Source organism: Paracoccus pacificus, assembly GCF_042680785.1.
Classification (GTDB): Bacteria; Pseudomonadota; Alphaproteobacteria; order Rhodobacterales; family Rhodobacteraceae; genus Paracoccus; species Paracoccus pacificus.
Genome location: NZ_JBHUEN010000034.1, coordinates 1 through 93,523 on the forward strand (window position 1 = coordinate 1; position 93,523 = coordinate 93,523).

82 protein-coding genes and 1 tRNA gene are annotated in these 93,523 nt (G+C 64.8%); 43 read left to right on the forward strand and 40 right to left on the reverse strand.

Annotated elements, in window-relative coordinates; genetic code table 11:
* Positions 1 to 76: 76 nt before the first annotated feature.
* The gene (locus tag ACFSCT_RS11865) at positions 77 to 2,047 is read left to right on the forward strand and encodes a calcium-binding protein (protein WP_379143015.1); all 1,971 of its coding nucleotides are present in this window, start codon (positions 77 to 79) and stop codon (positions 2,045 to 2,047) included.
* Positions 2,048 to 2,613: 566 nt separating this feature from the next.
* On the opposite strand, the gene ACFSCT_RS11870 is transcribed toward ACFSCT_RS11865, so the two are convergent.
* From ACFSCT_RS11870 to aptA, 11 genes are all read right to left on the reverse strand, one after another.
* On the reverse strand, positions 2,614 to 3,597 hold the full coding sequence (locus ACFSCT_RS11870) for an ABC transporter substrate-binding protein (protein ID WP_379143017.1): 984 nt from the start codon (positions 3,595 to 3,597) through the stop codon (positions 2,614 to 2,616).
* 41 nt (positions 3,598 to 3,638) lie between these two features.
* The gene (locus tag ACFSCT_RS11875; RefSeq protein WP_379143018.1) at positions 3,639 to 4,472 is read right to left on the reverse strand and encodes an ABC transporter permease; all 834 of its coding nucleotides are present in this window, start codon (positions 4,470 to 4,472) and stop codon (positions 3,639 to 3,641) included.
* Positions 4,469 to 5,332, reverse strand: coding sequence for an ABC transporter permease (locus tag ACFSCT_RS11880; protein ID WP_379143020.1), 864 nt, complete (start codon positions 5,330 to 5,332; stop codon positions 4,469 to 4,471). The genes ACFSCT_RS11875 and ACFSCT_RS11880 overlap by 4 nt, the downstream gene beginning before the upstream one ends.
* A 51-nt stretch (positions 5,333 to 5,383) precedes the next feature.
* Positions 5,384 to 6,172, reverse strand: coding sequence for an ABC transporter ATP-binding protein (locus ACFSCT_RS11885; protein WP_379143022.1), 789 nt, complete (start codon positions 6,170 to 6,172; stop codon positions 5,384 to 5,386).
* A 10-nt stretch (positions 6,173 to 6,182) separates the two neighbouring features.
* Positions 6,183 to 6,635 carry a hypothetical protein gene (locus tag ACFSCT_RS11890; protein ID WP_379143024.1) on the reverse strand — a complete coding sequence of 151 codons (453 nt, stop codon included), beginning with the start codon at positions 6,633 to 6,635 and terminating at the stop codon, positions 6,183 to 6,185.
* Positions 6,632 to 8,083 (reverse strand): dihydropyrimidinase, encoded by a 1,452-nt coding sequence (gene hydA / locus ACFSCT_RS11895; RefSeq protein WP_379143025.1) that lies wholly within the window; start codon positions 8,081 to 8,083, stop codon positions 6,632 to 6,634. Before hydA ends, ACFSCT_RS11890 begins: the two co-directional genes overlap by 4 nt.
* 10 nt (positions 8,084 to 8,093) lie before the next feature.
* Positions 8,094 to 8,435 carry a barstar family protein gene (locus ACFSCT_RS11900; RefSeq protein WP_379143027.1) on the reverse strand — a complete coding sequence of 114 codons (342 nt, stop codon included), beginning with the start codon at positions 8,433 to 8,435 and terminating at the stop codon, positions 8,094 to 8,096.
* The gene (locus tag ACFSCT_RS11905; protein WP_379143029.1) at positions 8,432 to 8,590 is read right to left on the reverse strand and encodes a hypothetical protein; all 159 of its coding nucleotides are present in this window, start codon (positions 8,588 to 8,590) and stop codon (positions 8,432 to 8,434) included. Before ACFSCT_RS11905 ends, ACFSCT_RS11900 begins: the two co-directional genes overlap by 4 nt.
* A gap of 70 nt (positions 8,591 to 8,660) precedes the next feature.
* On the reverse strand, positions 8,661 to 9,926 hold the full coding sequence (locus tag ACFSCT_RS11910; protein WP_379143031.1) for a Zn-dependent hydrolase: 1,266 nt from the start codon (positions 9,924 to 9,926) through the stop codon (positions 8,661 to 8,663).
* Between the two features lie 56 nt (positions 9,927 to 9,982).
* A complete protein-coding gene (locus ACFSCT_RS11915) occupies positions 9,983 to 10,288 on the reverse strand; it encodes a cupin domain-containing protein (RefSeq protein ID WP_379143032.1) in 306 nt (101 codons plus the stop codon).
* Positions 10,288 to 11,613, reverse strand: a complete 1,326-nt coding sequence (gene aptA, locus ACFSCT_RS11920) for an omega-aminotransferase AptA (protein ID WP_379143034.1) — start codon at positions 11,611 to 11,613, stop codon at positions 10,288 to 10,290. Before aptA ends, ACFSCT_RS11915 begins: the two co-directional genes overlap by 1 nt.
* A 202-nt stretch (positions 11,614 to 11,815) precedes the next feature.
* Between aptA and ACFSCT_RS11925 the strand changes: the two genes are divergently transcribed.
* Positions 11,816 to 12,454 (forward strand): TetR family transcriptional regulator C-terminal domain-containing protein, encoded by a 639-nt coding sequence (locus ACFSCT_RS11925; RefSeq protein ID WP_379143149.1) that lies wholly within the window; start codon positions 11,816 to 11,818, stop codon positions 12,452 to 12,454.
* A gap of 91 nt (positions 12,455 to 12,545) precedes the next feature.
* Complete coding sequence (locus ACFSCT_RS11930) at positions 12,546 to 14,492, forward strand: potassium transporter Kup (protein WP_379143036.1); 1,947 nt, start codon at positions 12,546 to 12,548, stop codon at positions 14,490 to 14,492.
* Positions 14,493 to 14,534: 42 nt separating this feature from the next.
* Here ACFSCT_RS11930 and ACFSCT_RS11935 read toward each other — a convergent pair whose 3' ends face one another.
* The 9 genes from ACFSCT_RS11935 to mepK all read right to left on the reverse strand — a co-directional run bounded on the left by ACFSCT_RS11935 (position 14,535) and on the right by mepK (position 25,802).
* Complete coding sequence (locus ACFSCT_RS11935) at positions 14,535 to 15,746, reverse strand: multidrug effflux MFS transporter (protein ID WP_379143038.1); 1,212 nt, start codon at positions 15,744 to 15,746, stop codon at positions 14,535 to 14,537.
* A gap of 165 nt (positions 15,747 to 15,911) precedes the next feature.
* On the reverse strand, positions 15,912 to 17,237 hold the full coding sequence (locus tag ACFSCT_RS11940; protein WP_379143040.1) for a TRAP transporter large permease: 1,326 nt from the start codon (positions 17,235 to 17,237) through the stop codon (positions 15,912 to 15,914).
* Complete coding sequence (locus ACFSCT_RS11945; RefSeq protein WP_379143042.1) at positions 17,234 to 17,863, reverse strand: TRAP transporter small permease; 630 nt, start codon at positions 17,861 to 17,863, stop codon at positions 17,234 to 17,236. The genes ACFSCT_RS11940 and ACFSCT_RS11945 overlap by 4 nt, the downstream gene beginning before the upstream one ends.
* A gap of 57 nt (positions 17,864 to 17,920) precedes the next feature.
* Positions 17,921 to 18,919 carry a TRAP transporter substrate-binding protein gene (locus tag ACFSCT_RS11950; RefSeq protein ID WP_379143043.1) on the reverse strand — a complete coding sequence of 333 codons (999 nt, stop codon included), beginning with the start codon at positions 18,917 to 18,919 and terminating at the stop codon, positions 17,921 to 17,923.
* Positions 18,920 to 18,977: 58 nt separating this feature from the next.
* Positions 18,978 to 21,059: a TRAP transporter permease gene (locus ACFSCT_RS11955; RefSeq protein WP_379143045.1), complete on the reverse strand. Its 2,082-nt coding sequence runs from the start codon at positions 21,057 to 21,059 to the stop codon at positions 18,978 to 18,980.
* A gap of 115 nt (positions 21,060 to 21,174) precedes the next feature.
* Positions 21,175 to 22,182 (reverse strand): TAXI family TRAP transporter solute-binding subunit, encoded by a 1,008-nt coding sequence (locus ACFSCT_RS11960; RefSeq protein ID WP_379143047.1) that lies wholly within the window; start codon positions 22,180 to 22,182, stop codon positions 21,175 to 21,177.
* Between the two features lie 77 nt (positions 22,183 to 22,259).
* A complete protein-coding gene (locus ACFSCT_RS11965; RefSeq protein ID WP_379143048.1) occupies positions 22,260 to 23,603 on the reverse strand; it encodes an MATE family efflux transporter in 1,344 nt (447 codons plus the stop codon).
* Positions 23,604 to 23,631: 28 nt separating this feature from the next.
* On the reverse strand, positions 23,632 to 24,918 hold the full coding sequence (locus ACFSCT_RS11970) for a class I SAM-dependent methyltransferase (RefSeq protein WP_379143049.1): 1,287 nt from the start codon (positions 24,916 to 24,918) through the stop codon (positions 23,632 to 23,634).
* 323 nt (positions 24,919 to 25,241) lie between these two features.
* A complete protein-coding gene (mepK, locus tag ACFSCT_RS11975; protein ID WP_379143051.1) occupies positions 25,242 to 25,802 on the reverse strand; it encodes a peptidoglycan L,D-endopeptidase MepK in 561 nt (186 codons plus the stop codon).
* A 310-nt stretch (positions 25,803 to 26,112) separates the two neighbouring features.
* Between mepK and ACFSCT_RS11980 the strand changes: the two genes are divergently transcribed.
* From ACFSCT_RS11980 to ACFSCT_RS11995, 4 genes are all read left to right on the forward strand, one after another.
* A complete protein-coding gene (locus ACFSCT_RS11980) occupies positions 26,113 to 27,816 on the forward strand; it encodes a L,D-transpeptidase family protein (RefSeq protein ID WP_379143053.1) in 1,704 nt (567 codons plus the stop codon).
* 34 nt (positions 27,817 to 27,850) lie between these two features.
* Positions 27,851 to 28,957, forward strand: coding sequence for a UDP-3-O-(3-hydroxymyristoyl)glucosamine N-acyltransferase (locus ACFSCT_RS11985; RefSeq protein ID WP_379143055.1), 1,107 nt, complete (start codon positions 27,851 to 27,853; stop codon positions 28,955 to 28,957).
* Positions 28,958 to 28,971: 14 nt separating this feature from the next.
* Entirely contained in the window at positions 28,972 to 29,238 is a 267-nt protein-coding gene (locus ACFSCT_RS11990; protein WP_379143057.1) for an acyl carrier protein, read from the forward strand.
* A 119-nt stretch (positions 29,239 to 29,357) separates the two neighbouring features.
* The gene (locus ACFSCT_RS11995; protein ID WP_379143150.1) at positions 29,358 to 30,575 is read left to right on the forward strand and encodes a beta-ketoacyl-[acyl-carrier-protein] synthase family protein; all 1,218 of its coding nucleotides are present in this window, start codon (positions 29,358 to 29,360) and stop codon (positions 30,573 to 30,575) included.
* A 91-nt stretch (positions 30,576 to 30,666) separates the two neighbouring features.
* Here ACFSCT_RS11995 and ACFSCT_RS12000 read toward each other — a convergent pair whose 3' ends face one another.
* On the reverse strand, positions 30,667 to 31,719 hold the full coding sequence (locus ACFSCT_RS12000; RefSeq protein WP_379143059.1) for an invasion associated locus B family protein: 1,053 nt from the start codon (positions 31,717 to 31,719) through the stop codon (positions 30,667 to 30,669).
* Positions 31,720 to 32,154: 435 nt separating this feature from the next.
* Here ACFSCT_RS12000 and ACFSCT_RS12005 point away from each other — a divergent pair, with 435 nt between their 5' ends.
* The gene (locus ACFSCT_RS12005; protein ID WP_379143060.1) at positions 32,155 to 33,726 is read left to right on the forward strand and encodes a helicase HerA-like domain-containing protein; all 1,572 of its coding nucleotides are present in this window, start codon (positions 32,155 to 32,157) and stop codon (positions 33,724 to 33,726) included.
* Here ACFSCT_RS12005 and ACFSCT_RS12010 read toward each other — a convergent pair.
* Positions 33,689 to 34,054 (reverse strand): DUF6477 family protein, encoded by a 366-nt coding sequence (locus ACFSCT_RS12010; RefSeq protein ID WP_379143062.1) that lies wholly within the window; start codon positions 34,052 to 34,054, stop codon positions 33,689 to 33,691. The genes ACFSCT_RS12005 and ACFSCT_RS12010 overlap by 38 nt on opposite strands.
* Before the next feature lie 213 nt (positions 34,055 to 34,267).
* Here ACFSCT_RS12010 and ACFSCT_RS12015 point away from each other — a divergent pair, with 213 nt between their 5' ends.
* Entirely contained in the window at positions 34,268 to 35,545 is a 1,278-nt protein-coding gene (locus tag ACFSCT_RS12015) for a DUF6456 domain-containing protein (protein ID WP_379143064.1), read from the forward strand.
* Positions 35,546 to 35,602: 57 nt separating this feature from the next.
* Here the strand turns inward: ACFSCT_RS12015 and ACFSCT_RS12020 are convergent, their stop codons facing one another.
* Positions 35,603 to 36,109, reverse strand: a complete 507-nt coding sequence (locus ACFSCT_RS12020) for a hypothetical protein (protein ID WP_379143066.1) — start codon at positions 36,107 to 36,109, stop codon at positions 35,603 to 35,605.
* Positions 36,110 to 36,241: 132 nt separating this feature from the next.
* Here ACFSCT_RS12020 and lipA point away from each other — a divergent pair, with 132 nt between their 5' ends.
* The 3 genes from lipA to ACFSCT_RS12035 all read left to right on the forward strand — a co-directional run bounded on the left by lipA (position 36,242) and on the right by ACFSCT_RS12035 (position 38,737).
* Positions 36,242 to 37,192, forward strand: a complete 951-nt coding sequence (gene lipA, locus ACFSCT_RS12025) for a lipoyl synthase (RefSeq protein WP_379143067.1) — start codon at positions 36,242 to 36,244, stop codon at positions 37,190 to 37,192.
* Between the two features lie 290 nt (positions 37,193 to 37,482).
* Positions 37,483 to 37,566, forward strand: a tRNA-Leu gene (locus tag ACFSCT_RS12030).
* A 193-nt stretch (positions 37,567 to 37,759) separates the two neighbouring features.
* Positions 37,760 to 38,737, forward strand: a complete 978-nt coding sequence (locus ACFSCT_RS12035; protein ID WP_379143068.1) for an MrcB family domain-containing protein — start codon at positions 37,760 to 37,762, stop codon at positions 38,735 to 38,737.
* A gap of 49 nt (positions 38,738 to 38,786) precedes the next feature.
* On the opposite strand, the gene ACFSCT_RS12040 is transcribed toward ACFSCT_RS12035, so the two are convergent.
* Positions 38,787 to 40,634 (reverse strand): ABC transporter ATP-binding protein, encoded by a 1,848-nt coding sequence (locus ACFSCT_RS12040; RefSeq protein WP_379143070.1) that lies wholly within the window; start codon positions 40,632 to 40,634, stop codon positions 38,787 to 38,789.
* A 203-nt stretch (positions 40,635 to 40,837) separates the two neighbouring features.
* The gene (locus ACFSCT_RS12045) at positions 40,838 to 42,484 is read right to left on the reverse strand and encodes a peptide ABC transporter substrate-binding protein (protein WP_379143072.1); all 1,647 of its coding nucleotides are present in this window, start codon (positions 42,482 to 42,484) and stop codon (positions 40,838 to 40,840) included.
* A gap of 289 nt (positions 42,485 to 42,773) precedes the next feature.
* On the opposite strand from ACFSCT_RS12045, the gene ACFSCT_RS12050 reads away from it, so the two are divergent.
* On the forward strand, positions 42,774 to 43,424 hold the full coding sequence (locus tag ACFSCT_RS12050) for a TRAP transporter small permease subunit (RefSeq protein WP_379143073.1): 651 nt from the start codon (positions 42,774 to 42,776) through the stop codon (positions 43,422 to 43,424).
* Positions 43,421 to 45,436, forward strand: coding sequence for a TRAP transporter large permease (locus ACFSCT_RS12055; protein WP_379143075.1), 2,016 nt, complete (start codon positions 43,421 to 43,423; stop codon positions 45,434 to 45,436). The genes ACFSCT_RS12050 and ACFSCT_RS12055 overlap by 4 nt, the downstream gene beginning before the upstream one ends.
* Positions 45,437 to 45,546: 110 nt before the next feature.
* On the opposite strand, the gene ACFSCT_RS12060 is transcribed toward ACFSCT_RS12055, so the two are convergent.
* Positions 45,547 to 45,873: an ArsR/SmtB family transcription factor gene (locus tag ACFSCT_RS12060; RefSeq protein WP_379143077.1), complete on the reverse strand. Its 327-nt coding sequence runs from the start codon at positions 45,871 to 45,873 to the stop codon at positions 45,547 to 45,549.
* A 49-nt stretch (positions 45,874 to 45,922) separates the two neighbouring features.
* On the opposite strand from ACFSCT_RS12060, the gene ACFSCT_RS12065 reads away from it, so the two are divergent.
* Positions 45,923 to 46,762, forward strand: coding sequence for an alpha/beta fold hydrolase (locus tag ACFSCT_RS12065; RefSeq protein WP_379143079.1), 840 nt, complete (start codon positions 45,923 to 45,925; stop codon positions 46,760 to 46,762).
* Between the two features lie 103 nt (positions 46,763 to 46,865).
* Here ACFSCT_RS12065 and ACFSCT_RS12070 read toward each other — a convergent pair whose 3' ends face one another.
* Positions 46,866 to 48,002 carry a TRAP transporter substrate-binding protein gene (locus tag ACFSCT_RS12070; protein ID WP_379143080.1) on the reverse strand — a complete coding sequence of 379 codons (1,137 nt, stop codon included), beginning with the start codon at positions 48,000 to 48,002 and terminating at the stop codon, positions 46,866 to 46,868.
* Between the two features lie 248 nt (positions 48,003 to 48,250).
* Here ACFSCT_RS12070 and ACFSCT_RS12075 point away from each other — a divergent pair, with 248 nt between their 5' ends.
* From ACFSCT_RS12075 to ACFSCT_RS12095, 5 genes are all read left to right on the forward strand, one after another.
* Positions 48,251 to 49,147, forward strand: a complete 897-nt coding sequence (locus tag ACFSCT_RS12075) for an ABC transporter permease (RefSeq protein WP_379143082.1) — start codon at positions 48,251 to 48,253, stop codon at positions 49,145 to 49,147.
* Positions 49,144 to 49,527, forward strand: a complete 384-nt coding sequence (locus tag ACFSCT_RS12080; protein WP_379143084.1) for a VOC family protein — start codon at positions 49,144 to 49,146, stop codon at positions 49,525 to 49,527. The genes ACFSCT_RS12075 and ACFSCT_RS12080 overlap by 4 nt, the downstream gene beginning before the upstream one ends.
* Positions 49,524 to 50,330 (forward strand): ABC transporter permease, encoded by an 807-nt coding sequence (locus tag ACFSCT_RS12085; RefSeq protein ID WP_379143086.1) that lies wholly within the window; start codon positions 49,524 to 49,526, stop codon positions 50,328 to 50,330. The genes ACFSCT_RS12080 and ACFSCT_RS12085 overlap by 4 nt, the downstream gene beginning before the upstream one ends.
* The gene (locus ACFSCT_RS12090; protein WP_379143088.1) at positions 50,327 to 51,469 is read left to right on the forward strand and encodes an ABC transporter ATP-binding protein; all 1,143 of its coding nucleotides are present in this window, start codon (positions 50,327 to 50,329) and stop codon (positions 51,467 to 51,469) included. The genes ACFSCT_RS12085 and ACFSCT_RS12090 overlap by 4 nt, the downstream gene beginning before the upstream one ends.
* Positions 51,470 to 51,597: 128 nt before the next feature.
* A complete protein-coding gene (locus ACFSCT_RS12095) occupies positions 51,598 to 51,987 on the forward strand; it encodes a pore-forming ESAT-6 family protein (protein WP_379143092.1) in 390 nt (129 codons plus the stop codon).
* Between the two features lie 59 nt (positions 51,988 to 52,046).
* Here ACFSCT_RS12095 and ACFSCT_RS12100 read toward each other — a convergent pair whose 3' ends face one another.
* Entirely contained in the window at positions 52,047 to 52,388 is a 342-nt protein-coding gene (locus tag ACFSCT_RS12100; RefSeq protein WP_379143094.1) for an MmcQ/YjbR family DNA-binding protein, read from the reverse strand.
* Between the two features lie 166 nt (positions 52,389 to 52,554).
* Here ACFSCT_RS12100 and cysS point away from each other — a divergent pair, with 166 nt between their 5' ends.
* The 4 genes from cysS to cheB all read left to right on the forward strand — a co-directional run bounded on the left by cysS (position 52,555) and on the right by cheB (position 57,605).
* Entirely contained in the window at positions 52,555 to 53,919 is a 1,365-nt protein-coding gene (gene cysS, locus ACFSCT_RS12105) for a cysteine--tRNA ligase (RefSeq protein ID WP_379143096.1), read from the forward strand.
* Positions 53,919 to 55,556, forward strand: a complete 1,638-nt coding sequence (gene cimA / locus ACFSCT_RS12110; RefSeq protein WP_379143098.1) for a citramalate synthase — start codon at positions 53,919 to 53,921, stop codon at positions 55,554 to 55,556. The genes cysS and cimA overlap by 1 nt, the downstream gene beginning before the upstream one ends.
* Entirely contained in the window at positions 55,553 to 56,317 is a 765-nt protein-coding gene (locus ACFSCT_RS12115; protein ID WP_379143099.1) for a squalene/phytoene synthase family protein, read from the forward strand. The genes cimA and ACFSCT_RS12115 overlap by 4 nt, the downstream gene beginning before the upstream one ends.
* A 208-nt stretch (positions 56,318 to 56,525) precedes the next feature.
* Positions 56,526 to 57,605, forward strand: coding sequence for a chemotaxis-specific protein-glutamate methyltransferase CheB (cheB, locus tag ACFSCT_RS12120; RefSeq protein ID WP_379143101.1), 1,080 nt, complete (start codon positions 56,526 to 56,528; stop codon positions 57,603 to 57,605).
* A 503-nt stretch (positions 57,606 to 58,108) separates the two neighbouring features.
* On the opposite strand, the gene eno is transcribed toward cheB, so the two are convergent.
* The 3 genes from eno to ACFSCT_RS12135 all read right to left on the reverse strand — a co-directional run bounded on the left by eno (position 58,109) and on the right by ACFSCT_RS12135 (position 61,720).
* Positions 58,109 to 59,383 (reverse strand): phosphopyruvate hydratase, encoded by a 1,275-nt coding sequence (eno, locus tag ACFSCT_RS12125; protein ID WP_379143103.1) that lies wholly within the window; start codon positions 59,381 to 59,383, stop codon positions 58,109 to 58,111.
* 140 nt (positions 59,384 to 59,523) lie between these two features.
* Positions 59,524 to 60,204 (reverse strand): endonuclease/exonuclease/phosphatase family protein, encoded by a 681-nt coding sequence (locus ACFSCT_RS12130; protein ID WP_379143104.1) that lies wholly within the window; start codon positions 60,202 to 60,204, stop codon positions 59,524 to 59,526.
* Between the two features lie 91 nt (positions 60,205 to 60,295).
* Positions 60,296 to 61,720, reverse strand: a complete 1,425-nt coding sequence (locus ACFSCT_RS12135) for a protein adenylyltransferase SelO (RefSeq protein WP_379143105.1) — start codon at positions 61,718 to 61,720, stop codon at positions 60,296 to 60,298.
* A gap of 154 nt (positions 61,721 to 61,874) precedes the next feature.
* On the opposite strand from ACFSCT_RS12135, the gene obgE reads away from it, so the two are divergent.
* The 9 genes from obgE (at position 61,875) to ACFSCT_RS12180 (ending at position 71,213) form a co-directional block, all read left to right on the forward strand.
* Entirely contained in the window at positions 61,875 to 62,921 is a 1,047-nt protein-coding gene (obgE, locus tag ACFSCT_RS12140) for a GTPase ObgE (RefSeq protein WP_379143106.1), read from the forward strand.
* Positions 62,922 to 62,950: 29 nt separating this feature from the next.
* Complete coding sequence (gene proB / locus ACFSCT_RS12145) at positions 62,951 to 64,045, forward strand: glutamate 5-kinase (RefSeq protein WP_379143151.1); 1,095 nt, start codon at positions 62,951 to 62,953, stop codon at positions 64,043 to 64,045.
* A gap of 61 nt (positions 64,046 to 64,106) precedes the next feature.
* On the forward strand, positions 64,107 to 65,174 hold the full coding sequence (locus ACFSCT_RS12150; RefSeq protein WP_379143107.1) for an Ldh family oxidoreductase: 1,068 nt from the start codon (positions 64,107 to 64,109) through the stop codon (positions 65,172 to 65,174).
* A gap of 110 nt (positions 65,175 to 65,284) precedes the next feature.
* Complete coding sequence (locus tag ACFSCT_RS12155) at positions 65,285 to 65,986, forward strand: FadR/GntR family transcriptional regulator (protein WP_379143108.1); 702 nt, start codon at positions 65,285 to 65,287, stop codon at positions 65,984 to 65,986.
* A gap of 73 nt (positions 65,987 to 66,059) precedes the next feature.
* Positions 66,060 to 67,034, forward strand: coding sequence for a sialic acid TRAP transporter substrate-binding protein SiaP (locus ACFSCT_RS12160; protein WP_379143110.1), 975 nt, complete (start codon positions 66,060 to 66,062; stop codon positions 67,032 to 67,034).
* Positions 67,035 to 67,121: 87 nt separating this feature from the next.
* Positions 67,122 to 67,694 (forward strand): TRAP transporter small permease, encoded by a 573-nt coding sequence (locus ACFSCT_RS12165; RefSeq protein ID WP_379143111.1) that lies wholly within the window; start codon positions 67,122 to 67,124, stop codon positions 67,692 to 67,694.
* 3 nt (positions 67,695 to 67,697) lie between these two features.
* Positions 67,698 to 69,104 carry a TRAP transporter large permease gene (locus ACFSCT_RS12170; RefSeq protein WP_379143113.1) on the forward strand — a complete coding sequence of 469 codons (1,407 nt, stop codon included), beginning with the start codon at positions 67,698 to 67,700 and terminating at the stop codon, positions 69,102 to 69,104.
* A 25-nt stretch (positions 69,105 to 69,129) separates the two neighbouring features.
* Positions 69,130 to 70,206: an L-idonate 5-dehydrogenase gene (locus ACFSCT_RS12175; protein WP_379143114.1), complete on the forward strand. Its 1,077-nt coding sequence runs from the start codon at positions 69,130 to 69,132 to the stop codon at positions 70,204 to 70,206.
* Positions 70,203 to 71,213, forward strand: coding sequence for a zinc-binding alcohol dehydrogenase family protein (locus ACFSCT_RS12180; protein WP_379143116.1), 1,011 nt, complete (start codon positions 70,203 to 70,205; stop codon positions 71,211 to 71,213). The genes ACFSCT_RS12175 and ACFSCT_RS12180 overlap by 4 nt, the downstream gene beginning before the upstream one ends.
* 89 nt (positions 71,214 to 71,302) lie before the next feature.
* On the opposite strand, the gene ACFSCT_RS12185 is transcribed toward ACFSCT_RS12180, so the two are convergent.
* Both ACFSCT_RS12185 and ACFSCT_RS12190 read right to left on the reverse strand, forming a co-directional pair.
* On the reverse strand, positions 71,303 to 71,620 hold the full coding sequence (locus tag ACFSCT_RS12185) for a hypothetical protein (RefSeq protein WP_379143117.1): 318 nt from the start codon (positions 71,618 to 71,620) through the stop codon (positions 71,303 to 71,305).
* 76 nt (positions 71,621 to 71,696) lie between these two features.
* Complete coding sequence (locus ACFSCT_RS12190; RefSeq protein ID WP_379143119.1) at positions 71,697 to 73,082, reverse strand: M20/M25/M40 family metallo-hydrolase; 1,386 nt, start codon at positions 73,080 to 73,082, stop codon at positions 71,697 to 71,699.
* Between the two features lie 170 nt (positions 73,083 to 73,252).
* Between ACFSCT_RS12190 and hemA the strand changes: the two genes are divergently transcribed.
* The 3 genes from hemA to ispG all read left to right on the forward strand — a co-directional run bounded on the left by hemA (position 73,253) and on the right by ispG (position 77,166).
* Positions 73,253 to 74,482: a 5-aminolevulinate synthase gene (gene hemA, locus ACFSCT_RS12195; protein ID WP_379143121.1), complete on the forward strand. Its 1,230-nt coding sequence runs from the start codon at positions 73,253 to 73,255 to the stop codon at positions 74,480 to 74,482.
* A 119-nt stretch (positions 74,483 to 74,601) separates the two neighbouring features.
* Positions 74,602 to 75,894: a RodZ domain-containing protein gene (locus tag ACFSCT_RS12200; protein WP_379143123.1), complete on the forward strand. Its 1,293-nt coding sequence runs from the start codon at positions 74,602 to 74,604 to the stop codon at positions 75,892 to 75,894.
* A 129-nt stretch (positions 75,895 to 76,023) separates the two neighbouring features.
* Positions 76,024 to 77,166, forward strand: a complete 1,143-nt coding sequence (ispG, locus tag ACFSCT_RS12205; protein WP_379143125.1) for a flavodoxin-dependent (E)-4-hydroxy-3-methylbut-2-enyl-diphosphate synthase — start codon at positions 76,024 to 76,026, stop codon at positions 77,164 to 77,166.
* Positions 77,167 to 77,247: 81 nt separating this feature from the next.
* Here the strand turns inward: ispG and ACFSCT_RS12210 are convergent, their stop codons facing one another.
* Positions 77,248 to 78,021, reverse strand: coding sequence for a DsbA family protein (locus ACFSCT_RS12210; protein WP_379143127.1), 774 nt, complete (start codon positions 78,019 to 78,021; stop codon positions 77,248 to 77,250).
* Positions 78,022 to 78,182: 161 nt separating this feature from the next.
* On the opposite strand from ACFSCT_RS12210, the gene ACFSCT_RS12215 reads away from it, so the two are divergent.
* The 4 genes from ACFSCT_RS12215 to prfB all read left to right on the forward strand — a co-directional run bounded on the left by ACFSCT_RS12215 (position 78,183) and on the right by prfB (position 84,432).
* Positions 78,183 to 79,325 (forward strand): pyridoxal phosphate-dependent aminotransferase, encoded by a 1,143-nt coding sequence (locus ACFSCT_RS12215; RefSeq protein WP_379143128.1) that lies wholly within the window; start codon positions 78,183 to 78,185, stop codon positions 79,323 to 79,325.
* Positions 79,322 to 80,584 (forward strand): N-acetylmuramoyl-L-alanine amidase, encoded by a 1,263-nt coding sequence (locus ACFSCT_RS12220; RefSeq protein ID WP_379143129.1) that lies wholly within the window; start codon positions 79,322 to 79,324, stop codon positions 80,582 to 80,584. The genes ACFSCT_RS12215 and ACFSCT_RS12220 overlap by 4 nt, the downstream gene beginning before the upstream one ends.
* An 84-nt stretch (positions 80,585 to 80,668) precedes the next feature.
* Positions 80,669 to 83,215: a penicillin-binding protein 1A gene (locus ACFSCT_RS12225; protein WP_379143131.1), complete on the forward strand. Its 2,547-nt coding sequence runs from the start codon at positions 80,669 to 80,671 to the stop codon at positions 83,213 to 83,215.
* Between the two features lie 89 nt (positions 83,216 to 83,304).
* Positions 83,305 to 84,432, forward strand: a complete 1,128-nt coding sequence (prfB, locus tag ACFSCT_RS12230; RefSeq protein WP_379143132.1) for a peptide chain release factor 2 — start codon at positions 83,305 to 83,307, stop codon at positions 84,430 to 84,432.
* On the opposite strand, the gene ACFSCT_RS12235 is transcribed toward prfB, so the two are convergent.
* Both ACFSCT_RS12235 and ACFSCT_RS12240 read right to left on the reverse strand, forming a co-directional pair.
* Entirely contained in the window at positions 84,429 to 84,860 is a 432-nt protein-coding gene (locus tag ACFSCT_RS12235; RefSeq protein ID WP_379143134.1) for a DUF2267 domain-containing protein, read from the reverse strand. The genes prfB and ACFSCT_RS12235 overlap by 4 nt on opposite strands.
* A 3-nt stretch (positions 84,861 to 84,863) precedes the next feature.
* A complete protein-coding gene (locus ACFSCT_RS12240) occupies positions 84,864 to 85,505 on the reverse strand; it encodes a LysE family translocator (RefSeq protein ID WP_379143136.1) in 642 nt (213 codons plus the stop codon).
* A 172-nt stretch (positions 85,506 to 85,677) separates the two neighbouring features.
* Here ACFSCT_RS12240 and ACFSCT_RS12245 point away from each other — a divergent pair, with 172 nt between their 5' ends.
* Positions 85,678 to 86,730 (forward strand): patatin-like phospholipase family protein, encoded by a 1,053-nt coding sequence (locus ACFSCT_RS12245; protein ID WP_379143138.1) that lies wholly within the window; start codon positions 85,678 to 85,680, stop codon positions 86,728 to 86,730.
* On the opposite strand, the gene ACFSCT_RS12250 is transcribed toward ACFSCT_RS12245, so the two are convergent.
* From ACFSCT_RS12250 to ACFSCT_RS12265, 4 genes are all read right to left on the reverse strand, one after another.
* The gene (locus tag ACFSCT_RS12250) at positions 86,691 to 87,428 is read right to left on the reverse strand and encodes a DUF502 domain-containing protein (protein ID WP_379143139.1); all 738 of its coding nucleotides are present in this window, start codon (positions 87,426 to 87,428) and stop codon (positions 86,691 to 86,693) included. The two genes, ACFSCT_RS12245 and ACFSCT_RS12250, sit on opposite strands and share 40 nt — an antisense overlap.
* Before the next feature lie 82 nt (positions 87,429 to 87,510).
* A complete protein-coding gene (locus ACFSCT_RS12255) occupies positions 87,511 to 88,479 on the reverse strand; it encodes a pseudouridine-5'-phosphate glycosidase (protein ID WP_379143141.1) in 969 nt (322 codons plus the stop codon).
* Positions 88,476 to 89,375, reverse strand: a complete 900-nt coding sequence (locus ACFSCT_RS12260) for a PfkB family carbohydrate kinase (protein WP_379143143.1) — start codon at positions 89,373 to 89,375, stop codon at positions 88,476 to 88,478. Before ACFSCT_RS12260 ends, ACFSCT_RS12255 begins: the two co-directional genes overlap by 4 nt.
* Positions 89,376 to 89,453: 78 nt before the next feature.
* Entirely contained in the window at positions 89,454 to 91,928 is a 2,475-nt protein-coding gene (locus ACFSCT_RS12265; RefSeq protein WP_379143144.1) for a penicillin acylase family protein, read from the reverse strand.
* Positions 91,929 to 92,082: 154 nt separating this feature from the next.
* Here ACFSCT_RS12265 and ACFSCT_RS12270 point away from each other — a divergent pair, with 154 nt between their 5' ends.
* Positions 92,083 to 92,955 (forward strand): NAD(P)-dependent oxidoreductase, encoded by an 873-nt coding sequence (locus ACFSCT_RS12270; protein ID WP_379143145.1) that lies wholly within the window; start codon positions 92,083 to 92,085, stop codon positions 92,953 to 92,955.
* Positions 92,910 to 93,410 carry a cupin domain-containing protein gene (locus ACFSCT_RS12275; protein ID WP_379143147.1) on the forward strand — a complete coding sequence of 167 codons (501 nt, stop codon included), beginning with the start codon at positions 92,910 to 92,912 and terminating at the stop codon, positions 93,408 to 93,410. Before ACFSCT_RS12270 ends, ACFSCT_RS12275 begins: the two co-directional genes overlap by 46 nt.
* Positions 93,411 to 93,523 lie beyond the last annotated feature (113 nt).

Consider the following 93,523-nt stretch of genomic DNA (forward strand, 5'->3'; position numbering starts at 1 on the left):
GGGCGGTCGCAGTCCCCGCTTCAAGCCGCTGATCTCGTCCGTTCAGAGGAATTCAGTGAAAAATCGAGGTGCCCTTATGGCGAACTATACCGGGACAAGCGGGAACGACACGATCTACGGCTCGGGTGGCAACGATTCAATTGCCGGGCTGGCCGGCGATGACTTTCTGGCGGGCGGTATGGCGAACGACCGGATCGACGGCGGCGCCGGCAATGACGTCATCTATGGCGATCTTCCCATGTATCGAGGTTATGGCGGATCGGATACGATTCTGGGCGGCGCCGGCAACGACAGGATCATTGACCGCATCGGGCGGAACCTGCTGAACGGCGGTGACGGCGATGACACCATCAGTTCCGATGGTGCGAATTCGACCATCAACGGAGGAGCGGGCGTAAACGATATCTACGATAATGGCGGCTACAGCCTGATTAACGGGAATGGCGGAACGGGCGAGGTCCGCACGATCGGCCGCGGTTCGACCATTGACGGCGGCGGGGCCGGCCGCGGATTGGAAGTCGACGTAGATGCGTTCGGGCCGGACATTTTAAAAATCGACATGCGTGAGGGCGGCTGGGGCACCCCTATGGGGGATGACGCCCTGGTGTTGCGCAATTTCGGCGGTTTTATCTATCTTACCGTCGATGTGGCGCGACAAACCGTCATTCTTGGCAATAACTCCAGTTACAAAATCGATCTGGTCACAAACTCGGATAACCGGATCATTCTTGGGTCGGGGGATGATAATATCACCGACCTGCGGACCTTCGACGTCGATGATCCCTGGGGCAACAACAATATCTCGATGGGGGGTGGCGAGGATTTCATTCAGACGAATTTGGGGGGCGATACGATCTCGATGGGGGCGGATGATGATTATGTCCGCGCGTTGGTCTATGCCGGTGCGGGTTCGGTCGATGGCGGCGCCGGTTTGGATCTGATCAGCCTAAGCCGTATCGGTGGCACCGGCCTGAGCATCGACCTGCGATCCACAGGCGCGCCCATCGCCGGGGCGGCGCGGATCGCCGGTTTTGAAAACCTGACGTTCAACGGAGAGGTAAATCAGACCCTGAAAATCTTTGGCGGTGACGACGCCGTGATGCTTCGGTTCGGAAGCGACGCCCCGGCCTCGGGTACGCTGCGCGGCGGTTTCGGCGGCGGCAACGACACACTTCTCGCGACTGGCGCGGTGGCCGATTTCGGCACCGGCGCCGGCAATGATCTGATTTCGATCGACCAGACGATCGGCCGGATCGACGGGCAGGGCGGCGACGATACCTTCGATATCCGCTGGACAGCGGGGTCGAATCTTCTGCCGCCGGCGACGCGGCTGGTCGGGGGGGCGGGCAACGACGTCTTCAACGCCGTCGCCACCACGCCCGAGCCGTTGAAGCAGGTGATCATGCACGGCGGTACCGGAGACGACGTGTTCGCCAGCACCAATTGGGGCGCGAGAATCGTGGGCGGGTCGGGCAACGATACCTTGGACGGCTCGAACCGGAACGACTATCTGGATGGCGGCGACGATGTCGATGCCGTGCGCTATCTCGATACGGTCAACCACACCATCGATCTGGCGATCACGACCGCGCAGAACACCGGCGAGGGCAGCGATGTGATCCTGAACATCGAGAACGTGGCGGCCGGGGCGGGGGCCGACCTGATAAGCGGGAATGCGGGGGCCAATCTGGTGTGGTCCGGTGACGGCAATGACTCAATCGGCGGGCGTGCGGGCAATGACGGGATCAACGCAGGTGCCGGCGACGACGTTCTTGACGGCAATACCGGCAATGACGTGCTGACCGGCGGCGCCGGGGCAGACCGCTTTCTTTTCCGGCCCGGGGACGGCGTCGACCAGATCCGCGATTTTCAGGATAACATCGACAAGATCCATACGTTTTATACGCAGGAACAGGTGGTTGCGGCGGTCAACAACGCGACCCGTGACAGCCTGGGCTGGCATGTGAAATTGGGGCAGGGCGACCAATGGATCATCGCCGGAGACATGGATATTCAAAACATCCTGAATGATATCGTTTATATGTGACGGCTGCCCGGACGGGTAACGCCTAAACGCGGAAGCCCGGGTTTCCTTGCGGCGCGGAATGATGCCCGCATCCGCGAGGGGCCGGGCATGGATCGGCCGGCGGCAAGCGGAGGTGGCGCGACCACCGGCAGGATTGACGTGAGCCGTCGATGACCGCTATCGGCGATCCCGGCCATCGCCTGCGAGCACTTCTTGGCGGCGATGCCGGACGTAATCACCACGGTGGATATGCGCGGCGATTACGCCCCGATCCGATCGCGTGGCAGGTTTCCAACACAAGAACGCCGCGCCCGATTTCCCGGGACGCGGCGCAATTGTCTTCGGCTGGCGGCGGGGCTGCGGATCAGCGCAAACCCAGCATGCCGAGGATAAACAGGACGACGACAACAAGACCGACAAGATAGATGATGCTGTTCATGGCACGAGTCTCCGGTGGCAATTTCCTTGCAAATCCGCCCGCTAAGGGACGATCCTGACAGGAACGCCGGCGATCGGCCTGTGGTTCCACCGCGCGTCGTCAAATGGCCCACATCCGCAACCATATTTGCGGGTATGGGCCCTGCGCCTTATTGCTTCATCATATCGGTGATCTGATGGGTCCAGGCGCCTTGCGGTTCCTTGGAAATCACCGGATCCGAGCCACCGGCCATCAGGATCTTGACGGTGCGGTTATAATCCGCCTCGTCCAGCGTCCCGTCGGATCCTGCGGTCAGCTTGGCGATTTCAGCCGCCATGGTCTTTTGATGCTCGATCGTCTGGGCGCCGGTGTCGTCGTTTTCCAGCACGATCTCGGCCGCTTCGTCGGGGTTCTGTTCGGCGTATTTCCAGCCCTTCATGCTGGCCCGCACGAATTTCGCCATATCCTCGCTGAACTTCGCGTCGGACAGCTTGTCCTCCATCACGTAAAGCCCGTCCTCCAGCGTGGCGACGCCCTGATCCTCGTATTTGAACGTCACCAGATCCTCGGGCTTCATGCCCGCCTCGATCAACTGCCAGTATTCGTTATAGGTCATGGTGCTGATGCAATCGGCCTGCTTCTGCAGCAGCGGGTCGACGTTGAAGCCCTGTTTCAGCACCTTCACGCCCTCGGGGCTGCCATCGGTTTTCAGGCCCAGCGTGCTCATCCACGACAGGAACGGATATTCGTTGCCCGAGAACCAGACCCCCAGCGTCTTGCCCTTGAAATCGGCCGGGCTGGTGATGCCGGTATCCTTGCGGCAGGTCAGCATCATCCCCGAGGCCTTGAAGGGCTGGGCGATATTGACCAGCGCAAGGCCCTTTTCGCGGGCGGCAAGGGCGGCAGGCATCCATTCCACCACCACATCGGCGCCGCCCCCGGCCAGCACCTGCGTGGGCGCGATGTCCGGCCCCCCCGGCTTGATCGTCACATCAAGCCCTTCTTCTTCGTAATAGCCTTTGTCCTTGGCCACGTAATAGCCGGCGAACTGCGCCTGCGTGACCCATTTCAGTTGCAAGGTCACAGGATCCGCCGCAGCGGCTGCCGAGGCGGTCAGGGCCATGAAGGCGGCGCCGGTAAGTAGCTTTCTCATCTTCTTGCTCTCCACTGTTGGAACGGGCTTTGCGCCCGGGCTTATTGGCGCTGAGACGGATGCCAGAAGGTCAACCGCCGTTCGATCAGCGCGACAATTCCATAGAACGCCGTCCCCGCCAGCGCGGCAACAACGATTTCGGCCCAGACCAGCGGCATGTCCAGCTGACCCACGGCGGCCGATATGCGAAAGCCCATGCCCACGGTCGGACTGCCGAAAAATTCGGCGACGATGGCGCCGATCAGGGCAAGCGTGGTGGTGATCTTCAGCCCGTTGAACAGGAACGGCAGCGCCGCCGGCAGGCGCAGCTTGAGCAGCGATTGCCAATAGCCCGCGCTCCACGTCGCCATCTGGTCGCGTTGCAGCGCATCGGTGGCGGCAAGGCCCGCGACCATGTTCACGAGGATCGGGAAGAACACCATGACCACGACGACCGCGGCCTTTGACTGCCAGTCGAAGCCGAACCACATGACAAGGATCGGCGCGATCCCGACGATCGGCAGCGCCGCGACGAAGTTCCCGATCGGCAACAGCCCGCGTTGCAGGAACGGGCTGCGGTCGATGGCGATCGCGGTGGCGACGGCGGCCAACGCGCCGATCACCCAGCCGGTCAGCGCGCCCTTCAGGATCGTCTGGACGAAATCGCGCCACAGCAGACCGGTATTGCCCGCCAGACTGGCCCATATCTGGCTGGGCGCGGGCAGGATGACCGAGGGCACGTTGTAGATGCGCACGATCATTTCCCACAGGATCAGGATCGTGGCGCCGAAGATCAGCGGCACAAGGATGCGTGTCGCCTGCGTGTCGACCCGCGACAGCCAGACGTTGAGGCCCCACGCCCCCAGCCAGATCGCAAAGATCGGTAACGCGGTCATCGCACCAACCCCATGCGGCGCAGGGTTATCCGCTCGATCACCCCGATCAGGATGACCAGCCCGGCGGCCAGCGCCGCCGCCATGAACAGCGCCGACCAGATCTGGATCGTCTGGCCGTAATAGCTGCCCGACAGAAGCCGCGCGCCAAGCCCCGCCGTCGCGCCCGCCGGCAACTCGCCCACGATCGTGCCGACCAGTGCGGCGGCGACGGCGACCTTCAGGCTCGCGAACAGATAGGGCATGGAGCTTGGCAACCGCAGACGCCAGAATGATTGCGGCCCGCTGGCGTTCCAGGACCGCATCAGGTCAAGCTGCATCGCGTCGGGTGTCCGCAGGCCCTTGACCATGCCGACCAGCACCGGGAAAAAGCTCAGCCATGCGGCGATGATGGCTTTTGGTATCAGCCCGGTGACGCCGATACTGGCAAAGACCACGATGACCATGGGCGCGATGGCCAGAATTGGTACGGTCTGGCTGGCCACGGCCCAAGGCATCACCGATTGATCCATGGTGCGGCTGTGCACGATGCCGATTGCCAGCAGGATGCCGGCCAGCGACCCCATGACGAACCCGGCAAGCGTCGCGCCCAGCGTGACGCCGGCGTGATACACAAGCGACCGTTTCGAGGTGAATTTCTGCCCGAACACTCCATCCCACAGCCCCTTGGCCACCTGATGCGGCGCGGGCAGGACCGGGCGTTCCTGCGATAGCGTGTCCGCGATCAACTGGGTGGTGGTCAGCGTGGTCCCGGCCCGGTCGGCCTGATCCCGCGCCCATTGCGCATTCATGCCGATGGCGGCCAGATACCAGACCAGAATGATTGCGACCAGCACGGTCAGAACGGGCACGGCGTTCTTCATGGCCCGCACCGCGCGGGTCCGGGGCAGGGACGTTCGGGGTAGGGACTGGGGCTAGTCATCGCCATGCCCCTCACGCAGCCCCTCGCGGACCTCATGGGCGATGCGGATGAACTCGGGCGTATCGCGGATATCAAGCGGACGCTCGCGCGGCAGCGGGCTGTCGATGATCTTGCTGATCCGGCCCGGACGCGGCGACATGACGACGATTTTCGTCGACAGATAGACCGCCTCGGGGATGGAATGGGTGACGAAACCGATGGTCTTGCCGGTCTTGCGCCACAACTCCAGCAGCGCCTCGTTCAGCCGGTCGCGGACGATTTCGTCCAGCGCGCCGAAGGGTTCGTCCATCAACAGGATGTCGGCATCAAAGGCCAATGCGCGGGCGATGCTGGCCCGTTGCTGCATGCCCCCCGACAATTGCCAGGGAAATTTGCCGCCAAAGCCGGACAGTTCGACCAGGTCCAGTACGCGCGCGATCCGCTCGGCCCGATCGGATCTGGAAAATCCCATGATCTCCAGCGGAAGCGAGATATTTCCCGCAATCGTGCGCCACGAATAAAGCCCCGGCGCCTGAAAGACATAACCGTAAGCCCGCGCCCGCCGCGCCTCGTCCGCGGTCATCCCGTTCACCGTCAGCGTTCCACCGGTCGGGGTCTCCAGCGCGGCGATGGTGCGCAGAAAGGTGGTCTTGCCGCAACCCGAGGGGCCGATGAAGCTGACGAACTCACCCTGATTGATGGCCAAATCAACGCCCTTCAGCGCGTGGACCGGGCCATCGGCGGTCTGAAAGGTCAGGTCGATGGCATTGGCGGTGATGACGCTTTTTTCGGCTGGCTTCATGCGGCAATTCTCAGGCGGTGTCGCGATAGACGCGAAGGAAATAGATCGCGCTGACCAGACAAGGCACGGCGCCCAGAAAGGCCGCAGCGCCAAGGGTCGTTCCCACCGACCCGCGCCCGATCCGCAGCGCCGCCGGAACCGTGGCCGCAAGGCTCGCCGCCACGGCCGCCATGATGGCGCGCTGGCGTGCGGAAAAGCGCGTCGGCCGCAGCGCCGCGATGACCGCGACCCAGATCACGAGAATGATCGGAAGGCCGACCGCCCCCATGTAGAGAAGCGAGAGCAGAGCCGCGACGATGAATGTCGTCAGCGCATAGCCGAAAAGCTGGCCCGAACCGTCGCTGCTCAGGTCGTTTCCCGCAAAGATCACCAGCCCCAGAAGGATGGGAAAGATCAGCAGCAGGATGACGATCCAGATGACGAACCGGCGGTCGATCTGATAGCGCCGCAGCCAATCCCTCACACCCCCGTCGCCGGAATGCCCGACCGTTCGACCGGCCGGGGCGCGGTCAGTTCCTTCCAGGCCGACAGCGCCCGGTTCACTGTGCCGCGCGGCTCGCGGGCGACGAATTCGCCATGGCCCTCGCGGCTGTCGACCTTGCCCTCGGTCACGGCGACCACGCCGCGCGTCAGGGTGAAGCGCGGCAGGCCCTTCACATGCTGTCCCTCGAACACATTGTAATCAATGGATGATTGCTGGCTGCCGGCACTGATCGTCTTTTCCGCCGCCGGATCCCAGACCACCAGATCGGCGTCGCTTCCGACCAGCACCGCGCCTTTCTTCGGATACATGTTCAGGATCTTCGCGATATTGGTCGAGGTCACGGCCACGAACTCATTCGGCGTCAGCCGACCCGTGTTGACCCCATGCGTCCACAGCATCGGAAGCCGATCCTCCAACCCCCCGGTGCCATTCGGAATCTTGGTGAAATCGCCGATTCCGGTGCGTTTCTGGTCAGTGGTAAAGGCGCAGTGATCCGTCGCCACCACCGAGAGGCTGCCCGATTGCAGCCCCGCCCACAGACTGTCCTGATGCAGCTTGTTGCGGAAGGGCGGCGACATGACGCGGCGCGCCGCATGGTCCCAGTCGGGGTTGAAATATTCGCTTTCGTCCAGCGTCAGATGCTGGATCAGCGGCTCGCCCCAGACGCGCTTCCCCTGCGCCCGCGCCCGCCGGATGGCCTCGTGGCTGTCCTCGCAAGAGGTGTGGACGACATAAAGCGGCACGCCCGCCATGTCGGCCACCATGATGGCGCGGTTCGTCGCCTCGCCCTCGACCTGCGGCGGGCGAGAATAGGCGTGCGCCTCCGGCCCGGTATTGCCCTCGGCCAAGAGGCGCGCCGAAAGCTCGGCCACGACATCGCCGTTTTCGGCATGAACCAGCGCGATCCCGCCCAGATCGCCCACCCGGCGGAAGCTGGCGAACAACTCGTCATCGTTCACCATCAAGGCGCCCTTATAGGCCATGAAATGCTTGAAGCTGGTGATGCCGCGCTTCACCACCTCCTCCATCTCATTGAAGACCTGCTCGCCCCACCAGGTGATCGCCATGTGATAGCTGAAATCGCAATGCGCGCGGCCGACCTTGTTGTCCCACATCTGCAGCGCATCCAGCAGCCCCTGCTGCGGCGAGGGCAGCGCGAAATCGACCACCATCGTGGTCCCGCCCGCCAGCGCCGCGCGGGTGCCGCTTTCGAAATCATCGGCGGAATAGGTGCCCATGAAGGGCATTTCCAGATGCGTATGCGGGTCGATCCCGCCCGGTATGACATAGCAGCCGGTCGCGTCCAGCACGGTGTCGCCCGACAGGTTCTCGCCAATGGCCGAGATCTTGCCATCCTCGATCAGCACATCCGCCTTGTAGGTCAGATCGGCGGTGACGATGGTTCCGTTCTTGATGACTGTGGTCATGTGTCCGTCCCTAGTCGTGACATGCCAGCGCGATCAGCGCGCGCTTGCCGGATTCGATGGCGCGCCAGTTGACGAAAGCCGCGCCGTCCACGAGTCCCGCCCAGATATCGGGATGCCGGTCCTGCAGGGCCTTCTGACCCGTGACCCGGATCGTCAGCACCTCGCCCGGCGCGAGATGAACCGAGGTAAGCCCCGCATCCGCATCGCCAAGCGAACTCATGCAGTCGATCCAGGCATCCATGTTTCGGCCGTAGAACGCGGGGAAGCCGAGTTTGGTGGCGAAGGCGTCGTGGAACGCCTGCCACGAGGGGATGGCGCCGCCATCGAGGATAATTTTGGGGGGCTCACTCACCGCGAAGTCTCCATCACTTTTGCCGTCGAGTGCCACAACCCGACACCGCATGCGGAAGTCCGCATCGCCCCCTGCGAACCTTTCGTCCCAACGATGGAGACTCTGCCGATCGCAACTGCTGCGGCATTGTTTCCATTTTTGCTGATCGTGGTCATGTCTTGCCCTTCTTTCTTGCCCCAAATATCCCGGGGGCTCGGGGGCAGAGCCCCCGTCGAAACCCGGCGCCTAACGCACCACCTCCGCCGCTTCCAACACCGAATGCAGCAGCACATCCGCCCCGGCACTCGCCCATTCTGGGCTGATGTCCTCGGCCTCGTTATGGCTCAGCCCGTCCACGCAGGGGCACATGATCATCACGGTCGGCGCCACGCGGTTGATCCAGCAGGCATCGTGCCCCGCGCCCGAGACGATGTTCATATGGGAATAGCCCAGATGCTCGGCGGCGTTTCGCACCACGCCGACCAGCCCCTCGTCGAAGGTGACCGGATCGAAATGGCCGACCGGCTCGATCTCGATGCCGAGGCCCAGATCGGCGGCGATCTGCGGTGCCTCTGCCTCCAAACGGGCGCGCATGGCATTCAGCTTTGCAAGATCGGGTGAGCGGAAGTCGATGGTGAAAACCGCCTTGCCGGGGATCACGTTGCGCGAGTTCGGCCAGACATTCGCCTGACCGACCGCGCCCACGGCATCGGGCTGATGATCCATGGCGATCCGGTGCACCGCCTCAATGATCCGCGCCATGCCGAGGCCCGCATTCACCCGCATGTTCATCGGCGTGCTGCCCGTATGCGCCTCTTTCCCGGTCAGGGTCACCTGCAACCACCACAGACCCTGACCATGAGTGACGACGCCGATCTGCTTGCCCTCGGCTTCCAGAATCGGACCCTGTTCGATGTGATATTCGAACATGGCGTGCATGGGACGGCTGCCGACATCCTCGGTGCCGCGCCAGCCGATGCGGTCCAGCTCATCGCCGAAACGCTTGCCCTCGGCATCCTCGCGGCTGTTGGCGAAATCCTCGTCATGAACGCCCGCATAGACGCCCGAGGCCAGCATGGCGGGGGCGAAACGGGTGCCTTCCTCATTCGTCCAGTTCACCACCACGATGGGCCGGCGGGTCTTCAGACCCATGTCGCGGATCGAGCGTATCACCTCCAGCCCCGACAGCACCCCCAGCACGCCGTCATATTTGCCGCCCGTGGGCTGGGTATCGAGATGGCTGCCGATATAGACCGGATCGGCCTCGGGATCGGTGCCCTCATGGCGCATGAACATATTGCCCATGCGGTCGACCGACATGGTCATGCCGGCCTCCTCGCACCACGACTGGAACAGGCGGCGGCCTTCGGCGTCGGCGTCGGTCAGGGTCTGGCGGTTGTTGCCGCCCGCCACGCCCGGGCCGATCTTCGCCATCTCCATCAGGCTGTCCCACAGCCGGTCCGGGTCGATCCGCATGTTCGCGGCGGGGGCGGCGTCCAATGGCTCGGTCATTCGGTTTCCTTCCTGTCTGGCCGCCCCGTCTTGGCGCGAGGTTCGGCGAATGGGTGCTATTTCAACTCGATCTCGACAAAGGCCATGTGGCGGTCGCCGCCGTTCACCACGTTATGTTCGGTGCCTTTCGGGCGGCTATAGGTGGTCCCGGCGGGAACCAGGCTGCGCCTTTGTTCGCCGCCCGGAAGCTCCAGCAGGAAATCGCAGTCGGTCAGCGTCACCACGACATATTCCATGCCGTGCACATGCCAGCCGGTTTCGGCCCCGGGGGCGAAGTCATAGCGCGTCGCGCGCAGCCTTGCGTCGTCCATCTGCACCGTGGCGGCCGCCTGAGGCCGGGCAGGGGGCGCCGCATCCGGCATCAGGCCGCGGCCTTCAGCACGTCGCCCAGCTTGCCGATCAAATCGTCGATCTGCGCCTTGCTGATGATCAGCGGCGGCGACATGGCGATGATGTCGCCGGTGGTGCGGATCATGATCCCGGCCTCGAAGGCTTTCACGAAGATGTCGAAGGCGCGCTTGGTCGGCTGGCCCTCGATCGGTTCCAGCTCGACCGCGCCGATCAGCCCCATATTGCGGATGTCGATGACATGGGGATGGTCCTTCAGGCTGTGGATCGCCTGTTCCCAATAGGGCGCGAGCTCGGCCGCGCGTTCGAACAGCCCTTCCTCGCGGTAGGTTGCAAGGGTGGCGATGCCGGCGGCGCTGGCGATCGGGTTGCCGGAATAGGTATAGCCATGGAACAGTTCGATCACGTTCGGGGGCCCGGACATGAACGCATCATGGATCTCGGCGGTGGCCAGCACCGCGCCCATCGGGATGACGCCGTTGGTCAGGCCCTTCGCCGTGGTCATCATGTCGGGGGTCACGCCGAAATGCTGGGCGGCGAAGGCGCTGCCAAGGCGGCCAAAGCCGGTGATCACCTCGTCGAAGATCAGCAGGATACCGTGTTTCTTGGTGATCGCCCGCAGCTTCTCCAGATACCCTTTCGGCGGCAGCAGCACCCCGGTCGAGCCCGCCATCGGCTCGACGATCACCGCCGCGATGGTTTCGGCCCCGTGCAGCGCCACGATCCGCTCAAGCTCATCGGCAAGGTTCGCGCCATGTTCGGGCTGGCCCTTGGTCATGGCGTTTTCGGGCAGATGGGTGTGGGGCAGGTGGTCGACGCCGTTCAGCAGGCTACCGAAGAACTTGCGGTTGTTGACGATCCCGCCGACCGAGATGCCGCCGAAGCCGACGCCGTGATAGCCGCGTTCGCGCCCGATCAGCCGGGTGCGGGTGCCTTCGCCCCGGGCACGGTGATAGGCGATGGCGATCTTCAGCGCGGTATCGACCGACTCGGAACCCGAGTTGGTGAAGAACACATGATCCATCCCGTCGGGGGCGATGTCGACCAACCGGTTCGCAAGCTCGAACGCGGCGGGGTGGCCCATCTGGAAAGCGGGCGCATAATCCATCTCGGCCGCCTGCTGCTGGATCGCCTCGGTGATCTTGGGGCGGCAATGACCGGCGTTGCAGCACCACAGCCCGGCGGTTACGTCCAGTACCTGCCGGCCGTCGGCGCTGGTGTAATACATGTCCTTGGCGGCGACGAGCATGCGGGGCGCGGACTTGAACTGGCGGTTGGCGGTGAAAGGCATCCAGAATGCCCGAAGGTCGTTGGGCGCCAGCTTGCGATCGAGTGCCATGGTTCTCTCTCCCTGCCGATCGTCTTGCCGATCGGATTCTTGACTGAATGGTCAACGGAAGGCTAGCACGGGCCAAGGGCCAGTCAAGCGCCTGTCGGAGTATCGCACTCTGGCAGCCATGGTCGGGCCACCGCCAGACGGTCGACGTCACCGGACAATCAGAGGGTGCCCAGATTTGAAACAATCCGACGCAAGCTCCGATGTGTCAGAGACCCAGGCGGGGCCCCAGGCGGGCGATCCGCCGGGCACCCGGATCCAGCGCCTGAACCGCGACCGCATACTGGATGGCGCGCTGCCGGTTTTCGCCGCACTCGGCTATGGCGGCGCGACGATCGACCGGATCGCGCAGGCGGCCGGGCTGTCGAAACCCAATGTGCTTTACTATTTCGCCGGCAAAGAGGCGATCTATGAGGCGCTGCTGCGGCGGCTTCTGGATCTGTGGCTGGAGCCGTTGCGGCAGTTGGACCATGGCGGTGATCCGGTCGAGGAAATGCTGAAATATGTCCGCATCAAGCTGAAGCTCTCGCGCGAGCATCCCGATGAAAGCCGGCTTTTCGCGGCCGAGATATTGCAGGGCGCCCCGCGTCTGAACCCGATTCTTCAGGGGCAGTTGAAGCCTCTGGTCGACGATCAGGTGCGGATCATCCGCCGCTGGATGGATCAGGGGCGGCTTGCGCAGGTCGATCCGCATCACCTGATTTTCTCGATCTGGGCGCTGACCCAGCATTATGCCGATTTCAACGCGCAGGTGACCGCCGTGCTGGGACCGGGCCACGACGACCCCTATGCCGAAGCCGGCGTTTTCCTTGAGGGCCTTTACCGTCGGCTGCTGGCACCTTAAATTGCCAGCGAGCAACAAAGGTTCAGGTCGGGTTTGACCATCCCCCCGCAGGCAAGATCGCCCCGCAAAAAGCCCCATTCCCGGAGAAATCATGTCCAGTTCTCAAGACGGTGCCGGCACCCCTGACGCCGATGCCGACGCCGTCGAATCGTCCGAGCAACAGGAACGCGGGCCCCATGGCCGGATGTCCAAACCCAGCGCCGCGCTGGTTCTGGGCTGTCTCGGCGTGGTTTACGGCGACATCGGTACCTCGCCGCTTTACGCGCTGCGGGAATCACTGGCGCATGCCCGCGAGGAGGGGCTGCCCGAGCAGGCGGTGATCGGGATCGTCTCGCTTCTGATCTGGACCGTGGTCCTGATCGTGACCATCAAATACGTCATCCTGATCCTGCGCGCCGACAACAACGGCGAGGGCGGGACCCTGTCGCTGGTCGCCAAGGCGCAAGAGGCGATCAATGGGCAGTCATGGCTGTTTCTGTTCCTTGGCATCGTCGGCGTGTCGCTGTTCTTCGGCGATTCGATGATCACGCCGGCGATCTCGGTCCTGTCGGCGGTCGAGGGGCTGACGCTGGTCATACCGGGGTTTGAAAAATGGGTGGTTCCGGTGACGCTGGTCATCGTCGTGGCGCTGTTCGCGGTCCAGCGGTCCGGCACCGGCCGCGTGTCGCGGTTCTTCGGCCCGGTGATGCTGGTCTGGTTCCTGACGATGGCGGCGATGGGGCTCCTGCATCTCTTCGACGATGCGCGGATCATTCAGGCGCTTAATCCGCTGCGTGCGGCGGATTTCCTTATTCACAACGGTTTCGGCTCGCTTCCGGTACTGGGCTCGGTATTTCTGGCCGTCACCGGCGCCGAGGCGCTTTATGCCGACATGGGCCATTTCGGGCGCGCGCCGGTGCGTATCGCGTGGAGTTCGATCGTCTGGCCGGCATTGACGCTGAGCTATCTGGGGCAGGGCGCGCTGGTTCTGGCATCGCCCGAGGCGGCGCGCGATCCGTTCTTTCTGATGGCGCCCGAATGGCTCATGCTGCCGCTGATCCTTCTGGCGACGGTGGCGACGGTCATCGCCAGCCAGGCGGTGATCTCGGGCGCATTCTCGGTCGCGCAACAGGCCGTGCAGATGGGTCTGGTGCCCCGGCTGGAGATTCTGCACACCTCGGACACCCAGCAGGGTCAGATCTATCTGCCCCGGGTCAACACGATCCTGATGATCGGGGTTTGCCTGCTGGTGCTGACCTTCGGTTCCTCGGCGCGGCTGGCCAGTGCCTATGGCATCGCGGTGACCGGCGACATGGTGATCACCTCGTGCCTTGCGATCATCGTGTTCTACAAGGCGTGGAAATGGCCGCTGCCGGTGGTTCTGGCGATCATGCTGCCGATCCTCGGCATCGAGAGCATATTCTTCTATGCGAACCTGATGAAGCTGGCCGATGGCGGCTATATCCCGGTGATGTTCGCCGCCCTCAACGTCACCATGATGGTGATCTGGGTGCTGGGCTCGGCCCGGATTCGCGAGCGTCTGGGCCAACAGGCGGTGCCGCTGAAAATGCTGGCCGAGAAACTGGCCGCGAAACCGCCGGTCATCGTGCCGGGGACGGCGGTGTTCCTGACCGCCGACACCGATACGGCGCCGCCGGCCTTCATCCATAACCTCAAGCACAATCGCGTCCTGCACGAACGCAACGTGATCGCCCGTGTCGCGGTGGCGAACACCCCCCGGGTGCCCGACGACCAGCGCCTGAAGATGGAAGAGATCGCGCCCGGTTTCTGGCGCGCTTGGTGCCGGTTCGGCTATATGGAGCAGCCAAACGTGCCCCGGGCGCTGGCCGAGGGCAAACGCTATGGCCAGAAGTTCGACATCATGAACACCAGCTATTTCCTGAACCGACGATCTTTGCGGGTCGGGCGGGGGGCGATGATGCCGGTCTGGGCGGGGCGTATCTATGCCAGCCTCTACCGATCCTCGTCCGAACCGACGAATTTTTACCGGCTGCCCACCAACCGCGTGGTTGAGCTGGGCCAGCAGATCAACATCTGACCGCGTGCCGGTGCCGACGCGCGCGGGCGGGAATAAGCGGGGTCAGGTCCTGTCGCCGATACGCGATCCGCGCAGGCGCAACCGCGGCAACGCGATGAATGCGGTCAGCCATGCCAGCACGCCGCAGGTCGCGATGGCCGTGACCATGCCCGCCGCCGATCGGTCGAACAGCAGCCCGGCGATCGTGATCATCGCACCGCCGGTCAGCATCTGAAGCGTGCCGCCAAGCGATGAGGCAAGCCCCGCGATCTGCGGATGCGGGTCAAGCGCCATGACCATGGTCGTCGGCATCACCAGCCCCAGAAAGGCGTTGCCGACCAGCAGCCCCGCCATCACCACCGGCAGGCTGTCGAAACCCATCCACGTCAGCGCCGCCAGCACCAGCGTCGCGGTGGTGAAGCCGGTGACCGCCAGCGAAATCACCCGCTCCATCCCCCAGCGCGCGGCGACCGGGCCGGCGAATTGCGAGGCGGTGAAAAACCCGATCGCATTCACCGCGAAGGCAATCGAAAACCCGGTCGGCGACAGGCCGAATTGCTGGGTGTAGACAAAGGGCGCGCCGGCGAGAAAGACGAAAAAGCTTGCCATGCCGAAACCGCCGATAAAGGTCAGCCCCATGAAATGCCGGTCCCCCAGCAGCGTGGACGCACCGCGACGCATGGCGGAAAGGTTCACCTTTTGCCGGTATTCGGGATGCAGCGTCTCGGGCAGCACGAAGATGATCAGGCTCAGGCTGATCAGCGAGGCCACCGCCAGCGCCCCGAATATCCAGCGCCATTCGGCCAGCGCCAGCACCGCCGAACCGGCCAGAGGGGCCAGCATCGGCGAGATCGAGATCACGATCATGATCGCGGCCATCATCCGCGCGCCCTCGGGCCCGGTCGCGACATCGCGGATCACGGCGCGCGGCACCACCATCAGCGTGGCGGCGCCAAAGCCCTGCATGGCGCGGGCGGCGATCAGCGTGCCCATGTCGGGCGCGAAGGTCGCCCCGACCGAGGCCAGCAGGAAGATCGACACCCCGATCATCATCGGAACCCGGCGCCCGACGGCATCGGCCATCGGGCCATAGATCAACTGCGCCAGACCGAAGGCGATGAAATAGGCGGTCAGGGTCAGTTGCGCGGTCCGCTCGGTCACGCCAAGATCCTGCGCCACCCGCGGAAGCGCGGGCAGGTACATGTCGATGGCAAACGGGCCAACGGCGGACAAAAGGCCCAGAATCAAGGCCATACGGATGATGGAGCGCGGCATGATAAACCCGTCTGGAAAATTGGAATCCCGACCGCGCAGCGTTGGCCGCGCCCGGCGGGTCTGCGGCTATATGCCACAGACCGGCAATTTCGACAAGGCGGGGAGGCCGAGATGAAAACGGGCCGGCGAATGCCAGCCCGTCATCCGATCAACTTGCGGCCGGACCTAGCTCATCCCCAGCATACGCGGCAGCCACAGCGTGATTTCGGGAATATAGGTGATCAGCATCAGGAAGATCAGCGCCGTGACCAGCCACGGCAGCGCCGCCTTGCTGACCTCGGTCAGACCCAGCCGCGAGATGGCCGAGCCGACATAAAGGTTCAGCCCGACAGGCGGGGTGCATAACCCGATCTCCATATTGACCACCATCATGATGCCGAAATGGACCGGATCGACGCCCAGCTTGACCGCGACCGGATAGAGGATCGGGGCCATGATCAGCACGATCGCCGAGGGCTCCATCACCATGCCGATCATCAGCAGCATGATGTTGACGATCAGCAGAAAGCCGATCTTGCCGAACCCCAGATCCACGATCCACGCCGACAACGCCTGCGGGATCTGCTCGCTGGTCAGGATGAACGCGAACATGACGGCATTGGTGATGATATAAAGCAGCATCGCCGACATCGCCGCCGAGGACAAAAGCACCCGCGGCACATCGCGCAGCGTGATGTCCTTGTAGACCCAGACCGCGATGACGAAGGCATAGACGGCACTGACGGCGGCGGCCTCGGTCGGGGTGAAGATGCCGCCATAGATACCGCCCATGATGATGACGATCAGCATCAGACCCCAGACGGATTGTCTGAAAGCCTCCCACCGCTCGCCCCACGAGGCGCGGTTCATGCGCGGATAGTTGTTCTTGTAGGCGCGCCACACCGTCGTGCCGCCCAGCATCGTGGCCAGCATGATCCCGGGGATGACGCCGGCCATGAACAGCGTCCCGATCGAGGCCGACAGCACATTTTCGCCGTTCGGGCCGGTCACCACCATGCCCGAGGTCGCCACCGAATACATGACCATGACGATCGAGGGCGGGATCAGGATGCCAAGGCCGCCCGCCGCGACGATCGAGCCGACGCCGAACTGCGGCGGATAGCCCTGCTTGACCATGGCCGGGATAAGGATCGAGCCGACGGCCATCACGGTCGCGGGCGACGAGCCCGAGATCGCGGCGAAGAGCGCACAGGCGAATACCGCCGCCAGACCCATACCGCCATACCAATGCCCGACCATGGCCGAGGCAAAGCGGATCATGCGCCTGGCCACGCCGCCATGGGTCAGGAAATTCCCGGCGAGGATGAAGAACGGGATCGCCATGATCTCGAATTTTTCGATGCCGGTGAACAGTTTCAGCGCGATGCTGTCCAGCGGGATATCGGTGAACCCGAACAGGAAGGCAAAGACCGTCAGACCCAGCGCAATGGACACCGGCATGCCGGTGATCAGAAGCGCGGCGAGGATCAGAAAGATGATCAGCGCGGTCATGCCTTGCCCTCCGCCGCCGTTTCGGCCTCTTCCTCGATGCCGTCGACGGCGCCCAGATCATGATGCGCGACCTCGCCGGTTCGCAGATAGATCCACAGCGCCTGAATGAAGCGGAAACACATCAGCGCCGAACCCAGCGGCACGGCGAGATAGACGATCCACATCTTGATCTCCAGATCCGGCGAGGTCTGTCCGCCCCGGTAGACATGGGCGACGAAATCGGCGCCGATCCATGCCACGATGAAGGTGAACAGGATGCCGCCGGACATGGCGATGGTGGTCACGACCTTCTGGGCGGTGCCTTGCAGCCGCTCGGCCAGAATATCCACGCCGACATGGATGCCGATGCGCACGCCGTAAGCCGCGCCGAACTTGGCCATCCAGACGAACAGGTAGATACAGGCCTCCTGCGCCCAGGTCAGCTTGATCGAGTTGATCGCCTTGAACGCGGACCGGGCGAAACTTTGCAGCCCGGGCATGTCGTTGGCGCGGGCCCAGCCGACCAGATCAGCGGCAAAGCCGATGGAAAAGCGGTGAACGACGGCGACGAAGATCAGCACGACCGCGACGGCCATCAGGACCGAGATCAGGATTTCTTCGAAGCGGTCGAGGATGCGCAGGAGCATGGCAAACCCCGGAATGTTGAGGGAGGGCGCGGCCGGACCGCGCCCCCGGATATGTCGTCAGTAGGTTTTGCCCAGCGTCTCATAGACGCGCTTGACCAGATCTTCACCGATCCGGCCGGCCATCTGCTTGTGTACCGGGTTAAGCACTTCGGCCCATTCCGCACGCTCGTCATCGGTCATTTCGTGGAACTCGGTCGTGCCCGCGTCCTTCATCGCCTGCAGCGCCTTGCTGTTTTCTTCCTCGGCGATGCCATTGGCATATTCGGTCGCCTCGGCCATGGCTTTTTCAAGCTGGCCGCGCACGTCGTCGGGCAGACCGTCCCAGAATTTCTTGTTCACGATCACCGCATAGCCCAGATAGCCGTGGTTCGAGATCGTGGCGTTCTTCTGCACCTCGTTCATCTTCTGGGTGTACATGTTCGAGGGCGGGTTTTCGGTCCCGTCGACAACGCCGGTCTGCAACCCCTGATAGACCTCCGAGAAGGCCATGACCTGCGGCACCGCGCCAAGCGCCTCCATCTGCGCCTCGAGGATTTTCGAGGACTGGATGCGCATCTTCAGACCCAGAAAATCATCGGTATTGATCAGCGGCGAGTTCGCCGACATGATCTTGAAGCCGTTGTCCCAGAAGGCGAGGCCCTTGATGCCCTTGTCCTCCAGCAGTCCCAGCATTTCCTGACCGATCGGGCCTTCGGTGATCTTGCGCAACTGCTCGCGGCCGTCGAACAGCATCGGCAGGTCGAACAGCTCGAACTGCTGCGCGCCCAGCGGGCCGAATTTGGCCAGCGACGGCGCCAGCATCTGGACCGAACCGAGTTGCAGCGCCTCAAGCTCTTCCTTGTCCTTGTAAAGCTGGCTGTTGGGATAGATTTCGACCTTCACCTTGCCTTCGGTGTATTTCTCGGCCAGTTCCTTGAATTTCTCGGCACCTTTGCCCTTGGGCGTGTCCGGCGCGACGACATGGCTGAACTTGATCGTGATGTCCTGCGCGAAGGCCGGCAGCGCCAGCCCAAGCGCGACGATGGCGGCAAAGCCGCCGCGAACCAGTTTGTTCATTATTTCCTCCCTATTCGTAACGAGAATGTTAGATGCGGTTCCGGGCGTTGAAAAGCCCTCATGCGGGGGCCGCGCGGCTGACCATAAGCTGCCGCAGAACCGTCGGCGCCACCATCGCGATACCGATCAGCGTGGCCCACAGGTTCGGCGCCACGAGAAGCGCGGCGGCGATCACCATGACCGCCCGTTCGATGCGCCAGAGCGGTGCGAAAAGATAGCCGGTGATCGCGGCGGAAAGGGTGAAGATGCCCAGCACCGCGCCGGTGAACGCAAGGATGAAATTGGGCCAGGTGAAGCCTTGCGTCACCAGAAGAAGCGAGGGCGAGAACACAAAGACGAAAGGCACCAGCGCCTTGCCCATCGACAGTCGGAAGGCGGTGTTCCCGGCGTTGAAGGCGTTAGCCCCGGCGATGCCCGCGGCCGCATAGGCCGCCATCGCCACCGGCGGCGTCACATCGGCCAGAACGCCGTAGTAAAAGACGAAGTAATGCGCCACCAACTGCTCGACCCCCAGAAGGCCAAGGATCGGGGCAGCCACCGCGACCATGATGATGTAATTCGCCGTGGTCGGGATGCCGCAGCCCATCAGGATGCAGACGATCGCGGTCAGGATCAGGGTGAACAGCAACGTCAGCCCCTGAACGGTCATGATCTCGAAGGGCAGGACCGACAGCCATTGCGACACCTCGGCCGCCCAGCCGGCGGCCACGCCGGTGACCATATAGGCGATGCGGAAACCGACGCCGGTCAGCGTCACTACGCCGATGACCACGCCGACCAACGCAGCGGCGGCGGTCACCGAAAGTGACTGTTTGGCGCCGGCGATAAAGCCCTCGATCACGCCTTCGGCGGCGCCGCGCAGCCCTGCGATCAGGCCATGGGCGCGAAGCTGTTGCAGGATCAGCACCACGATGCAGGCGGTGATCGACCAGAAGGCGGCTGCGAACGGCGTCCGACCCGAGACCAGGATCGCGACCAGAATGATCAGCGGCAGGACCGACAGCCAGCCCTCGCGCAGGACCTTCCAGACATTCGGCAATTCGTCGCGATGCAGCCCGCGCAGGCCAAGCCGACGGGCCTCCAGATGGACCTGCACCAGCACGCCGAAGAAATGCATGAAGGCCGGGACCAGCGCGGCGGTCAGGATCGTGGTCAGCGGCACGCCCAGATATTCGATCATCAGGAACGCCACGGCGCCCATGACCGGAGGCGTGATCTGGCCACCGGTCGAGGCGGCGGCCTCGACTGCTGCGGCGAAATGGCGCGGATAGCCGACGCGGATCATCGCCGGGATGGTCAAGGCGCCGGTCGTCACGGTGTTCGCGATGGACGACCCCGAGATCGAGCCCAGCAGCGCCGAGGACACGACCGACACCTTTGCCGGGCCACCCGCATAGCGTCCAGCGGCGGCGGCGGCCACGTCGATGAACAACTGGCCAAGCCCGATCCGCGTGGCCATCACCCCGAACAGCACGAAGTGAAAGACATAGGTCGCGATCACGCCAAGCGCGGTGCCGTAGATCCCCTGACTGGTCAGGTACAGATGGTTGACGATGTTCGACCAGCTTGCGCCCGGATGCACCAGAACGCCGGGCATATAGCGCCCGAAATAGGCGTAGGCGATGAAGATGATCGCGATCACCGGCAGCGGCCAGCCCATCGAGCGGCGCACGGCTTCCAGCAGAACCACGATCAGGATCGTGCCCATGGCAATGTCGATGGGCAGCGGGTTGCCGACGCGGAAGGCGAGTTCGCTATAGATCCACGGCACGTAAAGCGCCGAAATCACCCCCAGTATCGCCAGCACCCAATCGGTGATCGGAATGCCCAGAACCCCCAACGGCGGCGGGGTGGGGGTCCGGCGCGAAAACGCGGCGAACATGATGAAAACTGCGAAAAGTGTCACCGACAGATGAAATCCGCGGTGGATCGTCGCCTGCGGGATGCCGAAGCCGGCGGTGTAATAATGATAGCAGGACAGCAGGAACAGAACCGCGCCGACCAGCACGCCAACCGGCGGCAGAAGCTGCCGGAACCGCATCTCGGGGTCGAATTTCTCCTCGATCTGCTGCAGTTCGTCCGCCGACATTCTTTCGTCCGGGTCCGGATAAAGCGGATCGGGTTGCGGTGTGTTGGTCATGACAGGTCCTGCGCTAGAAGCCGTGGCGGGGCGCCGAATGCGCGGCCATAACGGCTGTTCCGAGGGGAAAAAGGGCGGGCCGGGCGCTGGCCCGTCCCGCCCGATCACAGCGGCCTTACTTCAGCAGGCCGGCTTCCTTATAGAATTTTTCGGCGCCGGGATGCAGCGGAATGCCGATCCCGTCCAGCGCCTTTTCCTTGACGATCGCCTTGCCCTTGGCGTGGCCGGCGTCAAGCTGCTTGCGGGTATTGTCGTTCCACAGCGCCTTGGTGATGCCATAGATCAGCTCTTCCGGCTGGTCGGCCGAGGTGATCCATTCCGCGCCCACGGCCAGCGTCGGCACGTCGACATCCACGCCCTCATAGGTGCCGGCGGGGACCATGTCGGTGGCGAAGAACTTGTATTCGTCGGTCACCTTCTTGGCCACGTCGCCATCCAGCGGGACCAGCGTGATGTCATGGCCGCTGGCCAGTTCGGCGATCGCACCGGCCGGGAAGCCGCCGACAAAGAAGAACGCGTCCATCGCGCCGTCGCGCATCCGGTCGGCCGCCTGATCGGGTTTCAGATATTCGGGCGAGATGTCTTTTTCGGACAGTCCTGCGGCGGCAAGGATGATCTGGGCGTCGACCAGCGTGCCCGAGCCGGGCTCATCCAGCGACACGCGCTTGCCCTTCAGATCCGCGACCGAGGTGATGCCCGAGTTCTTCGAGGCGACCAGGTGAATCGATTCGGGGTAAAGGTTGGCGATCGCGCGCAGCTTTTCCGCCGGGGGCTTGCCTTCCCAGATGCCGGTGCCGGTCTGGGCCCATGCGGCGACGTCGGCCTGTACGAAACCGGATTCCAGCGTGCCGCCCTCGATCGCGTTCACGTTGGCGACCGAGCCGTTCGAGGCAAGCGCCGAGGCCACCAGCCCCGGAACGCCGCAGGAACCGCCATCCTCGCAGGGGCGCGAGCCGGGTGGGGACGAGATCGCGTTCGCCAGAAGGCCGCCGATCGGGTAATAGGTCCCGGCGGTGCCCCCGGTCCCGATGCGGAAAAAGCTCATGTCTTGCGCGCCGGCGGCTCCGGCTGTGATGCCGAGCACGGCGGCCAGCGCAAGAATGGGGCGGAACGAAAAGGTCATCAGAAACTCCTTTGCGAATGACATTCACACTGGCGTGAGCCTAGGACGATTTCCCATGTGATGACAAGCGATGCCGTTCAGACCAGTGCATGCACGGTTTTCTTGCGCCAGACCGCAAAGTAGAACAGACCCTGAAGGCACATCATCGCCCCGAAACTGGCGACATAGCCCCACCAGATCCCTTCAAGCCCCAGCACCCGCGACAGGATCGTCGCCGTCGGCAGCTCGATTCCCATGACGCAGAAGATCCCGATGCACATCGGTATCCAGACCGTCCCCGAGGCGCGCATGATCCCCGAAAAGATCGTGCCGGCCCCGAACATCAGCGAGGCCCAGGTGATGATATGCAAAAGATGCTGCGCGGTGTCGACGACCTGCTGATCGGTGATGAAAAGCCCGACCACGAAGCCCGAGAACAGATAGACCAGCCCGACCAGCGTGCCGGTCAGCACGAGGTTCATCATCATTGCGGTGCGCAGCACCTCGTCCAGCCGGTCGGCGCGTCCGGATCCTATCATCTGGGCGCCGAAGATGCTGGCGGCGATGGCGATCGACAGAGCGGGAAACTGGACATAGCTTTGCACCTGACTGACCGCGCCATATGCGGCGGCGGCCTGATAGCCGAAACCGTTGATCAGCCCGACGATCACCAGCGCCGAAAGCGAGCCGACGACAACCTGCACCCCGGTCGGCAGACCGACCCGCAAGACGGTTTTCAAAAGATGCCAGTCGGGCTTCAGATGCTCGAACAGGGCCTGATCCGGCGCCATCTGATGGCCGATCCGCCGCAGCCAGAACCCAAGGCCGACCGTAGACACCGCATAGGCGATGCCTTGCGCCAGCGTGGCGCTTTTGACGCCCAGACCCAGCCACAGGATCATCACCGGGGTCAGCGCGGCCGATATGCAGGTGGCGACCGCCTGTGTCATCAGCGGCCTGACCGTATCGCCGACCCCGCGGAGCAGCGACGAGCCGACAAGGAACAGGAAGATGAACGGCATCATCGCAAAGTTGGCGCGCGCGAATTCCGAGGCTTGCGGCAGAATTTCGGCCGGCGTGCCCAGCAGCGCCATGATGCGCGGCGCGAGGATCGCGCCGATGCCGCCGATGATGATGCCGCCGATCAGCGCCACGGTCAGCGTGGTGCCGGTGATCCGCTTGACCAGATCCGGCTTTTTCGCGCCATATGCCTGTCCGATCAGGACGCTGGCGCCGGCGGACAGCCCGATCAGGAAGGCGATGAAGAAGAACGCGACCGGAAAAAAGACCGAGGCCGCAGCCAGCGCCTCGACCCCCAATATCCGGCCCACGAAGATGTTGTTGATGGTGATCGACAGCGACTGAAGGATGTTCTGCGCCATCAAGGGCAGCAGGAACACCAGAAATCTCCGCCAGAGCGGTACGTCAAACGGCGGGGCCATGGGCAGTTCCTTGAATACGGCGGGGCGTTCAGGCGGAAAGCGACCGGGCGGCAGGTTGCTGACTATCCGGCCATGCGGGTCCGGGCAAGCCACGATCCCGTTCCGCCTGCGCCAGACGCGCCTCTTCGGGGACGATATAGTCGCGGGTCAGCGGCACGGCGTTCTGGCGATGGGAAAGCTGGACCTGATAGACGACGATGTTCTGCCAGCGGAAACCGGCCTCGGAGGCGGCCAGATAGAACTCCCACATGCGGCAGAAGGATTCGTCGTAAAGCGCCTTGGCCTCGGCGCGTCGCGCCATGAAACGCGCCCGCCAGGCGGCCAACGTGTCGGCATAATGCAGGCGCAGAACCTCGACATCGGTGACGCCAAGGCCCGAAGGCTCGATCGCCGCCATGATCTCGGACAGCGAGGGCAGATAGCCACCGGGGAAAATATACTTGCGGATAAAGGGGTTAGTCGCGGCGGGACTGTCGCTGCGGCCGATGGTGTGCATCAGCATGACGCCGTCGCGATCCAGAAGTTTCGCCGCCTTGTTGAAATAGGTCCGGTAATGGCTGACCCCGACATGCTCGAACATGCCGACCGAAACGATGCGGTCGAACGTGCCGGTGATGTCGCGGTAATCCTGAAAGCGGAAATCGGGCGGGTTCCGTTCATCCCCGGCCCGTCTTTGGGCGACGGCAAGCTGTTCTTCGGACAGGGTGACCCCGGTCACGCGCGCCCCGGCGATGCGGGCAAGATAGACCCCGAGCCCGCCCCAGCCGCATCCTATATCCAGAACCGAGGCGCCCTCGGGGATCAGCAGCTTGGCGGCGATATGGCGCTTTTTCAGAAGCTGCGCCTGATCGAGCGTGATCCCGGGCGACGGAAAGTAGGCGCAGGAATATTGCATGTCTGGGTCAAGGAAGATGCGATAAAAATCCGCCGACAGGTCGTAATGGCGGCGCACGTTCTGTCGCGACCGGGCCAAGGTGTTCAACTGATGCAGCCGGCGCGCGCCCTTGCGCGCCACGGCAAGCGCCTTCATCCACGGTTTGGTGCCGACGGTCGGGCCGGAATTCTCGAACACCAGCTTCAGCAGGCCGTACATGTCGCCGGAAAGAATATCGGCGCGCCCGTCCATATAGGCCTCGCCCAGGTGCAGTTCGGGGTCGATCGCCAGCGCAAGCTCGGTCGCGGCGGTGTTCAGGCGCACGACGACGGGGGCGCCGGTGCCGTCGCCGAAACGATCCTGATGCCCGTTATGGTCGATGACCGTCAGATCACCCGTGTAGATGAAGCCTTCCAGAAATTTTTTCAGCAGCAAGTTCACGGCAGATGCTCAATCATCGTGAATGAATTTGGCTGACAGGCGGCGACTCGGCCGGGTGTCACCGGAAATTAATCACCATTTGTATCAAATGTTCCAGTATGCCCGTGCTTTGTAAGAAGATAATCGCCCGGAAATGCGTTTGAGCAACACGGGAAAGCCCGGCGGATGCCGGCCGGAGGCGGCGTCGCCGGTGCAAAATCGGGGCGGATCAGGGGGTGCTGCCGCAGCGAATGAAGAAATCCCCCGCCGGACAGCAACGGGGGATCATCAGGTCGACCGGCGGCATCGGGACCGTCGCGGGTCGCGAAAAGCGGGTGGGGGGCTTATGCGCCCCAGCGGCGCACCGGACCGCAATCCATGTGCACAAAGTTCGAACGCGAGTATTTGCCGACACCGCCGGCGTTGCACGACGAAGCCGCCTTGTAGATCTGTGCGACCGAGCGCGATTTCAGCCGCAGATCGGCGGCCTGTCCGCGCATGTGCAGCGAGTTCCGCGCCACGCCCGAGGAATGCGCGCGCAGCATCGCATTGGTCTTGGGCGAGCGATAGCCCGACAGCATCATGTAAGGTTCGTTGGTCTGCATCAGCCGGTGGCTGGCGGCCGCGATGTCGATGGTCCGCGGGTCGATGCCGACGGCCTGGTTCGTGCGCCAGTCGCGCATGAACACGTTGATCTCGTTCAGGGCGTCGCGGATGTACTTGCCCTCAACCCAATAGACCGTGTCCAGCGTTTCGCCGGTGCGGCCCGAATACATGCGGATACGGCGGATATCGCCGGCGCCGCGCAGAATGCCGAATGCGTTAGAGGCCACGGGTGCGGCCACCACGGCGGTCGCCGCAAAAATGCCCAATAGCCCGCGACGAGAGATGATGCTGTTTGTCATTTTCAGATCGCCTGTCCTGCTTTTGTTTGTCGCCACCCGATGCGGCGTGTTCGGTGTTTATCCCGAACTGGTTAACAATATGTCACCACAGGTTGAGCTGCGGAATGGATTAGTTTCATGCTGCGCAGAAAATCGCCCGCATCGGCGAAAACCCGCCTATACTGTGGCTTTGACGCAAGGGTCTTTGCGGAAAATGCAGGTGTTTTCCCGGGATTCCGGCCAATGGGATTGTGCTTGCGCGCCGCCCAAAGGCTACTGGAACCAACCGCGAATCGGCGACAGACCGGGGCGGGGCAGGAGTGATGGACAAATGAGCGGTAACACGCGCGGCGTGCAGGTGATCACGCGACTTCTCGGGGCTGTGACTGCGGCGGTGACCTCGTTTTCGCTGGTAACCCCAGCAATTGCTGGCCCTGAGGCGACGACCGCGCCCGGTTATCCCGCACCCCGGCTGGATTTCACGGCCGAGGAACGCGCGCTGGCCGGCGTCGTCGCCGCCAACCCCGGCGTTGCCCGATTCTATGGCGAAAACGGGCGCCAGATGATCTGGAGCGGTTCGGCCGAGGCAACGGCGCGGCAAGAGGCGCTTTTCGATGCGCTGTCCAAGGCCGGCGCGCATGGGGTGCCGGTCAGCCGTTACGACGTCGCGCGGCTGAAGCGCGCGGTCGCCGAAACCCGGACCTCCGCCGACCGGCTGCGGCTGGAAACGGTGCTGTCGCAGGTCTTCGCCGCCTATGTGCAGGACGTCTCGACCGGGATCCTGAACCCTGGCGCGGTGGACAGCGGCATCAAGCGCGCGGTCCCGCGCAAGAACGTCGCCAATGTGCTCAGCGATTTTGCGGCGGCCCCCGATCCCGGCCAGACGCTGGCGGCACTGGTGCCGACCGATTCGCGCTATCTGGCGCTGGAAGACGCGATGCGCCGCATGACCGATGGCGGCATGCCCGCCGATTTGCCCGAGGTTCCGGCCGGGACATGGCGGATCGGCATGCAAGGGCCCGCTGTGGCGGCGCTGCGGGCGCGGCTGGTGGCGCTTGGTCTGGCGGCGGATGTGCCCGAACCCGATGTCTTCGATCAGGGGCTGGCGCTTGCCGTAATGGCCTATCAGAAAAAGGCCGGACTTCCCGAGGATGGCGTGGCCGGCCCCAAGACCGTCAACCGGCTGAACGGCAAGGCGGGCGCCGGTCCGCATCTGAACGCGATCCTTGTCGCGATGGAACGCATGCGCTGGATGAACGGGCTTGATCTGGGCGAGCGTTATGTCTGGGTGAACCTGACCGAGTACAACGCCCGCATCATCGAGAACGGCCAGGAGGTGTTCAAGACCCGCACCGTCGTCGGCTCGACCGATGATGACCGGCGCACGCCGGAGTTCTCGGACATGATGGAATATGTGGTGGTCAACCCGCGCTGGAACGTGCCGCGCTCGATCACCATCAAGGAATATCTGCCGCGCCTTCAGGCCAACCGGAACGCGGTGTCGCAACTGGATGTGGTCGATTCGCGCGGCCGCGTCATTCCCCGCTCGCAGATCGACTTTGGCCGCTATACGGCCTCGAATTTCCCCTATCGGATGCGCCAGAAGCCAAGCGACGACAATGCGCTGGGGATCGTGAAGTTCATCTTCCCGAACCCGTGGAACATCTATCTGCACGACACGCCGACGAAATCGCTGTTCGGCAACAATGTGCGGGCCTATTCGCATGGCTGCATCCGGGTCGCCGACCCCCGCGATCTGGCGGCGGTCCTGTTGTCCAAGCAGACCCCGAACCCCGAGGCCATGTTCAACAAGGCGCTGGCGACCGGGCGCGAGACCTATCTGCATCTGGAACCCGAGGTGCCGGTGCATCTGGTCTATTTCACCGCCTTCCCGAACGACGCCGGCCAGATCCAGTATTTCAGCGATATTTACGGGCGCGATGCGCGCATTTACGCCGCGTTGCAGGCGGCGGCGAAGCCTTTGCCGGTGATCCGGCAGCTGGATGGGGTGGAAACGGCGGACGCGACCGACTAGATGCTGCCTGTATGTAAGGCAGACGAGACGCGGAATGTCCAAATCGACGCAAGTCACGGTCGGCGACCTTGCCAAGGCGCTGAATGCGCGGGCCGAGGGTGATCTGAACCTGATCATCACCGGCGCGGCGGAACCCGGCAAGGCCGAAGCCGGCCAGATCGCTTTGGCGATGCAGCCGGCCTATGCCGAAAGGCTGGTCGGGTCGCGGGCGGAAGCCGCGATCCTTTCCGAAGATATCGACTGGCGCGCGCTTGGGCTGCGCGCGGTGATCATCGCCCCGCGTCCCCGCCTTGTCATGGCCGGGCTGACCCGCACCTTCGACCCCGGATTGCCGGTCGTGCCCGGCATTCATCCGACCGCGATCATCGACCCTTCGGCCAAGATCGGCCCGGGCCACGCCATCGGACCGTTCACCACCATCGGCCCGGGGGTCGAGGTCGGCGCCGGCGCGCGGATCGGCAGCCATGTCAGCATCGGCGCCGGAACCCGCATCGGCGTCGACGCACTGATCCACCCCGGCGTGCGCATCGCCCATGGCGTTACCATCGGCCAGCGGTTCATCGCGCAATCGGGCGCGGTGATCGGCTCGGACGGGTTTTCCTTTGTCACCGCCGAGAAATCGGGCGTCGAGGAAATCCGCGAGACGCTGGGGGCGCGGGACGGCTCCACCACCGGCCAAAGCTGGATCCGCATCCACTCGCTTGGCGGGGTGGAGATCGCCGATGATGTCGAGATCGGCGCCAACAGCGCCATCGACCGCGGGACCATCCGCGCGACCTCGATCGGCCGGGGCACCAAGCTGGATAACCTTGTCCATATCGGGCACAACGTGACGGTCGGCCGCGATACGCTGCTGTGCGGACAGGTCGGCATCGCGGGATCGGCGCGGATCGGTGACCGGGTGGTGCTGGGCGGGCAATGCGGGGTCAGCGACAATATCTTCGTCGGCGATGACGTCATCGCCGGCGGTGCGACCAAGATTTTCACCAACGCGCCGGCCGGCCGGGTGATCCTTGGCAGTCCGGCGGTTAAGATGGAAACCCATGTCGAGGCCCAAAAGAACATCCGCCGCCTGCCAAGACTTTACGCGCAGGTCGCAAAGCTTCAGGAAGCCGTTACAAAACTGATGGATAAGGCGTGAACGGAGGTTCCCGAATGTCAGACACAATCAAGCAACGCATCATCAACATCATCGCCGAACAGGCGCTGATGGACCCGTCGGATCTGCATGACGACATGACTCCGGCCGAACTGGGCATAGACAGCCTGGGTCTGGTCGAGACGATTTTCGCGATCGAGGAAGAATTCGACATCCAGATCCCGTTCAACGCCAATGAGCCTGAGAAATCGGATTTCGACATCTCGACGCTTGGCACCATCGTCGCGGCGGCCGAAAAGCTGGTGGCGGAAAACGCCGCATGAAGGCGAAGAAGTCCAAGGGCGACAAGGCCGACAAACCACCGAAGCTGAAGAAATCCGGCAAGGTGAAAAAGGCGGCCGCGCTGGCCCGCGCCATGATCGGCAAGGCGATCTATCCCGGCATGCGCGGCAAGCGGCGGGTGGTGATCACCGGCGCCGGGACGATCAACGCGCTTGGCCACGACGTCGCCCAGACCTTCGCCGCCTTCCGCGAGGGGCGCTGCGGCATATCGCAACTGGATTTCTGCGATGTCGGGCGGCTCGCCATCAAGATCGGCGCGCAGGTCCATAACTGGAACCCCGAGAGCTACTTCAACCGCCAGCAGATTTCGCTTTACGACAAGTTCACCCAGTTCACGCTGCTTGCGGCCGCACAGGCGGTCGAGCAGTCGGGGCTGATCTTCGACGGCGATCTGGGCTTGCGCAGCGGGGTCGTCTTGGGCACGGCGGCGGGCGGCGTGAACACCTGGGACGAGAATTATCGCACCGTCTACGAGGAACAGAAGAACCGGGTGCATCCCTTCGTGGTGCCGAAGCTGATGAACAATGCCGCCGCCAGCCATGTCAGCATGGAATACGGGCTGCACGGCCCCAGTTTCAGCGTGGCGACGGCCTGCGCAAGCTCCAACCACGCGATGGGGCTTGCTTATCAGATGATCTCATCCGGCGCCGCGTCGGTCATGCTGACCGGCGGTTCGGAATCGATGCTGTGCTTTGGCGGGGTCAAGGCGTGGGAAGGTCTGCGGGTCATGTCCAAGGATGCCTGCCGGCCGTTTTCAGCCAACCGCAACGGCATGGTGCAGGGCGAAGGCGCGGGCATCTTCGTGTTCGAGGAATATGAGCATGCGCGCCTGCGCGGCGCCGATATTCTGGCCGAGGTCGCGGGATTCGCGATGTCGTCGGACGCGCAGGACATCGTCATGCCCTCGGCGCTTGGGGCCGAGCGGGCTATTCTGGGCGCCATGCTCAGCGCCGGGATGAACCCGGACCAGATCGGCTATATCAACGCCCACGGCACCGGAACCGCCGCCAATGACAAGACCGAATGCGCGGCCGTCGCCCATGCCTTCGGATCCCATGCCGACCGGCTGATGATCTCGTCCACGAAATCCATGCACGGTCATCTGATCGGGGGCACGGGCGCGGTCGAGCTGCTGGCCTGCATCATGGCGCTGCGCGAGGGCGTGATCGCGCCGACCATCGGGTTTGAGGAATACGACCCCGAATGCGCGCTGGACGTGGTGCCGAATACGGCGCGCGAGGCGCGGGTCCACGCGGTGCTGAGCAACGCTTTCGCTTTCGGCGGGCTGAACGCGGTTCTGGCGTTGCGCAAGGTCTGAAACCAACCCGCACGACCACCCGCATGATCGGATGAAAAAGGCCGCCCGGGTGGGGCGGCCTTTCCGGTTTGATGGCTTCGCGCCGCGACGCTTAATTTGCCGGGGCGGGGGCCGGGGCCGGAGGGGTCGCGGGTGTCGCCGGCGCGGCGGGGGTCGCCGGTGCAGCGGTGGCCGGAGCAGAGGCAGCCGGGGCCGGGGTTTCGGCCACGATCTTTTCCAGCGCGGCCCAGCCGGCGGTGAAGCCCTTCAGCGACAGGTTCAGACCGACGGACTGATCCGGCGGCGCGCCATAGGGATGGATCGTGATCAGCGCGCCATTGCCGCGCTTCAGCTCGGCCAGTTGCGGCGCGGTCACGCCCAGACGCGCCACGCAGCCGACCGGCGCGCAGACGCTGAACGGATAGATGCGGGCTTCGCTGCTGTCCACTTTCATCACGATGCCGCGCTGAAGATCGGTCTCCAGCGGGGTGATGATGGTGGCGCCGGCAACAGCCTGATCCATCTTGACCGGCAGAACCGAGAATTCGGCGACGGGGTTGTTGTCGCTGTCTTTCAGAAGCTGGAACAGCTCGCACGGATCATTGCCGTCGGCGGTCTTGACGCAGCGCACCGTCCAGTCGCCCTGGGTTTCCTTGGCATAGGGCTGGCCGACCTGAGGTTCGGCATTCGCGGCGGGCGCGGGCGTCGCACCGGCGGCCGGGGTGCCCGTGGTCGCGGCAGGCGCGTCGGTCGCGGCAGGCGCATCGGTTGCCGCAGGTGCCGCCGGGGCATCGGTCGCGCCGGTGGTGTCGGCGGGTGCAGCGGGTGTGGCCGCAGCGTCGGCCGGGGCGGCGTCGGCAGGAGCGGCGGGGGTGGTGCCGTCCGTTGCTGCTTTCGCGGCGTCGGCGGCGGCATCAGCGGCGGATTTCGCGGCATCCGAGGCTGCGTCGGTCGCATCCTTCACCGCACCGGCGGCGCTGTCGGCGGCCTTGGCGGCTGCATCGGCGGCGTCTTTCGCCGCATCGGAAGCAGCGTCCTGCGCTGCGGCTGCCGGCGGCACCGCGGGGGGCGTTTCCGGCGCGGCGGTCTGTGCAAAAGCACTGAACGCAGGCAATGCCAGCGCCAGGGCGGCGGCAACGATCGCAGTCTGGGTTTTGGGCACCATGGTCACTTATCCTTTGGTCATGTTCTGGGGGCATATCACGGGCGATCGGGAATGTCAGGACCACCAGCGGCGCCGGGATTTCAACTTTGCGTTTGAATCTGCCGCCTGAATCTCCGGCCTGTATCTCCCGCCGTCTCGGCCGGTTAAGGAAAAAGGGCCGGGCAATGACCCGACCCTTTCGACTTCTTCACTCCCCGCCGGACTGGCCGGTCTTTATTGTGGCGAAGCTAATCGCAGATTGTTGAGGCGTCAACCAAAACGAAAAAGGCCGCACCGGATCGGCGCGGCCAGTCGTTCAGTCAGGGAGGAAGCGTTCCGGGCGGCGGAATGACGCCCCGGAACAACTTCACTATGCCAAATGACGGTTAAGAATGTATTGTCACGGCGCGCGCCGGTCCGGCGCAAGACGCAGAATTCAAGGGATAAGGGACGGACATGGCTGTTGTCGATCTGGATGAAGGAACGGTTTTCGTGGGCGGCGGGGGCGAGAATTACGCCGATCCCGAAATTCTGCTGCTGAAATTCGGCAACCGCCACGGGATGATCGCGGGGGCTACGGGGACGGGGAAAACCGTCACCCTTCAAACGCTGGCCGAATCATTCTCGACCGCCGGCGTGCCGGTGTTCATGGCCGACGTGAAGGGCGATCTGGCCGGCATCGCGAAAGCCGGCGATCCCAACGGCAAGCTGAACGACGCCTTTCAGAAGCGGTCGGAAACCATCGGAATGCCGCTTGAGTATCAGAAGTTCCCGGTGACCTTCTGGGACATTTGGGGGCAAAGCGGGCATCCGGTCCGCACCACCCCGGCCGAGATGGGGCCGCTGCTGCTGGCCCGGCTGATGGATCTGACCGAGGCGCAGGAGGGGGTGCTGAACATCGCCTTCCGCGTCGCGGATGAACAGGGGCTGGCGCTTCTGGATCTGAAGGACCTGCAGGCGATGCTGGTCTGGGTCGGGGAAAATGCCAAGGAACTTGGCCTGAAATACGGCAATGTCTCGGCCGCGTCGGTGGGCGCGATTCAGCGCCAGTTGCTGGTCCTTGAAAATGAAGGCGGTCTGAACCTGTTCGGGGAACCGGCGCTGGAATTGTCCGATATCATGCGGCTGGACGCCTCGGGCAAGGGGATGGTGAACATCCTTGCCTCGGACAGGTTGATCAACTCGCCCCGGCTTTACGCGACCTTTCTGCTGTGGCTGATGTCGGAACTGTTCGAGCAATTGCCCGAGGTCGGCGACCCGGACAAACCCAAGGTCGCGTTCTTCTTTGACGAGGCGCATCTGTTGTTCAACGGCGCCCCCGATGCGCTGGTCGCCAAGGTCGAGCAGGTGGCGCGGCTGATCCGGTCGAAAGGTGTCAGCCTGTGGTTTATCACCCAGAACCCGGCCGACGTGCCCGAAAACATTCTCGGCCAGCTTGGTAACCGGGTGCAGCACGCGCTGCGGGCCTTTACCGCCAAGGATCAGAAGGCATTGCGGATGGCGGCCGAAAACTATCGCCCGAACCCGGCCTTTGATATTGCCGATGCCATACGCGATGTCGGCACCGGCGAAGCGGTGACCTCGTTCCTCGAGGCGAAAGGCGTGCCCGGCATCGCCCAACGGACCTTGATTCGGCCGCCGCAATCCCAGCTTGGCCCGATCACCGACGCCGAGCGCGCCGAGATCATGGCGCAATCACCGATGGGTGCGAAATACGACAAGCAGGTCGACCGCGAATCGGCGCAGGAGTTGCTGGCGAAAAAGGCCGAGGCCGCCGCCGCCAGCGCCGAAGAAGCGAAAAAGGATGACAGCCTTTGGGATGTCAAAACCGAATCCTATTCGCGTGCCCGCCGCTATGACCCGCAGCAGGAAATGCCGCGCAGTCGAAACGGGTCAAGCGGCGGCCGGCGGTCCAACAGCGATTCGATCGCCACGACCTTCGGCAAAAGCCTTGCGCGGCAGTTGGGCACCAAATCGGGGCAGGCCCTGATCAGAGGTGTGCTCGGATCGCTGTTTCGGGGCAAATGACCATCGGCGGCATCGCGGTCGCATTCTGCGCATCGCGACGCTCGGCCAGGATCGCCACCAGCAACAGGACGTGGCGGCGCAGGTCGTAATCGGCCGCGCCGTCGCGCCGCGCCTCGTCCATGCGCGCCTCATCGACGATCAGCCGGGGCAGCGCGGCGCCGACCGCCGGCAGATCGTCGCTGCGCAGCACCCGGCGCAGATCGCGGCCACGCTGCCACAGCTCTAACCCGTGCCGCGCGGCGCGGATCAGCGCGCCCGGGCGACGGATGGTTTCGGACTGTCCGACCGGGCGTCCGGTCCTGAATTCTATCACGTTCGAGAGCATCATTTCGGGAATCCTGCTGTTAGACAAATGCAGGTTTATACAACTTTAAGGTGTGTTGCTGATATTGCTGTTGAGGCGCACGCAATAACAACAAATCTTTATAATTTATTAGGGAATAGTGCCGTCAGTGACGGTATCGCGACCCCGATTGCGGCCCCGCGAACAACCTCTAGTAGAAGCGGGGCGCGCTGCGATTGCCCCAGAAAAGGAACTGAAATGACCATGTTGAAAGGCGATTTCTCGGCTGATCCGAGCCTCGGCAGAATCGCAGAGGGCAACCTTAACAATTTCGCCGCCGCGTTAACCGATCGGTGGGGATCGGCGTCGTCGTCGGTCGCCGAGATGACCACCCGGATCACCGCCCAGAACGGGCGCCGAATTGCCGCCGAACCGCCGGAGAAGGTCACTCGGAAGGACGGCTATACCGATGATCTGCCCGAGGATGCGCGGCTTTACGTGCGCCACGTCGAAGGTGGCGAAACGATCCGGGCGATCGCCCGTGAACAGGGCTGCCACGCCTCGACCATCCTGCGCCGCATCCGCCGGTTCGAGGAGCGCCGCGACGAGGATCCGCTTCTGGACCGCGCGGTTTCCGAACTGACCGACAGCACACTGACCACGGCCCGCAGCACCGCCGAGGCCGAAAGCCAGTTGCGCCGGGTGCTGCGGCGTCTTGCCGAGCCGGGGGCGGTGATGGCGGTCGCGGCCAACATGGACCGGGCCATCGTCACCCGCCACGACATGCGCACCGCGATACTGGATCGCAGCATGGCCGAAAATCTTGCGCTTCAGGGGCTGATCGTCATGCAGACGCCGGGCCGGATCGCGCGCTATGTGCTGACCCCGGCCGGGCGCGACCGGCTTCGGGCGATGTTGCGCGGGGGGGCGGGCGTCGCCGCTTATCCCTGCGACCTGACCGATGCCGCGCCGGTCGCACCCGAAGGTCTGCACGAAGCCGCCGCGGCTTTCGTCAATCCGCATGCCGAGGCGCATCGCCAGTACGAACCGCGCACCATTTCGGACCCCGAAACCGGCATCCGGCGCCGGGTTCGCGTCAATATCGCCGAAAGCCCGATGATGCTTATGGCGCGGCGCCGGGAAAAGGACGGCTCGCCGTTTCTGGGGCCTGATCTTGTCGCGGCCGGCGAACGGCTGCGCGAGGATTTCGAACTGGCCCAGATGGGACCACGGATCACCCAGGACTGGGACCGTTTTCTGACCGCCGGCGCGGACCGGGGCGGCTTTGCCCCGTCGCGCCGGATGGGCGGGTCCGAGGCGGCGCGCGACCGCGTGGCGGCGGCGCTGCGCGAATTGGGGCCGGGCATGGGCGACGTCGTGCTGCGCGTCTGCTGCTTTCTGGAAGGGATCGAGGCGACCGAACAGCGGCTTGGCTGGTCGGCGCGCTCGGGCAAGATCGTGCTGCGGCTTGGGCTGATCCGGCTGGAACGGCACTATCGCGAGCAATATGGGAACGGGGCGCGCATGATCGGCTGATGCGCCGGCCTCAGGCGGGAGCGCGCCCCATATTCCGCGCGGTCATCGCGCGAAGGACTAAATCATACAGTCATATGACCATTGCAGCAGGGCCTGCCGCTGACGCGGGCGGCAGGACAGATCATTCTGATCGCAATTCGCCTTGACCTGCGCGGCATGGCGGCGAAATGCACGCCAGCGCCCGATCTGTCTGCGATCCACCTCCGGCAGGCGACGCCCCAGATAATAGCGGCAATACCACTGAAACCAGCCGCGCGGATCCGGCCCGAGGATCCAGCCCTTGCGGCGCCACTCGGACAATGGCTGGCGGCTTTTCACGCCAAAGAAGTTCAGTGCCGGGTCGGGTTTTGCGGCGATCTTCGCCCTTTCATACCAGATTCCGGGAAACTCTCCGCGGCAATCGTTGATATATCTGCCCTCGAAAATCCCCATCTCCAGCATCTGTTCCGGGGTGAAATGCGGCGTGAACGCTGCGTCGTCGATGCGCCCCGCCGGCGCCTCGAGCACATAGCTGTAGCCCTGCTGCATGCGGTCGTTCACGCTGATCGTATCGCCCGGCCTCATGCTTTACCCGCAATGCTGTCATGTCTTGCCTTTCAACGGGTTGGAAAGGTGGCGGTTCCCCGGTAGCCTGCGTTGATTGTCATGGTCAGACCGACTATTTAACGCTGAACGATCCGCAACAGGGTGCCACGCATGGCCGAAATCCCGCCTCCGCAACTGCGCCACCCCGAAAAGGCGCATCGCCCGGACCAGTCACAGCCGAAAAAACCGCATTGGATCCGGGTCAAGGCGCCGACCAGCGAGGGTTACAAGGCGACCCGCGACATCCTGCGCGAGAACAAGCTCTCCACCGTCTGCGAGGAAGCCGGCTGCCCCAATGTCGGCGAATGCTGGAGCCAGGGCCACGCCACCATGATGATCATGGGCGAGATCTGCACCCGCGGCTGTTCCTTCTGCAACGTCATCACCGGCAAGCCGAAGTCGCTGGATCTGTTCGAGCCCGGCCGCGTCGCCCATGCGGTTCAGAAACTGGGGCTGAAACATGTCGTCATCACCTCGGTCGACCGCGACGATCTGGACGATGGCGGCGCCGAGCATTTTGCCCAGACCATCCGCGCCATCCGTCACCGCAGCCCCGATTCAACCATCGAGGTGCTGACCCCGGATTTTCTGAAATGCGGCCCCGAGGCGTTGGAGATCGTCGTCGCGGCGCGGCCGGACGTGTTCAACCACAATCTGGAAACCGTCCCCGGCCTTTACCCGACCGTGCGTCCGGGCGCGCGTTATTTCCACAGTCTGCGGCTGCTTCAGCGCGTGAAGGAGCTTGACCCGACCATGTTCACCAAATCCGGCATCATGGTCGGCCTGGGCGAGGATCGGCAGGGGGTCTTGCAGGTCATGGATGACATGCGCGCGGCGGATGTCGATTTCATGACCATCGGTCAATATCTGCAACCGACCTCGAAACATCACCGCGTCGACCGTTTCGTGACCCCCGACGAGTTCGCGAGCTACGAGAAATCGGCCCGAGGCAAGGGGTTCCTGATGGTCTCCGCGACGCCGCTGACCCGGTCGAGCTATCACGCCGGCGATGATTTCGCGCGCCTGCGCGAGGCGCGGCTTGCGAAGCTAGGACACGCATAGGCGCATGACCGGTCAGGTTACCGGGCAGTTTCCCGGACGGGGGCGGCATCGTGTCGCCCCAATGGCCGCGATCTCGTCCGGGCCGCTTCATCAGCGCGCGTAACGGCAAGCTGCCCCATGCGCTCGGCCAGGGGACCTGCGGCGGTTGCACGCATTTACAGCAAACCCAACGCCGCGCGCGCCGGCCGCGCCCCATGCAACGCAGGCATTGTCCCGGTCCGAAATCTGTCGCGCCGATGGCAGGCAGGCCCTTGTCGCCGGGCGAATTCCTCGCTATCCCGGCGCTGTTGGCCCGAGTGGCGGAATGGTAGACGCAGCGGATTCAAAATCCGCCGACGCAAGTCATGTCGGTTCGAGTCCGACCTCGGGTACCACCGCATAATCTGATTTGGTGGCGCGATCGTCACGCCTAAAAAGCCCCGGATTGTGGTCTGGAGCCGTTTCAAACGCCACGTTCGAGATAATTGCTGCTAACAGGCAGCGCCTCAATTATCTCAACGCAATCAAAGGACTTGCACCAGGAGGTAAGGCCGGTAAGGTCGCGAGCATAGTTAACGAGAGTACGCTATGCTCGCCGATTATCTTTCGCGCCTTGCGACCGAATATGCTTATGAGCGCACTAAGCCGTTCACAAGATCTAGGTTTGGCGATTTTGTAAGGCATGACATCGCTATTGAGGCGAAAAGGCTGATTTCGCTTTGGCCCTTTGATTTGACTGTCAAGGCCAGCGTTGGGAACTCGCGTTGGGCCGCTGTTCCGTGGTTGGCGTTTTTTGACCCGTTGATCACGGACACTGCGACCAAGGGATTTTACGTCGTCTATCTCATCAATACAGACGCGCAAACGATCACGCTTTCAATGATCCAAGGAACCACGGCCATATACCACGACTTTGGGCCAGCTCGCTGGCGCGATGTACTTAAACGCAGGGCACGCGACATGGCCGATCGTGTACCGGAATTTGCACAGCGTTTTTCTGAAGCGCCGATAGATCTCGGCTCGGAAGCTCGCCTTCCAGCCGGCTATGTCGCAGGTCATTCGTTCGGGACAACTTATACACTCGACGTACTTACAAACGAACGGCTTGCTAAGGACTTATATCAAATGCTTCTCGCTTACGAAGCGCTGGTGAACCGCGGTGGAACAACGCCAAGCGAGGTCATGCAAGAAGAAGCGAACGGAAAAGATATCGAGGAAACGCGTCGCTATATTCTTTCGCGACGGATCGAACGTTCACCCAAGGTGCGGAAGGATGTGCTAAAGGCCAAGCCGCCCATTTGCGAATGCTGCGGCCTCGATCCCAAGCGTGATTATGGATTCACCGGCCCCGCTTACGACGCACCACTTGATGTTCATCACGCCGCCCCACTGCGAGGCCTAGCAGAAGGTCAAACGCGCCGTTATCGGGTGCCGGAAGACTTCATGGTTCTGTGCCCGACGTGCCATCGCATGATTCATAAGATTGACGCTCCGTCTGATCTTTCAACGCTGCGGCGAAGGTTGCGTTTTAAGATCGCACGCGAAGTACCCTATTACGGTTCTTAATCCGGATAATTACTAACACCGATCGCCACCAACCAACACAAATCCGATCCTACCGATACCCTGCCGCCTGCAACTCGTACAACTCGCGGTACCGCCCGTCCTGCACCAGCAATTCGTGATGCGTGCCCTGCGCCTCGATCTGACCGTTCGCCATGACCAGAATCCGGTCGGCCATGCGGACCGAGGAGAAACGGTGCGAGATCAGGACCGCAGTCTTGCCTTCCGACAATTCCTTGAACCGCTCGAACACCTCGAATTCGGAACGGGCGTCCAGCGCGGCGGTCGGCTCGTCCAGGATCAGTACCTGCGCGTCGCGCATATAGGCCCGCGCGATGGCGATCTTCTGCCATTCGCCGCCCGACAGTTCGACCCCGTTGGCAAAGCGCTTGCCGATCATCTGGTCGTAGCCGCGCGGCAGCTTGTCGATCACCTTGTCGGCCAAGGCCCGTTCGGCGGCGCGCTCTATACGCGGGTAATCATCGCGCGCACCGATCCGGCCGACCGCGATATTGTCCCCGGCGGTCAGGTTATAGCGCACGAAATCCTGAAAGATGACCCCCATGCTGGCGCGCAGATCGGTAAGATCGTAATCGCACAGATCACGCCCATCCAGCAGAATCCGGCCCTCGTCCGGGTCGTAAAGCCGGGCCAGAAGTTTGACCAGCGTGGTCTTGCCGGCACCGTTTTCCCCGACCAGCGCCAGCGTTTCGCCCGCGTGAAGGGTGAATGACAGATGGCGCACCGCCCAGCGGTTCGAGCCCGGATAGTAAAAACCCACGTCCTGAAACTCGAACCCCACCGTGATCGGGCTCGGCACCGGGATCGCCTCGGGTTTCGTGGTGATTTCGGGGGTGACGTCGAAAAAGGCGAACAGGTCGTCCAGATACAGCGCCTGCGCGGCGGTGGAACTGAAAGATTGCAACAGCCCCTCGAGCAGGCTGCGCAAGCGCCGGAACGAGCCCGCCAGAAAGGTCAGGTCGCCGATGCTGAGCATCCCGGTCAGGGTGTGCCCGATGATCCACGCATAGGCACCGTAATAGCCGATGGTGCCGACGGCGGTGAACACCGCGCCCCACAAGGCGCGGCTTTGGGCGATGCGGCGGTTCGCGGCGTAAAAGCGTTGCGAAAGCGTCAGATAACGGTCCGCCAGAAAATTGTGCAGATCGAAGATCTTGATTTCCTTGGCGGTCTCGGCGCTGGCCGCGACCTGCCGGACATAATCCAGCTCTCGCCGTTCGGGGGTGCGGCGGAAATCGAGCGTATACGAACGCGCGTTGAAATGCGCCTCGCCCAGAAAGGCGGGGATCAGCGCGACAAGCAGCAGGACCACCAGCCACGGGTTATAGATGATCAGCCCGGCGGCGAAGGTGGCGACGGTGATCAGGTCCTGTATCTGTCCCATCAACTGCCCCATCAGGGGCATGCGGCCGCTGGACTGGCGGCGGGCGCGGTCCAGCTTGTCCTGAAAATCGGCGTCCTCGAAATCCTCGAGATCAAGCGTGGCGGCGTGGTCCATCAGCCGCATCGACATGTCGATGGTCAGCTTTTCGGTCAGCAGGCTGTCGACAAGGCTGACCCCGCGCCCCAGCAGATCGGACAGGATGGCAAGGCCGAACTCGGCCGCCACCAAAAGCGCCAGATAGTTCAGAAGCCCCTCGCGCGCCCATCCGGTCAGCGTGGGGGGCACGTCGGAATAGCCGGCCAGCAGAACCACCTCGTCGATGATCAGCTTGCCGATATAAAGCGACAGGACCGGCAGGACCGCCCGCAAAAGCCGCAGGACGATCGTGGCCGCGGTCAGCGCAGGGCTGGCGTGCCAGACCATGACCAGAAACGGCGGGATGTTCTTCATCGCCGCCCATCGCGCCGCGAATGTCTTTGGCGGATCGGGGTCCATGTGCGGCAATCGCGTCCGGACAGCGGGGCCGGCAGGTTCCGCGTCGGCAGGTTTCGCGTCGGCGGGTTTCGCATCGGGGGCGCCCGAAGCGGCAGGGCCGGGCGTCGCAGGGTCTGAGTCGGGCCGATCTGTCATGAAGCGCAATAAGAACCGCGCCGCGCGCTTTCACAAGGCCCCAGCGGCGGGGCGGCGGGGCGGTGGGTTTATTCGACCCGGTACATGTCCTTGGCCAGCCAATGTCCCATCGCGTTTTGCAGCGACACCCCCTTTATGCGGGGTGAAAGCAGGGTCGCGCGGGCATAGTGATAGACCGGGATCAGCGGCATGTCCTGCGACAGGATCAGTTCGGCCTGGCCGTAGTCCGCCGCCGGGTCCGGCGCGGTCCGCGCCGTCTGCATCAGCCGGTCGAAATCGGCGTTGCGATAGCCGCCGGGGTTCGGGCCGTCCGAGGTCATGAAGTTCAGGAATGAGGCGGCATCATTGTAGTCGGCGCACCACGCATAGCGCGCGATCTGGAAATCGCCGGTTCTCAGCCACTCGGCCTGTTGGCGCCAATCGGCATCGTCCAGCGACAGCTTCACCCCCAGCGGCTGCCAGGCGCGCGCTGCGGCCTCGGCGATTTTGCGGTGCAGGGGATCGGTGTTGAAGCGCAGCGTCAGTTCCAGCGGGTTTTCGGGGCCAAAGCCCGCCTCGGTCAGCAGGCCGCGGGCCTGTTCGATGCGCTGCGGCTGGGTCCAGCCGGCATAGTCGACCGGCGGCATCACGACACCCTGAATGGCCCGGTGGGTCCAGCTATAAGCCGGATAAGGGGCGCCTTGCAGGATGTCGCGCGTCACCTCGTCCCGCGGAAAGGTATATGACAGCGCCGCCCGCACGCGGACGTCTTTCAGCGCTTGCGGACCTTTTTCGCCCAGATTGAACAGAAACGCATAGGTGCAGGGCGCGGGAATGCGCTGGACCGATCCCGGCGCGCTGATGGCGGGGGGAAGCGGCTGTCCCAAGGGAACCGGGGCGCGGTCAAGGGTTCCGGCCGCGAACCTGTCCACGGCCTGTTGCGGATTGGCGAGGACCTCGCCCGTAACACGAGCCATGACGACATTCGCCGCATCCCAATAGGCGGGGTTTTTCGTCATCTCGATACCGGTCGCCAGATCATGCGCGCTTAGAACATAGGCGCCGTTCCCGACCAGCGTGCCGGGCCGCGTCCAGCCCGCCCCGGCGGCCTCAATGATTTTGCGCGGAACCGGAAAGGTCACCGGATTGGTCACCATCGTCAGGAAAGACGGCGTGGGCCGGGACAGCGTGACCTGCAAGGTCCGGTCATCGACGGCCGCCACGCCCAGATCGGCGGGGTCGGCATCGCCCTTTTGAACCGCCTCGGCATTGGCAAGGTTCATCAGAAGCACGAAATCGCCATATTCGGCCGCGGTTCCGGGGTCCGCCAGCCGCCGCCATGCATAGACGAAATCATCCGCCGTGACCGGATCGCCGTTCGACCATTTCGCCCCGGGCCGCAGGTGAAAACGATAGGTCAGCCCGTCGCCCGACACATCGACCGAGTCCGCGACGCCCGGGACCGGCGCGCCCGTCGCATCCTCGTTCATCAGCCCCTCGAAAAGCTGGCGGACGGCATCGCCTTCGTCCGGCGTCGAGATCATCTGCGGATCAAGCGTCTTGATCGCGTCGGGCAGCCAATAGCGGTATTCCTGAACGGCGGCCAGCGTTTCACCCGGCTGCGGCTGGACGGCGAAGGCCGGGGCAGGGGGCATCGCCGCCAGAACGAAAACGCCGCAGGAGAAGACACCGCCCGGCAAAACCGTGGCAAAGAAATTCCGTTTGTGCTTGGCCATGCTATCCTCGGGCTGCGCGCGGCCCGGAGCTGGCCGGGCAGCGCGACTTTCACCTGAAACCGGCCGCCTTGCCAAGTGCATACAAATAATACATAACTGCGCCCACGATACCGCCGATGCCGGCGAATGCGCCTTACGTCGCGTCACCTGCCGCAGCGCAGAAAACTATCCGGCTCTGCTTGACCGTATGTGCCGCTTCCTGCAATGACAGCAAAATAAGACCGGCCCGAAAAGAATGGCCGGATGCCCGCATCTGGATGAGGGCATTTTACAACGGGGAGGATAAGTTATGGGCGGACTATTGGCCCTGTCGCGGTTCATTGACCGCATGAACGAGTTTATCGGCAAATCTGTCTCGTGGTTGATCCTGGTCGCGGTGATCGTCAGCGCCGCGAACGCCATCATCCGCAAGACGATGAACACCTCATCCAACGCATGGCTTGAATTGCAATGGTATCTTTACGGTGCGGCGTTCCTGCTGGCGGCGGCCTATACGCTGAAGCAGAATGAACATATCCGGATCGACATCATCTATGGGTTATGGTCGCGCCGCGTGCAGCACTGGATCGACCTGATCGGGCATGTGTTCTTCCTCATGCCCTTCACGCTTCTGATGCTGTGGCTGTTCTATCCTTGGGTCCGCCGGTCCTATATGTCGGGCGAGATGTCAAACAACGCCGGCGGCCTGATCATCTGGCCCGCCAAGGCGCTGCTGATGGCCGGGTTTTTCCTGCTGGCCCTGCAGGGCATATCCGAGATCATCAAGAAGATCGCGGTGATGCGCGGCGTCATTCCCGACCCCAACCCCTTCGTTTCGGCGCATGAGGCGGCCGAGCTCGAAGGCGCCGCCATTCGCGATGCGGTGGTGTCGGACGAATTGCAGATGGTTGAAATGGCGCCCCGCTCGGATGCCGCGGCCCGGACCGAGGTGCGCAAATGATCGAACTTATCGCCCAGAACATGGCGCCGATCATGTTCGTGTCGCTGATCGTGTTCCTGTTGTTCGGCTATCCGGTCGCCTTCGCGCTGGCCGCCTGCGGCCTTTTGTTCTTCTTTGTGGGGGTCGAGCTTGCACCGTTATCCAACGGCACGATCACGCTGAACTGGAATCTGCTCGGCGCGCTTCCGGACCGCTTCTTCGGCGGGGTCATGGCCAATGAGACCTTATTGGCGATTCCATTCTTCACCTTTATGGGGATCGTGCTGGAACGCTCGGGCATGGCCGAGGATCTGCTGGACACGATCGGCCAGCTTTTCGGCCCGATCCGGGGCGGTCTGGCCTATGCGGTGATTTTCGTGGGCGCGCTTCTGGCGGCAACCACCGGCGTCGTCGCGGCATCGGTGATCGCGATGGGCCTGATTTCCCTGCCGATCATGCTGCGTTTTGGTTATGACCGCCGGGTGGCCGCGGGCGCGATCGCCGCCTCGGGGACGCTGGCGCAGATCATCCCGCCGTCGCTGGTGCTGATCGTTCTGGCCGACCAGCTGGGCCGGTCCGTGGGCGACATGTACAAGGGCGCGCTGTTCCCGGGTCTGGTCCTGACCGGGCTTTACGTCGGTTATATCTTCATCGTGAGCATCGTGCGCCCGCAATGGGTGCCGGCCCTGCCGCCCGAGGTCCGCACGCTGGGGCAGGGGGTCACCTCGCTGTTCGTGGCGCTGCTTGTCGGCGCGGGCATTGGTTACGCCGCCTGGGTCTGGCTGGCCCCCACGCATGGCGATAACGCCGACATACTCGCCGCCGGTATCGCGGTCATCCTGCTTTACATCGCGGCGCTTCTTGACCGCACGCTGGGGCTGAACATGATGAGCCGGCTGGCCCAGCAGGTCGTCATCGTGCTGATCCCGCCGCTGGCGCTGATTTTTCTTGTGCTGGGCACGATCTTTCTTGGCATCGCCACCCCGACCGAGGGCGGCGCGATGGGGGCCGTCGGCGCGCTGGTTCTTGCGGCCACCAAGAAACGGCTGTCGTTTGACGTGATCAAGCAGGCACTGGCCTCGACCACGCGGCTGTCGGCCTTTGTCATGTTCATCCTGATCGGCGCGCGGGTCTTTTCGCTGACCTTCTACGGGGTCAACGGCCAGATCTGGGTCGAGCATCTGCTGACCTCGCTGCCGGGCGGCGAATACGGCTTTCTGATCGCGGTGTCGGTGCTGGTGTTCTTCCTCGCCTTCTTCCTCGACTTCTTCGAACTGGCCTTCATCATCGTGCCGTTGCTGGCACCGGCGGCGACGGCGCTTGGCATCGACCTGATCTGGTTCGGCGTCATCCTTGGCGTGAACATGCAGACCAGTTTCATGCATCCGCCGTTCGGTTTCTCGCTGTTCTACCTGCGCTCGGTCGCGCCGAGGGAACGCTATCGGGACCGCGTGACGGGCGAGTGGATGGAGCCGGTGCGCACCGGGCAGATCTATTGGGGCGCGGTGCCCTTCGTGATCATCCAGATCGTGATGATCGCCGTGGTGATGATGTTCCCGGGCCTTGTGATGCATTACAAGGGCGCCCCGGTCGACATGTCCAACGTCAAGATCGAGGTGCCCTCGGGCGGTGGTCTGGGCGGATTTGGCGGGTTCGAGCAACTCGGCGCGCCGAACTTCGGCGGCGGGGCGGCGCCGGGAACGGCCACGCCGGCACCTGCCGATCCGCTGGCCGGTCCGCCTAATTTCGGCGGCGCGCCTGCGACACCGGCACCGGGTGCTGCTGCGCCCGCTGCTCCGGCCGATCCGCTGGCGGGACCGCCCAATTTCGGCGGCGCGCCTGCGACCCCGGCACCGGGTGCCACGGCCCCGGCGGCGCCTGCCGATCCGCTGGCTGGACCGCCGAATTTCGGTGGCGCGCCTGCAACGCCAACCCCGGCCACGCCAGCCCCCACGACACCGGCACCTGCGGCCCCGGCACCTGCCACTCCTGCGGACCCGCTTTCGGGGCCGCCGCCGGGTCTTGGCGGATAGCCCCGCCAACCACCAAGGCCGCCCTTCCGGGCGGCCTTTTTCATCGGCCGGTCGCAGGTGGCGTTAGGCGCGGCGGCCGTCATCAGATTCCGATGCCGCGCCCCCGAGCGTCACGGAACCCGGGGTGCCGGCGCGTGAAGCTCGGTCGCCAGCCAGTCGAGGTATTGCCGGATCGCGACCTCGTCCCGCTTGCAATATGACCACTTCAGATGCTTCGTCACGGTGATGAACCCCGCTTGCGCCAATATGCCCAGATGGCGGCTGGCGGTGGGTTGCGCGATCTGCAAGGCCGACGCGATCAGCGTCATGCAGACCCCGACCCGCTTTGGATCGGCCGACCATTGATCGCCGAAATGCCTGCCCGGCTCGGCCAGCAGTCTCAGGATCGTCAGCCGCTGCGTGCTGGCCAATGCCCTGATTTGAATTGATCTGTCCATGACCGGCATCATATGCTTACTTAGCTAAGTGACAATATAAAGGATCGTGATGCTCGATTTGCCGAACAGCACGCTTGTCGCGGGCAGCAGGGTCCGCTGGGGCAGGATCGGAACCGGGCCGCCTCTTGTCGCGATCCATGGCACGCCGTTTTCGTCGCAGGTCTGGCGCAGGATCGTGCCGCATCTGGCTGACCGCAGGACGGTCTATTATTTCGATCTGGTCGGTTACGGCCTGTCCGAAATGCGCGAGGGGCAGGATGTCTCGCTTGGCATCCAGAACCGGGTTCTGGCCGCGCTGATCGCGGAATGGGGCCTGAGCCGTCCCGATGTGCTGGCGCATGACTTCGGCGGCGCGACGGCGCTGCGCAGCTATTACCTCGACGGGCTGCGCTATGCCTCGCTGACGATTTTCGACGCGGTGGCACTGGCGCCGTGGGGCTCGCCCTTTGTCCAGCACGTCCGCGCGCATGAAACCGCCTTTGCGGGCATGCCGGATTATATGCATCAGGCGCTGCTGCGCGCCTATTTGCAGACAGCCGCGCACAACCCGCTGTCCGAAGAAGCCATGGGCGTCTATTGCGCGCCATGGCTCGGCCCCGTCGGTCAGGCCGCATTCTACCGGCAGATCGCCCAGATGGATCAGCGGTTCACCGATGAGGTGGAACCGTTATACGGCCGGCTCGATTGCCCGGTGAGCGTGCTATGGGGCGAAAACGACGCGTGGATTCCCGTCGCCAAGGGGCGGGCGCTTGCGGCGCTGCTGTCCGGGGACGCGCTTCAGCCGGTCGCGAACGCCGGACATCTGGTGCAGGAGGACGCGCCGGAAGCCATCGTCGCCGCCGTGCTGCGCCGGATCGACCACAAGCATCGGGCCGCGCCGCCGGCATGACCGGCCACCGGGGGCTTTCATTCCCGGCGCCCGCCCACCGCATGGCGGATGAAAAAACCCGCGCCGGTTTCCCGACGCGGGCCCATTTCTGCGGCGATCGCGATCAGCCGGCGGTGTTCAGCTTGCCGTTGCGCTGCTGCACCATCATGAAGGTGTCATAGGAATATTCCGCCACCTGCATGTTCAGATAGTAATCGTTGCGGAACGCGGTGATCGCTTCCCAGATTTTCTTGAACGGCGCGTTGGAGGCGACCATCTCGGCATAGACCTCGTTCGCCGCGTCATAGCAGGCCGAAAGGATCTCGGGCGAGAAGGGACGCAGTTGCGCGCCCTCGGCCACCAGCTGCTTCAGCGCCGTCGGGTTCAGATAGTCGTACATCTGAAGCATGTTGGCGTCGGTCGCCTGCGCGGCGGTGTGCAGCAGCGCCTTGTAGTTGGCCGGCAGCGCCTCGTATTTTTCCTTGTTGAAGAAGAAGTGGACCGTCGGGCCACCTTCCCACCAGCCGGGATAATAGTAATAGGGCGCGACCTTGGCGAAGCCCAGCTTCTGGTCGTCATAGGGACCGACCCACTCGGCCGCGTCGATGGTGCCTTTTTCCAGCGACGGATAGATGTCGCCGCCGGCGATCTGCTGGGGCACGACGCCCAGCTTTTCCAACACCCGGCCGGCAAAGCCGCCGACCCGCATCTTCAGCCCCTTGAGATCCTCGACGGTGTTGATTTCCTTGCGGAACCAGCCGCCCATCTGCACGCCGGTATTGCCGCCCGGCAGGCCATAGATGTTATAGCCGGCAAGGAATTCGTTGAACAGGTCGATGCCGCCGCCGTGGTACATGAAGGCGTTCTGGCCGCGCGCGTTCAGCGCGAAAGGCACGGCCGCGCCCAGCGCGAAGGCCGGATCCTTGCCCCAGCTGTAATAGGCGACGGTGTGGCAGGCCTCGACGGTGCCGTCGGTCACCGCGTCCTGCGCCTGCAGGCCGGGCACGATCTCGCCCGCCGCAAAGACCTGAATCTTGAACTTGCCGTCGGTCGCCTCGCTCATCGCTTTCGCCAGAACTTCGCCGCCGCCATAAATGGTATCAAGCGATTTCGGGAAGGCCGATGCCAGGCGCCAGGTGATCTGGGGCTGTTCCTGCGCGATCGCGGGCGCGGCCAGGGCGGACGCGGCGGTCGCGGCCGCGCCGCCGATGCCGGCCCGCGTCAGAAAGGCGCGACGGTCATAGGTTTTCTTGTCGGTCATATAGTTCCTCCACAGATTCCCGGCAGCGATACATCGTCGCGCGCCGGCATTGGTGGCGGCATGTTGCACGGCGGAAACCACCCTGTCGAGGGCCTCGCACCAATTGCATGCGGAAAAGGCAAATGGCGGATCGCGCTGCATTTTGCGGTGACCGGGAACGGCAGAAAGGGCTTTTCCTTTCGGCGCCCATGTGGAATCCATCGGACGGACAGACGGGCACAAGACCGCGCCGACGGGGAAGGAATCGCATGGCTGCAAAGCAAGGCGGGGCTGGAAAGCAAAGCTGGCGCCGGTCAGAGGCAGCGCAGGGTCTGACGATGATCGCCCCGCCGCTGGGCTATGCCCTGCTGGTGCTTGCGGCACCCCTGGCGACGATTCTGGCCTATTCCTTCTTTCGCGACGGCTATCTGGTGGTCGAGCCGGCATTCACGCTTGAAAACTACAAGATCGTCTGGACCGATCCGATCTATCGCTCGGTCATGCTGCGGTCGCTGATCGTGTCGGGGCTGGTGACGCTGGTCACCGTGCTGCTGGCCTTTCCGGTCGCCTATTACGTCAGCTTTTACGTGCGCCCCGACCGAAAGGCGCTGTGGCTGTTCCTGATCACCATCCCGTTCTGGACCAGCTATCTGATCCGGGTGTTCCTGTGGAAGGTGATCCTTGGCTATAACGGGGTCATCAACTCGGGGCTGAAGGCGCTGGGGATCATCGACCAGCCGCTGACCTTCATCCTCTACAACGTGAACTCGATCGTGCTGACGCTGGCGCATGCCTATGCGCCCTTCGCGATCCTGCCGATCTTCGTGGCGCTGGAAAAGATCGACCGCGCGCTGCTCGAGGCGGGGCGCGATCTGGGCGAATCGCGAGCCATGACCTTCTGGCGGGTGACCCTGCCGCTGGCCATGCCCGGGGTGATCGCGGCGACGCTGATCGTGTTCATCCCGACCCTTGGCGATTATGTGACGCCGCAGCTTATCGGCGGCGGCAAGATCCCGATGATCGCCAACATGATCCAAAGCCAGATGCTGGATCAGGACAACCGGCCGCTGGGCTCGGCGCTGGCGGTCACGGCCATGCTGATCGTGGCGGTGGTCAGCGCGGTCTTTCTGTTCCTGAACCGGCGTTTCCTGAAGGTGCGACAATGACGGGCGCAGAGGCGGCAGGCCCGCGCGTCGGGATTGGCGCGATCGTCTGGGGGGTGCGGGATATGAACCGCGCGATTGCCTTCTGGTCGGCGGCCCTTGGTTACGAACTGCGTCGGGCGCCCGATGATGATTTTGCAATCCTCGTGCCGGCGAACGGCGCCGCGGGAACGCAACTGTCGCTGAAGCTGACCAGCTCGGCCGCGCCGAGACGGCACCACATGGATCTGTTCACCACCGATCAGGCCAGCGAGGTCGCGCGGTTGATCGCCCTTGGCGCCCGGCGGGTGGCGTGGCGCTATGAGCCGGATGCGGATTATGTGGTCCTTGCCGACCCGGAGGGCAACAGCTTCTGTGTCGTCAATGTGGAGGAAGCGGCATGAAGGGCGGTGGCCTGCGCATCTACGCGCTTCTGTATCTGCTGTTTCTGTATGCGCCGATCCTGCTTCTGCCGCTGTTCGCCTTCAATTCGGGCACCATCGTCGCCTTTCCGCTGAAAGGCTTCACGACCCAGTGGTTCAGCGACATGTACGGAACCGCCGCCCTGCGGCAGGCGCTGGCGAATTCGCTGATCATCGCGGTGTCCGCGGCCATCCTTGCGACCTGTCTGGGCATTTTCGCCGCCCGGGCCTCGACGCGGTATAAATTCCCGTTCAAGGGCGGGATCATGGGGCTGATCATGCTGCCGCTGGTCCTGCCCGAGATCATCGTCTCGGTCTCGCTTCTGGTGGTGCTGCTGGGCATCGGCATTCCGCTGTCGATATTTACCGTGATCCTTGGCCATGTGCTGATCTGCATGCCCTATGCCATCGCGATCCTGTCGACCGCCTTCAACAGCCTTGATAAATCGCTGGAGGAAGCCGCCTATGATCTGGGCGAGACCCGGGCCAGCGCCTTCCGGCTGGTGATCCTGCCACTGGTCATGCCGGGGATCATCTCGTCCCTGCTGATGAGCTTCACCATAAGCCTTGACGAATTCATCATCGCCTTCTTCCTGTCCGGGAACCAGCCGACGCTGCCGACCTATATCTTCTCGCAGCTTCGCTTCCCGAAGCAGATCCCGATGATCCTTGCGCTGGGGACGGTGCTTGTGGCGCTGTCGATCGTGCTTCTGACCATCGCCGAATATTTCCGCCGCCGCGGCAACGCCCGCACCGGCGCCAAATCGACCGGAGGCCTCGTGTGAGCGATACCCGAACCGTGCCGCGCGAGGCCGCCAAGCCCCTGATCGAATTCCGTGACGTGCATAAATACTATGGCGACTATCACGCCCTGCGCGGCATCACCGCCACCATTCGCGAGGGCGAGTTCTTCTCGCTTCTCGGGCCGTCAGGCTGCGGCAAGACCACGCTGCTGCGTACCATCGCGGGGTTCGAGGACATATCCTCGGGCGTGGTGCTGATCGACGGCAAGGACATGGCTCATGTCCCCGCCAACGTCCGCCCGACCAACATGGTCTTTCAAAGCTATGCCATCTTTCCGCATCTGACCGTGGCCGAGAACGTCGGCTTCGGCCTGCGCCGCGATCCGCGCTCCAGGGCCGAAAAGGCGCAGGCCGTGGCCGATGCGCTGAAGATGGTGGGGCTGGAGGGTTACGGCAACCGCGCCGCGCATGCCCTGTCCGGCGGCCAGCGGCAGCGGGTGGCGCTGGCCCGCGCCCTGATCCTGAAGCCCAAGGTGCTGCTTCTGGACGAACCCTTGTCGGCGCTGGACCGCAAGATGCGCGAACAGATGCAGGTCGAGCTGATCAAGCTGCAACGGCAGGTCGGCATCACCTTCGTTCTGGTCACCCACGACCAGGAGGAGGCGCTGGTCATGTCGGACCGGATCGCGGTGATGTTCGAGGGCCAGATCGCCCAGCTTGACGAACCCGAAACGCTGTATGCGCGGCCGAACAGCCGCCGGGTGGCGAATTTCATCGGGGTGATGAACTTCTTGCCCGCGCGCGTCCTTGCCGAGACCGCCGCCGGCGTCGAAATCGAGGCGCCGGGGCTTGGCCGGGTCGAAATTCCCATGACCAACGTCAGCCGCGTCGACGCGGGCGATTCCGGCCCCTCGGTCGGTTTCCGCCCCGAGGCGGTCTCGATCGGAACGCCCGAGGTGACCGGCACCCAGACCCGGGTGACCGAGGGCGTGATCGACGAGGTCGTCTATTACGGCGACATGACCTATTACGATGTGCGGCTGGACGGCTCGGACGCCTTCGGGCAAGAGGTCCGCCCGGTCCGTATCGCCATGCGCAACGTCTTTGGCCGCGATGTGCTTGGCGTCGGCACCCGGACCAAGGTCACATGGTCGCCGGGGTCGCTGGTCCTGTTTCGTTGATCGGCCGGTTCGCGCGTAAGCCGGAACCGACAGGTGGCAATATTTCGCCGCCGCGGACCTTTGCGCTGTTTCACCCGATCGCAGCCTGTGCCAAGCTTCCTTGGATTGTAGTGTCGAAAGGACTTCAAATGTTTAAGCGTTCAATTCTGGCGGCTGGTTTCGCGATGCTTCCACTGGCTGCGGCGGTGGCGCAGACCGCCGCCCCGGCGATGCCCGACCCGGCAGCGGCCTATGTCTCGGCACGCAACCAGCTTGGCGTTCTGACCTATTGTCAGGAACAGGGCCATATCGGCGCTGAACCGGTCGAGATCCAGACCAAGCTGCTGGCCATGCTGCCGCCCGGCGATACCGCCGCGGGTGACGAGGCGGAAGCCAAGGGCAAGGCCGGCACCGTCTCGGGCATGGGCGTCGAGACGACGCTCGCCGACGGCGCCGCGGCGCAAAAGACCACCGAGGCGGATCTCTGCAAGCAGATGGGTGACATGATCACCCAGCTTGGCGCGCAACTGCCCAAGTAAGGCATCGCACAGGCATCGCCCTTGGTGAACAGGGGCGTCGCGCCTTTGGTGAAACAGCGTCAGGCCGGGTCCAGCCCGGCCTGTAGCTTTTTCGGCAGCTTGTCGCGGATCAGCCGATAGGACGCCAGAATACGGTGCCGCAGCTCATCGGGATCGGCGTCAAGCGGCATCGCGATCCAGCTTTTGTGCAGATAGCGCGCCCGTTGGCCGACGCCGGCGTCGATCAGCATCTCGGCGGTTTCGGGACTGTCGGTCTTGACCGACAGCCGTTCGTCCATCGCGCCGATGACCGCGAACATCTTGCCGCCGACTTTCCAGCAATCGTGACCGCCGCCCCAGGGATCCGAATTCTCGGACCCCGGCAGCGCGCTGCACATCGCATTGACGCTTTCCCGGCTCATAGCACTGAATTTTACCGAAGTGCTTGGCAGCCGCAAGGTGATGGGTTAAGTCAGCGGAATGAACGCATACAGCATCATTATCAACTGCTGCATTACCGGCTGAGGATTCAGGCGGGCGTTCCTTCGTGTCACAATCCGACCGACCGGCGCCCCGAAGGGAAGGCATATGGTCGAGATCACTCTGACGAACACGAAAACCCGGCAAAAGCAAACGTTTACGCCGATAGATGACAAGAACGTCCGGATGTATGTCTGCGGCCCGACCGTCTATGACCGCGCGCATCTTGGCAATGCCCGGCCGGTGGTGGTGTTCGATATCCTGTTCCGCCTGCTGCGTCATGTTTATGGCGTGGATCACGTCACCTATGTGCGCAACTTCACCGACGTCGACGACAAGATCAACGACCGCGCCGCCCTGACCGGGCGCCCGATCCGCGCGATCACCGATGAGACCATCGCCTGGTACCATGACGATATGGACGCGCTTGGCGCGCTGCGCCCCACGCATGAGCCGCGCGCGACGGATTATATCGCGCCGATGATCGCGATGATCGAGATGCTGATCAATCGCGGCAATGCCTATGTGGCCGAGGGGCATGTGCTGTTCGATGTCCGCTCTTATCCCGAATACGGTCAGCTTTCCGGCCGCTCGATCGAGGATATGATCGCCGGGGCGCGGGTCGAGGTCGCGCCCTTCAAGCGCGATCCGATGGATTTCGTGCTATGGAAGCCCTCGGGTGCCGACCTGCCCGGCTGGGACAGCCCATGGGGCAGGGGGCGGCCGGGCTGGCATATCGAATGCTCGGCCATGGCGGATGACCTGTTGGGCACCAGTTTCGACATTCACGCCGGCGGGCTGGATCTGCAATTCCCGCACCACGAAAACGAGATCGCGCAAAGCCGCTGCGCCCATCCGCATGCCGATTTCGCCCATGTCTGGCTGCACAATGAGATGCTGCTGGTCGAGGGCCGGAAAATGTCCAAGTCGCTGGGCAATTTCTTCACCGTGCGCGACCTGCTGGACCGGGGCGTCCCCGGCGAGGTCATCCGCTTTGTCATGCTGATGACCCATTACCGCAAGCCGATGGACTGGACCGAGGCGAAGGCGACCGAGGCCGAAACGACATTGCGCAAATGGCGGATGCTGACGGATGGTGTCGCACCGGCCGAAAACCCTTCGCCCGCCGTCGTCGCGGCGCTGGCCGATGATCTGAATACGGCCGGCGCGATCGCGGCGATGCACGACCTCGCGCGGGCGGGGGACGCGGCGGGATTGAAGGCTTCGGCGCAACTGCTGGGCCTGCTTGACGACGCGGGGGGTGGCTGGATCAGCGCCGGACCGGATCTGTCCGCTTTCGCCGAGCGCATGAACGCGCTGCGTGCCGATGCAAAGCGCAGCAAGGATTTTTCCGCCGTGGACGCGCTGAAGCTGCGATTGTCCGATGCGGGGGTCGAGGTCCGGATGACCCCGACGGGTGTCGAGCTGCTTGCCGGACCCGATTTCAACGCCGCCAAACTGGAACGGGTCTGATGGATCGGCTCTACCTTTACGACACCACCCTTCGCGACGGGCAACAGACGCAGGGCGTGCAATTCTCGGCCGCGGAAAAGGCCGAGATCGCGCGGATGCTGGATCAACTGGGCGTGGATTACATCGAAGGCGGCTGGCCCGGCGCGAACCCCACCGACAGCGAGTTTTTCGACAATCCGCCCCCGACCCGCGCCACCCTGACCGCCTTCGGCATGACCAAGCGGGCAGGGCGCTCGGCCGCCAATGACGACGTGCTGGCGGCGGTGCTGAACGCGGGCACGCCAAGCGTCTGTCTGGTCGGCAAGACCCATGATTTTCACGTGACCGAGGCGCTCGGCATCTCGCTTGCGGAAAACCGTGCCAATATCGCCGAATCCGTCGCCCATATCGTTGCCCAAGGGCGCGAGGCGCTGTTCGACGCCGAGCATTTCTTTGACGGCTACCGCGCCAATCCGGCCTATGCGCTGGATTGCCTGCGGGCCGCCCATGACGCCGGGGCGCGATGGGTCGTGCTGTGCGACACGAACGGCGGCACCTTGCCGGACGAGGTGCGCCGCGTCACCGCCGAGGTCATCGCCGCCGGCATCCCCGGCGCCCGGCTTGGCATTCACTGCCACGACGACACCGGCAATGCGGTCGCCTGCTCATTGGCCGCGATTGATGCCGGCGCCCGGCAGGTGCAGGGCACGCTGAACGGGTTGGGCGAACGCTGCGGCAATGCCAGCCTGACCACGCTGATCCCGACGCTATTGCTGAAACCGGCCTACGTGGGCCGGTTCGATATCGGCGTCTCGACGCAGGGGCTGGCCGGACTGACCCGGCTGTCGCGGCGTCTGGACGAAATCCTGAACCGGGTGCCTTTGCGCAGCGCGCCCTATGTCGGCGCCTCGGCATTCGCGCATAAGGCCGGGCTTCACGCCAGCGCCATCGTCAAGAACCCCGCTACCTATGAACATGTGGCCCCGGAAACGGTCGGGAATGAGCGGATCATCCCGATGTCCAATCAGGCCGGGCAGTCGAACCTGCGCGCCCGGCTGGCCGAGGCGGGCATCACCGTCGACCGCGCCGATCCCGCGCTGGCCCGCATCCTTGACGAGATCAAGCTGCGCGAGGACCGGGGTTTCGCCTATGACGGCGCGCAGGCCAGTTTCGAGCTGATCGCCCGGGCCGAGCTTGGCATCCTGCCGCGCTTTTTCGAGATCGAGCGTTACCGCGCCACGGTCGAACGCCGCCGCGACCCCGCCGGTCAGCTTTTGTCATTCTCCGAGGCTGTCGTCGTGGTCCGGATCGGCGACGAACGCACCCTGTCCGTATCCGAGTCGATAGGGGCCGATGGCGCCGACCGGGGGCCGGTGAACGCATTGTGGCGGGCGCTCGCCAAGGATCTGGGGCCCTATCAGGCCTCGATCGACGATATGCGGCTTGAGGATTTCCGCGTCAGGATCACTCAGGGCGGCGTCGATGCGGTGTGTCGCGTGGTGATAGATTTCGCCAATGACGCCGGCCAGATCTGGTCGACCGTCGGGGTCAGCCCGAACATAGTCGACGCGAGCTTTCAGGCGCTGGTCGATGCGGTCACGTGGAAGCTGATCCATGACCGGGTGACGCCGGTCGCGGCGGCGGACCGGCGCCCGTGACGCTGGAGCATTGTGCCACGCTTCTGCGCGAGGGCGACCCGGATCGCTATGCCACGCTTCTGGCCGCGCCGCAGCCGGTGCGGCCGCGCCTGCTGACGCTTTATGCGCTGAACCTTCAGATCGCGCAGGCGCCATGGGCCTCGGCCGAACCGTTGCTCGCGCAGATGCGGCTGCAATGGTGGGCCGACCGGCTGGCGGCGACCGCGGCCGGCGGGCGGCCCGACGACCACCCGGTTCTGGCCGCATTCTCGGCCGAATGGCCACAGGGCGCGCCGCTTCTGAACGATGTGATCGCGGCGCGGGCGCGGGATTGCGAACGCGAGCCCCTGCCGGATTTGGCGGCACTTTACGACTATATCGACCGCACTTCGGGTCATGTGATGTGGACCGCCGCCCGGGCGCTCGGCGCCCCGCCCGAGGCGGAACCCGTCACCCGGAACCGGGCCTTGGGGGCCGGTCTGGCGTCATGGTTGTCCGTGCTGCCGAAACTGAATGCGCTGTCGGTCGGCCTTGCCGATAGGGCACCCGAGGCTGTCGCGGCGGCGGCGGCGCGCGGTTTGGCCGCGCTTGACGCGGCAAGCGCGGGCCGGGGGGTGATCCCGAAATCTGCCTATCCGGCATATTACGTCGGGTTTCCGGCCCGGCCGATCCTGCGCCGCATCCGCCGCGATCCGCAGGCGGCGATAAACCAGGTCACGGAAATCGCGGATTTTTCACGCCGCGGCAGGCTGGCGTGGCTGGCGGCGACGGGACGCTGGTAATTCAGGAAAAAATCCGCGGCCGTTAAGACTTATTTCAACGGAATCGCGGATCATGGGACGAATCGCCCGAACCCGGTTTGTTGATGTCTGATCCGTTGTCTTGTTCCCGCACAGAATTTCACCCGCCCCGCCGTGATCGGATGGGCCTGTCCCATCCACCATCCGGCAAAGACCCGGGGCCGGTCCGCCCCGTCGGTATACCGCCCTGATGACGGTGCCGGGAGTTTTGTCAGAGGCTGCGCCGCGCCCCTATCCGCGCCGGGTGCGGGTGCTTGTCGTCGACGATTCGGCCACGATGCGCCGGCTGATCCGCCTTGCGCTATCCGCCGATCAACGGTTGCAGGTCGTGGCCGAGGCTGCTGATGCCGACGCGGCTGAGCAGGCGATCATGACCGCGCGGCCGGATGTGTTGACGCTGGATGTGGAGATGCCGGGCATGTCGGGGCTGGAATTCCTCGGCCGGCTGATGCGGCAATCGCCCCGGCCGGTCGTCATGGTCTCGGCCGAGACGCAACGGGGCAGCGCCGCCGCGCTTGAAGCCCTGTCGATCGGCGCGGTCGACTGTATCGGCAAGCCCGCCGGCGGTCTCGGCCGGCAAGGCTTTGCGGCGCTGGCCGACCTTCTGGTCGCGGCGGCGGGCGCCAACCTGCGGCGTCTGGCCGTCGTTCCGCCGGCCGTTGATGCGCCGCCGTCGCGCGCGTTTGTCTGGAACGGCCGTCATGTGCTGATCGGTTCCTCCACCGGCGGGGTCGACGCGCTGGAAAGGCTGCTGGGTGGTTTTCCGGTGAATTGCCCGCCCACGGTCATCACCCAGCATATGCCGGCGGCATTTCTGGCCGGTTTTGCCGCCCGTCTGAACGCCCGGATCGCGCCGCGTCTGGAACTCGCGACCGAGGGTGCGGTGCTGCGTCAGGGCTGCGTCTATCTTGCGCCGGGGGGCGATCATCATCTGATGTTGCGGCAGGGGGCGAACCCCAGCTGCACGCTCGTTCAGGCCGAAAAGCGGAACGGGCATCGCCCCTCGGTCGACATGCTGTTCGAATCCGCCGCGCCGTTCGGGGACCGCTGCATCGCGGCCCTGCTGACCGGGATGGGCCGGGACGGTGCAACCGGCATGCTGGCGCTGCGCAACGCCGGCGCGCGGACCGTCGCGCAGGACCGGGCAAGCGCGGTCATCTGGGGCATGCCGCGCATCGCGGCCGAAATCGGTGCCGCGCAGATGGTATTGCCGCTGGATCGTATCGCGCCCGAGATTTTGGCGATGGCCAGCCGAAATCCGGCGCGGTGAAGGGAAAAATCCCCCGGCCGGGCATTGCCACACCCGGCGGGCGGCGCGCGCAGCGCCGGGCCTGACCCGGCCCGCTGCATAAGGAATTGCCGCGGCGCCCGAGGGGCGGGGGGCCGCCCCTGCGGTGTCGCAACGCGCGTGCCGCGGATGCGGACGTTTGTCCGCGCCTCACCGGCGCCCGGACCACAACAGCAAGATGGGCTTTCCTGCCCCGCTACAAACGCCCGGACATCGAAAACGGACGGACGATCCGCCTCGACAGTATCGGAACCAGATTGCAACAGACGCGGGCGTTTTCGCCTGCCCGCCACAGGCGACCGGGCCTTAACAGCAAGGATGAGCTTTCCTGCCCGGCGGTATCTGATCCCGACCGCAACGGATGCGAGCGTTTTCGCCCACCGCCACATAAGCCCGGACATAAAAAAGACGGCCGCGCCGCGCGGCCGTCTTTCCCGGTCATTTTCAGTATGTTGTCCGCCCGCGAAAACCCGCAGGTTTCCCGGTCAGCGCAGGATCGAGCGGCCCGCATATGCAGCGGTATCGCCCAGCATTTCCTCGATGCGGATAAGCTGGTTGTATTTCGCCAGCCGGTCCGACCGCGCAAGGCTGCCGGTCTTGATCTGGCCGCAATTGGTCGCCACCGCCAGATCGGCGATGGTCGCGTCCTCGGTCTCGCCCGAGCGGTGCGACATCACCGACGTATAGCCGGCGCGATCCGCCATCCGCACCGCGTCCAGCGTTTCCGACAGCGTGCCGATCTGGTTCACCTTGACCAGAAGCGAGTTGCCGCAGCCACGGCGGATGCCTTCCTCCAGACGCTCGGGGTTGGTCACGAACAGATCGTCGCCGACCAGTTGCACCTTGCTGCCAAGCCGGTCGGTCAGCAGCTTCCAGCCGTCCCAGTCATCCTCGGCACAGCCATCCTCGATCGACAGGATCGGATAGTCGGCACAAAGCGCCGCCAGATAATCGACATTCTCGGCCGAGGTCAGGACCTTTCCTTCGCCCTTCATGTCGTATTTGCCGTTCTTGAAATATTCGGTCGAGGCGCAGTCCAGCGCCAGCATGATGTCGTCGCCGGGCTTGTAGCCGGCCTTTTCGACCGCCCGCAGGATGAAATCCAGCGCGTCCCGGGTGCTGGACAGGTTCGGCGCAAAGCCGCCCTCATCGCCGACGCCCGTGGCCAGACCGGCAGCGGACAGTTCCTTTTTCAGGGTGTGAAAGACTTCCGAACCCATGCGCACCGCGTCGCGGATCGATTCCGCGGCGACCGGCATGATCATGAATTCCTGAATGTCGATCGGGTTATCGGCATGTTCGCCGCCGTTGATGATGTTCATCATCGGGACCGGCAAGAGATGCGCATTGGTGCCGCCGACATAGCGGAACAGCGGCTGCCCGCAGGCCTCGGCCGCGGCCTTTGCCACGGCGAGCGATACGCCGAGGATCGCGTTCGCGCCCAGCCGGCTTTTGTTCGGGGTGCCGTCCAGCTCGCACATCAGCCGGTCGATCGCCGGTTGCTCGGTCGCATCCTCGCCGATCAGGTTTTCCGAGATTTCGCCGTTGACCGAGGCGACGGCTTCCAGAACGCCCTTGCCCATATAGCGCGCCTTGTCGCCGTCGCGCTTTTCGACCGCCTCATGCGCGCCGGTCGACGCCCCCGAGGGCACGGCCGCCCGGCCCATGATGCCGTCCTCCAGCGTGACATCGACCTCGACCGTCGGGTTGCCCCGGCTGTCCAGAATCTCACGGGCGAAAATATCGACGATGACTGTCATGCTGGGGCTCCTGCCAATTGGGTTCCTCTGACTCCCTGCGGGGTTTAGCGCGGGCGGCGGCGCAGGAAAAGCCAGAACGACGCGCCAGAACGACACGGTCGAACGACAAGCCCGACCAACGCGCGGGGACGACGCCAGCTTCAGCCGATTTCGATATCCGCCCAGATCGGCAGATGGTCCGAGGCGGCGCGCGCAAGCGGCGTGTCATGGGCGCCGCTGTTGACGATGCGGACCCCGGTACTCAGCGCGAAACGGTCCAGCCGCAGGCGCGGCGCAAGCGCCGGCCAGGTCCGGCCCGGGGTCAGCAGATGCATGCCGGCCAGCGGCTCGAGCCCCAGATCGTCGCGCCATTCGTTGAAATCGCCAAGGATGGCGCATTCGCCCTCGCGCCGGGTCAGGTGCCGGATCAGGCGGTCAAGCTGGGCGCGGCGGCTGGACCGCAAAAGTCCCAGATGCACGCCGACCACGGTAATGCCGGGCAAGGTCAGCGCCAGCGCGCCGCGCGGCTCGAGGCCCGGCAGCGGCAGCCGGCGGATACTGCCATCGTCCAGAAGCGCGGGCCGGGCAAGGATGGTCTGGCCGTGCCATCCCAATGATTCCTTGCCGGTCCCGACGAATTCCGCGGGTGCGAGCCCGGTCGCCTCACGCACCAGCCGGCGCGGCAGCGCCTCGGGGCGGGCGCCAAAGCGGAAATCGACCTCTTGCAGCGCGACGATGTCCGCGTCCAGTTCCCGGATCACCGCCAGATTGCGGCCGGGATCATGCGGGCCGGTCATGCCGCGGCATTTATGCAGGTTATAGCTTGCGATCCGGATTTGCATCAATCTGCGCGTATCTTCTTATCCATTCGTTTCTGGCACGGACCGGCGCGCATGTTCCATGGCAATGTCACGCTGATGCCGCCTGATGCCCTCAGGTGCCGCAAAAAGTGGCACAGACCCGCTCGGCCGGCAGGGGGGCAGCGGAAAGATCGGACCATTCGGCGCGGTCCTCATGCGGGTGGGTCACGGCGTCGTAAAGCCGTTCAAACGGCGCATAATCCCCCTCGACCGCCGCCGCGATCACCTGCTCGATGCGGTGGTTGCGCGGAATGCGGCGCGGGTTCGCGCGCGCCATCAGCGCCGTGTCGGGCGCGCCGCCGGTCCGCTTTTGCCAACGCGCGTGCCAGGTGTCAAAGCCGGCCCCGTCGCTGAACTCGGCCCGGGCGGAGCCGTCCGAAAGACCGGCGAAGCTGCGGGTGAAATCGGCCTCGGTCGCCGCCATCAGGCGCAGGAAATCCTCGATCAGCGGGCGGTCCGCCTCGGTCGGGCCGGATATGCCCAGCTTGGCGCCGAAGGCATGCAGCCACGCCGCGTCGTAAAGCGCCGGAAAAGCGTGGACCGAGCGGGTGGCGGCCTCGACCGCGGCATCCTGCTCGCCCATCAGGGGGATCAGACAGGTGGCAAGCTGGGCAAGGTTCCAGACCGCGATGCGGGGCTGTTCGTCCCAGGCATAGCGCCCGCGCTGGTCGATCGACGAAAACACCCGGCAGGGGTCGAATTCGTCCATGAAGGCGCAGGGACCGTAATCAATGGTTTCGCCCGAAACGGTCATGTTGTCGGTGTTCATCACCCCGTGGATGAACCCCAGCGCCATCCAGCTTGCGATGGTGACCGCCTGACGGGCGATCACCCCGTCCAGCAGCGACAGGGGCCCCAAGGCGTTCGGATAATGCCGCGCGATCACATGATCGGCCAGCCGGGCCAGTCGATCGGTATCGCCGCGCACCGCGAAGAACTCGAAGGTGCCGACGCGGATATGGCTTGAGGCGACGCGGGTCAGCACCGCGCCGGGCAGGGCGGTTTCGCGAAACACCTGTTCGCCCGTGGTGACGGCGGCAAGGGCGCGGGTGGTGGGGATGTCCATCGCGGCCATGAATTCGCTGACCAGATATTCGCGGAGCACCGGCCCCAGCCATGCGCGCCCGTCGCCGCGCCGGGAAAACGGCGTCTGGCCCGAGCCTTTCAGTTGCAGGTCAAAGCGCGCCCCGTCCGGTGCCACGACCTCGCCCAGCAAAAGCGCGCGGCCGTCGCCCAGTTGCGGGACGAAGCCGCCGAACTGATGCCCGGCATAGGCCTGCGCCAGCGGCTCGGCCCCCGGCGGCAAGGCGTTGCCGGCCAGCATCGCCACCCCGTCGGCCGAGGCCAGCCAGTCCGCATCAAGACCCATCCGCCTTGCCAGCGGCCGGTTCAGCGCGACCAGTGCGGGGGCGGAAACCGGGGTGGGGTTGATGCGTGCGAAAAATCCGGCAGGCAGCCGCGCATAGCTGTTGTCGAAGGCGATGGGCTGTTCTGGCATTACCGGACCCCGTGGTTATTGACAGCATTTAGGCGCAAATGTCGAAAAGGAAAGGCCCCATGCCGGGATGGGCAGCGATTGGCCGCGTAACGGCCTCTTGCGGATTGGGGCGGTTTTGCGATACGGGAACCAGTCCCGGGCAAAGGTAACGACCATGAAATTCCTCGATCTGGCCAAGGTCTATATCCGCTCGGGTGGCGGCGGTTCCGGTGCGGTCAGCTTCCGGCGCGAGAAGTTCATCGAATTCGGCGGTCCCGATGGCGGCGACGGCGGTCGCGGCGGCGACGTCTGGGCCGAGGCGGTCGAGGGGCTGAACACGCTGATCGACTTTCGCTATCAGCAGCATTTCTTTGCCAAATCCGGGCAGCACGGCATGGGCAGCCAGCGCACCGGCGCCTCGGGCGAGGATATCGTGCTGCGCGTGCCGGTCGGCACCGAGATCCTTGAGGAGGATCAGGAGACGGTGGTCGCCGACCTGACCCAGGAAGGCCAGCGCGTGCTTTTGGCGCGGGGCGGCAACGGCGGCTTTGGCAACCTGCATTTCAAGACCTCGACCAACCGTGCGCCGCGCCGCGCCAACCCGGGGCAGGAGGGGGTCGAGCGCACGCTGTGGCTGCGGCTGAAACTGATCGCCGACGCGGGGCTGGTCGGGCTGCCGAATGCCGGGAAATCGACATTTCTGGCCGCGGTCTCGAACGCCCGGCCAAAGATCGCGGATTATCCCTTTACCACCCTGCACCCGAACCTCGGCGTCGTCTCGGTCGACGGGCGCGAATTCGTAATGGCGGATATTCCCGGTCTGATCGAGGGCGCGAGCGAGGGGCGCGGTCTTGGCGACCAGTTCCTTGGCCATGTCGAACGCTGCGCGGTGCTTTTGCATCTGGTGGACGGAACCTCGGCCGATGTCGCGGCGGATGCCGCCACCATCCTGACCGAGCTTGCCGCCTATTCGCCGGTGCTGGCCGAAAAGCCGCGGGTCACGGTTCTGAACAAGGTCGACGCGCTGGATGAAGACGAACGCGCCGCCGCCAAAGCCGCGCTCGAGGCCCGGATCGGTGGTCCGGTGATGCTCATGTCCGGGGTATCGGGTGAAGGCGTGACCGAGGTTCTGCGCGCCTTGTGGTCGCGGATCGAGCCTGCGCGCGACGCCGCCCGCGAAGCCGCGAAAGAAATCAGGGAACCCACCAAGTGGCAGCCCTGACCCCGGCCGCGACGGCGACGGCGCCCCGGATCGCGCAAGCGCGCCGTCTGGTGGTCAAGATCGGCTCGGCGCTGCTGGTCGGCCCCGACGGGCTCAGGGTCGACTGGCTGGAAGGGCTGGCGCTGGACGTGGCCGATTGGCGCCGGCGCGGGGCGGATGTGGTTCTGGTCTCGTCGGGGTCCATTGCGCTCGGGCGGCGGGTTCTGGGGCTGCCGGCCGGGGCGCTGACGCTGGAACAAAGTCAGGCCGCCGCCGCGGTGGGCCAGATCCGGCTGGCGCGCGCCTATGAATCGGCGCTGACCCCGCATGGCGTGACCACCGCACAGGTGCTGGTGACGCTGGAGGATTCGCAGGGCCGCCGCCGCTATCTGAACAGCCGCGCCACGATGGAGACGCTTCTGTCGCTGGGCGTGGTGCCGATCGTCAACGAAAACGACACCATCGCCACGGATGAGATCCGCTATGGCGACAATGACCGGCTGGCCGCGCAGGTCGCGGTGACGGCGGGCGCGGATCAGCTTGTGCTTCTGTCCGATGTCGACGGGCTTTATACCGCCAACCCCAAGACCGACCCCGACGCCCTGCATCTGCCGCTGGTCGAACATATCACCCCCGAAATCGCCGCCATGGCGGGCGATCCGGTCTCGGGCCTGTCGAAGGGCGGGATGAAAACCAAGCTGCTGGCCGCGCGCACGGCGGTCGCCGGCGGCTGCGCCATGGCCATCGCCGAAGGCTCGGTCGAGCGGCCGCTGAACGCCATCGCGGGAGGCGCGCGGGTGACGTGGTTTCTGCCCGAGGGCGACCCGCAGGCGGCGCGCAAACGCTGGATCGCGGCGATGAAGCCCTTGGGCGAGATCACCGTCGACGCGGGCGCGGCCGGGGCGCTTACACAGGGGAAATCGCTTTTGCCCGCCGGCGTGCGCGCCGTCAGCGGTCGTTTCGGGCGCGGCGATCCGGTCCATATCCTTGGTCCCGACGGCGTGGTTCTGGCCAAGGGGCTGGCGCGCTATACCGCCGACGAGGCGCGGCGCATCGCGGGCCACCGTTCGGCCGAGATCGAGGCGATCCTTGGCTATGCGGGCCGCGCCGCGCTGATCCATCGCGATGACATGGCCGCCGGATGACGCTGGACGATAGGCGTTTCTTGCCGCATCCTTGCCGCCAGATCAGGGGCAGGGGAACGGCATGGCGCAATCGAATTCCGAAGACCGGGTAAGTCTGGCGCAACTGGATGAATTCTGCCGGCAGGCATTCCTGGCCACCGGCGCCGATCAGGCGACCGCCGATGCCGCGACGCGCGCGATGCTGCACGGCACCACGCTTGGCGTCGACAGCCATGGTGTCCGGCTTTTGCCGCATTATCTGAAATCGCTTGAGGGTGGCCGGCTGAACCGCACCCCCGAACCGAAGAAGGTGGGCGGCTTCGGCGCGGTCGAGGTTCTGGACGCGGATGACGCCCATGGCGCGCTTGGCGCCTATCTGGGCATGGACCGGGCGGCCGATCTGGCGCGGCAGTTCGGCATCGGCGCGGTGGCGATCCGCAACAACTCGCATTTCGGACCGGCCGGCGCCTATGCGCTTGAGGCCGCGCGGCAGGGATTGATCGGAATCGCCTTCTGCAACTCGGACAGTTTCGTGCGGCTGCATGACGGCGCGATGCGGTTTCACGGCACCAACCCGATCGCGGTCGCTGTGCCGGTCGCCGGCGAAAACCCTTGGCTTCTGGATATGGCGACAAGCGCCATTCCCTATAACCGCGTGCAGCTTTACCGCAGCCTTGGGCGGACGCTGCCGGGGGCGACGGCCTCGGATACGCAAGGGGTCGATACCACCGACGCCGAGTTGGCCGACATGCTGGCGCCGCTGGGCGGTGAGTTCGGCTTCAAGGGGGCGGCGCTGGCCGGCGTGGCCGAGATTTTCAGCGCCGTCCTGACCGGCATGAAGCTGAGCTTCGACATCGCGCCGATGCCGGGGCCGGATTTTTCGACCCCGCGCGGGCTTGGTGCCTTCGTGATGGCGCTGAACCCCGATGCGTTTCTGGACCGCGCGCGTTTTGACGCCGGAATGCGCCGCTATGTTATGACCTTGCGCGAATCGCCGGCGCGGCAGGACATGCAGGTGATGGCCCCCGGCGACCGGGAATGGCGCGTCGCCGAGGAACGCCGGATGATCGGCGTGACGCTCGACCCCGCCACGCGCAGCGAGTTCCGGCGGATCGCGGATAAATTCGGGCTGGAATGGCCGCTGACCTGACCGGCGCCCAATATCGCGCTTGACTGAATCCGTGACTTGCCGTTAACGTCGAATTGGTCAGACCAGTTTGACCGTGCCGCTGCCGGGGAGGGCAGCGATGGGGGGAGCCGATGCACGACGACAGCAGACCAAGGCGGCATTACCGCCTTGTCGCCGATCAGGTGCTTGCGCTGGTGACGGCGCAGGGCATGACGGCGGGCATGCGTCTGCCGTCCGAACGCGATCTTGCCGAACAGATCGGCGTGTCCCGGCCGTCGCTGCGCGAGGCGCTGATCGCGCTTGAGGTCGGCGGCATCATCGAGATCCGCATGGGTTCGGGCATCTATCTCAGCGCGAACCCCAGCCTGACCGCCGGAATGTCCCTTGAGGACGAGGACGGCCCGTTCGAGATCCTGCAAGCGCGCTGTATCCTCGAAAGCGGCATCGCCGAGGAAGCGGCGCGCCATGTCACGCCCGAACTGATCCGCAGGCTGGACGACAATCTTGCGAAAATGGCCGAGGTGATCGCCGACCGGCCGCGCGCCATCATCGTGGACGGCCAGTTTCACATCGCGGTGGCTTCGGCGATCGGCAACGGCGTCGTGACCCATCTGACCGCCGAGATCTTTCAGCGCCGGCTGTCGGCCCATTACGCGCGGCTGTCCACGTTCTTTGAGCGTCCCGATACCTGGCGCGCCGCGCTGGACGAACATCACACCATCCGCGACGCCATCGCGGACCGCGATCCGGATGCCGCCCGTGCGGCGATGCGCGATCATCTTCTAAAGTCCCAGGAACGGTTCTCGGCGAATTTCGCCGCCGAACCGGCCTGAACCGACCAGCCTGAACCGACCCGCCTGAACCGACCCGAATAACCGGAACGAACACATCCAAGGGAGGAAGACCATGAAATTCACACTCAGGGGCCTTATCGGCGCCGCCGCCGTGCTGATGGCCAGCACGCTGGCATCGCATGCGCAGACCACGCTCAAATGGGCCCATGTCTACGAGACCAGCGAACCGTTCCACACGGAATCGGTCTGGGCGGCCGAGGAAATCAACAAGCGCACCAACGGGCGCTACAAGATCGACGTCTATCCGGCCTCGCAGCTTGGCAAAGAGGCCGACCTGAACCAGGGGCTGAAACTGGGCACGGTCGATATCATCGTCTCGGGCTCCAGCTTTGCGGCGCGTGACTATCCGCGGATCGGCGTGACCTATTACCCCTATATCTTCCGCAACCCCGAGCATCTGATCGCCTATACCAAAAGCGACATCTTCAAGGAACTGGCCAAGGGTTATGAGGATGCGACCGGCAACCACATCGCCGCGGTGACCTATTACGGCACCCGCCAGACCACGTCGAACAAGGAAATCAAGACCTGTGCCGACATGCAGGGGCTGAAGATCCGCGTGCCGGACGTGCCGGCCTATCTGGCCATGCCGCGCGCCTGCGGCGCCAACACCGCGCCGATCGCCTTCGCCGAGGTCTATCTTGCGCTGCAGAACGGCACCGTCGAGGCGCAGGAAAACCCGCTGACCACCATCGAAGCCAAGAAGTTCTACGAGGTCCAGTCCAACATCGCCCTGACCGGCCATATCGTCGACCACCTGAACACGCTGATCTCGAAGCAGCTCTGGTCCAGCCTGTCGGACGAGGACAAGCAGATCTTCACCGAGGTGATGATGGAGGCCGCCGAACGCGCCACCAAGAAGGTGCAGGAACGCGAGGCGCAGCTTGTGCAAGAGTTCAAGGACAAGGGCATCAAGGTGAACGAGGTCGACAAGGCCGACTTTGAAAAGAACGTGCTGGAAAAAGTCTCGTTCGAGGAATTCGGCTATGACAAGGCCGACTGGGAAGCGATCCGCGCGATCCAGTAACGCCGCTATCCCGCGGGGCCGGCGCGGCCGGCCCCGACGACCCGCCCGCCCGTAAACGTCAGCCTGAACATCAGCCCGGAGGTCGACATGTCAGAACATGAAAATTCCCAAGTCAGCGTCGAGGAAATGGCCCATGCCTTCGAGGAGGAAAGCGCCGATGTCGATCTGTCGGTCTATGCCATCGAGGATTGGGTGACGCTCGCGCTTTTCTGGGCGATGGCGGTGTGTATCTTTCTGCAGTTCTTCACCCGCTACGCGCTGAACAACAGTCTGGCCTGGACCGAGGAAGTCGCCGCGAACGCGCTGGTTCTGGTGGTGTTTCTGGGCTCGGTCATGTGTGTGCGGCTGGGTCGGCACATCGCCGTGGACCTGATCTATCGGTTTCTGTCGAAACCTGTCGGGCGCGGGCTCGAGGTGATCGTCGACGTCATCGTCATCGGCTTCTTCGCCTATATGTCGTGGCTGATGTGGCGCTATATCGGCATCGTCGGCGGCGAGCGCATGGTGACGGTCGATCTGCCGCGCGGCCCTGTGTTCTACACGATCTTCATCGCCTTCGTGCTGATGACGCTGCGGGCGTTGCAGAATTTCGTCAAGGATCTGACCGCCAAACGCTCGGTCCGCGAAGAGGCCGAGGATCTTGGCCCTACAGGAGTCTAGGACATGCTGGTACTGATCGGATCCTTCCTTGTTTTCATGATCATGGGCGTGCCCGTCGCGGTCGCGATGGCGGTGGCGTCGCTTTTGTATCTGGGCATCTACAACGTCGCCCCCGACATCATCGCCGCGCAGCGGATGATCGCCGGGGTCGAAAGTTTCCCGCTGATCGCGGTGCCGTTCTTCATCCTCGCCGGCAATCTGATGAACATCGCCGGCGTGACCGGCCGGATCTACCACTTTGCCCTGTCGCTGGTCGGCTGGATGAAGGGCGGGCTTGCGCAGGTGAACATCATCGGCTCGGTCGTGTTTTCGGGCATGTCGGGCACGGCGCTGGCCGATGCGGCCGGGATCGGCACCATCGAGATCAAGGCGATGAAGGATCACGGCTATCCGGTCGAGGCTGCGGTCGGCGTCACCGCCGCCTCAGCCACGCTGGGGCCGATCTTTCCGCCCTCGCTGCCCTTCGTGATCTACGGGATGATGGCCAATGCCTCGATCGGGGCGCTGTTCATGGCCGGCATCATTCCGGGCGTGGTCATGACCGTGCTGATGATGCTGACGGTATGGGTCTTTGCCAAGCGCTACGGCTGGGGCTCGGACACGCCTTTCGACCTGCGCGAGCTTGGCGGCGCGACGCTGGAAATCATCATCGTGATGTGCTTTCCGGTGGCGACCTACCTTCTGGTTCTTGCCGGGTTGTCGGTCAATATCGCGGTGCTGATCGCTTTGGTCACGCTGATCGCGCTTGACTGGTATTTCGACTGGCATGCGGTGATGGCGCTGATGGCGCCGGTGCTTTTGATCGGGGGGATGACCATGGGCTGGTTCACCCCGACCGAGGCCGCCGTCGCCGCCGTGCTTTGGTCGCTGTTCTTGGGGCTGGTCCGCTATCGGACGATGACGTTCCGCAGTCTGGCGAAAGCGTCGTTCGACACGATCGAGACCACCGCCTCGGTCCTGTTCATCGTGACCGCGGCCTCGATCTTTGCATGGCTGCTGACCGTCAGTCAGGCGGCGCAGCTTTTCTCGGACGTGATGTTCGCGCTGACCGACAACTGGTGGACGTTCCTGATCATCGTCAACATCATGCTGCTGGTGCTCGGGGCGTTTCTGGACACCATCGCGGCGATCACCATTCTGGTGCCGATCCTGATGCCGGTCGCCGCGCAATACGGCATCAGCCCGGTGCATCTGGGGCTGATCCTGACGCTGAACCTGATGATCGGGCTTCTGACCCCGCCGGTGGGCATGGTGCTTTATGTGCTGTCGCGCATATCCGGCATGTCGGTCGAGCGGACGACGATGGCCATCCTGCCGTGGATGATCCCGTTGTTCATCGCGCTGTTGCTGATTACCTTCATTCCGCCCATCACCCTGTGGCTGCCGACGCAGCTTGGCCTGATCCGCTAGGCCGCCCAACCGAAAGGAAATTTCGATGCGTACGCGCGTGGCACGACTTTATGCCGCCCATGACCTGCGGGTCGAGGAACAGGACGTGGCCGACCCGGGCCCCGGCCAGATTCTTCTGGCCATGGCCGCGGGCGGTATCTGCGGGTCTGACCTGCATTACTATCACCATGGCGGTTTCGGGCCCGTGCGGGTGCGCGAGCCGATCATCTCGGGGCATGAGGCCTCGGGGCGGGTGGTGGCGCTTGGCGCCGGCGTCGATGGCCCCGCGCCCGGCACGCTGGTGGCGGTGAACCCGTCGCAACCCTGCGGCAAATGCGAATATTGCCTCAAGGGTTTGCCGATCCATTGCATCGACATGCATTTCATGGGCAGCGCCATGCGCATGCCGCATGAACAGGGCATGTTCCGCGACCTGTTTGTGGTTCCCGCCGCGCAGGTCCACGCTTTCCCCGAGGGCACCTCCGAGGCCGAGGCCGCCTGTGCCGAGCCGCTGGCGGTCTGTCTGCACGCGGTGGCGCAGGCCACGGATCTGGTAGGCGATCTTGCCGGCAAGCGGGTCATGGTCACCGGCGCCGGGCCGATCGGCCTGCTGGTGCTGGCCGCGGCGCGCCATGCCGGCGCCGATGAGGTGATCGTCACCGATCTGACCGATGCGGCGTTGGAGCGGGCCCGCGAAATGGGCGCAAGCCAGACCATCAATGTCGGCACTGGTCCCGACGCGCTTGCCCGGCTGCAAGAGGGCAAGGGGCAGGTCGACGTGATCTTCGATTGCTCGGCCGCCGAGCCCGCGTTGCGCGGCGCCTTTGCCGCGATCCGGCCGCGCGGGACCATCATTCAGGTCGGCGTGACCGGCGACATGACGATCCCGCTGAACGTGTTGGTGGGCAAGGAAATCACCTGGCGCGGCTCGCAGCGGTTTCACCCGGAATTCGCCGAGGCCGTGCGGCTGATCGGCGACCGCACCATCGACCTGCGCCCGATCATCAGCCACAGCATGCCGCTTGAACAGGCGACGGAAGCCTTCGATCTGGCCTCGGACCGCAGCGTCGCCTGCAAGGTGCACATCACCTTCGCCGGCGCCGGACAAGCCGGGCGGTCATGAAGGCGCTGATCTGCGACGCGCCGGGCCGGCTTTCGATCGCCGATCGCCCCGAGCCCGCGCGCGCGCCGGGCGAGGTGCTGGTGCGCATCCGTCATGTCGGGGTCTGCGGCACCGATTTCCACATCTTCGCCGGCAAACATCCTTATCTGGAATATCCGCGCGTGATGGGGCACGAACTGTCCGGCACGGTCGAGGAAGCGCCCGAGGGCAGCAATCTTCGCCCCGGCGACCCGGTCTATATCGTGCCCTACCTGTCCTGCGGGGAATGTCAGGCCTGCCGGCTGGGGCTGAGCAACGCCTGCCGCAACATTCGCGTTCTGGGCGTTCACTGTGACGGCGGCATGACCGAACTTCTGTCGGTTCCGGCGGAAAACGTGGTGCCGACGGGGGATATTCCGCTGGCCGATGCGGCGATGATCGAATTTCTGGCGATCGGCGCGCATGGGGTGAAGCGCGGCGATATCACCGCGCGCGACCGGGTGCTGGTCACAGGCGCCGGTCCCATCGGCATGTCGGCGATCATCTTCGCCAAGGCGCGCGGCGCCGATGTCACGGTCATGGATACCCGCGCCGACCGGCTGGCCTATGCCCGCGATGCGTTGCGTGCCGATGCCGAGGTTTTCGCAGACGCGGATTCCGGGGCGAAGGTGGCCGAGCTGACCGGCGGCGACGGCTTTGACGTGGTGATCGACGCGACCGGCGCCGCCGCCCCGATCGAGCGTGGTTTCGGCTATCTCGCCCATGGCGCGCGCTATGTGCTTTTGTCGGTGGTGCGGCAGGACATCACCTTTTCCGACCCCGAGTTTCACAAGCGCGAGGCGACGCTTCTGGCCAGCCGCAACGCCCAGCCCGACGATTTCGCCGAGGTGGTGCGCCAGATTCAGGCCGGGAACGTCCCGACGCGCGGGCTGAACACCCACCGCGGCGCGCTTGGCGACGGCCCGGCGCTGTTTCAGGATTGGGCCCGCCCCGAAGCCGGCGTCATCAAGGCCATTCTGGACGTGTGATCCCCGCGAGAGGCCACGCGGACCCAAGGAGTGGCCCCGTCGCGTGCGGTCGGTGCTGACGTTGCCGCGGGCCGTGCGAAAGGCGCGGCCTACGAATCCAGCGGCAGGGCGGCTTCCCACGTCCCACCCACCAGCGCGCCCGCGAGGCGCTGCATCCACGATCGTCGCGGCGGCGCGGACCGGGCGACCACCCGCCAGCGCGCGCTGACGCGCCGGTCCAGCGCCCCTTGCACGGCTCTCGCATGGACAGCCACCCGCCAGCAGCCGCCCGAAAGGCGCGGCATCCGGGTCGAGGTCCGCCGGGCGCGGCGCACACCCGCCAGCAGCCGCGCGCGCCAGCGGCCCGGCGCGGCAAATTGGCGGCGCGCCCTTTCGTCAGGGTCGCGAGGCGCGGGCAGGGTCGTCACGACCGCCCCCTGCGCCCGCCGCGAAACAGGCGGCGATTGGTCAGGGAAGCGGTGGACCGAAGTCCCGCCCGAAGGTTCAGGTCAGCGCGGCCAGAACCCGGATCCAGCTTCGCGTGCCCCGGCGAAAGCTCTCCACATCATATTTCTCGTTCGGTGAGTGGATGCGGTCGTCGTCGCGGCCAAAGCCGATCAGCATCGAATCCATGCCCAGTATCTGCTGAAAATCCCCCGCGATCGGGATCGAGCCGCCGGCGCCGATGAACGCGGCCTCGCGGCCCCATTCCTCGGTCAGGGCGGATTTCGCCACCGCGAAGGCCGGGTCGTCGATGTTCATCCGGCTGGCCGGGCTTCCGCCATGCGCGTGAAACGTAACGCGGCAATCGGCGGGCAGCATCGATTGCACGCGGTCGCGAAAGGCAGCGCGGATCTGGTCGGGGTCCTGATCGCCGGTCAGCCGGAAACTGATCTTGGCCACGGCCTTGGCCGGCAGCACGGTCTTGAAACCGTCTCCCGCATAGCCGCCCGCAATGCCGTTGATCTCGAACGTCGGGCGCGCCCAGATCATTTCCAGCCCGCTGCGCCCAGTCTCGCCCACCGGCTGTTTCAACCCGACGCGCGACAGAAACTCGCCGGCATCGAAACCAAGGCTGTCCCAATCGGCCCGCAACGCGTTGGTCAGCTCGGGGACGCCGTCGTAAAAGCCGGGCAGGGTGATGCGCCCGGTGTCGTCCTTGATCGTCGACAGGATATCGACCAGCACCTGAACCGGGTTCGCGGCCAGACCGCCGAAACTGCCCGAATGCAGGTCGCGGTCGGCGGCGTCGATGATGATTTCCTCGCCCACCAGCCCGCGCAACTGCGTGGTGATCGCGGGGCGGCCGTCGGAATACATGCCGGTGTCGCAGATCAGCGCAAGGCTTGCCCGCAGCGCGTCCGCATGGTCGCGCAGGAACGGCCGCAGGCTGGGCGAGCCCGATTCCTCCTCGCCCTCGAACAGCAGTTTCAGACCCGGGGGCAGGGTGCCATGCACCGATTTCCACGCCCGGCATGCCTCGACAAAGGTCATGAGCTGGCCCTTGTCATCCGCCGCCCCGCGGCCGCGAATGACCGCCCCGTCCGGCAGATCCTCGATCCGCGGCTCGAACGGGGGGCTGTCCCACAGGTCGAGCGGGTCGACGGGCTGCACGTCATAGTGCCCATAAAACAGCAGGTCCCGCGCCGCCCCCGGCTGCGAGGTCGCCGTCACCATAGGATGGCCGGTGGTCTGCTGGACCTGCGCGTCGAAGCCCAGGCCCGCCAGTTCATCACGCAACCAGCGGGCGGCGTCCTGCACATCGCCGGCATGGGCCGGGTCGGTCGAAATCGACGGGATGCGCAGGAAATCCATCAGCCGGTCCAGCGCGGCCGGCAGACCGTCGTCGGCGGCCTGAAGGACCCGATCAAGCTGCTTGTCTGTGTTCATATTGCCTATTCCCGATTGTTTTTCTTCGGCTTTAATGCGGCGGAATCACGATCAAATTGCCGGGTGCGACAATTTACACCTGTCCTTTTTCCGCCTGTGACCTTATCAGTATAAGGCCGATGCGATCCGCAACATGATCGCCCCCAGCTAAGTTGGCAAGGGAAAGACTGATGAACTACGATGCCGCGCTTGACCGTGCTATCTCCGTTCTGCATGACGAGGGCCGCTATCGCACCTTCATCGACATCGAACGCCGGCAGGGCGCCTATCCGCACGCGGTCTGGACCCGCCCCGACGGTCAGGAAATGCCCATAACCGTATGGTGCGGCAACGATTATCTGGGAATGGGGCAGAATCCGTCGGTTCTGGCGGCGATGCATGAGGCGCTGGACGCAACCGGCGCCGGGTCGGGCGGCACGCGCAATATCTCGGGCACCACGGTCTATCACAAGCGGCTGGAGGCCGAACTGGCCGATCTGCATGGCAAAGAGGCCGCGCTGGTGTTTTCCAGCGCCTATATCGCCAATGACGCCACGCTGTCGACGCTGCGCAAGCTGTTTCCCGGGCTGATCATCTATTCCGACGCGCTGAACCACGCCTCGATGATCGAGGGGATCAAGCGGTTCGACGGCGCCAAGCGCATCTTCCGCCACAATGACGTGGCCCATCTGCGCGAGTTGCTGGAGGCCGACGATCCGCAGGCGCCTAAGCTGATCGCCTTTGAATCGATCTATTCCATGGATGGCGATTTTGGTCCGATCGGCGCGATCTGCGATCTGGCGGATGAATTCAACGCGCTGACCTATCTGGACGAGGTGCACGCCGTCGGCATGTACGGCCCGCGCGGCGGCGGTGTGGCCGAACGGGACGGTCTGACGGACCGGATCGACATATTCAACGGCACGCTGGGCAAGGCGTTCGGGGTTTTCGGCGGCTATATCGCGGCAAGCGCCAAGATGGTCGACGCGATCCGTTCCTATGCGCCCGGCTTCATCTTCACCACCTCGCTGCCGCCGGCGGTGGCGGCCGGTGCTGCGACCTCGATCAGCCTGCTGAAAGGCCCGGAAGGGCAGGAATTGCGCGACAAGCAGCAGCTTCACGCCCGGATCCTGAAAATGCGGCTGAAGGCGCTGGGGATGCCGATCATTGATCATGGCAGCCATATCGTGCCGGTGCATGTCGGCCACCCGAAGCATTGCAAGGCCCTGTCCGACATGCTTCTGGAAGAGTTCGGGGTCTATGTGCAGCCGATCAACTTCCCGACCGTGCCGCGCGGGACCGAGCGGTTGCGCTTTACCCCGTCGCCCGTGCACACCCCCGACCAGATCGAGCGGCTGGTGCGGGCAATGGATGCACTTTGGTCACGCTGTGCGCTGAATCGCGCCGAAACAGCCGCCTGATTTGATCCGCCCGGGGGTGAACTGCTCTCGCGTCTGTGATAGCCTTGGCATAAACAAGAGCTACGATTCTGCTGATTCGTCGGCGGTCGATAAGTTGTCAGAGTGAGGCAGACGCAGACATGAATGAACGGCGGGAAAATACCCCGGCGGATTACGATCAGCCATCGGCTTTGCCGGGGTTTGACGACTATACGATGCGTCTTGGCGATCTCATGCGGGGCGAGCGTGCCACGCTGGGCAAATCGCTGCTGGATGTGCAGCGCGAATTGCGGATTCGCGCCAGCTATGTCGCGGCGATCGAGAATTGCGACATCACGGCATTCGATACGCCCAGCTTCATCTCGGGCTATGTGCGGTCCTATTCGCGCTATCTGGGGCTTGATCCGGACGCGACCTTCGCGCGGTTCTGCGTCGAAAGCGGTTTCCAGCCGGTGCACGGCATGGCGGCGGCGGCCTCGGGACCGAAACCGCAGCGCCGCCCGTCCGATCCGGCCGAGGCGCTGGCCAATCCGCGGGCGCTGTTCATCCCGCAGCCCGAATCCTTCTGGTCCTCGGTCGAGCCGCGGGCCGTCGGCTCGGTGCTGGTTCTGGTGACCGTTCTGGCCGGTCTGGCCTATGGCGGCTGGTCGGTTCTGCAACAGATCCAGCAGGTCAACGTCACCCCCGGCGAACATGGCCCGGGCGCGATCGCGGCGCTTGATCCGGTGGAATCGGCGGCCCATGCCGCGCAGGGCGACGGCGCCGAGGATGTGGCGCTGAACCTGCCGACGCCCGAGGTTCAGGACCGGATTTTCCGTCCCGCCACGCTTGAGGTGCCGGTTCTGGTGGCCCGCGACGGCCCGATTTCGGCCATTGATCCGGGCCTGCGCCGCGCCTTGGAACAGGCGCAGGCATCGACTGCCGCGCAGCCCGGCGCCCCCGAAAACCCGGCCGGAAGCCCGGCCGTTCCGACAGCGCGGCAGCTTGCCATGGGTTACGGCCCGCAACTGCCGCAGACCGCCCCCGGCGCCGTGCGCACCATCGCCCCCGACGCCGCCGTGGTGGAATTGCTTGCCGTGCGCCCGGCCTGGGTGCGGGTGACCTCGGCCGACGGAACGGTTCTGCTGGAAAAGACCATGGACAAGGGCGAGCGTTTCGTCATGCCCAAGCTGGAAAAACCGCCGGTCCTGCGCGCGGGCAATTCGGGCGCGGTCTATTTCGCCGTGAACGGCCAGACCTATGGGCCGGCCGCGCCGGGCGCTCAGGTGGTGAAGAACATCGAAATGTCTCCGGTCAACCTGTCGGCGAAATTCGCGATCGCGGATCTGAGCAAGGACGCGGACCTGGCCGAAATGGTCAGCCTCGCCTCGGTCGATCCCAATGCCGTAAGCCCGGAGACCACGAACCGCCCGGATGTGTCTTCGGTCGAATAGCGCCGCGGACAGGCGCGGTCGGGAACATCCTTCGACCGCGCGACAGGTGGGCGCCGTTCACCACCCGGTGAGGTTGTTGCCGTCGCGGTCGTTACGGCCTATTTGGGGGGCGACCGAACAGGAAATACCATGTCGCTGAACCCGATCCGCCCCTGGCGCAACATAGAAAGACGCAAGTCGCGCCAGATCATGGTCGGCCGCGTGCCGGTTGGTGGCGACGCGCCGATCTCGGTCCAGACCATGACCAACACCGACAGCGGCGATGTGCGCGCGACGCTGGCACAGGTGATTGCCGCCGCTGATGCCGGTGCCGACATCGTGCGGATCTCGACCCCGGATGAGGCCTCGACGCGGGCGCTGCGCGACATCTGCCGCGAAAGCCCGGTGCCGATCGTCGCCGACATCCATTTCCACTACAAGCGCGCCATCGAGGCGGCCGAGGCCGGCGCCGCCTGTCTGCGCATCAACCCCGGCAACATCGGCGATTCCGCCCGGGTGCGCGAGGTGATCCGCGCCGCCCGCGACCACAACTGTTCCATCCGCATCGGCGTGAACGCCGGGAGTCTGGAACGTCACCTTCTGGAAAAATACGGCGAGCCCTGTCCCGACGCGATGGTGGAAAGCGGGCTTGATCACATAAAACTGTTGCAGGACAACGACTTTCACGAATTCAAGATCAGCGTGAAGGCCTCGGACGTGTTTCTGGCCGCCGCCGCCTATCAGCAACTGGCGGACGCGACCGACGCCCCGATCCATCTGGGCATCACCGAGGCCGGCGGATTGCGCGGCGGGACGGTCAAATCGGCCATCGGCATGGGCAACCTTCTGTGGATGGGCATCGGCGACACGATCCGGGTCAGCCTGTCCGCCGATCCGGTCGAAGAGGTCAAGGTCGGGTTCGAATTGCTGAAATCGCTGGGCCTGCGCACGCGCGGCGTCCAGATCATCTCTTGCCCAAGCTGCGCCCGGCAGGGGTTCGATGTCATCAAGACCGTCGAAACCCTTGAAAAGCGGCTGGAGCACATAAAGACACCGATGAGCCTGTCGATCATCGGCTGCGTGGTCAACGGCCCGGGCGAGGCGCTGATGACCGATCTTGGATTTACCGGCGGCGGCGCCGGTTCGGGCATGGTCTATATGGCCGGCCGCCAAAGCCACAAGATGTCCAACGCCCAGATGATCGACCACATCGTCGAACTGGTCGAGGAACGCGCCCAAAGCATCGAAGCGGCGGCCGACGAGGCGGACGCGAAGGACGATCAGCCCGCCTGACCTGGAAAGCCCGCCCGACCTGGAAAGGCCCGCCCCGGAACCGGGTTGGCGTCGGTACGGGGGGGCGCCTTCAGGTCCCGATCAGCCCTTGGCTTCCTTGCGGGCGTCTGCCACGGCCTTGGCCATCTCATTCTCGGGCAGATAGCCGCGCAACATGACCGGCCCGACGACAAAGGTCGGGGTGCCCTGAATCCGCATCCGCTCGGCCAGTTGGGCGTTCTTGCGGATGACGGCGGTCACCGATTCCTCGTTCATGCGCTTGGTCACCGCATCGGGATCCTGCCCCAGATCGGTGGCGATCCGGCGCATCGTCTCAAGCGTCATGGCCCCGCGCATCGTCATCAGCTCGTCATGGACCTTTTTGTAGACCTCGGGCCCGGCGATCTGCTGCATGGCGATGGCGAAGCGGCTGGCAAGCACCGATTCCTCGCCCAGAATCGGAAATTCCTTCAGGATATAGCGGATGTTGCCATCTTTCTTGACCAGCGCATTCACCTCGTTGAAGGCCTTGCGGCAATAGGTGCAGCGGTAATCAATGAACTCGACCATGGTCAGGTCGCCCTCGGGGTTGCCGCCGACCCAGGAATAGCCGTCCGAAAAGATCTCGTCCTTGTTGGTCTGGACCAGAACCCTGTCATTGTCGGATTGGGCGGCCTGCTGACGCTGCTCGTACACCTGCATCGCCTCAAGCAGCACCTCGGGGTTTTCCAGCAGATAGCTGCGCACCGCCTCGCCAAAACCCGCCTTTTCATCGTCGCTCATGGCTTTCGGATCGAATGCCAGCGCCGGTGAGGCGATTGCGGTGGTCATCAGAACCAAGGCGGCCACGCGGGGCATAGCGGCGATACGGGACATGGCGGGCATCCTTTGCGGGCGACACAGAAAACGTGCGGCGAACTTGGCCGCAATGACCGGGCTTGGCAAGGCATCAACGCTTTTGTGAGCGGTTGACCCGCGCCGGCGCGCAGAGGAAAAGGGAAAGAAAACACGGGACAGAACAAGGCGGAGGGCAGGCAATGCGGCAGTCACGGCGCGGTCAGGTCGACCCGTTCATCGTCATGGACGTGATGGAACGCGCGCGGCTGGCCGAAGCGTCCGGGCGAAAGGTCATCCATATGGAGGTCGGCCAGCCCTCGACCCCGGCCCCGGCACTGGCAAGGCAGGCGCTGGCAAAGGCGCTGAACGCGGGCGAGATGATGGGCTACACCGTGGCGCTGGGGCTGCCGGCGCTGCGGCAGGGCATCGCGGAGCTGTACCGGCGCTGGTATGGCGTCGATCTGGACCCGGCGCGGGTGGTGATCACCTCGGGTTCGTCCGCCGCGTTCATCCTGACGTTTTCGGCGCTGTTCGATGCCGGCGACCGCGTGGCTTTGGGCGAGCCGGGCTATCCCAGTTATCGCCAGATCCTGCGCGCCATGTCGCTGACCCCGGTCGGCATTCCGACCAGCGCCGCCGACCGTTATCAGCCGCGCCCGGATCAGATCCCGCGGGATGCGGCGGGGCTGTTGATCGCCTCGCCCGGCAATCCCTCGGGCACGATGCTGGACAAGGCGCAGCTTGCCGCGCTGGCCAGCCGCTGCGCGGCCGATGACATCGCGCTGATTTCCGACGAGATTTATCACGGGCTCAGCTATGGCCGGAAATGCCATACCGCGCTTGAGGTGACCGATGAGGTCTTCGTGATCAACTCATTCTCGAAATTCTTCTCGATGACCGGCTGGCGGATTGGCTGGATCGTGGTTCCCGAAAGCCATATCCGCACCGTCGAACGGATCGCGCAGAACATGTTCATCTGCCCCTCGCATCCGGGGCAGGTGGCGGCGCTGGCGGCATTGGGGGCCGAGGATGAGCTGCGCCGGCATCTGGCGGTCTATGCCGATAACCGCGCGCTTCTGATGAAGGCGCTGCCGGCGATGGGTTTCGCCGATATCGCGCCGCCCGACGGGGCGTTCTATATCTATGCCGACGTCTCGGCCATGACCGACGACAGCCTTGCCTTTGCCGCCGAAATTCTGGATCGGACCGGGGTCGCGGTGACGCCGGGACTTGATTTCGATCCGGTCCGGGGGCGGCGGACACTGCGGTTTTCCTATGCCCGCGCTACGTCCGAGATCGCCGAGGGGATGACGCGGCTGGCCCGTTTCATGGCGTCGCGATGAGACCGCTGGCGCTTGTCCTGCTGATTCTGGCGGTGATCCTTGGCGTCGGGTCCGCCCAAGCCAAGGGCGAATCCGGACTGGCACGGCTGAACCTCGACCAGTCGCGGCTGGAGTTGCAGGGCAGGGACCGGGGCCGCCCGCGGCCCATTGACCTGACCCTGTCGCTGAGCCAGCCAGTGCCTTACCGGGTCATGCTGATCGACGGGCCGCCGCGCCTTGTGGTCGATTTTCAGGAGGTTGATTTCGCCGGCACCCGCACGACCGACCTGCCCGGCGCCGATGCCATGCCCGGCCTGCGCTGGGGGCCGTTCCGGCCGGGATGGTCGCGTCTGGTGCTGGATCTGGGATCCACCTATGCGCTGAGCACCGCCAGCATGGACGCGACCCGGGCGCAGGGCGGCGCATTGATCCGCATCCGGCTTGATCCGGTCGCGGCCAAGGATTTCCGGCCCCGCAGCGGCGCTGCCTTTTCGGCGCTTTGGGACCTGCCGCAGCCGGCCGAGGTGCCACCCATCGCAGGGCGCGGCGCGCGCGGCGACGGCGCCCGCAAGCTCACGGTCACGCTGGACCCCGGCCACGGCGGCTTTGATCCCGGCGCACAGGCCGATGGCGCGACCGAGGCGGTGCTGACGCTGGTCTTTGCCCGGCAGCTTGCCGAAAAATTGACCCGCGCCGGCGCCGAGGTGACGCTGACCCGGCGCAAGGATTCCTTTGTACCGCTGGAACAGCGCATGACCCTTGCGCGGACATCGGGGGCAGATATTTTCATCTCGATCCACGCCGACGCGCTGCCCGAGGCCGACCGCCTTCTGGGCGCACGGGGCGCCACCATCTATCTTTGGGATGAGAAAGCCGACGATCGCGCCGCGCGTGAACTGGCGATGCGCCACGACCGCGCCGATCTGCTGGCCGGTATCGACCTGCGCGGCATCGACGATCAGGTCGCCACGGTGATGATGGACATGGCGCGGACCGACACCCAGCCGCGGGCCCGGAAACTGGCCGAGGCGATGGCGCAAAGAATGGGCGACAACGGGATCGGCATGCATAAGCGGCCGGTGCAGGGGGCGGCGTTCTCGGTTCTGAAATCGCCCGATTTCCCCTCGGTCCTGCTGGAACTGGGCTTTCTGACCGACCCGCTTGACCGGGCCAACCTGACCGACCCGGCATGGCGCACCCGGGCGGCGGATGCGGCGGCGGCGGCGATCATGAAATGGGCACGCGACGATGCCGCCGCGGCGGCGCTTTTGCGCCGGTGACCCGGTGTTCCTGACGGTATCTTGCTTTGACCTGACCGGACGCCCGGTTTAATAAGCGGTTCCATCCTGAAAGGGCCCTGCCGCGTGCTTCGTTTCGTCCTGTCCTTCTTTGGCGCAATCTTTAGCTGGGTTGTGACCGCCGCGTTTTTCGCGGTGCTGACCATTGGCGGCATCTTCTGGATCTATTCCCAGAACCTGCCCAGCCACGAGCAGCTTGCCAGCTATGCGCCGAAAACCATCAGCCGGATCTTTTCGGGCGAGGGCAAGCTGATCGACGAATTCGCCGAGGAGCGGCGGCTTTTTCAGCCCATCGAGGAAATACCCGATCTGGTGAAGGCGGCCTTCATCTCGGCCGAGGACAAGAATTTCTATCACCACCACGGTTATGACATCCGGGGCATGGCGGCGGCGGCCTTGCAGGCGTTGAAGGGAGACCGGCTGCGCGGCGCCTCGACCATTCCGCAGCAGGTGGCCAAGAACTTCCTGCTGTCCTCGGACCGCTCGGTCGAACGCAAGATCAAGGAACTGATTCTGGCGACCCGGCTGGAACAGTCGCTGGGCAAGGACCAGATCCTTGAACTGTATCTGAACGAGATCTTCCTTGGTCAGAACAGCTATGGCGTGGCGGCCGCGGCGCGGACCTATTTCAACAAGACCCTGTCCGAACTGTCGCCAAGCGAGGCCGCGGTTCTGGCCTCGATGCCGCAGGCGCCGTCGCGTTCGCTGGTGCGCGACAAGGATCGCCTGACCGAGCGGCGCAATTACGTCCTGAACGAGATGTTCCAGAACGGCTATATCACCGAAGCCGTCTATACGGCCGAAAAGGCCCAGCCGTTGCGCTCGGTGCAGAACGGCGATTATCCGGCGTTCCGCAACCAGTTGCCGCCGCGCGATTATTTCACCGACGAGATCCGCCGTCAGCTTTCGGACCGTTTCGGGCGCGAAGAGTTTTTCAGCGGCGGCCTGTCGATCCGGGCGACGGTCGATCCCGACATGCAAAAGACCGCCGCGAAGGCGCTGCAAAACGCGCTGGAAAGCTATGATCGCGGCACCGGCGTCTGGCGCGGCACCCGTCAGACCATCGCCCCCGAGGATCTGCAAAGCGAAGCCGCGTGGCGCGAGGCGCTGTTCAAGGCGCCGGTGCCGCGCGATATTCCCGGCTGGTATCCGGCCGTCGTCCTTGCGCTTGGCGACAGCGACGCCCGCATCGGCATCGAGGGGATCGAGGAGGACGCCGACGGGCACTGGATTCCGGCCAAGGACGTGCAATGGGCCCGCAAACGGCTGCCCGACGGCAAGCTGGCGGCCAAGGCCAAGGTCGCAGGCGATCTTGTCGACGTGGGCGACGTGGTGCTGGTCCGCGCCATGACCGACGACAACACCGGCAAGTTCATCCGCTGGAGCCTGCGGCAGGTGCCGGCGATCGAGGGCGGCTTCATGGCCATGGACGTGAATACCGGCCGCGTCATGGCGATGCAGGGCGGTTTTTCGTATCAGTCCACCGACTTCAACCGCGCCACGCAGGCCCAGCGTCAGCCGGGCTCCAGCTTCAAGCCCTTCGTCTATGCGGCGGCACTTGATTCCGGCTTTACCCCCGCCACCATCGTGGTTGACGGCCCGATCGAGGTGAACACGCCGCAAGGTCTGTGGCGGCCCAAGAACTCGTCGAACAAGTTTTATGGCCCGACACCGCTGCGCACCGGGATCGAACAGTCGCGCAACCTGATGACGATCCGTATCGCGCAGGAAATCGGCATGGATACGGTGGCGAAATACGCCGAGAAATTCGGCGTATATGACAAGCTGTCGCCGTTCCTTGCCAATGCGCTTGGCGCGCAGGAAACCACGCTGTTCAAGATGGTCGCCGCCTATGCGATGATCGCGAACGGGGGCGAGCGGGTGCAGCCGACGCTGGTCGACCGGGTTCAGGACCGTTTCGGCCGCACCATCTATCGCCACGATGACCGCAAATGCGACGGCTGCACCATGGGCACGCTGCCGCCGGGCGCCTCGCCGCATATCACCTCGAACCGCGAGCGGGTGCTGGACGCGGTCACCGCCTATCAGGTCACCTCGCTGATGGAGGGGGTGGTGCAGCGCGGCTCGGGCAAGGGCGTGAACCTGCCGGTGCCGATCGCGGGCAAGACCGGGACCACCAACGACGCCAAGGACGTGTGGTTCATCGGATTTTCGTCGAACATCGTCGCCGGGTGCTATCTGGGCTATGACCAGCCGCGCACGCTGGGGCGCAACGCCTTTGGCGGCACGCTTTGCGTGCCGGTGTTCAACGCCTTCATGCGGCAGGCGATCAAGGAAACCGGCGGCACCAAGTTCCGCGTCCCGCCGGGCGGCCATTTCGTCAAGGTCGACCGCTTTTCGGGCGCCTTGCTGCCCGACAACGCATCGGGTGCGAACGTGATCGCCGAATATTTCCGCGACGGCACCGGGCCGGGTGACGGCATCGGCAGCATGATGGTCGTCGACGGGGGTTGGAAGATCAGCGAGGATCTGCCGCTGATCACGACCTCGGCGAATGCCGGCGCGCGTGAGGTCACGACCTCGACCGGCAAGAAAAAAGTCATCCCGCGCAAAGCCGATTTCAACACCATGTCCTCGGGCGGGCTCTATTAACCTTGGGCCCGCTTGCCCCTATCTATGGGGCGGGCTATCAGCCGTGTCGCTGAACCAAACCGTCATTTCTTCTGCCAAGGACCGATGCCATGCGCGCCGAAACCCAGACCACCGTCGATGCGATCCGCAAGTCGCTGCGGCTGCTTGGCCAGCGCATGGATTGGGAAACCGCGCCGCACCGGCTTGAGGAAATGAACGCGATGATCGAGGACGGCGATCTTTGGTCCGACCCGGCCCGCGCGCAAAAGCTGATGCGTGACCGGCAGATGCTGCTGGACGCGGTGACGACCTATCGCAAGATCGAGACGGATCTGTCCGACAACGTCGACCTGATCGAGTTGGGCGAGGCCGAGGGCGACGACGAGATCGTCTCCGAGGCCGAGGGATCGTTGCGCGCGCTGTCCGAACTCGCCGCCGCCAAAGAGGTCGAGGCGCTGCTGAACGGCGAGGCGGACGGCAACGACACATTCCTTGAAATCAACGCCGGCGCCGGTGGCACGGAAAGCTGCGACTGGGCGTCGATGCTGGCGCGCATGTACACCCGCTGGGCCGAGAAAAAGGGCTATACGGTCGAACTTCAGTCCGAAACCGCGGGTGACGAGGCCGGCATCCGCTCGGCCGCCTACAAGATCAGCGGGCCGAACGCCTATGGCTGGCTGAAATCGGAATCGGGCGTGCATCGGCTGGTGCGGATCAGCCCTTATGACAGCGCCGCGCGGCGCCATACCTCGTTTTCGTCGGTCTGGGTCTATCCGGTCGTCGACGACAATATCGAGATCGACATCCCGTCCAACGACATCCGCATCGACACCTATCGCAGTTCGGGGGCGGGCGGGCAGCACGTCAACACCACCGACTCGGCCGTGCGGATCACCCACCTGCCGACCGGCATCGTCGTGACCAGCAGCATGAAATCCCAGCACCAGAACCGCGAGGCCGCGATGAACGCGCTGCGCTCGCGGCTGTATCAGCAGGAACTGGACCGCCGGAACGCCGCCGTCAACGCGCAGCACGAAGCCAAGGGCGATGCCGGTTGGGGCAACCAGATCCGGTCCTATGTCCTGCAACCCTATCAGATGGTGAAGGACCTGCGGACCGGGGTCGAGACCAGCGACACCCAAGGGGTTCTGGACGGCGATCTGGATGCGTTCATGGCCGCGACACTGGCGCTGGACGTGGCGGGCAAGACCCGGGCCGAGGCGACGGCCGAGGATTAATCCGCCCTGCCTGCGGCCCAGAAACCGACCGCCTGCGGCCCGATCCGTTCGACCGCGCGCTGAAAATCGGGCGCGCGCATGGTCGGGGGAATGGCGGCCAGCAATTCTTCAAGCAGCGACGGCGGGCAAAAGTTGTGATGCCGCCGCAGCGCCAGCATCTCGGCCCGCAGGGTTTCGCGGTCGGGCCAGGGCAGGGGTGCGGCTGCGCCGTCCCAGCGCCAGACGAAGATCGCGCGCAGGACGGCGGGCAATTCGTCGGCAAAGCGCAGCCCCTCGGCCACCGTCAGCCGGGCGCGAAAGCTGGTCAGCACCGCCTCGGTCCCGGTGTAAAGCACGTTGTCGGATTCGATCAGCGTCGCTTCGCGCAGGTCTTGCAGATAGGCCCGGAACTCCGCGCTGGCATGGCGGTAGGTGTAGGGCATCGGCATGGTCTAGCGCCTTTCGGTCGCGATCCGCAGCGCCAGCCCGGCCAGCACGGTGCCCATCAGCCAGCGCTGCGCCCGTGCCCAGCCGGGATGGCGGGTGAGAAAGCCGGCAACGCCCCCCGCCGTCAGCGCGATCATCGCATTCACCGTCACGCTGATCACGATCTGCACCGTGCCCAGCGTCAAGGATTGCAACAGGACCGAGCCATGGCCGGGCTGGATGAATTGCGGAAACAGCGACAGGTACAGCACCGCGGCCTTGGGGTTCAGCAGATTGGTCATCAGCCCCATCAGAAACAGTTTGCGCGGCCGGTCATGGGGCAGATCATGGGGCAGGTCGCGGACCTGAAAGGCCGAACGCCCGCCGGGCCGCACCGCCTGCCACGCCAGCCATAAAAGATAGCCCGCACCCGCCAGCCGCAGCGCGTCATAGGCGAAGGGCACCGCCATCATCAGCACGGTGATGCCGAAGGCGGCCGAGAGCATATAGACGACAAAGCCCGTCGCCACGCCGGCAAGCGAAATCAACCCCGCCACCGGCCCCTGCGTCACCGAGCGCGAAATCAGATAGATCATGTTCGGCCCCGGGGTCAGCACCATGCCCAGGGCGATCAGGGCGAATGCCGCAAGATGGGCGGGATCGGGCATGTCTCACACTCCGTTGATCGCCGGGGGCCGATTGGGCGGAACAATCCGCCCGCCCATGCGCTGTAGATCGGTGGCCGATCCCAATGCCGCCGGTGGCCGGACCGGTTTTCATATTGCGTTGCGGCCTGTTAGGCTGCCTGCGACGTTAAGTCGAAAAGAAACGAGGGACAATATGGCCAAGGCCAAACGCATCAACCTTGCGCTTCAGGGGGGTGGCTCGCACGGCGCCTTTACCTGGGGCGTGCTGGACCGCCTGCTGGACGAACCGGGGATCGAGATCGCCTCGGTCAGCGGGACGTCCGCCGGGGCGCTGAACGGTGCGGCGCTGAAGGGCGGGCTGTCGGCGGCGCCGGGCAAGGCGGGGCGCGATGCGGCCAAGCGCAACCTGCGCCACATCTGGTCCGAGGTCGAACAGCTGAGCGACAACCGCGTGGTGCGCTGGATGACCTCGGTTTTCCCGCTGCCGCGCGCCATGCAACGCTGGGCCGAGTTCTTTTCGCCGGCGGCGTGGCTTGACAATGTGACCCGGGTGTTCAGCCCGTATGATTACGGCCTGTTCTATTCCAACCCGCTGCGCCACATCATTCAGGAAATGCCCTTTCCCCGCGTCGATATCGACGCCGGCCCCCGGTTTTTCGTCACCGCGACCAATGTGCGCACCGGCAAGATACGCATCTTTTCAGGGGCGGAAATCACCGCCGACGCGATCATGGCCTCGGCCTGTCTACCGAACCTGTTCCGCGCGGTCGAGATCAGGGATCCCGCCACCGGCACGCATGAAGCCTATTGGGATGGCGGTTATTCCGGCAACCCGGCGCTGTTTCCGCTGTTCCACCCCGATCTGCCCCGCGACATCGTGATCGTGAACATCAATCCGATGCTGCGCGAGGCCATTCCGAAAACGCCGGCGGCGATTCAGGACCGGATCAACGAAATCAGCTTCAACGCCTCGTTGCTCAGCGAGCTGCGCGCGATCAGCTTTGTCAAACGGCTGTTCGCGCAGGGCCGGATCGACGAAGGCGCGATGAAGAACGTGCTGGTCCACATGATCATGGACGACAGCCTGATGAATGACCTGACGGCGCGTTCAAAAGTGACGCCGTCGCCGGGGATGATCGAGGTCATGCGTGACGCGGGCTGGAATGCGGCCGAAAAGTTCCTGTCGGAAAGCGGCGGCAATCTGGGTCAGCGCGACTCGATCGACATCCCTTCGCTGTTGTCCTGAAGCGCCGCCTTGCTGCGGTCGGGCGGATAGACCAGCCCGGCCGATATGATCAGCTTGGCCGCATCCTCGACCGACATGTCCAGCACGATGACATCCGGTTCCGGCACGAACAGCAGAAAGCCCGAGGTCGGGTTTGGCGTCGTCGGCAAAAAGACCGCGATCAGCCGCTCGCCATTCGGGCCGCGGCCGCCCAGCTCGCCCTTGGCCTCGCCCGAGATGAAGCCGACGCCCCAGATGCCCTTGCGGGGATATTCGATCATGCAGGCGCGGTCGAACTTGGCGTCACCCTGGGCCAGAAGCGTCTCGGCGATCTGCTTGATGCCGCCATAGATCGACCGGACGATGGGCATACGGTCGACGATGTTTTCGCCGATGCGGATCAGGCTGCGGCCGATGAAGCCCTTGGCCAGCCAGCCCACGATGACGGTGAAGACCAGAAAGATCAGCACGCCGACACCGCGCAGGTTCAGCCCGAAATAGCGGTCGACATGCAGTTGCTGGGGCACCAGCGGCAATACCACGCTGTCGATCCAGCCGATCACCGACCAGATCAGCCAGATCGTCAGCCCGATCGGCGCGATCACCACCAGCCCGGTCAGGAACGAGGCGCGCAGCGCGCCAAGGAAGGTCCGCCGGCGCGGCGCGGGATGCGGGTTATGCGCCGGATTCAGGTCCGGGATGTGGTCGTTGGCGGGCATCGGACACCTTGAATGCAACGCGCGCACAATGGCGTGACCAAGGCACCCGAGGTCAAGCGAAATCGCCCCTTGGGATGAACAATTAACCGTTGGCGCCGCCAGCGTCAAAGTCGGCAGCAAAGGCTGCGGAAAAGGCGGTGGCGATCGCCGCGCCAAGCCGGGCGTTGTTCAGCACCAGTTCGATATTCGCCGCCAGCGAGCGGCCCTTGGTCAGTTCGAAGATGCGCGACAGAAGAAACGGCGTCACATCCTTGGCCGCGATCCCCTGCTGGGCGGCTTCGGCCAGCGCGGCCTCGACCGCCGGCATGATCTCGGCGCGCGGGATCTCGGCCTCCGGCGGGATCGGATTGGCGACCAGTTGGCCGCCCTTCATCCCAAGCGTGTCGCGGATCAGGGCGGCGCGGGCGATCAGCGCCGGGTCATCCATGCGCAGCGGCGCCCCAAGACCCGAGTCGCGCGACCAGAATGCGGGAAACGCGTCCTGCCCGTAGGCGATGACCGGCACCCCAAGCGTCTCAAGCACTTCCAGCGTCTTCGGCAGGTCGAGAATCGCCTTGGCGCCGGCGGCGATGACGGTCACCGGCGTGCGTGACAGTTCCTGAAGATCGGCCGAGATGTCAAAGCTGGTCTCGGCCCCGCGATGGACGCCGCCGATCCCGCCGGTCGCGAATACCCGGATGCCGGCCAGTTCGGCGCAGATCATCGTGGCAGCGACGGTGGTCGCGCCGGTGCGCCCCAGGGCGAGCGCGGCGGGCAGATCGGCGCGGGACAGTTTCATCACCTGATCTTGCGGGGTGCGTGCCAGCGCCTCCATCCGCGCGGGTGTCAGGCCGACGCGGATCCGCCCCTCCATGATCGCGATGGTGGCGGGGGTGGCACCGTGATCGCGGATCTCCTGCTCGACCCTGCGGGCCATCTCGAGGTTCTGGGGCCACGGCATGCCATGGGTGATGATGGTCGATTCCAGTGCCACGACGGGCTGGCCGGCATCAAGCGCGGCCTTGACCGAGGGTTCGATCGCCAGCGGCAGAGCGGGGGCGGGGTTTGTCATGCAAGATCCTTTCCACTGACATGGGCGGCGGCGGCTTCGGTGGCGCGGTTCAGCGCTTGCTGTCGCGGCGCGCCCTGACGGCCTGCGACGATATGGGTGGCGAGAAAACAGTCTCCGGCCCCGGTCACCCGCCGCACCTGTATCCGCGGCGGTTCGGCGGTCAGAACCGGGCCGTCCGAGACCGCCTCGGCGACAGGGCCGGGACCATCGGTGACCAGCACATGGCGGGCGCCGGCGGCGATCACGGCGCGCGCGGCCTCGGCCGCGTCGGCTGGTTCGGTGCCGGTCAATATCGCGGCCTCGGCCCGGTTCAGATAGAAGGTGGCCCCCGGCGCGGACAGAAGCGGCCGCAGCCGTTCGGCCTTGCCGGGGCTTGCCGGGACCACGCGCAGATCGGCGGCGGCGAAGGCCGCATCGCGGGCGATCTTTCCCAAAAGACCGGCGGTCAGATTGCCGTCAAGCACGATCGGCCCCGTCCATGGCTGATCCGGCGTGCCAAGCCGCCCGTCGCGCAATGCCGCCAGAACCGCCGTGCCGGCGGCTTCCAGCGAATGGGCGTCGGCGATGGCGGCGACCAGACCCCGGCCATCCTCGACCGCCATATAACAGTCGGTGGGCAGCCGGGGGTCACGGTGCAGCCATTCGGTCCCGACCGAAAGCGCCTGAACCGCCTCGATCAGCGCCGCGCCCTGCAGGTCCTGCCCCACGGACGACAGCACCGCCGGCCGCATCCCCAGCCGCGCCAGCGTCGCGGCCACGTTGAGCGCGACGCCGCCCGGAACATGCAGGATGCGCCCGGGCACATCGGCGCCGTAAGGCATCGGCGCGGGCGTGCGGCCGATCACGTCCCACAAGACAGCGCCGATGCAGAGGATGTCTGGGCGGGCGGGGGACATGGGTTCGGCTTTCTTCACGGTTCTGCGCGGTTTCCCGCGCCGGGATGACTGGCGGCTTACCGGGCGGCTTCGGGCGGCTTACTGGGTGCTCGGCGTCAGCCGGGTGATGCCCACGGCGCCAGCGCGGGCAAGCTCGGGGTCAAGCGACATGCCGATATATTCCCCGCGCCGCCACAATTCGGCAAGGTCGTCGTAATGCCGCGACAGGGGATGGCCCGACTGCCCGGTCGAGATGATAAAGACCGAACTGTCCGGGTCGGCCAGATCATAGACCCCGCGATAACCCGCGCCGGTGATATTGCGCCATGCGTCACGCCCGCGCCCCAGTATCCCGGCCTTGGCCATGGTGAAATCCCCGCCCGAGGTCGATTGCTGGATGTCGAATATCGACCGCAGCCCCGGCACCCGACCCAGCGCCGGATGTAACTGGATCGCCTGATGCGCGTCGCCCCAGCGCCAGCTTGCCACATCATCGCCATAGCGCGACGACAGGTCGAGCAGCGCGGCATCCAGCGACTGGCGCGCGATCGTGGCGCAATCCTCGACCGGGGCGGATTGGACGACGTCGCACCAGCGCGACGCGCCATTGGTATTACGGAACACCCGTTCGATGAACGCCGGCCGCAGCGCGGTCAGCGATTCGACCACCGGCCCCAGCTCGTCCCGGATCAGGCGATACTGCAACTCGGCCATCCACGCGGCATAGATCAGCGGCTCGGGCAGATGCTCGCTCATATTGCCGTCCCATTCGGCCAGAAGCGCCAGCGCATCCTGACGCATCCGCTCGGGGGTGCCGGTGGCGGCGGGCTCGCCGGTGAACCACAGGTCGGCCCCGGTCAGCGGCAGCAGCGCCCGGGCGGCGGGGCTGACGGTATCCAGCTGCGCGGCGATGAAGCTTTCCCGGGTGTGCACGTCGCGCCCCGCCATCAACCGCGACAACCGCTTGATCCGCTGTGAATCGCCCCAGTCATGGCCGAGGTTATCGGGGAACGCGCCGCCCGGCTGGGCATCGCCTGTGGCCTCGACGATGCCGGATTCCGGGTCGATGATGCGGGGCGCGCTGTCGGCCGGGCGCAGGCCCTGCCAGCGGTTTTCGGGCACCCAGCCGGGCGCCGGCATGCGGCCCGCCGTCTGATGCGCGGGGTTGCGGGCGGGCAGGGCGCCGGCCAGAAGCTCGGATACCCCGCCGCTGTCAGCGAGCGTCAACGAGACCGCCGGCGCCACCACAAGTGCGGCCGCCTTCATCGCATCATCGCGCCCCTGCGCCTTCATCAGCCCGTGAAGCGCACTCAGCGTGGTGTCGCCGGGCTGCGCGCCGGTCCATTGCAGGACGGCGACATGCCCGGGCGGCAGGACCGGCTCCAGCCCCAGCGGCGCCAGCGGCATGACCGGGCCGTTTTCGGTCCGGCGGAGCGTGATCGTCACCGGCTGGGCGTCGCGGATGCGGATGATTTCCTTGCGGCTTTCCATCGGCCGCCAGCCTTGGGGGGTGCGATAGCGGTTCGGATTGGACGGGTCCAGTTCCTCGATCAGCAGGTCCTGATCGTCGACATGGGCAGGGGTGATCCCCCAGGCGAGCTTGGGGTTCCGCCCCACGATCACCGCCGGAATGCCGGGTATGGTGCCGCCGATCACGCCGCCCGAGCGCAACTCGAGCCGCGCCAGATACCACAGCGAGGGCGCGGTCAGCGGCACCTGTATGTCATTGGCCAAAAGCGCGCCGCCCGCCGCCGTCCGGCGCGGCGCGGCTGCCCATGCATTGGCCGACGCCCCCATGCCCGGCGCCACGAAACCCGCAAGCATGTCGTCCCATTCGCGCGACGGGTTCTGCGCCGCATCGGTTTCGGGTTGCGGCAGCCGCAGACCCGGGAACAGCCGCGCATAGGCCGGCATCGGCGGTTCATCATCGCCGGCGACCAGATCGCCGCTGAACTGGGGGGACGCGATGGAAAGCCGCGCCCGCAGCACCTCGGACTTGGCCTGATCGGTCGCGGCGGCGGCCAAAAGGTTCAGGATGGCCAGCGAATCCGCCGGCTGCCACAGGGAAAAGTCGTCCGGGTAAAGGAAGAATTCGGGCGCGCCGCGGCCCATGGCGCCCTTGTTCACCTGCGCCAGCCACGCATTGACCCCGTCGGCATAGGCGGCCAAAGCCTCTTGCGTCTCGGGCGTCTGGGCGGCGACCTGCGCCTGCGCCGCGCGGTAAAGCCCCATCCGGCGCACCAGATCGTCGGCGGCAAAGGCGCGGGCGCCATAGATCTCGGACAGGCGCCCCTCGGCCGCGCGGCGGAGCAGCGTCATCTGGAACAGCCGGTCCTGCGCATGGGCCAGACCCAACGCGAAATAGACGTCGCGGTCGCTGGCCCCGAAGATATGCGGCACGTTTTCGGTGGTCCGCACGATCTCGACCGGGGCCGAAATGCCGCTGACCTGCAAGCTGGCGTTGTAATCCGGCAATGAGCGGATGGCGAAATACCACACCGCCAGAATACCAAGGACCGTCAGTATGATAAGGCCGATGGTCAACCGCAGCAGCCAGCGGAATAGCAAGAGCATCGGGGTCGCGTGTCCTGTCGGATAAGCTGTGGCGGGCCGGTTCGGGTTGACGCGGGCGCGCCCGCGATGAAACTCATGGGGTTACTAGGACGATCGCGCCGGCATTTCAACGCGGGACGATGCGTCGGATGGAAGCAACAACAGGGGTGTGGCAATGGCGAAACTGGCTTTTCTGGGTTTGGGTGTGATGGGCTTTCCGATGGCGGGCCATCTGGCGGCGGCCGGGCATGAGGTGACCGTCTATAACCGCAGCTCTGCCAAGGCCGACGCCTGGGTCGGGAAACACGGCGGAAAGTCGGCGCCGACCCCGCGTCAGGCCGCCGAAGGCGCCGGGATCGTGCTGGCCTGTGTCGGTAACGACGACGATCTGCGCTCGGTCTGTCTGGGCGATGACGGCGCGTTCGCCGGCATGGCGCGCGGCGCGATCTTTGTCGATCACACTACCGTGTCCGAGGCGGTGACCAAGGAACTGGCCGGAATCGCCGCCGAGGCCGGGCTTGGCTATGTCGACGCGCCGGTCTCGGGCGGGCAGGCGGGGGCCGAGAACGGGCAGCTTTCGATCATGTGCGGCGGCGACAAGGCACAGTTTGAAACCGTCCGCCCGGTGATCGAGACCTATGCCAAGATCTGCCGCCTGATGGGGCCGACCGGAGCGGGGCAGTTGACCAAGATGGCCAACCAGATCGCCATTGCCGGGCTGGTGCAGGGCCTGGCGGAATCGCTGCATTTCGCGCAGCGGGCGGGGCTTGGGATCGAGGAGGTGGTCGAGGTGATCAGCCAGGGCGCCGCCGGAAGCTGGCAGATGGTGAACCGCCACAAGACCATGGCCGCGGGCAAGTTCGATTTCGGTTTCGCGGTCGATTGGATGCGCAAGGATCTGGGCATCTGTCTTGCGACCGCGAACCAGAACGGCGCCAGCCTGCCGGTCACCGCGTTGGTCGATCAGTTCTATAAGGATGTTCAGAATATGGGGGGCGGACGATGGGACACGTCGAGCCTGATCGCGCGGCTGGACCGCAACGGCTGATCTTCAAAGGCGATGGCCGGACACCGAACAACCGGCTGCCGGTGCTGGTCCACCAAGGCACCGGGCTGACCGATGCCGGCGCCGCGCGTGACCGCCTTGCCGCCCATGGCTGGGGCGGGGCTTGGGTGAACGGGGTGTTCGATTACCACCACTATCACGCGACCATGCACGAGGTGCTGGTGGTGATCAGCGGCACCGCCCGGCTGATGCTGGGTGGCGCGGCCGGACAAGAGGTCGAGGTCGCGGCCGGCGACGCGCTGATCCTGCCCGCCGGAACCGGCCATTGCCGGCTGTCGGCCAGTGCCGATTTCCGCGTCGTCGGCGCCTATCCGGGCGGCGGCGCACCCGACATCCGCCGCGCCGATCCGGCCCTATACGCCGAGTCGGCCCGGTTGATCGAGGCAGTGCCGCGCCCCGACCGCGATCCGGTCACCGGCAGCGCGATCTGGACCTGACGCCGGATCGTGCGGTGGCATCGGCGGCGACGAGGGCGGTCAGTTCGCCTAGAGGGCGTCTTCATTCAGGCCAACCAGGCCATGGCGCATGCGATGGAGACGAAGGCCTTGAA

What these genes read in the sequence shown, in the direction of transcription:
- ACFSCT_RS11865 (WP_379143015.1), top strand. Translation starts at nt 77, where the DNA reads ATGGCGAACTATACCGGGACAAGCGGGAACGACACGATCTACGGCTCG.
- ACFSCT_RS11870 (WP_379143017.1), bottom strand. Translation starts at nt 3,597, where the DNA reads ATGAGAAAGCTACTTACCGGCGCCGCCTTCATGGCCCTGACCGCCTCG.
- ACFSCT_RS11875 (WP_379143018.1), bottom strand. Translation starts at nt 4,472, where the DNA reads ATGACCGCGTTACCGATCTTTGCGATCTGGCTGGGGGCGTGGGGCCTC.
- ACFSCT_RS11880 (WP_379143020.1), bottom strand. Translation starts at nt 5,332, where the DNA reads ATGAAGAACGCCGTGCCCGTTCTGACCGTGCTGGTCGCAATCATTCTG.
- ACFSCT_RS11885 (WP_379143022.1), bottom strand. Translation starts at nt 6,172, where the DNA reads ATGAAGCCAGCCGAAAAAAGCGTCATCACCGCCAATGCCATCGACCTG.
- hydA (WP_379143025.1), bottom strand. Translation starts at nt 8,083, where the DNA reads ATGACCACAGTCATCAAGAACGGAACCATCGTCACCGCCGATCTGACC.
- ACFSCT_RS11905 (WP_379143029.1), bottom strand. Translation starts at nt 8,590, where the DNA reads ATGACCACGATCAGCAAAAATGGAAACAATGCCGCAGCAGTTGCGATC.
- ACFSCT_RS11910 (WP_379143031.1), bottom strand. Translation starts at nt 9,926, where the DNA reads ATGACCGAGCCATTGGACGCCGCCCCCGCCGCGAACATGCGGATCGAC.
- ACFSCT_RS11915 (WP_379143032.1), bottom strand. Translation starts at nt 10,288, where the DNA reads ATGCCGGATGCGGCGCCCCCTGCCCGGCCTCAGGCGGCCGCCACGGTG.
- aptA (WP_379143034.1), bottom strand. Translation starts at nt 11,613, where the DNA reads ATGGCACTCGATCGCAAGCTGGCGCCCAACGACCTTCGGGCATTCTGG.
- ACFSCT_RS11930 (WP_379143036.1), top strand. Translation starts at nt 12,546, where the DNA reads ATGTCCAGTTCTCAAGACGGTGCCGGCACCCCTGACGCCGATGCCGAC.
- ACFSCT_RS11935 (WP_379143038.1), bottom strand. Translation starts at nt 15,746, where the DNA reads ATGCCGCGCTCCATCATCCGTATGGCCTTGATTCTGGGCCTTTTGTCC.
- ACFSCT_RS11940 (WP_379143040.1), bottom strand. Translation starts at nt 17,237, where the DNA reads ATGACCGCGCTGATCATCTTTCTGATCCTCGCCGCGCTTCTGATCACC.
- ACFSCT_RS11945 (WP_379143042.1), bottom strand. Translation starts at nt 17,863, where the DNA reads ATGCTCCTGCGCATCCTCGACCGCTTCGAAGAAATCCTGATCTCGGTC.
- ACFSCT_RS11950 (WP_379143043.1), bottom strand. Translation starts at nt 18,919, where the DNA reads ATGAACAAACTGGTTCGCGGCGGCTTTGCCGCCATCGTCGCGCTTGGG.
- ACFSCT_RS11955 (WP_379143045.1), bottom strand. Translation starts at nt 21,059, where the DNA reads ATGACCAACACACCGCAACCCGATCCGCTTTATCCGGACCCGGACGAA.
- ACFSCT_RS11960 (WP_379143047.1), bottom strand. Translation starts at nt 22,182, where the DNA reads ATGACCTTTTCGTTCCGCCCCATTCTTGCGCTGGCCGCCGTGCTCGGC.
- ACFSCT_RS11965 (WP_379143048.1), bottom strand. Translation starts at nt 23,603, where the DNA reads ATGGCCCCGCCGTTTGACGTACCGCTCTGGCGGAGATTTCTGGTGTTC.
- mepK (WP_379143051.1), bottom strand. Translation starts at nt 25,802, where the DNA reads ATGACAAACAGCATCATCTCTCGTCGCGGGCTATTGGGCATTTTTGCG.
- ACFSCT_RS11980 (WP_379143053.1), top strand. Translation starts at nt 26,113, where the DNA reads ATGAGCGGTAACACGCGCGGCGTGCAGGTGATCACGCGACTTCTCGGG.
- ACFSCT_RS11985 (WP_379143055.1), top strand. Translation starts at nt 27,851, where the DNA reads ATGTCCAAATCGACGCAAGTCACGGTCGGCGACCTTGCCAAGGCGCTG.
- ACFSCT_RS11990 (WP_379143057.1), top strand. Translation starts at nt 28,972, where the DNA reads ATGTCAGACACAATCAAGCAACGCATCATCAACATCATCGCCGAACAG.
- ACFSCT_RS11995 (WP_379143150.1), top strand. Translation starts at nt 29,358, where the DNA reads ATGCGCGGCAAGCGGCGGGTGGTGATCACCGGCGCCGGGACGATCAAC.
- ACFSCT_RS12000 (WP_379143059.1), bottom strand. Translation starts at nt 31,719, where the DNA reads ATGGTGCCCAAAACCCAGACTGCGATCGTTGCCGCCGCCCTGGCGCTG.
- ACFSCT_RS12005 (WP_379143060.1), top strand. Translation starts at nt 32,155, where the DNA reads ATGGCTGTTGTCGATCTGGATGAAGGAACGGTTTTCGTGGGCGGCGGG.
- ACFSCT_RS12010 (WP_379143062.1), bottom strand. Translation starts at nt 34,054, where the DNA reads ATGATGCTCTCGAACGTGATAGAATTCAGGACCGGACGCCCGGTCGGA.
- ACFSCT_RS12015 (WP_379143064.1), top strand. Translation starts at nt 34,268, where the DNA reads ATGACCATGTTGAAAGGCGATTTCTCGGCTGATCCGAGCCTCGGCAGA.
- ACFSCT_RS12020 (WP_379143066.1), bottom strand. Translation starts at nt 36,109, where the DNA reads ATGAGGCCGGGCGATACGATCAGCGTGAACGACCGCATGCAGCAGGGC.
- lipA (WP_379143067.1), top strand. Translation starts at nt 36,242, where the DNA reads ATGGCCGAAATCCCGCCTCCGCAACTGCGCCACCCCGAAAAGGCGCAT.
- ACFSCT_RS12035 (WP_379143068.1), top strand. Translation starts at nt 37,760, where the DNA reads ATGCTCGCCGATTATCTTTCGCGCCTTGCGACCGAATATGCTTATGAG.
- ACFSCT_RS12040 (WP_379143070.1), bottom strand. Translation starts at nt 40,634, where the DNA reads ATGGACCCCGATCCGCCAAAGACATTCGCGGCGCGATGGGCGGCGATG.
- ACFSCT_RS12045 (WP_379143072.1), bottom strand. Translation starts at nt 42,484, where the DNA reads ATGGCCAAGCACAAACGGAATTTCTTTGCCACGGTTTTGCCGGGCGGT.
- ACFSCT_RS12050 (WP_379143073.1), top strand. Translation starts at nt 42,774, where the DNA reads ATGGGCGGACTATTGGCCCTGTCGCGGTTCATTGACCGCATGAACGAG.
- ACFSCT_RS12055 (WP_379143075.1), top strand. Translation starts at nt 43,421, where the DNA reads ATGATCGAACTTATCGCCCAGAACATGGCGCCGATCATGTTCGTGTCG.
- ACFSCT_RS12060 (WP_379143077.1), bottom strand. Translation starts at nt 45,873, where the DNA reads ATGGACAGATCAATTCAAATCAGGGCATTGGCCAGCACGCAGCGGCTG.
- ACFSCT_RS12065 (WP_379143079.1), top strand. Translation starts at nt 45,923, where the DNA reads ATGCTCGATTTGCCGAACAGCACGCTTGTCGCGGGCAGCAGGGTCCGC.
- ACFSCT_RS12070 (WP_379143080.1), bottom strand. Translation starts at nt 48,002, where the DNA reads ATGACCGACAAGAAAACCTATGACCGTCGCGCCTTTCTGACGCGGGCC.
- ACFSCT_RS12075 (WP_379143082.1), top strand. Translation starts at nt 48,251, where the DNA reads ATGGCTGCAAAGCAAGGCGGGGCTGGAAAGCAAAGCTGGCGCCGGTCA.
- ACFSCT_RS12080 (WP_379143084.1), top strand. Translation starts at nt 49,144, where the DNA reads ATGACGGGCGCAGAGGCGGCAGGCCCGCGCGTCGGGATTGGCGCGATC.
- ACFSCT_RS12085 (WP_379143086.1), top strand. Translation starts at nt 49,524, where the DNA reads ATGAAGGGCGGTGGCCTGCGCATCTACGCGCTTCTGTATCTGCTGTTT.
- ACFSCT_RS12095 (WP_379143092.1), top strand. Translation starts at nt 51,598, where the DNA reads ATGTTTAAGCGTTCAATTCTGGCGGCTGGTTTCGCGATGCTTCCACTG.
- ACFSCT_RS12100 (WP_379143094.1), bottom strand. Translation starts at nt 52,388, where the DNA reads ATGAGCCGGGAAAGCGTCAATGCGATGTGCAGCGCGCTGCCGGGGTCC.
- cysS (WP_379143096.1), top strand. Translation starts at nt 52,555, where the DNA reads ATGGTCGAGATCACTCTGACGAACACGAAAACCCGGCAAAAGCAAACG.
- cimA (WP_379143098.1), top strand. Translation starts at nt 53,919, where the DNA reads ATGGATCGGCTCTACCTTTACGACACCACCCTTCGCGACGGGCAACAG.
- cheB (WP_379143101.1), top strand. Translation starts at nt 56,526, where the DNA reads ATGACGGTGCCGGGAGTTTTGTCAGAGGCTGCGCCGCGCCCCTATCCG.
- eno (WP_379143103.1), bottom strand. Translation starts at nt 59,383, where the DNA reads ATGACAGTCATCGTCGATATTTTCGCCCGTGAGATTCTGGACAGCCGG.
- ACFSCT_RS12130 (WP_379143104.1), bottom strand. Translation starts at nt 60,204, where the DNA reads ATGCAAATCCGGATCGCAAGCTATAACCTGCATAAATGCCGCGGCATG.
- ACFSCT_RS12135 (WP_379143105.1), bottom strand. Translation starts at nt 61,720, where the DNA reads ATGCCAGAACAGCCCATCGCCTTCGACAACAGCTATGCGCGGCTGCCT.
- obgE (WP_379143106.1), top strand. Translation starts at nt 61,875, where the DNA reads ATGAAATTCCTCGATCTGGCCAAGGTCTATATCCGCTCGGGTGGCGGC.
- ACFSCT_RS12150 (WP_379143107.1), top strand. Translation starts at nt 64,107, where the DNA reads ATGGCGCAATCGAATTCCGAAGACCGGGTAAGTCTGGCGCAACTGGAT.
- ACFSCT_RS12155 (WP_379143108.1), top strand. Translation starts at nt 65,285, where the DNA reads ATGCACGACGACAGCAGACCAAGGCGGCATTACCGCCTTGTCGCCGAT.
- ACFSCT_RS12160 (WP_379143110.1), top strand. Translation starts at nt 66,060, where the DNA reads ATGAAATTCACACTCAGGGGCCTTATCGGCGCCGCCGCCGTGCTGATG.
- ACFSCT_RS12165 (WP_379143111.1), top strand. Translation starts at nt 67,122, where the DNA reads ATGTCAGAACATGAAAATTCCCAAGTCAGCGTCGAGGAAATGGCCCAT.
- ACFSCT_RS12170 (WP_379143113.1), top strand. Translation starts at nt 67,698, where the DNA reads ATGCTGGTACTGATCGGATCCTTCCTTGTTTTCATGATCATGGGCGTG.
- ACFSCT_RS12175 (WP_379143114.1), top strand. Translation starts at nt 69,130, where the DNA reads ATGCGTACGCGCGTGGCACGACTTTATGCCGCCCATGACCTGCGGGTC.
- ACFSCT_RS12180 (WP_379143116.1), top strand. Translation starts at nt 70,203, where the DNA reads ATGAAGGCGCTGATCTGCGACGCGCCGGGCCGGCTTTCGATCGCCGAT.
- ACFSCT_RS12190 (WP_379143119.1), bottom strand. Translation starts at nt 73,082, where the DNA reads ATGAACACAGACAAGCAGCTTGATCGGGTCCTTCAGGCCGCCGACGAC.
- hemA (WP_379143121.1), top strand. Translation starts at nt 73,253, where the DNA reads ATGAACTACGATGCCGCGCTTGACCGTGCTATCTCCGTTCTGCATGAC.
- ACFSCT_RS12200 (WP_379143123.1), top strand. Translation starts at nt 74,602, where the DNA reads ATGAATGAACGGCGGGAAAATACCCCGGCGGATTACGATCAGCCATCG.
- ispG (WP_379143125.1), top strand. Translation starts at nt 76,024, where the DNA reads ATGTCGCTGAACCCGATCCGCCCCTGGCGCAACATAGAAAGACGCAAG.
- ACFSCT_RS12210 (WP_379143127.1), bottom strand. Translation starts at nt 78,021, where the DNA reads ATGTCCCGTATCGCCGCTATGCCCCGCGTGGCCGCCTTGGTTCTGATG.
- ACFSCT_RS12215 (WP_379143128.1), top strand. Translation starts at nt 78,183, where the DNA reads ATGCGGCAGTCACGGCGCGGTCAGGTCGACCCGTTCATCGTCATGGAC.
- ACFSCT_RS12220 (WP_379143129.1), top strand. Translation starts at nt 79,322, where the DNA reads ATGAGACCGCTGGCGCTTGTCCTGCTGATTCTGGCGGTGATCCTTGGC.
- prfB (WP_379143132.1), top strand. Translation starts at nt 83,305, where the DNA reads ATGCGCGCCGAAACCCAGACCACCGTCGATGCGATCCGCAAGTCGCTG.
- ACFSCT_RS12235 (WP_379143134.1), bottom strand. Translation starts at nt 84,860, where the DNA reads ATGCCGATGCCCTACACCTACCGCCATGCCAGCGCGGAGTTCCGGGCC.
- ACFSCT_RS12240 (WP_379143136.1), bottom strand. Translation starts at nt 85,505, where the DNA reads ATGCCCGATCCCGCCCATCTTGCGGCATTCGCCCTGATCGCCCTGGGC.
- ACFSCT_RS12245 (WP_379143138.1), top strand. Translation starts at nt 85,678, where the DNA reads ATGGCCAAGGCCAAACGCATCAACCTTGCGCTTCAGGGGGGTGGCTCG.
- ACFSCT_RS12250 (WP_379143139.1), bottom strand. Translation starts at nt 87,428, where the DNA reads ATGCCCGCCAACGACCACATCCCGGACCTGAATCCGGCGCATAACCCG.
- ACFSCT_RS12255 (WP_379143141.1), bottom strand. Translation starts at nt 88,479, where the DNA reads ATGACAAACCCCGCCCCCGCTCTGCCGCTGGCGATCGAACCCTCGGTC.
- ACFSCT_RS12260 (WP_379143143.1), bottom strand. Translation starts at nt 89,375, where the DNA reads ATGTCCCCCGCCCGCCCAGACATCCTCTGCATCGGCGCTGTCTTGTGG.
- ACFSCT_RS12265 (WP_379143144.1), bottom strand. Translation starts at nt 91,928, where the DNA reads ATGCTCTTGCTATTCCGCTGGCTGCTGCGGTTGACCATCGGCCTTATC.
- ACFSCT_RS12270 (WP_379143145.1), top strand. Translation starts at nt 92,083, where the DNA reads ATGGCGAAACTGGCTTTTCTGGGTTTGGGTGTGATGGGCTTTCCGATG.
- ACFSCT_RS12275 (WP_379143147.1), top strand. Translation starts at nt 92,910, where the DNA reads ATGGGACACGTCGAGCCTGATCGCGCGGCTGGACCGCAACGGCTGATC.